Origin of the sequence: Pseudomonas bijieensis, assembly GCF_013347965.1 — a bacterium.
Lineage (GTDB): Bacteria > Pseudomonadota > Gammaproteobacteria > Pseudomonadales > Pseudomonadaceae > Aquipseudomonas > Aquipseudomonas bijieensis.
In genome coordinates, this window is the sequence record NZ_CP048810.1 from 3,635,222 (window position 1) to 3,750,564 (window position 115,343).

Here is a 115,343-nt window from a genome sequence, read left to right on the forward strand (position 1 = left end):
GCTTCATGCTGGCGCCGTGGGCCGGGCATCAGGCCCACGCGGCTGCCGTCGCGGAGCCCGCCCCATGATGACCCTGCTGTTCTGGCTCATGGCCCTGGGCTTGTTCGCTGTCGCAACCCGCATAGGCTGTCGCTTCGGGTTGATCCCGATTGTCAGCCAGTTGTTGCTGGCGACCTTCGGCCTGCCCCTGCTGATGTATTTCTGGATCGAGCCGGGCTGGCAGCTCAGCGGCGCGCAACTGGTGTCGCCGGTGTGGCTGAAGAACCTCTACAGCCTCGCGTTCGCGCTGTTGCTGGGGCACATTCTCAGCGACGTGATCGACCTGCGCCTGGATCGCCAGAGCGTGAAGATCGCCCTGCCCAGCTTCGTCGTTCCGTTTGCCTGCGGCCTGGCGACAGCGTTCTGGCTGCTGCCGCCCCAACCCTGGATCAGTTCCCTGGCGGTGGGGCTGCTGTTTGCGATCACCGCGATCCCGGTGCTGTACCTGTACCTGCGTCACATCGACTATCCGCCCGCCGCCACACGGCGATTGGTGCAAACGGCGATCCTGATCGACCTGGCCTGCTGGAGCCTGTTCGGCCTGGCCCAGGGCAGCCTCCACTTGAGCAGCCTGTTGCTGCCGCTGGCCTGCGCCGGCGTGCCGCTGCTGTTGCGCCTGCTCGGCCTGCGCCAGCCGTTGCTGTACAGCGGCGGGTTCTTTGCGCTGTTGGTGGTGGCCGAGCACTACCGGCTCAATGCACTGATCGTCGGCATCGGCTATCTGCTGTGCATGGCCGCGCTCAAAGTGCCCTTGCGGCTACCGCTCGATGCCGCCTGGATGCAGGGTTTGCAGACGTACCTGGCGATCCCGCTGATCCTCACGTTCGGCATTGTGCAGATCAACGTCCACAGCGCCATGAACAGCCTCGACTGGGTGCAATTGACGGCGTTGCTGCTGTTGCCCATCGCCAGCAAACTGCTGGGCAACTGGCTGGGGCTGGGATGGGCCGCCGCTCCCTTCGCCGGCGCCAGTCGTTGGCGCGAAAGTGTCTTGCTGAATATTCGCGGCTTGAGTGAAATCGTCTTCCTCAATCTGCTCTTGCAACAACAGCTCATCAGCCCCGCGCTGTACTTCATGCTGATGCTGATGGGACTGATCGCGACATTGCTGCCGGCCTTGGCCGGTTTCCACCGTATTCCCTCGATTGCCGTCCCGGCCAGGAGCTCCAGTGCCAATAGTTGAAATGGAACGTCGGCAGGTCGTCGTCATCGGCGCAGGCCCTTCCGGCGCTATCGCGGCGGCGCTGCTCAAGCGCAAGGGCCACGATGTGCTGGTCATCGAGCGCCAGCATTTCCCCCGGTTCTCCATCGGCGAGAGCCTGTTGTCCCATTGCCTGGATTTCGTCGAAGAAGCCGGCATGCTCGACGCGGTGAATGCCGCTGGATTCCAGCGCAAGAACGGCGCCGCGTTCGCCTGGGGTGAGCGCTACAGCGCCTTCGATTTCGGCGACACCTTCAGCAACGGCAAGCCCACGACCTTCCAGGTGCAACGCGCCGACTTCGACAAACTGCTGGCCGACCAGGCTGCGCTGCAAGGCGTGGAGATCCGCTACGGCCAAGCCATTGCCTGCGCCGATTTCACTCTCGCCAAGCCGCAACTGGGCGTGCAGCGCGAAGACGGCAGCGAGTACCGGGTCGAAGCCGACTTCGTGCTCGATGCCAGCGGCTATGGCCGAGTCCTGCCGCGCCTGCTGGACCTTGAGGCACCGTCGAACTTCCCGGTGCGCCAGGCCGTGTTCACCCATATTGAAGATCGCATCGACGCGGCGACTTTCGACCGCGAAAAAATCCTCATCACCACCCATCCGAGCAAGCGCGACGTGTGGTTCTGGACCATTCCGTTCAGCGGCGGGCGTTGCTCGGTGGGCGTGGTCGCCGCCGCGGAACATTTCGCTGGCCGCACCGACGACCTCGATGCCTGCCTGCGCGGCTTCATCGACGAAACCCCAAGCCTGGCCGGCGTGCTGCGCAACGCCGTGTGGGACACCCCGGCGCGGACCATCGGCGGCTACTCGGCCAACGTCAAGACCCTGCATGGTCCTGGCTTCGCCCTGCTGGGCAACGCCGCGGAATTCCTCGACCCGGTATTCTCCTCCGGCGTGACCATCGCCATGCGTTCGGCGAGCATGGCCGCCGACGTACTCCACCGTCAGTTGCAAGGCCAAAGCGTGGACTGGCAAAGCGAGTTCGCCGAACCCCTCAAGCGCGGCGTCGACACCTTCCGCTGCTATGTCGAGGGCTGGTACGCCGGCACCTTCCAGGACGTGATTTTCTATACCGAAGGTTCGGACGACATCCGTCGCATGATCAGCTCGATCCTGGCCGGCTACGCCTGGGATCAGCGCAACCCGTTCGTCAGCGAACCCAAGCGGCGCCTGCGCATGCTTTCGGAAATCTGTGCGAGCCCGGCACCATGAGTCAGCAACCATGAGCTACCTGAGTGACAACTACGTCGAAGAAACCCGCTTCGGCTTCTGGTTCCTGCGCAGCCACACCTGGCAGCACCATGTGTTGCGCGTAGCGATCAACGACCTGCGCAGCCTGTTCAGCACCCCGCTGCCGGCCAACCCGGTGCTGCTGGATGCCGGCTGCGGCCAGGGCAAATCATTCCAGTACCTGCGTCAGGTGTTTGCGCCGCAACGCCTGATCGGCGTGGATGCCGACCCCCACAGTCTGGATCTGAGCCGTGAGGAAGCCGCGCGCCAGGGCATCACCGTGGAGCTGATCGGCAGCGACTGCGCGACATTGACGGTGCCCGATGCCAGCGTCGACCTGCTGTTCTGCCACCAGACCTTCCATCACCTGGTGGAGCAGGAAAAGGCCCTCGCCGAGTTCTATCGCGTACTCAAGCCCGGCGGCTACTTGATGTTCGCCGAATCCACCGAAGCCTACATCGACACCTGGGTGATTCGCTGGCTGTTCCGCCATCCCATGCACGTGCAGAAAAGCGCCGCGCAATACCTGGAGATGATCCGCGAGCAGGGTTTCCAGTTCGAGGCCCGCAACGTGTCCTACCCGTACCTGTGGTGGAGCCGTGCCAAGGATTTCGGCCTGCTGGAACGCTTTGGCCTGCGTCGTCCCAAGCCATTTGGCGAGCGGGAGGAAACCCTGGTCAACGTAGTGGCTCGCAAACCTCTCGAAGGGGCTGCCGGATGATCCGTGGCCTGCTGATCGCCTGTGTGTTGCTGCTCAGTGCCTGCGCCAGCCACGCGCCGCTGCCCGCGCGCATGCCGACCCTGGCGTTGCCGATGCAACTGCACATCGAGCGGACAATGGCCGGCCAACGCCAGGACTGGTTGCTGGTGATCCAGCGCGAAGACGCCAGCATCCGTTGGTCGATGATGGACCCGCTGGGCATTCCAGCGGCCCGTCAGCGCCTGGTCGCTGGCCAGTGGCAGGCCGACGGTCTGCTGCCGCCCAACGCCGAGGCCCGGGAGTTGTTCGCCGCGCTGCTGTTCGCCCTGACCCCCGAAGCCGAACTGCCCGACAACTACCCGGCCGCCCGGCAACAGGCGTCGCAACGGAGCCTCGATAGTCGCTGGCTGGTGCGCTACAAGCAGCCGCTGGATTTTGAACTGAGCCTGCCCCAAGGCCCCCGCTACCGCATCACACCGTTGACCGAGAACGCCCCATGACCGCCTATTTGAATGCCCTCGGGGTGATCTGCGCCCTGGGCCGCGACAGACATAGCGTCGCGCGCAACCTGTTTGCCGGCGACTGCTCGGGCGTGCGCATCGAGGATGGCTGGGTGGCCGAACGCGCCTTGCCGGTCGCCTCGGTGCCGGGGGAACTCGCGCCCATCCCCCCTGCCCTTGCGGCGCAACGCAGCCGCAACAACCAACTGCTGCTGGAAGCCGGGTTGCAGATTCGCGCAGAGATCGACCAGACCATCCAGGCCTATGGTCATGCCCGTATCGGCATCGTCCTGGGCACCAGCACGTCGGGCATCGATGAGGCCAGCCAGGGCATCGCCCACTACCTGCGCGAACAACGCTTCCCCGATGGCTACGACTATCAGCAACAGGAACTCAGCGCGCCGGCCAATTTTCTTTCCGACTGGCTCGGCCTGAGCGGTCCGTCCTACGTGATCTCCACGGCCTGCACCTCCAGCGCCCGCGCCTTGATGAGTGCCCGACGCCTGCTGGACCTGGGCCTGTGCGATGCCGTGCTGTGCGGTGGCGTGGACAGCCTGTGCAAACTGACCCTCAACGGTTTTTCCGCACTGGAAGCGGTATCGAGCGAACGCTGCAATCCGTTTTCGGTGAACCGCAGCGGCATCAACATCGGCGAAGCGGCGGTGCTGTTCCTGATGAGCAAGACCCCGGGAGACGGCCCCAGGATCGCCCTGCTGGGCGACGGCGCCAGCTCCGATGCCCATCATATTTCCGCCCCCGAGCCCAGCGGTCGCGGCGCCCGCCAGGCCATGGAAAAAGCCCTGCATTGCGCGGGCCTCGAAGCCAGCCAGATCGACTACCTGAACCTGCACGGCACCGCCACGCAGCACAACGACGCCATGGAGAGCCAGGCCGTGGCCGGGCTGTTCCCGGCGGGTGTGCCCTGCTCGTCCACCAAGCCCATGACCGGCCATACCCTCGGCGCGGCCGGGGCGCTGGAAGCGGCGTTCTGCTGGCTGGCCCTGAGCCCCCAAAACAGCGCCCAGGCCCTGCCACCGCATGTCTGGGACGGCCAGGCCGATCCTGCGTTGCCGGCGCTGGACTGGGTCACCGCCAGCACCCGCCTGAACCCGGCCATCCCGCGCCGCCTGATGAGCAATTCATTTGCCTTCGGCGGCAACAACGTCAGCCTGATTATCGGAGACGCCCCATGATTGACTGGCCGCTCGCCGAACTGCTGCCCCACGCAGGGGACATGATCCTCATCGACCGGATCCTGTCGTTCGATGACGAACAGATCCATACCCACACCACCGTCAAGCCTGGTGGTTTGTTCAACCGCGAAGACGGCGCGCTGCCGGCCTGGGTCGGCATCGAGCTGATGGCCCAGAGCGTCGCGGCGTTTGCCGGTTGCCATGCACGCCGGCGCGGCGATGCCGTGGAGCTGGGCTTTTTGCTCGGCACCCGCAAGTTCGAATGCAACGTCGACTGTTTTCCCGTCGGTGCCGAGCTGAGCATCCACGGCGTGCGCTCCCTGGAAGACGACAACGGCATGGGCGTGTTCGAATGCCACATCCACGCCCCCGGCATCCATGCCACGGCCCGGCTCAACGTTTTCCGTCCGCCCAAGGCCGCCCATTACCTTCATGAACCGTCCGCAACAGGAAACCCGTCATGACTGAATCCGTACTGGTCACCGGCTCCAGCCGTGGCATCGGCCGCGCCATCGCCCTGCGCCTGGCCGAGGCCGGGCACGACATCGTGCTGCATTGCCGCAGCGGCCGCGCCGAGGCCGAAGCGGTCCAGGCAGAAATCCAGGCCCTGGGCCGCCAGGCGCGAGTACTGCAATTCGACGTGTCCGACCGCGCTGCCTGCAAAGCGACTCTCGAAGCCGACGTCGAAACCCACGGCGCCTATTACGGCGTGGTGCTCAATGCCGGCCTGACCCGCGATGGCGCCTTCCCGGCCCTGAGCGAAGACGACTGGGATGTGGTGATGCGCACCAACCTCGACGGTTTCTACAACGTGCTGCACCCGGTGATGATGCCGATGATCCGGCGTCGCGCCGCCGGGCGGATCGTCTGCATCACCTCGGTCTCCGGGCTGATCGGTAATCGCGGGCAGGTCAACTACAGTGCTTCGAAGGCCGGTTTGATCGGTGCGGCGAAGGCGTTGGCAATCGAGCTGGGCAAGCGCAAGATCACCGTCAATTGCGTCGCGCCCGGCCTGATCGACACCGCCATGCTCGATGAAAACGTACCCGTGGAAGAACTGATGAAAATGATCCCCGCCCAGCGCATGGGCACTGCGCAAGAAGTGGCGGGTGCGGTGAATTTCCTGATGTCCGCCGAAGCCGGCTACATCACCCGGCAAGTCCTGGCCGTCAACGGAGGCTTGTGCTGATGAAGCGCGTTGTCGTCACCGGCATGGCCGGTATCACCTCCATAGGCAGCGACTGGGAAACCATCGCCGCCAACTTCGCCGCCAATCGCAGCGGCATCCGGCGCATGGATGAGTGGGACCGCTTCAGCGAACTGAACACGCGGCTGGCCGGCCCCATCGACGACTTCCAGGTCCCGGCCCACTGGACCCGCAAGCAATTGCGCAGCATGGGCCGCGTCTCGCGCCTGGCGGTCGCCGCGGCGGAACAGGCCCTGGCCGACGCAGGCCTGTTGGGCGAGGAGTCGATCAAGGACGGGCGCATGGGCGTGTCCTGTGGCTCGTCCACCGGCAGCACCGACGAAATCAAGGCGTTCGGCAACATGCTGCTCAACAGCGTGGCCGAAGGGCTGAACGCCAACTCCTACGTGCGGATGATGCCGCACACCACGGCAGCCAACATCAGCATCTTCTTTGGGCTGACCGGGCGCCTGATCCCCACCTCCAGCGCCTGCACCAGCGGCAGCCACGGCATCGGCTATGCCTACGAGGCCATCAAGTTCGGGCGCCTGCCGCTGATGCTGGCCGGTGGTGCCGAAGAGCTGTGCCCGACCGAAGCGATGGTCTTCGATGCGCTGTACGCCACCAGCCTGAAAAACGATGCGCCGCAAACCAGCCCACGTCCCTACGACAAGGGCCGCGATGGCCTGGTGATCGGCGAAGGTGCCGGCATACTGGTACTCGAAGAACTGGAACACGCCCTGGCCCGTGGCGCAAAAATCCATGCCGAGATCGTCGGCTTTGGCAGCAACGCCGACGGCCAGCACGCCACCCGACCCGAACTGAGCACCATGCGCCGGGCCATGGAGCTGGCCCTGGAAGACGCCGGCCTCGAACCCTCGGCCATCGGCTACGTCAACGGCCACGGCACCGCGACTGAGCAGGGCGACATCGCCGAGACCCTGGCCACCAGCAGCCTGTTTGGCGAACACATGCCCATCAGCTCGCAAAAGAGCTTCCTCGGCCACACCCTGGGTGCCTGCGGGGCGCTGGAGTCCTGGTTCAGCATCGAAATGATGAATCGCGACCTGTACGTGCACACCTTCAACCTCGATGAGGTCGATCCCCAGTGCGGCAAGCTCGATTACCTGCGCAACGAATTCCGGCCGATGAGCCACGAATACGTGATGAACAACAACTTCGCCTTTGGTGGGGTCAACACCTCGCTGATCTTCCGCCGCTGGCGCTGAATCGGATTCAAAACCCTGTTACCCCTCGTCAAGGAGACCATGATGTCGTTGAAGAAAATCGCCGTAACCGCCGCCCTGTTGCTCAGCACCCTGCCAAGCCTCAGCCAGGCCCGTGATACCGCGCTGTTCCTGCCGTTCGACAAAGTCGTCGCCGAGGCCATCCGCACCGGCAAGATCGACGGCAGCGTGAAGTTCTACCTGGCCGGCAACAAACCGGCCGGCAACGTCACCGTGATCAGCCCAGGGGCCGTGACCAACAAGAAAACCAACGCCTTCAACAAATCCGATGAGGTGGCTTGCGAATGGGTGCTGCAATCAGCCCTGATCAGCCTGCACCAAGCCGCCAAGAACGCCGGCGCCAACGCTGTCACCAACATCGTCAGCTTCTACAAGAGCAACGAACGCAAGGACCCGACCACCTATGAATGCCACGCTGGCGCGATCATGGCGGGCGTTGCGTTGAAAGGGGATCTGGCGAAGGTGCAATAAACCCGGATCCGCCGCAATCGCGAGCAGGCTCGCTCCCACAGTGGATCCAGGGTGTACGCAATCTGGTATGCCACCAAATCCTGTGGGAGCGAGCCTGCTCGCGATTGCAGTGGGTCAGCACCGATGATGTTGGCTGGGCTACCGTCATCACCTCTTCATTTGTAGGTAGCCCAGAGCACCGAAGGGATCAGTCGCGCTTTGCAGGGGCAGGTACTGTGGCTATCCAGCGTGCCGGCCATATGCCTGCCATGACTGACCATATGCGTGATGCCGCCGCTGATCTGATAGGTTTTTCCATCCCGGCCACACGAGACGCGATCACCTTCGCGGGCATGCAGCAGGCCAAACATGTTGCCCCTGCTATCGCCTTCCAGCACTTTCCCACCACAAGTGGTCTTGTCACCCAAGCCGATGAAGTACCCCTCTCTCATTGGATGTTCTCCTTCACCCCATTCGAGTGCAGGTAATGAACATCCGCCAGTTTGAGAGCGGGCAAAAAGTCATCTGCCATCGGCACGCCTTCACGCACGATGATCAGAAAACGTCGCTGAAGCGTATTGATGATCTCGTCGCCATTGCTCAAGCGGCTGCCCACCAGGGCGATGTTGCTATTGGCTGCCCCGGCGGCGGTTACGATCCGCGCGGTGCTGCCATCGGCATACACGACCTGGTCGCCTTTCTGCGCGGCGCGTACTTTCCAGCCATTGTCCAAGGTGAACGTCAACGACGCTGACACCTGCTGGATCGTTCCGCCGTAACGCGTCTGGCTACCCTCGGTGGCCACCCGGTAAATAGCGATTGGGGGATGAGCCATGACGAAAGCTTTTTGTTGATTAAGAAATGTGATGACTTTTTCGTCAAAACCATCAAGCAGCTGTTGCTCCAAGTACAAATCGTCCAAATGACGGAGATATTCACGAGAGACTTCGTTGGTGTATGGGGTGTAGGAAGATGAGTGCATTTCCAAGGGCCTTATTCACGGGCTTTGGGCTACTTCCCTTTCCGCCGGGAAGGAGCATTGGGCCAGACAATTCGGAATGATGAATAAGACGTTGCTACGCTGGTGAATCGCAAGCCCAACAGCGTGGACATCTGGAGCGAATAGGAAACATCGCAACTAGGAAAGCGTATTTTCCTACAGTCAACAGGAGCTCTATGCAGGGCGCTCGTGGTTTGTACGGGGGGCTCCAGCATGTTCTCTTCCTGAAAGTTTTCGGAAGAAATAACCTATCGAAGACGCGCGAAGAGGGGGCGATATATAGATACCGCATGAGGCGGTGTCAGGCGGTGTACAGGTGTTGTGGATACATAATCCGTGTGGGGACGTACTAGCTCGTGATGAACCCTGGCGGTAATTGGGGGCCTCGCATCATGCTGGCCGGTTCAGGTACTGGCATGCAGTCAGTCCCAACGCTTTGACAATTTTTTGTTCAATGGTCCTGGAAAATTCAGACAACGCATTGATCACCATCAGGCTAACCCCATAGAAAAGGGCGCTTTTCAGCGCCCTCTCAAACAGCACGGATCAGAGACAGTCGAGTCACTCAGCTTGAATCAACTTGCTTTCCACTACCCCGGCACGGCCGGTTTTTTCATCGACAACCTGCAGGTTGTTACGAGCCTTGATGAAACCCACTTTCACTTCCTGCCAGACAAAATAGTTCTTGCCCGCTTCTGTACTGAGCTTGAGTTCTGAATCGTTTTCCGCAGACGACACCAGCGTCTGCTGGCCAGCCGGTACCGATAGCATCAGATACGACTTGGCAACGGTCTGCCCGACAGCTTTACCGTTGAGCGTTACCGGCATTTTCACCCCGGCGCCCATGCTTTCGTTGCGATAAACGTAGATGTTCGCTTTGTCATGAACGGTCTGGAAGGTTTTCGCCTGAGCATCCTGGGTGTCATCCGCCATTTTTACCGAAGCACACCCCGTGGTCAGCGCGGCGACTGCCAGCAAGGCAGTAAAGGTCAACTGCTTGAACATCCTGTTTCTCCATGATTGGGTAGGTCGAACAATCGGATATCGGCTGAGACGGTGAAAAACTGAAGCAATGTTGGCTTGCTCGGTCACGGGTGGCGCCTGGCAACAGCAAGCCTCAAGCCCAGACAGGTAACCTTCCGTAAAACTTGTAATCCATTTCCCAAGCTGTCATTAGGGCATTGAGTCTCTTATTCATGCGTGCTCAATTAGCCGTCAAAATAAGCAATGCCATGGATAGGGATAAAAATCGTGAAAACAAAACACTCTCTTTGGTCTTACCTGATGAGCCTTTCAACCACTCTAATCATTGGCAGTTATAACTTATTCGCAAACTATACAAACAACCTCTACCCAGCCGAACATGACATTATCGCCATCCCATTCGCAGCAATGATCGGCACCCTGCTCACATTACTACTCCTGCTACTTTTCCAGCATCCTTATCGCTTAAGAAAAGCAAATAACGCGCCCAATACCCTTCTTACCAAATCCGCGAGCGTCCTCGCCACGACCGTAACGGTGATCCTGTTGCTGGAGCACATACTCTATTGGTCAACGCCAAAACATTTGCCAACTTTCTGGATTTTCCTTACCACCCTCTGTTTTTACATTCATTACCAACTTCAACTTTATGGTTTCATCCGCGCCGACATTAACCACTAGGTAACTCCACCTCATCGGTCAACAACGCCACAAACGCCTTCGCCATCGGCGACCGCTGGTCCTTGCGCTGTACCAGCCACACCGCCGACACCGCCGCCGGGTCGAGCAGCGATCGATAGACCACGCCGTCGATACGCATGCGCTGGTATGACGCCGGCAGGACTGAGACACCCAGCCCCGCCGCGACCAGGCCGATGATGGTCATGGCTTCACCGGCCTCTTGGGCGAAGTGTGGGCTGAAGCCGGCGTCGCGGGCCAGGCTCAGGAGTTGCGCGTAGAGGCCGCTGCCGTAGCTGCGAGGGAAGAACACGAAGGGTTCCTGAGCCAGCGCCGAGAGGAACAGGCCCGCTTCGCTGCCCTGGGCCAGGGGATGCTTGGAGCTGAGCACGGCCACCAGCGGTTCGCGGCTGAGTTCGATTTCCTGCAAGGAGTCGGGCAGTGGCAGCGGACGCATGATGCCCACCTCGATCGCTTCGTCTACCAATGCATCCGCGACCTGGGTGCTGCTCATTTCCCGCAGGTTCAGGTGCACGGCCGGGAAGCGTTGGCGAAACGTGAAGATCGCTTGGGGAATGGTCGAGTTGAACGGCGCCGAGGAAGTGAAGCCGATTTTCAGCTCACCCAACTCGCCTAACTGGGCACGGCGGGCCACGTCAGCCGCCTTATCGACCTGAGCCAGTACCCGTCGCGCCTCTTCGAGGAACAGTCGCCCGGCCTCGCTCAGTTCGACCCGACGATTGGTGCGCTCGAACAGCCGTGCACCGATCTCCTGCTCCAGCGCCTGGATCTGCTGGCTCAAGGGCGGTTGGGAGATGCCCAGGGCCAGGGCCGCGCGGCCAAAATGCAGCTCTTCGGCCACGGCGATGAAGTAACGCAGATGACGCAATTCCATGGGCAATCCAATAGGTCGTAAAACGTCTTAAACAGGTCGAACAATATATTGGATAGAAACATTAGCCGGCTATATGCTTTTTTCATTGCCTGCCTGGCCGTGTTCGTTCGAGGTCCACCGTGAAAACTGCTGTCGCTCCACTGGCCCATGAAATCCCACCTAGTGTGCAGGATGACGTCGTCGCCGAATTGAAGGACATCTACATCGAGAAAGGCACGCCGATGTTCATGCGCACGGTGCTGGCGCTGTTCAGCGGCGGCTTTGCGACCTTCGCCTTGCTGTACTGCGTGCAACCGATGATGCCGCTGCTGTCCAAGGAGTTCTCCATCAACGCGGCGCAGAGCAGCCTGATCCTGTCGGTGGCGACCGGCCTGCTCGCCATCGGTCTGCTGGTCACCGGCCCGATTTCCGACCGCATCGGTCGCAAGCCAGTGATGGTCGCGGCGCTGTTCGCGGCCTCGGTGTGCACGATTGCCAGTGCCATGATGCCGACCTGGCAAGGCGTACTGGTGCTGCGCGCCTTGGTGGGTTTGTCATTGAGCGGGTTGGCAGCGGTGGCGATGACCTACTTGAGCGAAGAGATCCACCCCAAGCACATCGGCCTGGCGATGGGCCTGTACATCGCCGGCAACGCCATCGGCGGCATGTGCGGGCGCCTGATCACCGGGGTCTTGATCGACTTTGTCAGCTGGCACACCGCGATGCTGGTGATCGGTGGCCTGGCCCTGATCGCGGCGGCGGTGTTCTGGAGGATTCTGCCCGAGTCGCGCAACTTCCGCCCGCGCTCGCTACACCCGCGCAGCCTGCTGGACGGTTTCACCATGCACTTTCGCGACGCCGGTCTGCCGCTGCTGTTTCTCGAAGCCTTCGTGTTGATGGGCGCGTTCGTGACGCTGTTCAACTACATCGGCTACCGCTTGCTGGCCGAGCCTTATCATCTGGATCAGGCGTTCGTCGGATTGTTATCGGTGGTGTACCTGTCGGGCATCTACAGCTCGGCGAAAGTCGGTGCACTGGCAGACAAACTCGGTCGGCGCAAAATGCTCTGGGCCACCATCGCCCTGATGCTGGCCGGGCTCGCGCTGACCATGGCCACGCCACTGTGGCTGGTGGTCCTGGGCATGCTGGTGTTCACCTTCGGCTTCTTCGGCGCCCACTCGGTCGCCAGCAGCTGGATCGGCCGCCGCGCCCTCAAAGCCAAGGGCCAGGCATCGTCGCTGTACCTGTTCAGCTACTACGCTGGGTCGAGTGTGGCGGGTACGGCGGGCGGCGTGGCCTGGCACCTGGGCGGGTGGAACGGTATCGGCCTGTTCATCGGTGGCTTGCTGGTGGTGGCGTTGCTGGTGGCGGTGAAACTGGCAAAGTTGCCGTTGTTGCCGGGGGAATGTGCAGGTTTAGATCCAAGGCAGGGACAGAGTAGACACTTTGTGGCGAGGGGATTTATCCCCGCTGGGCTGCGCAGCAGCCCTAAAGCAGTGAACTCAATCTTCCTGGCCCACCGAGTTGCCTGGTGTGGGGGCCGCTTCGCAACCCAGCGGGGATAAATCCCCTCGCCACAGGGCTTGTTTCTTGCTCGGCAGCGCAGCGTCGAAGACGCGGCGGCCACTCTCTCACCACAAAAAACCTCATACCCCTGGCCAAAATTGCTGTGTACTCGATCGATCATTGACGTAACACCACGCGCGCCTCCAGCACACGATCACGCGCTTCCAGGGTCAACGACTGCAGTGCCGCGCCCTCCTGCTCACGTTGATCCAACCAATGAAGCAACGAATTGGCATCGCCACTGACGACGAGCCGCAACGAATCGCCGTCGACCTCCATCTCTGCAATGTCCAACCCCGCCGCGCTTGCACTGTCATTGACGCGCACCGACAAGGGTCGTGTCGCGGTGGTCAGATCCTGGGGGGGGTCGGCGCGCTGGATTCGGGCGTGCAGCTCAGCCTGTTGGCGATACTGCCGCTCGGCAACTTCCAGCCGTTGCCGGGTCGGTTGCCAAATCGAGGTGTAGGCCACGACCACCAGCAACAGCCCGGCCAGGCCCAGCAACAATTGTTGCTCACGGCGTGACACCCTCCCCCAGGCCTGGATCAAGCGATTGAAGTTCATCAACTGTTCTCCAGCGTGAGCGTGGCCTGCACTCGGTTGTTCTGTTTGCTGGCACTGCCCAGGGTAACTGGCAGTCCGGTTTGCTGCCCGCGTTCGCGCAGTTGCTCAAGCTCGACGAAGCTGTTGGCGGTCAGCTGGATTTTCCAACCTTCGTCCTCACGAAAATCGACGCGTTGCACTTCGACGTTGCTCGCGCCAATGACCTGCTCCGTCAGACGGACCAGGCGCGCAGCCTGGGTGTCCTGACTTTGCCCACGACGACTCTGCAACGCCTGGAACTGCGCCGCCAGGTCGACGATGCGGGTTTGCTCGGGATACAGCGACCTGAATCGCTGCTCGTCCTGGGTGTACAGATAACGAGTTTCGCCTTCAAGAAATCGTATGCGAGCCTCGCTGAACGCCCAGGTGAGCAATAACAATCCCGACGCAGCAACCGCCACGCCACGCCACGGCAAAGGCTGACGACGTCGACGAAACTCGCCCTGCAACAGGTCGATGGGATGTCCGCCAGCGCTGAGCAGCCACTCATCGATACCTTCGCGATCGCGTCCCTCGTCCAGCCAGTGAATGTCCTCGGGCAAGTCAGGCTTGAGCGTTGCCAGGGCCCGGGGCGACAGCGACACCCGCGCCGGCAACGCCCCGCCCAACAGCCAGCGACCGAACCAACGCACGGCAAAAGCCTTGTCATCGGGAAGCAGGTCGGCATCGACATGCATCGCACGTACATCGAAGCCTTGCGCGGCCAGCAGCGCCAGCAATGCCTGGAACCGGCTTCGCTCGGTCACCATCAGCGGGTAGCGCTGCTGACGATCCCGCGCGCCGACGCTGATGTGCAACGTCTCCAGATTTTCACTCAACTGTTCTTCGATGGCGAATGCTAGGGCCTGGGGTCGCGGCTGGCGCCGTGACGGCCACGGATCGCTGCGCAGCCAGCTGCACATTTCCATCGGCAACAGCACGTCGACGACTCGCCCGTGCAACTCGCGGGCGGCTTCATGCAAGGGCAGGCAGCGTCGTTCGCCCGTGGGCGACCACACACAACACGGCCAGTTGGCGCAAAGCGCCTCCATACCGTCGGCCGTCAGGTAAAGCCAGGTTTTCATCTAAGGGTGCTCGCTGAGGCTGATGGGTAAAAAACGACGCTGAGTCACCGTCCAGCGTCCGCTAACGGGATCGCGCTCAATGTCCGAGGCCAGGCGCAGACGGCTGCCGGCACGGGCCACGCTCACGGTGATTCGAAACCAGCGGCTACTCACGCCCAGGCCATGGCTGCCAATGCCCAACCCGGACAACAGCGGGTCATTGGTAAAAGCCTGCACGCTAGCGTATGGCGCGTGGCGGCGCTGGTTGATCAACGTTTTGGCCGGCCCATCCTCCATACCGTCCAGGCTCATCAACACTGGCAGCGGGGCGGTATTGATATTCAACAGGGCCTCCCTGGGTAGCAACACCACCCAAGGCTCCAGGCGCCGCAGCGTCTGGCCGTCGATGCCCGGCAACAGACGCAGTTGACTCAACTCCTGCACCGAGCCGACCTGGGGCAATGCCAGCGTGGGTAAATCCAGCAACGCCAACAATCGCGTCCAACGACCGAGCGTGACTTGATCGGTTTGACCCTGGGCCAGCAGCGCGTTGAGGTTCAGGCGCCCGGCCAGATCCTCTATATCGATGTGAACCTCGGCGTCTTCCATTTCGAATGCAGGTTTGAGCCGGGCCCAATCCTGGCTCAGGTCTACCGGCCCGGACGAAGTGATCGCGCTATCTTCCAACACTGCCTGCGCCCAGGCTTCAGCGGCCAACCCCAACTGACGCAGCTGGACCTGCTGCAACTGCTGCGCGCTGCTCTGCAACAGCAGGCGATGACTGCGCAACAGGCCGGCGGTGAGCAGCAGCGCCAGGCTCAGGACCAACAGCACACTGATCAGCGCCACGCCCCGTTGTCGCTTCACGGCAACGCCCCAGGCAACAGCAGCACGCGACGGATCTGCTGGAAACGCCCCGTGGAAATCACCAGTTCCAGCGCCAGTGGCGCGTTGCCGCGCACGGTTTCGCCGTGCCAGCCCCGCTGCGCGTCGAACACACGCCAACTCAGGCTACGTACGTCCTCGAGCAATTTCTGCTGTTGCACGCTGACCGGCCCTTCACCACGACTGTCGCGCCACAACACCGCACCCTCGAGTCGATAGTTCACCGTTTGCCGCTCGCTACGTGGCTGGTCCAGTGGATTGGCCCAATGGCTGCGCTGCAATTGCAGGCGCCCTGACGCGAGCCCGATGGAACCGGCAACGGCCTGCCACACATCCCGTTCGATCACCCCCACCGCACGTTGCAAGACCCTGACTTCACGCTCATGTTGACCGGTGCCCTGCTGGGTACGCACGACACTGTCGAACAGGCGCCAACTGGCCAGGCCAAGCAGGGCAAAAATGGCGATAGCGATGACCAGCTCCAACAAGGTGAAGCCCGACTGTCTATTCATGACGGTTGCGGATCCATCCGGTGGTGCGGTGCACGGCAGCTGGGCTGCCGGCCCGGCTGACCTGGATCTCGACCTGGAGCAGACGCGGGTCGCGGGCCGGGGCGACACGCTGGTGCAAGAGCCAATCGCGCTGATCCAGGCGTCGGGCCAGGCCCTGTGCGCCAAGTGGCGTAGCGCCTTGCAGACGGAGCTCGCTGAGTTGGTTGTCCGCTAGCCAGGCGCCGAACAGACGATCCTCGAGCCCGGCGCTTTGCTTGAGCACGAACTGGCTGGCCGACAGCACCGCAGCCGCCAACGTGGCGAAAATCGCCAGCGCGACCATGATTTCCAACAGCGTGAATCCCTGGCAATCGGCGGCCAGCCTGCGAGCGTCAGCCATCGATCAGCGGCTCCGCCAAGCCATCACTCACGACCTGGGAAATCGTCTGGCCGGCAACTTTGACGAACAATCTGAACGGACTGATCTCATCACTGCTGAGCATCAGCAACTGTGGCGGGCCTTGGGCATCATCGAGCGCCAGGACATGGCCGTCCTGCTCCAGTCCAAACGTCAGGCTTTCAGGCAGCCGATGCGACGCCGACACCGCTGTCCACCCCAGGGACTCGAGGCGCAACGCCTGATAGCCGCGAGGCTGTACGCGCACCCCATACTCCAGCCCATCCAACACCGCGCGTTCGCGCAACTGCTGCACCACACGGATGAAGTCCTGGGCTTGCTGCCGGGCCTCACGCGCCGGGCTCGGACCGAGAGCCAGACTGACCATGCCCATCACGACTCCGATCAACACAATGACGACCATCAGTTCCAGCAAGGTGAAGCCCCGAGAATGACCGCCCATGTTCACTCGGCCCAATTGCCGATATCGGCGGCGAAGCCCTCGCCGCCCGGCGCGCCATCGGCGCCCAGCGAGTACAGGTCATAGCCGCCATCGAGTGACTTGAGGCCAGGGTTGAGAAACTGGTAGGGCGTGCCCCAGGGATCGACCGGCAGGCTTTTCAAATAACCCTGAGGGTTCCAGTTCTTTGCCACGGGCGTACCGGCCGGACGCTTGCTCAGCGCCTCCAGGCCTTGCTGGGTCGAAGGGTAATGAGCGTTGTCGAGACGGTACATTTCCAGGGCCGTGGCTATCGCCTGGATATCGGTGCGCGCGGCGGTGACCTTGGCTTGGTCGGGCCGGCTCATGAACTGCGGCACGACGATGGCGCCGAGAATGCCGATGATGACCACCACCACCATGATTTCGATCAGGGTGAAGCCGCGCTGAGGACGTGCCGGTCGGTTGCTGTGGAGTTTCATGGGTCAATTCACCAATTGGTTGAGGCTCAAGATAGGAAGCAGAATGGCCATGACGATCAGCAGCACGACGCCGCCCATCAGCACCAACATGGCCGGTTCGAAAAGGCTCACCACCAGCGCGATGCGCGCTGCGAGGCTGGCCTCCTGTTGTTCGGCGGCGCGGGCCAACATGCTGTCGAGTTCGCCGGCACGTTCGCCGCTGGCAATCATGTGCAGCATCAGCGGCGGGATATCCCCGCCGAGCTCCAGGCCACGGGTCAGGGTCCCGCCCTCGCGCACCGAACGAGCGACGTCGGCCATGCGTGCGCGAATGGTCAGGTTGCCGATCACCTGCGCGGCGATGTGCAAGGCGTCCACCAAAGGCACCGAACTCTTGCTCAGGATCGCCAGGGTGCTGGCGAAGCGGGCCGCTTCCATCGCCCGCAGCACCTCACCCAACAACGGCAACCTGAGCAACAAGCGATGCCAACGCAGACGCCACGACGGCTGGCGCAGGCTCCAGCGCCACAGCCCGAGCAGCCCGGCCAGGGCCCCGAGCAGCAGCAGGCCGTAGCGACGCAAGCCGTCGCTCACCGCGATCAGCGCCTGGGTCAGCCAAGGCAACGGCTGGCCACTGTCGACGAAAATCTTCACCACATCCGGCACCACGTAGCCCAACAGGAACGCGACAATCGCGACACAGGCCAACATCAGGATCAGCGGGTACACCAACGCCAGTTGAATGCGCTGGCGCGATGCCTGGCGCGCCTGGGTGTAGGTCGCCAGTTGCTCCAGCACCTGGCCCAAATGGCCGGATTGCTCACCCGCGGCAACGGTGGCGCAAAACAGCTCGGGGAAGGCCTGGGGAAATGCCCTCAGCGCCGTCGCCAAGGCGTGGCCTTCCATCACCCGGCTGCGCACCGCCGACAGCAAGTGGACGACTCGCCGCTTCTGGCTCTGTTGCGCCACGGCCCCCAAGGCTTCCTCAAGGGGCAGGCCGGCCTGGATCAAGGTGGAAAGCTGCAACGTCAGCAACGCCAGGTCAGCCGGGCTCAAACGTCCCCCCGAAGGCCGGAAGCCGATGGTTCGCGACTCCCCGGCTTCACGCAACTCGCTGGGCAGCAAGCCGCGCTCGCGCAACAACTGACGGGCATGCCGGGGGCTGTCGCTTTCCACACGGCCCTTGCAGCGGCGACCCTGGGCATCTTCGGCCCGGTAGTCGAAGGTCGGCATGGCGCTAATCCTCCTGGGTGATGCGCAGCAGTTCATCGACGCTGGTCAGGCCTTCGAGAACCCGCTGGCGCCCGTCCTGGAACAGACTGCGGGAGCTCTTGCGCGCCTCAGAGGCCAACGCCTGCTCGGTGGCCCCCTGGTGAATCAACTGCGACAACGCAGCACTGACGTTCACCAGTTCGTAAATGCCGATGCGCCCGCGATAACCTTTCTGGCATTGATCGCAGCCCTGGGCCTTGAACAGCCGTGGCGCGGCACCGGCCTCAAGGCCCAGGCGCAGACAAGTGGCGGCGTCGGCCACATAAGGTGTCTTGCAGCATGGGCACAAGGTGCGCAACAAGCGCTGGGCGACGATGCCGGCCAGGGACGAGGCCAGCAGATAGGCATCCACCCCCATGTCCATCAGCCGCGTGACCGCGCCGACGGCGGTATTAGTGTGCAGGGTCGAGAGCACCAGGTGCCCGGTCAGGGACGCCTGGACGGCGATTTCGGCGGTCTCGCGGTCACGGATTTCACCGACCATCACCACGTCCGGATCCTGGCGCAAAATAGCCCGCAGGCCGCGAGCAAAGGTCATGTCGACTTTCGGATTGACCGGCATCTGGCCGATGCCCGGCAGGTGATATTCGATCGGATCTTCGACGGTGAGGATGTTGCGGCTCTGGTCATTGATGCTGCTCAACGCCGCGTACAGGCTGGTGGTTTTGCCCGAGCCCGTGGGCCCGGTGACCAACACGATGCCGTGGGGTTTGCCGAGCAATTGGCGCAACCCGGCCAGGGTGTCGTCGGGCAGGCCCAGGCGTTGCAGGTCCAGGCGTCCGGCCTGCTTGTCGAGCAGACGCAACACCACGCGCTCGCCATGGGCCGACGGCAAGGTCGAGACCCGCACATCGACTTCGTGCCCGGCCAGCCGCAAGGCCATTCGCCCGTCCTGGGGCACGCGCTTTTCGGCGATATCCAAACGGGCCATGACCTTGATCCGCGACACCAGCAGGTTCGCCAGCTCCCGGCGCGGACGGAGCATTTCCTGCAACTGACCGTCGATGCGCATGCGCACCGACAGGTATTGCTCGAACGTTTCCAGGTGCACGTCCGAGGCGTGTTCGCGGACCGCCTCGCTGAGCAGGGCATTGATCAGCCGGATGATCGGCGCATCACCTTGTTGCTCCAGCAAGTCGGTGGTCTGCGGCATCTGGTCGGCCAGGCTGAGCAGGTCCAGCTCCTCGTCCAGGCCCTGGGCCACCTGCTCGGCGGCACTCTGGCCCTGGCGATAGACGTTGGCCAGGCGCGCGGCGAACGACGCCGGCTCCAGCACCTGGATGGGCAAATCCCGACCGCACAGGCGCCGTACTTCCCCCAAGGCGGTCAGGGGCGTGTCACCGCGCATCACCAAGGTCAAGGTCGGCCCCGTGCCTTCGAGCAGCACGCCGAAACGCCTGGCGAAGCCAAAGGGCAACGGGGCCTGTGGGTCCGTCACAGGGCCCCCGAACGCTGTTGCGGATCGGCCGTGTCCGTGGATGAGTCGAACAACTGGCGGGCATCCCGGGGCAACAACAGCGAGTTGTTTTTCCGCGAGCCCGGTTTGCTCAGGTCCCGGAGCGCGTCGTAGCGTTGGCGGCTGACCTCGGCCAGGTCTTCGTTGCTGCGCACAATGGTCGGGCGCAGGAACACCATCAGGTTGCTTTTGGTCTGGGTGTCGCGGTTCCAGCGAAACAACGCGCCCAGGTACGGAATACTGCGCAGCAAAGGAACACCGCTTTGCTGGGTGCGGACGCTGTCGCGGATCAGCCCGCCGATCACGATGATCTCACCATCGTCCGCCAGGATCGTGCTCTTCAAGGCGCGCTTGTTGGTGATCAGGTCAGAGGAATCCACACCGGAGACCGATGGCGCGATGTCCGAGACTTCCTGCTCCACTTCCAGGCGCAAGGTCGAGCCCTCATTGATGTAGGGCTTGACCTTGAGGCTGATGCCGACGTCCTTGCGCTCCACGGTGGTGAACGGATTGTCCGCACCGTTGCCGCTGGTGGCGTAGGAACCCGTTTTGAACGGGACGTTCTGGCCGACGATGATTTCCGCTTCCTGGTTATCCAGGGTCAGCAGGCTGGGGGTGGACAGCAGGTTGCTGTGGGCATTGCTCGCCAGTGCCGAGACCAGCGCACTGAAGCGATCGCTGCCCAGGCGCAGGAACGCGCCTTCGGTCTTTTTATCGAGCTTATTGAGGTCCAACCCGATGATCGGGATGTCGGTTCCCGGAAAATTGATGGCCCCTGTCGCGCTGCCGCTCTCCAGCCCCCACTGCACCCCCAGCGCTTCGGAAATATCGCCGGTGACCTCGACGATGGCCGCATGAATGAGCACCTGAGCCCGGGGTTGGTCCAATTCACGGACGATGTTCTCGATGATGCGAACCTGAGCAGGTTCGGCGATCAGCACGAGGGCATTCTGGCTTTCATCGGCCTTGATCATGAACGAGCTGGCGGCGGCAGTTTCCCGCAAGCCGGTCAGTGCTGGTGTAGTTTTCTTATCCTGGCCGACAGCCTCCAGCACCTCGGCCAGTTGCTTGGCATCGCTATGGCGCAGGCGGATAACCCGGGCGTTGTCCTGAGAGGCGGCGGCCGGGACGTCGAGGGTCCGGGCCAGATCGACCAGGCGCTGGCGCACCGCCGGCGCGCCGATGATCACCAACCGATTGCTACGGGCATCGGCGATCACCAGGCCCGCCGTATCGCCATCGCGCTTGCCGCCAGAGGTTTCCATCAACGGCGCGATATCCCCAGCCTGGGCATGCCGCAACCGCACCACCACATGATTGCGGTTGCGCCCTGAGTCCAGCTGTCGAACCACGTCGGCGATGCGCTGGACATTGGCGGCGGTGTCGGTAACCACCAAGGCATTGGACGATACCGAAGGGCCGACGTAACCATTGCCCGACACCAGGGGCCGGATCAACCCGGCGACGTCGGCGGCGATACTCGATTGCAGGTCGAGGACCCGGGTGACGAACTGCGACGGCGTGGCGCTTTTGGCATCGGCGATTCCGGCCCGCGTCTTGGCATCGCTGACCGGGGTAATGAGGATCCGCTCGCCTTCGTCGATCACGGTGAAGTTATGTGCATCGAGTACCGAATAGAACAACCGACGCACACCCTCGCGGTCCAGCGCCTGGCGGGACATGACTGTAATGCGCCCTGACACCCGGGGATCGAGCACCACGGTCTTGCCCAGGATCGCGGAGAATTCCTCGACCACGTCGCGCAGTTCCGCATTGTTCATCGCCAGTTGCCATTGGGCCTCCTCGGCCCGCAGCGCACTGGGGAACATCAGCGGGCAGGCCGCGGCAAGGCAGAACAGGACGCATGACACACGGCCTCGGATAAAGCTGTTCATGATTCGATCACTCTGATTGCCCGGCCACCGGGCGTAGGTATTGCGAGGAATGAAGCGTGGCATGGCGCCCGTCTTCGAGATCCAGCCGGCGCAGCAAGGGCTTGACCGCTTGCTGCAAGGCCAACCGCTCTTCACGGCCGTTGCGCCACAACGTCACATGGCTGGCCTCGACCCGGCGCAGCACGCTGCCACCGGGCAAGCGCTCGCCCACCTGGTAAATGCGCGGGCCGGCGGCATCCGCCAGCAATGCCCGCGACAAGCCTTCGCCGGCGACAAAACTGGCCTGCAACGTAATCGGTTCGGCGCTTGGCGCCTGGGCACCTTCAGGCGCCAGGCCGAGCACGGTCGCCACGGCTTGGACGTTGGGCAAGTCGCGAGCCGGCGCCGCCGGCGAGTCCACCACCACTGGCACGTCACGGCCCAATGCATGGCGAAAACGCCATTCCTGCCCGGCCAGCAATACCCCGTAGAGCAGCGGCACGAGCACCAGCACCAGCCTCGGCAGACGGCTGTCGACCCGAAACGACAGGCTCACCGTTGCGCTCGCTCAAGCGTGCCCGCAGGCTTGGCAAAGGACATTCGCCGCACCACTCTGCGCCCGGAAAACTCATGCCAGAGCACCGCGCACAGGTGCAGCGCGACGAGCATCGAAAGCACCACGCAAGACAGGGTGTGGACGGTGTTGGCCAGCTCGATCAACGTCGGATCAGCCAATGGCTGGGGGAAGCGAACAAGGCCGAAGACACTGATGGCGCTTTTCATCATCAGCACGCCGGTCACCAGCACGACGCCGATGACCAGGTAGATCAGCGCATGCACCGCCGAGGCCAGCCTCTTGCTCCCTGAAAGCGCCGTCCCGCGCGGCTCCAGTTCGTAAAAAAACAGCCAGGCCCGCCACACGAAAAACGGAATGAACAGCGTGGTCAGCGACACATTGAGTGACCCAACCCACTGTTCGGTCGAAGCTGGCACCGGATTGAACGCCACATAAAAACCGGACGCCAACGCCCATAAGATAATGACCGCCGACAGCCAGTGCAGCAGCACCCGGCGCCTGGAGTAATGGATAGACATCACTGCGCACTCGTCTGAAGGCCCCAGGCAACCCGTGTGGATCGCCTGGGACCATGCCTGTCAGGACTTACAGCTTGTCCCAGGCGCTTTGCCAGGAGGCACCGACACCCGGTTCGAAACCGTTCGACGTCGGGCTGTACTGTTTGCAGTAGCCAGACGCAGGGAACGGCTTGCACTCGAAGACTTCGTCAGTCTTGGGCTGCAGCACTTTCGTGCCTACGGTGTAGTCGCTGATGCCTTCCGGGAACACGAAGTCGTACTCGATGCCGGCGCCTTCGCCAGTCAGGGTGACGGCTTGGGTATCCTGGCGAGTGGTGCGTCCGTCTTCGGTGGTCCCCACCAGCGTCAGGGTGTGGGCGCCGGGGGCGCTGCGCACATCCAGGTTCAGGCCGGTGCTGCCTTCACCCACAGTCTGGCTCACGGCACCGACCTGTTTGTTCTTCTCATCGAACAGCGTGGCTTCAAGGTTCATCCGGCGGTTTGCCTGCGCAGTGAACGCCATGCTGATCCGACCTTTGTCGAGGACGTACTCTGGTTGCAGGGAGGAAATCTCCATGCTGGCGCTGGCGTCTTCCTGCATGTCCAGTTGCACTTCATAGCGATTCACACCGCTTTCTTTCTGGGCGTACAGGCTGTTGGCGCCCTTGACCGGCGTGATATTGCCCTCATCATCACGAATACCGGCACGAATCAGGGCATGGGCGTTGTTGATGGCTTCGGCCAGTTTGAACGACCAGTTCTCAGCCTTGCCTTCCTCGGCGTTGTCGATGCTGATTTCTACGCTGTACTGGGCATTTTCGCCGGTGGCGGTGAATGCCCGGGCCTTGACCTTGTCACCCACCAGCAGCTGGGTCGATGGCGCAATGCTGCCCACCGCCGACCAGCCGCCCGGCAACGCGGCTTCGGCGAGGATGTTTACATCGACCGGGTCGTAGAACGCGTTATCGGTGTCGCCTACTGTCCAGACGGCCAGGATGACGTGATGACCCGACTTGCTGTCAGGAATGACGCAGTTATGCGGGGCACCGCCTACCGGCACTTGATTGCCACCTTCCACCGTACAGAACGGCGCGCTGTCGAACGAGGCACGCTTGAGCGCTTCGTTCGGGTTCCAACCGTCGCGGGTAATGAAGTATTCGTGTTTGGTCGCCGGGTGCGCGGCGGAGTATTGCCATTGAAAGGTAATGTCCCGGTCCCTGATTTCAGTCAGGTGCCAGCGCGAAGCCGATTGCGCATCGAGGGCAGAGAACCGGGCAATGCCGCCACTGGCGATTTTACCGTCGATAGGGCCTTGCAGCGGCGCACCACCTGCACCATTCGGGAAGCCCTTGAAGGTTTCACCGGTACTCTGCGGTTCGTATTGCGCGCCACCGCACTGTTGGTTGACACCTTTCTGGCACAACAGCGCACGGGAAGGCGGCACTTCGACGAAACCGTGGGCAAACACACCCTGGGACGCCACCATCGCCGACAACAGAACTAACGACGAAGCACACCCCGTTAACACACTGTTCTTCTTGAAGTTGTTGTTCATATAAATTCCAGACTACTCATCGAGATTGAAAAGACGTATCACCGTCATCTTGAAAGGTGCGCTGGGTCGTTCAGCGCTGAACCTGACAAGCGCCGAACCTTATAGAAAGTTGAATATTTCCTATGTAGGAAAAATCTCTCAAAACAGAAGGAATGATCTCTGAAGCCATTTCTATTACATAGTTCGAGAAACTTCTTACGAATAGAAATAACTATCAAACAAACACAAACAGATACTTCATACAAAACAACTAACGAGTTTCACATTGAGCCGAATAAACAACCGGGCAAAAAAAAGCCTGTCCGGCACGGGTCCGGACAGGCTGGGTGACACAGGGTGGCGATTACGGGTGATATTGCGCCGACAACTCATGTACCGCCCGCAGGAAGGCACCGGCGTGTTCCGGGTCGACTTCCGGGGTAATGCCATGGCCGAGGTTGAACACATGGCCGCTGCCGCTGCCGTAGCTGGCCAGGATGCGTCCGACTTCAGCGCGAATCGCTTCGGGCTTGGCGTAAAGCACGGTCGGGTCCATGTTGCCTTGCAGGGCGACCTTGTGACCGACACGCTCGCGGGCGTTGCCAATGTCGCAGGTCCAGTCCAGGCCCAGGGCGTCGGCGCCGGCATCGGCGATGCTTTCCAGCCACAGGCCGCCGTTCTTGGTGAACAGGATCACCGGGACTTTACGACCTTCATGCTCGCGGATCAGGCCACTGACGATCTTGCGCATGTAGGCCAGGGAAAACTCCTGGTACGCTGCCGCCGACAGGTTGCCGCCCCAGGTGTCGAAGATCTGCACCGCTTGCGCACCGGCCAGGATCTGGCCGTTGAGGTAGGACGTGACCGATTGGGCCAGCTTGTCCAGCAACAGGTGCATGGCTTGCGGGTTGTCGTAGAGCATCGCCTTGGTCTTGCGGAAGTCCTTCGACGAACCGCCTTCGACCATGTAGGTGGCCAGGGTCCAAGGGCTGCCGGAGAAACCGATCAGCGGCACGCGACCGTTGAGTTCACGGCGAATGGTGCTGACCGCGTCCATGACGTAACCCAGGTCCTTCTGCGGATCGGGAATCGGCAGGGCCTCGATATCAGCCAGGGTGCTGATGACTTTCTTGAAGCGCGGACCTTCGCCGGTCTCGAAGTACAGGCCCTGGCCCATGGCATCGGGAATGGTCAGGATGTCGGAGAACAGGATCGCCGCGTCCAGTTGCGGATAGCGATCCAGCGGCTGCAGCGTGACTTCACAGGCGAACTGGGGGTTCATGCACAGGCTCATGAAGTCACCGGCCTTGGCGCGGCTGGCGCGGTACTCCGGCAGGTAGCGACCGGCCTGGCGCATCATCCATACGGGGGTGACGTCCACGGGTTGCTTGAGCAGGGCGCGAAGGAAACGATCGTTCTTCAGGGCAGTCATGTCGGCATCCGGAAAAAAAGTGCGGGCATTTTCTCAGAGCGCGACGCAAAAGGCACGGCAAGAGCCGTGCCTTTTATCTATCGGGGCAATTTGTCGCGGTGCAACTCGATCTGCTTAACACTGCAAAATGACTGTGGGAGGCATTTTTGTGGGAGCAAGGCTTGCCCGCGATGAAAACACTGCGGTCTCCTGGGTACCGAGGCGCCTGAATCGCGAGCAAGCTTTGCTCCCACAAAGCTCGCTCCCACAGGTTTACTCCATTGCAACTCTGGATCGAGGTCAGACTTGCAGGTAATCCAGAATCCCTTCCGCCGCATTGCGGCCTTCGAAGATCGCTGTCACCACCAGGTCGGAACCCCGGACCATGTCGCCACCGGCGAAGATCTTCGGGTTGCTGGTCTGGTGCTTGTACTGGCCCTGTTCCGGGGCCACGACGCGGCCCTGGCTATCGGTCTGGATGCTGAACTGCTCGAACCACGGTGCCGGGCTCGGGCGGAAGCCGAAGGCGATGACCACGGCATCGGCCGGGATGATCTCTTCGGAACCGGGGATCGGCTCGGGGCTGCGGCGGCCACGGGCGTCCGGTTCGCCGAGACGGGTCTCGACCACCTTCACGCCTTCGACCTTGTCTTCACCGACAATGGCGATCGGCTGGCGGTTGTAGAGGAACTTCACGCCTTCTTCCTTGGCGTTCTTCACCTCTTTGCGCGAGCCGGGCATGTTCGCTTCGTCACGACGGTAGGCGCAGGTCACCGACTTGGCGCCCTGGCGAATCGAGGTGCGGTTGCAGTCCATCGCCGTGTCACCACCGCCGAGCACCACGACCTTCTTGCCTTTCATGTCGACGAAATCTTCCGGCGACTTTTCAAAGCCAAGGTTGCGGTTGACGTTGGCGATCAGGAAGTCGAGGGCGTCATAGACGCCTGGCAGGTCCTCGCCGGCGAAGCCGCCCTTCATGTAGGTGTAGGTGCCCATGCCCATGAATACCGCATCGTATTCTTCGAGCAGTTGCTCCATGGTCACGTCCTTGCCCACCTCGGTGTTCAGGCGGAACTCGATGCCCATGCCGGTGAAGACTTCGCGACGATTGCTCAGCACGGTCTTTTCCAGCTTGAACTCGGGAATACCGAAGGTCAGCAGGCCGCCGATTTCCGGGTTCTTGTCGAACACCACCGGAGTCACGCCACCACGCACCAACACGTCGGCACAACCCAGGCCCGCCGGGCCGGCACCGATGATCGCCACACGCTTGCCGGTCGGCTTGACCTTGGACATGTCCGGGCGCCAGCCCATGGCGAACGCGGTGTCGGTGATGTACTTCTCCACCGAACCGATGGTCACCGCGCCAAAACCGTCGTTGAGGGTGCAGGCACCTTCACACAGGCGATCCTGCGGGCACACCCGGCCGCAGACTTCCGGCAGGGTGTTGGTCTGGTGGGACAGCTCGGCGGCCTGGAGGATGTTGCCCTCGGCCACCAGTTTCAGCCAGTTGGGAATGAAGTTGTGCACCGGGCACTTCCATTCGCAATACGGGTTACCGCAACCCAGGCAGCGATGGGCCTGGTCGGCCGACTGCTGGGGTTTGAAAGGCTCGTAGATTTCCACGAACTCTTTCTTGCGTTGACGCAACAGTTTCTTCTTCGGATCCTTGCGCCCGACATCGATGAACTGGAAGTCGTTATTCAGACGTTCAGCCATTGTTAAAACCTCATCAAACTCTTCAGGCGCATATCACTGCGGGTTGGCACGAGTGCTGGAAAGCAACGATTTCAGGTTGGCAGCCTTGGGCTTGACCAGCCAGAAACGGCGCAAGTAGTCATCGAGGTTTTCGGCGAGTTCACGACCCCACTCGCTGTCGGTTTCCGCGACGTACTCGTTCAGCACGTTTTGCAGGTGGCTGCGGTAGGCTTCCATCGCCTCGCCGCTGATCCGCTGGATTTCCACCAGTTCGTGGTTGACCCGGTCAACGAAGGTGTTGTCCTGGTCGAGCACGTAGGCGAAACCACCGGTCATGCCAGAGCCGAAGTTATAACCGGTCTTGCCCAGCACGCAGACAAAACCACCGGTCATGTACTCGCAGCAGTGATCGCCGGTGCCTTCCACCACAGTGTGGGCCCCGGAGTTACGCACGGCAAAACGCTCGCCCGCGGTGCCGGCGGCGAACAGCTTGCCGCCCGTGGCGCCGTAGAGGCAGGTGTTGCCGATGATGGCACTGTCCTGGGTCTTGTAGACGCTGCCCTTGGGCGGAACGATGACCAGCTTGCCGCCGGTCATGCCCTTGCCCACGTAGTCGTTGGCATCGCCTTCCAGGTACATGTTCAGGCCACCGGCGTTCCAGACGCCGAAGCTCTGGCCTGCGGTGCCCTTGAAACGGAAGGTGATCGGCGCCTTGGCCATGCCCTGGTTGCCGTGCTTGCGCGCGATTTCACCGGAGATCCGCGCACCGATGGAACGGTCGCAGTTGCAGATATCCAGCTCGAACTCGGCACCGCTCAGGTCGTTGATCGCCGCAGCGGCCATGTCGACCATCTTCTCGGCCAGCTCACCCTTGTCGAATGGCGGGTTGCGGTCGACCTGGCAGAACTGTGGCTTGTCCGCCGGGATGAGATCGCTGCCCAGCAACGGGGTCAGGTCCAGGTGATGCTGTTTGGCGGTCTGGCCTTCGATCACTTCCAGCAGATCGGTACGGCCGATCAGCTCTTCAAGCGAGCGCACGCCCAGCTTCGCCAGCCACTCACGGGTCTCTTCAGCCACGTAGGTGAAGAAATTCACCACCATGTCGACGGTGCCGATGTAATGGTCCTTGCGCAGCTTGTCATTCTGGGTCGCCACGCCGGTGGCGCAGTTGTTCAGGTGGCAGATACGCAGGTATTTGCAGCCCAGGGCGATCATCGGCGCGGTGCCGAAGCCGAAGCTCTCGGCGCCGAGGATGGCGGCCTTGATCACGTCCAGGCCGGTTTTCAGGCCACCGTCGGTCTGCACCCGGACCTTGCCGCGCAAATCGTTGCCGCGCAGGGTCTGGTGGGTTTCGGCCAGGCCCAGTTCCCACGGCGCACCGGCGTACTTGATCGAGGTCAGCGGCGATGCACCGGTGCCGCCGTCGTAGCCGGAGATGGTGATCAGGTCGGCATAAGCCTTGGCCACACCGGCGGCGATGGTGCCGACGCCGGCTTCCGCCACCAGTTTCACCGAGACCAGCGCCTTGGGGTTCACCTGCTTGAGGTCGAAGATCAGTTGCGACAAGTCTTCGATCGAGTAGATGTCGTGATGCGGCGGCGGCGAGATCAGGGTCACGCCAGGGACCGCGTAGCGCAGCTTGGCGATCAGGCCGTTGACCTTGCCACCGGGCAGTTGGCCGCCCTCACCGGGCTTGGCGCCCTGGGCCACCTTGATTTGCAGCACTTCAGCATTGACCAGGTATTCCGGCGTCACACCAAAGCGGCCAGTGGCGACCTGCTTGATTTTCGAACTCTTGATGGTGCCGTAGCGCGCCGGGTCTTCACCGCCTTCGCCGGAGTTGGAACGCGCACCGAGGCGGTTCATGGCTTCGGCCAAGGCTTCGTGGGCTTCCGGGGACAGTGCGCCCAGGGAAATACCAGCCGAATCGAAACGCTTGAGCACCGATTCCAGCGGCTCCACTTCACTGATGTCCAGCGGCGTGTCGAGGGTCTTGACCTTGAGCAGGTCGCGGATCATCGATACCGGACGGTTGTCCACCAGCGAGGTGTATTCCTTGAACTTGCTGTAGTCGCCCTGTTGCACGGCCGCTTGCAAGGTGTTGACCACGTCCGGGTTGTAGGCGTGGTATTCACCACCATGGACGAACTTCAACAGGCCGCCCTGCTGGATCGGCTTGCGCGGGCTCCAGGCTTCGGCTGCCAGGGCTTTCTGCTCGGCTTCGATGTCGACGAAACGCGCACCCTTGATGCGGCTCGGCACGCCACGGAAGCTCAGCTCGCAGACTTCTTCCGACAGGCCGATGGCCTCGAACAATTGCGCGCCGCGATACGAGGCGATGGTCGAGATGCCCATCTTCGACAGGATCTTGAGCAGGCCCTTGGTGATGCCCTTGCGGTAGTTCTTGAACACCTCATACAGGTCGCCCAGCACTTCACCGGTACGGATCAGGTCGCCCAGCACTTCGTAGGCCAGGAACGGATACACCGCCGAGGCGCCGAAACCGATCAGCACCGCGAAGTGATGCGGATCGCGGGCGGTGGCGGTTTCCACCAGGATGTTGGAGTCGCAGCGCAGGCCTTTTTCGGTCAGGCGATGGTGCACCGCACCGGTAGCCAGCGAGGCGTGGATCGGCAGCTTGCCCGGCGCGATGTGACGGTCGCTGAGCACGATCTGGGTACGCCCGGCGCGCGCGGCTTCTTCAGCCTGATCGGCAACGTTGCGGATCGCCGCTTCCAGGCCGACGCTTTCGTCGTAGTTCAGGTCGATGACCTGGCGCGCGAAGCCCGGACGGTCGAGGTTGGTCAGCGAGCGCCACTTGGCCGGGGAAATGACCGGCGAGCTGAGGATCACCCGCGAGGCGTGTTCCGGCGACTCCTGGAAAATGTTGCGCTCGGCACCGAGGCAGATTTCCAGGGACATCACGATCGCTTCGCGCAGCGGGTCGATCGGCGGGTTCGTCACCTGGGCGAACTGCTGGCGGAAATAGTCGTACGGCGTGCGCACGCGCTGGGACAGCACGGCCATCGGCGTGTCGTCGCCCATGGAGCCGACCGCTTCGTAGCCCTGCTCGCCGAGTGGACGCAGCACCTGGTCACGCTCTTCGAACGTCACCTGGTACATCTTCATGTACTGCTTGAGCTGATCGACGTCGTAGAAAGCCGAGCCATGGTCGTTGTCTTCCATGGTCGCCTGGATGCGCAGGGCATTCTTGCGCAGCCATTGCTTGTACGGATGACGGGACTTGAGGCGGTTGTCGATCGCATCGGTGTCGAGGATCTGGCCGGTTTCGGTATCCACGGCAAAGATCTGGCCCGGGCCTACGCGGCCCTTGGCGATGACGTCTTCGGGCTGGTAGTTCCAGACACCGATTTCCGAAGCCAGGGTGATGAACCCGTTGGTGGTGGTGACCCAGCGCGCCGGACGCAGACCGTTACGGTCCAGCAGGCACACGGCATAGCGACCGTCGGTCATGACGATACCGGCCGGGCCGTCCCACGGCTCCATGTGCATGGAGTTGTATTCGTAGAAGGCCCGCAGATCCGGGTCCATGGTTTCGACGTTCTGCCACGCCGGCGGCACCAGCATGCGCACGCCGCGGAACAGGTCGATGCCACCGGTCACCATCAGTTCCAGCATGTTGTCCATGCTCGAGGAGTCCGAGCCCACGCGGTTGACCAACGGGCCGAGCTCTTCGAGGTCCGGCATCAGGTCGTTGGCGAACTTGGTGCGCCGGGCCACGGCCCAGTTGCGGTTGCCGGTGATGGTGTTGATCTCGCCGTTGTGGGCGAGGAAGCGGAATGGCTGGGCCAGCGGCCATTTCGGCAGGGTATTGGTGGAGAAGCGCTGGTGGAACACGCAGATTGCGGTTTTCAGGCGCTCGTCGCTCAGGTCCGGATAGAAGGCGGTGAGGTCCGCCGGCATCATCAGGCCTTTGTAGATAATGGTCTTGTGGGAAAAGCTGCAGATGTAGTGATCGGTGTCGGCGGCATTGGCCACGGACGAACGACGACGAGAGCTGAACAGCTTGATCGACATGTCCTGGTCGCTCAGACCGTCACCTGCGATGAACACCTGTTCGATCTGCGGCAGGCGCTCAAGGGCCAGGCGGCCGAGGACGCTGGTGTCGATCGGCACTTTGCGCCAGCCCACCAGTTGCAGGCCGGCGGCCAGGATCTCGCGGTTCATGTTCTCGCGAGCCGCCTCAGCCTTCACCGGGTCCTGGTTGAAGAACACCATGCCCACGGCGTACTGCTTGGGCAGGGTCACGCCAAACGTTTCCTGGGCAACGGCACGCAGGAACTCGTCAGGCTTTTGAATCAGCAAGCCACAACCGTCGCCGGTCTTGCCGTCGGCGTTGATCCCACCGCGGTGGGTCATGCAGGTCAGGGCCTCAATGGCCGTTTGCAAAAGGGTATGGCTGGGCTCGCCCTGCATATGAGCTATCAGGCCGAAACCGCAGTTATCCTTGAATTCATCTGGTTGGTACAGACCTGCTTTCATAGACACTTTCTCACCAGGCTGCCTCTAATCGAGGCAAATTTCTTTTCAATTCAACCAGTTGCATGCCGCGCCGAACGTACGCCAGCTTTGCGGGGGCCAAAGGGAGGTCATTGTACACACCGACACAGAGGCTCACAAATTTGACGACGAACTGTCGCAAATCCATGTCGCATTTGTGAAAGGTTTAAAGCTATATGCTGTGCTAGTCAAAACTTTTTTGGGTTCGACCGCTACGACTCAAACACTACTGTGACGCAGACACCACAAGGCGCGCGGCCTGAAAGGTCGCCCGCCCTTGCGGAATTTTGAGGTTGCCGGGAGAGGCGGCCTGGGTAAGGCCGCCGAATCTTCAGCGAGTTGCAGCCAGTTCCTGTTGGACGCTGGCGACAGTGCGAGGCCAAGGTTTACCAGCCTGAACCTTCGCTGGCAAGGCCTTGATAGCGGAAACGGCTGCATCACGACTGGCAAAGCTGCCGTAGGTGATGACATACAGTGGCTTGCCGTTGAGCACTTTCTTGAAATAGCGGTACTCGCCGCCCTGCTCCTTGACGAAGTTCTGCGCCGTGGCTTCAGAGCTGGTGCCGAGGATCTGCACCACGTAGTTACCCGGTGCCTGGCCGGCGTACCAGCTACCGCCCGCGGCCTTGGCCGGAGCAGCAGGCTTGGCGGCCGGTGCTGGCGCGGCAGGCTTGGTCGCGGGCGCTGGAGCCGGGGCAGGCTTGGCGGTGGCTATCTGGGTCGGTGCCGGAGTCGGCTTGGCCGCCGGAGCAGGCGTTGGCGTCGGCGCAGGACCGGCCGGCACGCCCGCCGGTGGTGAGGTGGTGGTCACGGTCGGCGGCACGTCGCTGCTGTCGTCGATCGGTGGCGCCGCGCCGTCGTCGCCTTCGGTGATGCCACCGGCCGCTTCGGCCAGCGGGCCGCGCATGACCGGCTGCGACTGGCCGACCAACGGCAGCGGCATCGGCTGGGTGTTGCCGGCGAATTCCACTGCCGGAGCACCACCGTTGGGTTGCGGCGTACCCTGACCGAGGGGCAGTTGCGCCTGCTCGTTGGCAGGAGTGCCCGTGGTCGGCGCCTTGTTGCGACCCGGCATTAGCCAGGCGGCGGCAACCGCGACCACGACGACAGCGGAAATTGCCAATACGTGTTTCTTCGGCATGTTGAACCCCATACTTGGACGCTTCACCGCTGAGCGGCTGGCAATCATGACTTCGATCAGAGCATCGCGGGCGACCTGGTTGATGTTGCCAGGCCAACCACCTGCGCTTTCGTGAATCTCAGAGATCTGATCGGCGGTAAAAAGTTCGATACCCCGGCCCGCCCCCTCAAGACGCTGGGCCAGGTATTCACGCGTCTCTTCCTCGGTGTAGGGCGCCAGCTCGATAACGTGGAAGCGCTCTTCCTCAAGACTCAGTTGATCCAGATCAGCGATCAGCGACGACTCGCCGAACAGGAACACATGGGGACGACCTTCCGGCGCACCGGCAGCCAGGGCCAGCAGGGCTTCCAGGGCCGACTCGTCGAGCTGCTCGGCGTCGTCCACCAGCAGATAGACTTCCTGCCCGGTCAGCGCCAACTGCACGATCTGATCGAGAATCGCCCCGATTTCGGCCTGGGCGACATTCAGCGCCTGGGCCACCTGGCGCAACACACCGGCGGCATCGCCGGCGCCGCGGGCGGAGACCACCACGCTTTGCACCGACTGCTTGTTGGTACTGGCCACCAGGGCCTGGCGCAGCAAGGTCTTGCCGCTGCCCTGGGGACCTGTGACCACCAACAGCAACTGGCTGTAGCGTGCCAGGTGATGCAACTGGCCCAGCACCGGTTTGCGCTGGGCGGGAAAGAACTTGAAGCCCGGGACCCGTGGAGCGAAAGGGTCATGACTCAATTGGAAATGGCCGAGGAAAGCCTCGTCGGCATGCAAACTAGTCATCGGAATCTTATTAACCTTTAAGCTGAGCCAGGGCGCGGTAGTCCGCTCCCAGCGTGGCCTGTAGAACTGCTTTCGGATAATCGTCGGTCACCACCGCTTCGCCCATGTGGCGCAGCAGCACCAGACGCAGACGACCGTCGATCACTTTTTTGTCGATTGCCATGTGTTCAAGGAAATCCGCCTCAGTCATTTCCTCGGGCGGAACCACCGGCAGCCCGGCGCGCTGGAACAGACGAATGCCGCGATCGCGCTCCTGCTCGCTGATCCAGCCCAGGCGCGCAGACATCTCCAGGGCCATGACCGTGCCGGCCGCAACCGCCTCGCCATGCAGCCAGACACCATAGCCCATATGGGTTTCGATGGCATGGCCAAAGGTGTGGCCCAGGTTGAGCGTGGCCCGCACTCCCGACTCCCGCTCATCGGCACCGACCACGGCGGCCTTGGCGGCGCAGGAACGTTCAATGGCGTAGGTCAGGGCCGCCTGATCCAGTGCACGTAGACGGTCGACATTCTCTTCGAGCCAGCCCAGGAACGGCTCGTCGCAGATCAGCCCGTATTTGATGACCTCCGCCAGCCCCGCAGACAGTTCACGGGCAGGCAAGGTGTTGAGGGTAGCGGTATCGATCAGCACCACGTTGGGCTGATAGAAAGCCCCCACCATGTTCTTGCCCAGCGGATGGTTGATCCCGGTCTTGCCGCCCACTGACGAATCGACCTGGGACAGCAGCGTGGTGGGGATCTGGATGAAATCGACGCCACGCTGATAGCAGGCGGCGGCAAAACCGGCCATGTCGCCGATCACGCCGCCACCGAGGGCAATCACCGTGGTGCGCCGATCGTGCCGCGCACTCAGCAGGCCGTCGAAAATAAGCTGCAAGGTTTCCCAATTCTTGAAGGCTTCACCGTCGGGCAACACCACGGAAATGACCGAGAAGGCCGACAGGCTGCGGGTCAGACGTTCCAGATACAGGGGCGCGACGGTTTCATTGGAAATGATCGCCACTTGCCGCCCGGCGATATGCGGCGCCAGCAGTTCGGGCTGGTCCAGCAAGCCTTCGCCAATATGAATCGGGTAGCTGCGCTCGCCCAGGTCGACCTTAAGTGTCTGCATGTGTCCCCACAGTGAAGATGGAATCAGGCGTCCTGCCTGCAATTAACGAAAGTCCACGGTGCTTGTTCTGACGCCAGTTAATGGCCATCCGCCACGCCCCAGCCGGGCCACGACGGGACGTCGAGGATAGCGCATTTCGCCAAGCGCATTAACGGGGAGGCAGTTGCTGAAGACGATCAAGGATGTCGAGCACCACCATCCGCGGCGGCCGCTCGTCGGTTTCCACCACCAGGTCGGCGATCTCCCGATACAACGGGTCACGCAGCTCCAGCAGATCCCGCAGGGTTTTGGCCGGGTCGGCGGTACGCAACAGCGGACGGTTGCGATCCCGGGCCGTGCGGCCGACCTGTTGTTCGACGGAGGCATGCAGGTAGACCACTCGTCCGCCGGCATGCAGCGCCCGACGATTGGCTTCGCGCATGACCGCGCCGCCGCCGGTGGCCAGCACCACGCCATCGAACGCGCACAGCTCGGCGATCATCGCCTGCTCACGGTCACGAAAGCCCGGTTCGCCTTCCTTGTCGAAAATCCATGGGATATTAGCGCCCGTGCGCAATTCAATTTCCTTGTCGGAATCTTTGAATGGCAGGCGCAGCTCTTTGGCCAGCAAACGGCCGATGGTGCTTTTTCCAGCGCCCATCGGCCCTACAAGAATCAAATTTCGCACAGAATCAACGACTCACAGCAATCGCCTGGTTGTTCATGATACGCGGAGTGAGGAACACCAGCAGCTCGGATTTTTTCTCCGAGACTACATCACGCCGGAAAAGGCGGCCAAGATACGGCACATCGCCAAGAAATGGCACCTTATCTACAACCTTGCTCTGAGTATTTGAGAAAACCCCGCCAATCACAATGGTCTCGCCGTCATTGACCAAGACCTTGGCGTTGACCTCGTTTTTCTTGATTGGCGGCACATCCTGCACCTTGTTCAAGTAGTCCGGTTCATCCTTGGTGACTTTGACCTCCATGATGATGCGGTTGTCCGGGGTGATCTGCGGAGTCACCTCCAGCGACAGCGAAGCCTCCTTGAACGACACCGACGTGGCACCGCTGGAACTGGCTTCCTGATAAGGGATTTCCGTGCCCTTGAGGATTTTTGCCGTCTCCTTGTCGGAGGTCACCACCTTGGGCTGGGAGACGATTTCGCCGTTGCCGGTCTTTTCCATGGCCGTCAGTTCAAGGTCCAGCAAGACGTTGTCGGTAATGAACGCAATGCCGATGCCCGAGGTATTGCCCGAGGCCCCCATGTCGACGAACGGCTGGTTGGTGCTGGTGCTGCCTGGCGTGCCAATGGTGGTGGAATCGCCGGTGGTCACCCCTGAGGTGTTCCAGTTGCCCTTGTTCTGAATCGACCCACCCCAGCGCACACCCAGGCTTTTGTCGTAGTCGACGTTGGCCTCGACAATCCGCGCCTCGATCATCACCTGGCGCACCGGAATATCCAGTTGCGCCACGATCCTGCGCAGTTCGTCGAGCCGGTCCTGGGTCTGGTAGGCAATGATGTTGTTGGTGCGCTCATCGACCGTGATCGTGCCGCGCTCGTCGGCTTTCGCCTCGGCACTGGTCACCGACTGGAACAGCTTGGCGATGTCCGCCGCCTTGGCGTAGTTGACCTGCAACAGCTCACGCCGCAGTGGTGCCAGGTCGGCAATCTGCTTCTGCGACTCCAGCTCCTGGCGCTCGCGAGCGGCAATTTCATCGGCCGGAGCCACCAGCAGCACGTTGCCGACCTTGCGCTTGTCCAGACCCTTGGTCTTGAGCACCAGATCCAGCGCCTGGTCCCAAGGCACGTTCTGCAAGCGCAGGGTGATGCCGCCCTGCACCGTGTCGCTGGCCACCAGGTTCAGGTTGGTGAAATCGGCGATCAATTGCAGCACCGAGCGCACCTCGATGTCCTGGAAGTTGAGCGAGAGCTTCTCGCCACTGTAGGCCGCGCGGTCGGCGTTGCGTTTTTGCAGGTCGTCGACGGTCATGGGACGGACGCTGACGGTGAGCTTGTTGTCGGTCTGGTAGGTCGAGTAGTCGAAGGTGCCGCTGGGTTCGATGCTGATGGTCGCCCGGTCGCTGCCGGCGCTGGCATTGACGAACTGCACCGGGGTGGCGAAGTCCTTGACGTCCAGGCGCACCCGCAATGGCTCGGGCAACTGGGTCCTGGCGAAATTGAGGATGATCTTGCCTTCGCGCTCCTGGATGTCCGGGGCGATGGACGGATCAGACAGATCAATTACCACGTTGCCTTCGCCCTGGGTCCCACGCTGGAAGTCAACCCCACGGATCGCCTTGCCCACTGGCGCACTGGCCCTCGCGGGCGCCGCGCTGGCAACCGCCGTGCGCGGGGCCTGGACGGTGTTCTTCGCAGCAGCGCTCTTCGCAGAGCCCCCCTTGCCGACCACCACGAACAGATGGTTACCTTCGACCCGGGTATCGTACGGCGCCAGTTGGGTAAGGCCGATGATCAACCGGGTGCGATCCCCGGCCTCGACCACGGTGGCGCTGCGTGCATTGCCCCCGCCCAGGTCGTGGTTCTTGCTGGCCAGTTGATTGGTCACCCCGGGCAGGTCCAGGGCAATCCGGGCCGGTTGTTCGGTGGTGTAGCCCCGAGGAGTCGGCGGCGGACCATCGAAGGTAAGCTTCAACTCGACACGGTCTCCCGGCAACGCCGCCACATCCAGCGTCTTCAGACTGGCCCCATGAACCATCGGCGACAACAGCGCTATCCATAGCGAAATACCGAGGGCTGAAAAAATCCTGTTCATTGTTCGAGTTCCACTATGAATGCTCTTTCAAAGGAATGGTCCGTGGTCGCTCCAGCCAGGCACCCTCGCCATCGGGAACGATTTCGACCACATCGACCTGAGTGGCACTGATGGCGACGATCCGCCCGTCGTTGCGACCCAGATAGTCGCCGACCTTGAGCCGATGCACCCCGCCCGCGCCACGCAGGAGCGCGAAGGAGCCACTGACGTTGGAGATCGTACCGACCATTTCGAACTGCTCGATGTTGAAGCCCTCCAGGTACTGCTTGACCCGGTTGGGGTCGGGCCGGACATTGCGCGAGCCCCGCTGCCGGTCGGCCTGGTCCACGCGAACCTGCCGGGAAAACGGACTGCGCAGGTTCGCGGCGCTGTAGGTAAAGGTTTCGTAGGGCCTGAACGTGGGTGTCGGCTCGATCTTGCCAGGCGGGCGCAGGCGCACTTCGTTCATATAGGCGTCCAGGTCGCTGAAACCATTGTCGTTGTTGCAGCCCGCCAGCGCGACCAGGCCTGCCAGCAGGCAGATGCGACACACCGGCCTCATGGTTGCGCCTCCTGCTCGTTGTACCGGTAGGTCTTGGCCTGGATACTCATGCGCAGCTTCGTGCCCGCCTCGGGCTCCATCGGAGCGATTTCGAAATCGTGCAGCGTGACGATTCGGGGCAACCCGGCCACTCCACTGACGAACGTCGCCAGGTCGTGGTAGCCGCCGGTCACGGTGATCTGGATCGGCAACTCGATGTAGAACGGCTGGGTGACCTCCGGCAGCAGCTTGATTTCCTCGAACTCCAGGCCGCTGCCCAGGCCGGTGCGAGTGATGTCCTCCAGCAGGCCCGGCACTTCGGTATCGCTGGGCAATTGCCGCAACAGCACACCAAAAGACGTTTCCATCTGCTTCATCTGCTCGGTGTAGCGCTCCAGGTTCGCGGCCATGTGGGCCTTGCCCGCGAATTGCGCCTTGAGGGTGTTTTCTTCCTCGCGCACCTGCTGCAACTGGTTTTCCAGGTCACTCAAGGCAAAGTTATAGCCCAGCCCCAGCACCAGGACCACCAACAGGACGCCGGCCAGCCATTTGATGGGCGCCGGCCAGGAACCGATGTTGTTGGTGTCCAGGTCACTGAGGTCGATCTTGCGCAGCGCGTCGAACCACTCCCCTGGTTTCATTGGGCGTCCTCCGCATCGGCCGGGCGGGTCTGGCGCACCGTCAGTTGGAAAACGTTGGCCTGGTCGAGTTGCCCGGCGGTGGTGGCCTTGACCTCCGTCAGGTTGGGCGTGTCGAACAGGTCCGACGAGTCCAGGTTGCGCATCAGGTCCGAGACCCGGTTGTTCGATTCAGCGGCCCCCTTGATCGAGAGCGTGTGGTCTTCCATCTTCACTTCGGTGAAATAAACACCTTCCGGCAAGGTCCTCGCCAACTGGTCGAAAATGCGCCCGCTGACCGGCCGGTTCCCCTGCAAGTCCTGAATGATGCGCATACGCTCCAGCAATTGCTGGCGACGAGCCTTCAATTCGCTGATCTGCTTGATGCGCTCGTCCAGCACGGCGATCTGCTCCGAGAGATGGTTATTGCGAGCGACCTGGTGGTCGATGGCGCCGTCGATGTATCGGACCGCAACCAGGACCACGCCGACCGCACCGACCAGCGCGCCCACCAAGGCCAGCAAAAAGCGTTTGCGCCGTTCTTCGCGCAGTTCTTCGCGCCAGGGTAGCAGGTTGATCCGCGCCATCAGTCGAAGCTCCTGAGGGCCAGCCCGCAGGCAATCATCAGCGCCGGTGCATCACTGGCCAGCGCCCCGGCATTGACCTTGCTGCCCAGGGCCATGTTGGTAAACGGGTTGGCCACCTGGGTCGGGGTACCCAGGCGTTGTTCGATCAGCCGATCCAGGCCGGCGACCGAAGCCGTGCCCCCGGCCAGCAGGATGTGGTCAACCGCACTGTACTGGCCCGAGGCGAAGAAGAACTGCAGGGATCGCGAGACCTGCTGTACCAGAGCCTCGCGAAAGGGTTGCAACACTTCGCTCAGGTAATCGTCCGGCAGCCCTCCCTGCTTCTTTGCCAAGCCGGCCTGCTCGGGCGTCAAGCCATAGCGGCGCTGAATTTCCTCGGTCAGTTGGCGGCCGCCGAACAATTGTTCGCGGGTATAGATGATGCGCCCGTTGTGCAGCACGCTGAGGGTGGTCATGGTGGCGCCGATGTCGATAACCGCCACAGTCAGCCGTTCCTGGGAGGCGGCCAGTTGCGTGGCGAGCAAGCCGAAAGCACGCTCCAGCGCATAAGCCTCCACGTCGACCACCCGGGCCGTCAGCCCGGCGAGCGCCAACGCGGCCTCGCGGACCTCGACGTTTTCCTTGCGGCAGGCCGCCAGCAGCACTTCGACGCGCTCGGCACTGCGCGGCGAAACGCCCACCACTTCGAAATCGATGGCCACCTCATCCAGCGGATAGGGAATGTATTGATCGGCCTCGATCTTGAGCTGGTTTTCCATGTCATCGTCGGACAACCCGGCGTCCATCTCGATGGTCTTGGTAATCACCGCCGACCCCGCAACGGCCACCGCCACGCTACGCACGGGCGTCTTGGCCTTGGCCAACAGTCGTGACAATGCCTGGCCCACCCCTTCGAGATCGGCGATGTTCTTCTCGACCACGGCGTTGGCCGGCAACGGTTCGACCGCGTAGGACTCGACGCGATATCGCTCGCCCTGGCGGCTCAACTCGAGCAGCTTCACCGACGTGGAGCTGATGTCGATCCCCAGAAGCGTATGGGCTTTTTTATTGAAGAGTCGTAGCACTACCAATTCCCTATGACTATCCGTGAGTTACGGACTCTCTAATATGCATTGCGTTCAATCACTCCGGTCCGACGGACGTCCGGATGGCATTCGCGACGAAAAAAAATGCTTATAATGCCCAGCGTTTTTTTCGCTTTGTTGCAAGCACGGGTCCATCCCTGCACCTGGCGCCTTTTTCATTCTTTGCCTGGATATCCAAAAGCCTTGATTCGTCTGCTGAAATTTTTCGGATGGTCCATCGTCGCCGTTTTCTGCGGACTGCTCTTGGGCCTGAGCGGCGCCTTCCTTTACCTTAGTCCGGGATTGCCGTCCGTGGAGGCGCTGAGAAGTATTCAGTTGCAGATTCCTCTGCGGGTGTACAGCAGCGATAACAAGCTGATCGCCGAATTTGGCGAAATGCGCCGCACACCGATCCGTTTCGCCGACATTCCCCCCAATTTCATCAATGCGTTACTAAGTGCTGAAGACGATAACTTCGCCAACCACTATGGCGTCGATCCCGGCAGCCTGATGCGCGCCGCCAGCCAGTTGGTCAAGAGCGGGCACATCCAGTCCGGCGGTAGCACCATCACCATGCAGGTGGCCAAGAACTTCTTCCTGACCAGCGAGCGCAGCTTCTCGCGCAAGACCACCGAGATCCTCCTGGCCCTGCAAATCGAGCGACAGCTGACCAAGGATGAAATCCTCGAGCTGTACGTGAACAAGATTTACCTGGGCAACCGCGCCTACGGCATCGAGGCGGCCGCACAGGTGTACTACGGCAAGTCGATCCGCGATGTGAGCCTGGCGCAGATGGCGATGATCGCCGGCCTGCCCAAGGCACCGTCACGCTTCAACCCGCTGGCCAACCCGGCGCGCAGCAAGGAGCGTCGCGACTGGATCCTGGGGCGCATGTACAAGCTCGGCAAGATCAGCGAGGCCGACTACACCGCAGCGATCAATGAACCGCTGAACGCCAGCTATCACGTACCGACCCCGGAAGTGAACGCCCCGTATATCGCCGAGATGGCCCGTGCCGAGATGGTCGGGCGCTATGGCAGCGACGCTTATACCGAAGGTTTCCGCGTGACCACCACGGTACCGAGCAACTTGCAGGAAATGGCCAACACCGCCCTGCACGAGGGCCTGATGACCTACGACCAGCGCCACGGCTACCGCGGCCCTGAATCGCGCCTGCCGGGCAAGACCAAGGAAGCCTGGGCCCTGGAGTTGACCAAGCAACGCACCATCAGCAGCCTGGAGCCGGCGATCGTCACCTCGGTGGACAAGGACGGCATCAAGGTGCTGACCCGCAACGGCGAGCTGGAAGAGCATGTGGCCTGGGACACCATGAAATGGGCCCGTCCGTTCCTCAATACCAACAGCATGGGCGCCAACCCACGACAGCCATCCGACGTGGCCCAGGTCGGCGACCTGATCCGCGTCCAGCGCCAGGCGGACAACACCCTCAAGTTCAGCCAGATCCCGGCCGCCCAGGGCGCGCTGGTGTCCCTCGACCCGCAGGACGGTGCCATCCGTTCGCTGGTGGGTGGTTTCGCCTTCGAGCAGAGCAACTACAACCGGGCGTTGCAGGCCAAGCGCCAGCCGGGCTCGAGCTTCAAGCCGTTCGTCTACAGCGCCGCCCTGGATAACGGCTACACCGCCGCCAGCCTGGTGAACGATGCGCCGATCGTGTTCGTCGATGAGTACCTGGACAAGGTCTGGCGGCCGAAGAACGATACCAATACATTCCTCGGCCCGATTCGCCTGCGTGAGGCGCTGTACAAATCCCGCAACCTGGTATCGATCCGCCTGTTGCAGGCACTGGGCGTGGACCGCACCATCGACTACATCAGCAAGTTCGGCTTCAACAAGCAGGACTTGCCGCGCAACCTGTCCCTGGCCCTGGGCACCGCGACCCTGACGCCGATGGAAATCGCCACGGGCTGGAGTACGTTCGCCAACGGCGGGTACAAGATCACCCCGTACATCATCGACAAGATCGAAAGCCGCAACGGCGAGACGCTGTTCGTTGCCAACCCGCCACGCGTGCCCACGGGCGAGCAGGCCAGCGATGGCCTCGCCGCGCCGTCCACCGAGACGTTCACGGTCAATGCGACGCCGGGCGAAGCCACGACGGCCCCAGGCCTGCCGCAAGCGCCCGCCGTCGCGGAGCGCATTATCGATGGCCGCACCACCTATATCCTCAACAGCATGCTCCAGGACGTGATCAAGCTCGGCACCGGTCGCCGCGCACTGGCCCTGGGCCGCACCGACCTGGCGGGCAAGACCGGTACCACCAACGAATCCAAGGACGCCTGGTTCTCCGGCTACAACGCCAATTACGTGACCACCGTCTGGACCGGTTTCGACCAGCCCGAAAGCCTGGGCCGCCGTGAGTTCGGTGGCACCGTGGCGCTGCCGATCTGGATGAGCTACATGGGTGCCGCCCTCAAGGACAAACCGCCTCACACCCAGCCGGAACCGGAAGGCATCCTCAGCCTGCGGGTCGACCCGGTCAGTGGTCGCGCAGCCACGCCAGGTACCCCGGGCGCGTACTTCGAACTGTTCAAGAGCGAAGACACGCCACCGTCGGTCAACGAGCTGGGCAACGGCGCTGCGCCGGGCAGCCCGCTGCCGGCGGACGAGGCGGCGCCGATCGATCTGTTCTGACCGCCCCCCCCAAAGCCCCGCCTTCGGAAGAAGTGCGGGGCTTTTTTTTGCAGGCTATCTCGTGGCGAGGGGATTTATCCCCGCAGGGCTGCGCAGCAGCCCAAAAACCAGGCAGCACGGAACAACAGATGAACCGGCGCCAGCCGGATTACGACTGCTGTGCAGCCGAGCGGGGATTTATCCCCTCGCCACGGGTTCTGACTTCTGGAAAGATTTCTAACCACCCACAACCCCACAGGATCGAGTAGGAGACGGATTTACATCCGCCGTCCTCTCACACCACCGTACATACGGTTCCGTATACGGCGGTTCAGGCTATGCGGTTAAGCCAGTTTATCGTATCCAGTATCGAGACCAGTCCGAGTCGATTCCACAGCTTCTTCGGTAGCGCCTGATTCACATGTGGCGCTCCGGAGTTCCACCACGGGCCTCGGCCATTGAACGCTGATTTACAGGCGCGTCCTTCGTCGAGCCCCAGGCGCATCAGGTTGCGCGCCCTCGTAGAGGGCTGCTTCCATTGCCGCCAGATGACACAACGAAGTTTGCGTCTCACCCAACCATCCAACTCCTCAAGTGGTCGTTTGCTCTGACTGAGCTTGAAGTAGCCAGCCCAACCTCGCACTACGGGTTTATCCGCTCGATGACGTTCGCCATCTTGTGACCCCGTACTCCGCGCAGCAGCTCTCTGAGTCGGTCGCGCAAGCGACCCAGACTCATCGTTGCCACTTTCAGCTTCGGCTGTTTGTGCCAGCTCATCCCATAGCCCAAGTAATCACAGGTCCAAGGCCGTGCCACACGGCTCTTTTCCCGGTTCACCGTCAGTTTAAGACGCTGATTCAGGAAACGCTCAACACTGGTCATGACCCGTTCGCCTGCACGATGACTGCGTACATAAATGTTCGCATCGTCTGCATAGCGCACGAAGCGATGGCCCCGCCGTTCCAGCTCGCGGTCGAGTTCATTAAGCAGGATGTTCGACAGCAACGGCGAGAGCGGGCCGCCTTGCGGAGTCCCTTCCTGCCGTCGGCTGGCGATGCCACCCGACATGATCCCGGCTTCGAGGTAACGGCGGATTAGCCTGAGCACTCGCTTGTCTTCGACTTGGCGCTCTATATGGGCCATCAGAACGTCGTGGTTAACACGATCAAAGAACTTCTCAAGATCAAGTTCCACGCACCAACGCTGACCCGCCGCCACGTGGGCACGGGCTGTTTCGATGGCTTGATGAGCGCTTCTGCCCGGACGAAAACCGTAGCTGTAGTCCGAAAACAGGGGGTCGAAAATCGGCGTGAGCTGTTGCAGCAAGGCTTGTTGGATCAGACGATCCACGACGTTGGGAATACTCAACTGCCGAGTTCCACCTTTGGGTTTGGGGATGTCAACGGCGCGCACACCTTGCGGCTGGTACTCACCGGCCAGCAGTCGGGCTTTGAGGATCGGCCAATACTGTTTCACGTAGCCTGCCAATTCGGCGACCGTCATGCCATCGGCACCCGGCGCGCCCTTGTTACTGACCACGCGTTGATACGCACGTCTGAGGTTGGCGGGTGCGAGCACCCGTTCCATCAGCGTGTCCAGCTCCGCGTTCGTCCACACCACAGACGCCGCCGATGTCTGCGCACTGCCAGCCACAAACCCCGGATTCCGTCCGGGACTTGGGGTTACAGCCCTCTTGTGGAGAGATTTCTGCTTTTTCGACATTCGACGAGACTCTGACGCCTACTGGCGGCATAACCTGTTCGGCCCTTGGTGACTGGGTTACTCGTCACTTACTACGGCCTCGGCTGACTTCTGCACGCTCATCCCGTCGCCTCTCGACGCCCGGTAGCACAGTGGCAAACGTGCAGATCTCCCAGGGTAATTCGCGCGACCTTCCTGCTTATGCCTGTCGGATCTACGTCACAGCGTTCCGTGCAAGTATTGGGCTTTGAAGATATTGGCCTTCTTACCCCGCTGCGCCGCCTCTATCCGCTTCCTGTTCGTCAGGCCAGCATTTTGCCTCGGGCTTCCTTCAGATTCGCGGTCACCCGCGACACCCTTGCCTCTGGCTAACACTTCCCCTTGCCGGGTGTGTAGAGGACTTTCACCTCCAAGTCACCAGCGTGGCCACCATAGCCAAACTGGTTGCGCTTCGCGCAACGCGCCATGCCTGGCGCACCAATAAAAAACCCCGACTCACAGGAGCCGGGGTTTTTCGTTGAAGCGCTACAACGGCTTAGCCGTTGAACACGTCATCCACGCTCTTGAGCGGGTAGTTCTTCGGATACGGCAGGGTCGCCACGCCAGTCTCGATGGCGGCCTTGGCCACGGCGTCGGAGATCAGGGTGATCAGGCGGGCGTCCATTGGTTTCGGAATGATGTACTCACGACCGAACTCCAGCTTGATACCGCCGTAGGCGTCGCACACTTCCTGTGGCACCGGCAGCTTGGCCAGTTCGCGCAGGGCGTTGGCGGCCGCGACTTTCATTTCTTCGTTGATGCGCTTGGCGCGAACGTCCAGGGCACCGCGGAAGATGAACGGGAAGCCCAGTACGTTGTTGACCTGGTTCGGGTAGTCCGAACGGCCGGTGGCCATGATCACGTCGCTGCGGGTAGCGTGAGCCAGCTCCGGGGAGATTTCCGGATCCGGGTTCGAGCAGGCGAACACGATCGGGTTCGGCGCCATGCGCAGCAGGTTTTCCGGGCTCAGCAGGTTCGGACCCGACAGACCGACGAATACGTCGGCACCGTCCAGCGCGTCCGCCAGGGAGCGCTTGTCGGTCGCGTGGGCGAACACGGCCTTGTACTGGTTCAGGTCGTCACGGCCGGAGTGGATCACGCCGGTACGGTCGACCATGAAGATGTTTTCGATCTTGGCGCCCATGCTCACCAGCAACTTCATGCAGGAGATGGCCGCGGCGCCGGCACCCAGGCAGACGATCTTGGCTTCAGGCAGGGTTTTGCCAGCGATTTCCAGGGCGTTGATCATGCCGGCCGCGGTGACGATGGCGGTGCCGTGCTGGTCATCGTGGAATACCGGGATGTCGCACTGTTCGATCAGGGCGCGCTCGATCTCGAAGCACTCAGGTGCCTTGATGTCTTCCAGGTTGATGCCGCCGAAGGTGATGGAGATACGCTTGACGGTGTCGATGAAGGCTTGCGGGCTCTCGGAGTCGACTTCGATGTCGAATACGTCGATACCGGCGAAGCGCTTGAACAGCACACCCTTGCCTTCCATGACCGGCTTGGAGGCCAATGGGCCGAGGTTACCCAGGCCGAGAATCGCGGTGCCATCGGAAATGACTGCAACCAGGTTGCCTTTACCGGTGTATTTGTAGGCCAGTTCAGGGTCGCGAGCGATTTCGCGTACTGGTTCGGCTACGCCGGGGCTGTAGGCCAGCGACAAGTCGCGAGCAGTAGCGGTGGCCTTGGTGAGCTCGACACTCAGCTTCCCTGGACGAGGATTAGCGTGATATTCGAGAGCGGCAGTTTTCAGATCAGACATGTGGGCATTCCGCTTTTTACTGTGTTGGACAGACGGACCGCCGAGGATACGCGCCTCGTAAAATCCCCACAAGACTGACCAGTCACTACTGTCAAGCGCCCTGCCCTACGACTTTGGGCCAAGAGCCATGAAACACAAGGGCTACATGCATACAATCAGATAGAAAAATGTCTACAATTTTTAATCAAGCCCTCTCGCGCAGCCCGATACCTTGCTTTATCGCAGGCACAAAAAAGGCGTCCACAAGGGACGCCTTCTTTATCAATCTGGAAGGGTCGAGACGACCTTCCAAAATGATCAGCCTCAGGCTTTTGGAGTAACTTTGCCGAAAGCACCGAAACGATCGGCGAACTTCTGAACGCGGCCGCCGGTATCCAGAGTCTTTTGCTTACCGGTGTAGAACGGGTGGCATTCGTTGCAAACGTCGATCGCCAGGGCTTTGCCGTAGGTCGAACGCGTTTCGAACTTGTTGCCGCAGCTGCAGGTTACGGCAATTACTGGGTATTCCGGATGGATATCGGTTTTCATGCTGTTTTCCTCAGGCTAGCGTGCCGCCACCCAACACTATTGTTGAATACCGCACGTAAATAGGCCGCGGATTCTACCAGACAACGTCAATCACGCAAGCTATGACTTGCACCAACCGTCTGCTAGGCTCCCCGCCTCATGCGCAAGCTCTTCCACAAGGGTTGTGCCAAGCCTTCTGAATTTGTCTGTATATCGAGACCCTCCCGCGTGCCCGACGCCATCCTGCGCCTCGCCCTGCCTTCGCCCCTGCGCCGCCTGTTCGACTACCGCGCCCCGGCCGGGGTCCTGCGCGCCCAGTTGCAACCAGGCATGCGCCTGCGGGTACCGTTCGGCCGCCGGGAGATGATCGGGATCCTGGTTGAGGTCACCGATCACAGCGAAGTGCCGGCCGACAAGCTCAAACCGGCCCTGGCCCTGCTCGATGCCACGCCACCCTTGCCGGCGTCGCTGTTCAAGCTGTGCCTGTGGACCTCCCAGTATTACCAGCACAGCCTCGGCGATACCTTGAGCTGGGCGCTGCCGGTACTGCTGCGCCAGGGCGAACTGGCCGAGGCGCGCCAGGAGCGGTTCTGGTCGGTGGCCCCGGGAGCCTCGCTGGACGATCCGCGCATCGCCCGTGCCCCGCGCCAGCGCGAAGCCCTGGCGACCCTGGCCCAACATCCCCACGGTGTGGCCCATCAATTGCTGAGCAAACTGATGCTCAGCAAGGACAGCCTCGACCTGCTGCTGGCCAAGGACCTGGTCCAGGTGGAGATCCGCAGGCACGCTCCCGGCGCCCGCCACGAACATTGGCTGGCCCAGCCGGAACTGCCGCTCAACGCCGAACAACGGGCCGCTTGCGAAGCGATCCGGGCAGGCTTCGACAGTTATCACGCTTTTCTGCTGGCGGGCGTCACCGGCAGCGGCAAGACCGAAGTTTATCTACAGCTGATCCGCCAGACCCTGGAAGCCGGCAAACAGGCCCTGGTGCTGATTCCGGAAATCAACCTCGGCCCGCAAACCCTGGCGCGCTTCGAACAACGCTTCAACGCCCGGATCGCCCTGGTGCACTCGGCGGTCAACGACCGCGAACGCCTGGAGGCCTGGCTGGCCGCCCGCGATGGCGAGGCCGACATCATCATCGGCACCCGTTCGGCCCTGTTCACGCCGATGAAAAACCCCGGCCTGATCATCATCGACGAAGAACACGACGGCTCCTATAAACAGCAGGAAGGCCTGCGCTACCACGCCCGCGACCTGGCGCTGGTGCGCGCGCGCCAGGAAAACATCCCCATTGTCCTGGGCTCGGCGACGCCGTCCCTGGAAAGCCTGCACAACGCCTATACCGGCCGCTACGGCCTGCTGCGCCTGAACGAACGGGCCGGCGGCGCCAAGCAGCCGCGCTTCCTGCGCCTGGATGTGAAAAGCCGTCCGCTGGACAGCGGTATTTCCGGGCCGATGCAGCAAGCCATCGGCCAGACCCTGGCCGCCGGGCAGCAGGTCCTGGTGTTTCTCAATCGCCGCGGGTTTGCCCCGACCCTGTTGTGCCATGACTGTGGCTGGATGTCCGGTTGCGAACGCTGCGACGCGCGGATGACCGTGCATCAGCGCCACGGCGAACTGCGTTGCCACCATTGCGGCCACGTCGAGCGCGTGCCAAGGCACTGCCCACAGTGCGGCAAAGTGGATTTGCGCCCGGTCGGCGCCGGCACCGAACGCGCCGAAGAACGGCTGGGCATCCTGTTCCCCGATTACCCGGTATTGCGGGTGGATCGCGACAGCACCTCGCGCAAGGACGCGATGAACCAGTTGTTCGCCACGATCCAGAAGGGCCAGCCGTGCATCCTGGTGGGCACGCAGATGCTCGCCAAGGGGCACCACTTTCCCCGGGTCACGCTGGTGTCGATCCTCGACGCCGATGGCGGCCTGTTCTCCGGTGACTTCCGCGCCAGCGAGCGCATGGCGCAGTTGATCGTCCAGGTCGCGGGGCGGGCCGGACGGGCCGAGGAGCCGGGCAAAGTGATTATCCAGACGCACCTGGCCGATCACCCGTTGTTGATCCAACTGACCGAACAAGGTTATTTCGCCTTCGCCGAACAGGCCTTGAGCGAACGGCGCAGCGCTGGTCTGCCGCCGTTTGCCCACCTGGCATTGCTGCGGGCCGAAGCCCACAAGCCGGGGCAGGCCGAAGCATTCCTCGACGAGGCCTGCAGCGAGGCAGAACGCTTGCTGGCAGAGCAGAGCCTCACCGGCATCGAACTGTTGGGCCCGGTACCGGCACCGATGGAACGGCGGGCCGGGCGCTATCGCGCGCAGCTTTTATTGCAAGCCAATGCCCGGGCGCCACTGCATCGTCTGCTGAGTGCCTGGCTGCTGGTGCTGGAACAAATGCCCAGCGGGCGAGCGGTGCGCTGGTCGCTGGATGTGGATCCGGTGGACTTGTATTGACCCGGGCATCGTCATCGCGAGCAGGCTCGCTCCCACATAGGAATGCAATTTTCTGTGGGAGCGAGCCTGCTCGCGATGACGCCCGAATAGTCACCACACATCCCCAACCGACCCGCTACAGTTGGCAAGCCCGCCTTCGCCACGGATAATGCCCAGTTTTTCCACCAGCGCATCGAAGCGCCGCCGCGCCTGCGGTTGAAAGAGAAGACCATGAAAGACACCATTCGCCAGCTCATCCAGCAAGCCATCGCCCAACTCGTCGCTGAAGGTGTGCTGCCAGAAGGCCTGTCGCCGGCGATTCAGGTCGAAAACACCCGCGACAAGACCCACGGCGACTTCGCCAGCAACATCGCGATGATGCTCGCCAAACCGGCCGGCATGAAACCGCGGGACCTGGCGGAAAAAATCATCGCCGCGCTGCCGGCCGACGAAAATGTCAGCAAGGCGGACATTGCCGGCCCCGGCTTCATCAATTTCTTCCAGAACACCCAGGCCCTGGCTTCGCGCCTGGACGCGGCCCTGGCCGACGCGCGCCTCGGCGTGCGCAAGGCCGGCCCGTTGCAGCGCACCGTGGTCGACCTCTCGGCGCCCAACCTCGCCAAGGAAATGCACGTCGGCCACCTGCGCTCGACCATCATCGGCGACGGCGTGGCCCGGGTCCTGGAGTTTCTTGGCGACACCGTGATCCGCCAGAACCACGTCGGCGACTGGGGCACCCAGTTCGGCATGCTGATGGCCTACCTGCAGGAAAACCCGATCACCAGCGACGAACTGTCGGACCTGGAGAACTTCTATCGCGCCGCCAAGCAACGCTTCGACGAGTCGCCCGAGTTCGCCGACCGCGCCCGTGGCCTGGTGGTCAAGCTGCAGGCCGGCGATGCCGAGTGCCTGGCGCTGTGGAGCAAGTTCAAGGACATTTCCCTGTCCCACTGCCAGAAAATCTACGAACTGCTGAACGTCAAATTGACCATGGCCGACGTGATGGGCGAAAGCGCCTATAACGACGACCTGATCAACGTGGTCAACGACCTCAAGGCCAAGGGCATGCTGGTGGAAAGCAACGGCGCCCAGTGTGTGTTCCTCGACCAATTCAAGACCGCCGATGGCGAGCCGCTGCCGGTGATCATCGTCAAGGCCGACGGTGGCTACCTCTACGCCACCACTGACCTGGCGGCCGTGCGCTACCGCAACGGCGTGCTCAAGGCCGATCGAGTGCTGTACTTCGTCGACCAGCGCCAGGCCCTGCACTTCCAGCAGGTGTTCGAAGTCGCGCGCCAGGCCGGTTTCGTGACCCGTCCAATGGAAATGGAGCACATGGGCTTCGGCACCATGAACGGCGCCGACGGTCGTCCGTTCAAGACCCGTGACGGCGGCACGGTGAAGTTGATCGACCTGCTGACCGAAGCTCAGGAGCGCGCCTACATCCTGGTCAAGAGCAAGAACCCGGACCTGGCCGAAGACGAACTGCGCAAGATCGCCAAGGTCGTGGGCATCGACGCGGTGAAATACGCCGACCTGTCCAAGCATCGCACCAGCGACTACAGCTTCAACTTCGACCTGATGCTCAACTTCGAAGGCAACACCGCGCCGTACCTGCTGTACGCCTACACCCGCGTGGCCGGGGTGTTCCGCAAGCTCGGCAAAAGCTTCAGCGAAGTGGACGGCCAGATCGTGCTTGAAGCCGCCCAGGAACAGGAGCTGGCGGCGAAACTGGCGCAGTTCGGTGAAGTGCTGAACAACGTCGCCGACAAGGGCACACCGCACATCCTGTGCGCCTACCTGTACGATGTGGCCGGCCTGTTCTCCAGCTTCTACGAGAACTGCCCGATCCTCAATGCGCAAACCCCAGAGCAAATGCAGAGCCGCCTGCGCCTCGCCGCGCTGACCGGGCGTACGCTCAAGCAAGGCCTGGAGCTGCTGGGCCTGGAAACCCTGGAGCGCATGTAAGTTGGCCGCCAAGAAAAAACCTGCACCCAAGCGCGGCGCCAGTCGTTACCAGCCTCCAGCCAAGAAACCGATTCCGGGCTGGTTGTGGATGGCCATCGGCCTGACCGTCGGCGCTTTCATTGTGTTCCTGATGAAGCTGGAGCCGGGCCAGGGCGATGACGTCAAGCGCGTCCGGCAGGAGCAGCAGAAAGCCACGCGCATCGCCGAGGCCAACAAGACCCCGCCGAGTCCGACGCAACCGGTGAAGCCGAAATACGACTTCTACACCTTGCTGCCGGAATCGGAAGTCATCGTGCCGCCCGATGCCGTGCCGGAGAAAACCCTGCCGACACCGCAAGTGCCCACTACACCGGTGACCCCGGCCGAAGCGGCGAAAATCGACACCGCTCGCGCCCAGGCAGCCCTGGCCGGCATCACGCCGCCACCGGCCCCGCCGGTGCAGAAAGCCGCGCCGGTGACCAAGTTCTTCCTCCAGGCCGGATCGTTCCGCAAGGAGGCCGACGCCGACAAGGTCCGGGCGCAGATCATTCTGCTGGGCCAGTCCGTGTCGGTGGAGTCCGGCACCGTCAAGGACGAAACCTGGTACCGGGTATTGGTCGGCCCGTTCAGCAACCGCGAAGAACTGACCAAGGCCCAGAAACAACTGGCCGGCAGCGGTTTCAGCAACCTGTTGTTACAACAACGCCAGAGCCGCTGATTTCTGCTGAAAACACCCGGTGCTGTGGGGCTTTTGTGGCGAGGGAGCTTGCTCCCGCTGGGCTGCGTAGCAGCCCCAAAAGCTTGGGACCGCTGCGCGCTCCAACGGGAGCAAGCTCCCTCGCCACAGTGAATGCCTTTGCCACAAACTTGATTGCCCCCAGGGCGCCGCTCGTCCCCTCTCCCTCCCCGCAGTTGAAAAACCCCGCGCCACCCCCATATGAGTTCCATCCGGGCATTTTCGCCCCGCTGCGTGGAGACTCTCCCTTGACCACCATCGTTTCAGTCCGCCGTCATGGCAAAGTCGTCATGGGCGGTGACGGCCAGGTTTCACTGGGCAACACCGTGATGAAAGGCAACGCGAAGAAAGTCCGCCGCCTGTATCACGGCGAGGTCATCGCCGGTTTTGCCGGTGCCACTGCCGACGCCTTCACGTTGTTCGAACGTTTCGAAGGCCAGCTGGAAAAACACCAGGGCCATCTGGTCCGTGCCGCCGTGGAACTGGCCAAGGAATGGCGCACCGACCGCTCTCTGAGCCGCCTCGAAGCCATGCTCGCGGTCGCCAACAAGGACGCCTCCCTGATCATCACCGGCAACGGCGATGTCGTTGAGCCCGAGGACGGCCTGATCGCCATGGGTTCCGGCGGCGCCTACGCCCAGGCGGCGGCCAGCGCGCTGCTGAAAAAAACCGACCTGTCGGCCCGTGAGATCGTCGAGACTGCCTTGGGCATCGCCGGCGACATCTGCGTCTTCACCAATCACACCCAGACCATTGAGGAGCAGGACCTCGCCGAATAAGCCTGCCACTTGCGCACCGGCTCATTCATGCTTGAGGACCGCCAATTACTATGTCCATGACTCCCCGCGAAATCGTCCACGAACTCAATCGCCATATCATCGGCCAGGACGATGCCAAGCGCGCCGTCGCCATTGCCCTGCGCAATCGCTGGCGGCGGATGCAGTTGCCCGAAGAGCTGCGCGTCGAGGTGACCCCCAAGAACATCCTGATGATCGGCCCGACCGGTGTCGGTAAAACCGAAATCGCCCGGCGCCTGGCCAAACTCGCCAACGCGCCGTTCATCAAGGTCGAGGCCACCAAGTTCACCGAAGTCGGCTATGTCGGCCGCGACGTCGAGTCGATCATCCGTGACTTGGCCGATGCCGCCATCAAGCTGCTGCGCGAACAGGAAATCACCAAGGTTCGCCACCGCGCCGAAGACGCCGCCGAAGAGCGCATCCTCGACGCCCTGCTGCCACCGGCGCGCATGGGCTTCAACGCCGACTCTGCCGCAACCCAGGACTCCAACACCCGCCAGCTGTTCCGCAAGCGCCTGCGCGAAGGCCAGCTGGATGACAAGGAAATCGAGATCGAAGTCGCCGAAATGGCCGGCGTCGACATTTCCGCGCCACCGGGCATGGAAGAAATGACCAACCAGTTGCAGAGCCTGTTCGCCAACATGGGCAAAGGCAAGAAAAAGAACCGCAAGCTCAAGGTCAAGGAAGCGCTGAAACTGGTGCGCGATGAAGAGGCCAGCCGCCTGGTCAACGAAGAAGAGTTGAAGGCCAAGGCGCTGGAGGCGGTCGAGCAACACGGCATCGTGTTCATCGACGAAATCGACAAGGTCGCCAAGCGCGGCAATGTCGGCGGCGCCGATGTGTCCCGCGAGGGTGTACAACGCGACCTGCTGCCGCTGATCGAAGGCTGCACGGTCAACACCAAGCTGGGCATGGTCAAGACTGACCACATCCTGTTCATCGCTTCCGGTGCCTTCCACCTGAGCAAGCCGAGCGACCTGGTGCCGGAGCTACAGGGTCGCCTGCCGATCCGTGTCGAGCTCAAGGCGCTGACGCCGGAAGACTTCGAGCGCATCCTGAGCGAGCCTCACGCGTCCTTGACCGAACAGTATTGCGCACTGCTCAAGACCGAAGGCCTGAACATCGAGTTCACGCCAGAAGGCATCAAGCGCCTGGCCCAGATCGCCTGGCAGGTCAACGAAAAGACCGAGAACATCGGTGCCCGTCGCCTGCACACGCTGCTCGAACGCCTGCTGGAGGAAGTCTCGTTCAGCGCCGGCGACCTGGCCAGTGCCCATAATGAAGCGCCGATCCTGATCGACGCCGAGTACGTCAACAGCCACCTGGGTGAACTGGCGCAGAACGAAGACCTGTCGCGGTATATCCTGTAAGCCACACGCTATGTGAGTGGGCTCTTGTGGCGAGGGAGCTTGCTCCCGCTGGGCCGCGAAGCGGCCCCAAAACCCGTGGCCGCCGCTTATCAGGAACTGGTCGCGATTTTTTTGGGAGGGCTTCGCCCTCCAGCGGGAGCAAGCTCCCTCGCCACATATCGTTCACGCAAGCTTGCAAGAGACTGACGCCCCATGACCAAACTCCCCACCGCCATCAACCTGCACAAAGCCTCCAGGACCCTGACGCTCAAGTACGCGCCAGACGAGGAGTACCACCTGCCCGCCGAATTCCTGCGAGTGCACTCGCCTTCCGCCGAGGTCCAGGGCCATGGCAAACCCATCCTGCAATACGGCAAGCTCAACGTCGGCCTGACCAAGGTCGAACCGGCCGGCCAGTACGCACTGAAACTGACCTTTGACGACGGCCACGACAGCGGACTGTTCACTTGGGATTATCTCTATCAGTTGGCGGTGCGCCAGCAAGACCTGTGGAACGATTATCTTGGCGAACTCAAGGCCGCCGGAAAAACCCGCGATCCGAACGAGTCCGTCGTCAAGCTGATGCTCTAGCTCAAGGGCTGGCGCTTTAGGGGGAATTTTCTAGACTCATCTGCTTGAATGCCCGCGCAGCAACGTCAATGACTGGCCTGCTTGCGAAAAAAATTAAACTCGGGTAACCAATGGAGCTGGCAAGTTACCTGCAAAGGAACCGACGAGTTCCTGGCATACGTTTCCTCATTGGCCCTCGATGCGGAATTAATGGTCACCCGAGCAGCGTACCTGGTATTGGCTGTGTGGCTTCATGGCACGATACGGGTACTCGTCTGAAGGACAATGGAGCGTCGTAGATGAGCAACAAGAACAACGATGACCTGAAGTACCAGGCCTCGGAAAATACCCTGGGGTTGAATCCCGTCGTCGGCTTGCGCAGGAAAGACCTGCTGGCCTCTGCCCGCATGGTGCTGACCCAGGCCATCAAGCAACCGCTGCACAGCGTCAAGCACGTCGCTCATTTCGGCGTCGAACTCAAGAATGTCCTGTTCGGCAGATCCGAACTGCAACCGGCCGGTGACGACCGTCGCTTCGTCGACCCGGCGTGGAGCCAGAACCCGCTCTACAAACGTTACCTGCAAACCTACCTGGCGTGGCGCAAGGAGCTGCACGCCTGGATCGACGACAGCAACCTCTCGCCGGCGGACATCAGCCGCGGGCATTTCGTGATCAACCTGATGACCGAAGCCATGGCGCCGACCAACTCGGCGGCCAACCCGGCGGCGGTCAAGCGCTTCTTCGAAACCGGCGGCAAGAGCCTGCTGGACGGCCTGTCCCACCTGGCCAAGGATCTGGTGCACAACGGCGGGATGCCGAGCCAGGTCAACATGGGTGCGTTCGAGGTCGGCAAGAGCCTGGGCGTGACCGAAGGCGCCGTAGTGTTTCGCAACGACGTGCTGGAGCTGATCCAGTACCGGCCCATCACCGAGCAGGTCCACGAGCGACCGCTGCTGGTGGTGCCACCACAGATCAACAAGTTTTACGTTTTCGACCTGAGCCCGGACAAGAGCCTGGCGCGCTTCTGCCTGCGCAGCAACGTGCAGACCTTCATCGTCAGTTGGCGCAACCCCACCAAGGAGCAGCGCGAGTGGGGCCTGTCGACCTACATCGAGGCACTCAAGGAAGCGGTGGACGTGGTCACGGCCATCACCGGCAGCAAGGACGTGAACATGCTCGGGGCCTGCTCGGGCGGCATCACCTGCACCGCGCTGCTGGGCCATTACGCCGCCCTCGGCGAGAAAAAGGTCAACGCCCTGACCTTGCTGGTGAGTGTGCTCGACACCACCCTGGACACCGACGTGGCGCTGTTCGTCGACGAGCAGACCCTGGAAGCGGCCAAGCGCCACTCCTACCAGGCCGGCGTACTCGAGGGCCGCGACATGGCCAAGGTGTTCGCCTGGATGCGCCCCAACGACCTGATCTGGAACTACTGGGTCAACAACTACCTGTTGGGCAACGAACCGCCGGTGTTCGACATCCTGTTCTGGAACAACGACACCACGAGGCTGCCGGCGGCGTTCCACGGCGACCTCATCGAAATGTTCAAGAACAACCCACTGATCCGTCCCAATGCACTGGAAGTGTGCGGCACGCCCATCGACCTCAAGCAGGTCACCGCCGACATCTTCTCCCTGGCCGGCACCAACGACCACATCACACCGTGGAAGTCCTGCTACAAGTCGGCGCAGTTGTTTGGCGGCAAGGTGGAGTTCGTGCTGTCGAGCAGCGGCCATATCCAGAGCATCCTCAACCCGCCAGGCAACCCCAAGTCACGCTACATGACCGGCGAGGACATGCCGGCCAAGGCCGAGGACTGGCAGGAAAACTCCACCAAGCACACCGATTCCTGGTGGCTGCACTGGCAGGCCTGGCAGGCCGAGCGCTCGGGCAAACTGAAAAAAAGCCCCTACCGTGCTGGGCAACAAGGCCTACCCGGCCGGTGAAGCGGCGCCTGGCACCTATGTGCATGAGCGGTAGGAAATGCAACTCGTCTGCTGCGGGAATGAGCTTGCTCACGAATACATCCCGCCAGCCGACACCGAATGCAAGGCCCACAGCGCTGGGGAACATAAAACCCATGTTCACAGCAGATCCCCTGTGGAGCGAGCCTGCTCGCGATAACGGTGTGTCAGCCCACATTGATGTTGGATGTACCGCCGTCATCGCGAGCAGGCTCGCTCCCACAGGGGATAGGGGAAAAAATGAAAGACAGCGATCCAACCCATAGGGCTTGAAGCATGCCGCAACCGTACATCTTCCGTACCGTCGATCTGGATGGCCAGACCTTGCGCACCGCGGTACGTCCCGGCAAGCCTCACTTGACGCCCCTGCTGATTTTCAACGGCATCGGCGCCAACCTCGAGCTGGTGTTCCCGTTCATCCAGGCCCTGGACCCGGACCTGGAAGTCATCGCCTTTGACGTGCCCGGTGTCGGCGGCTCATCGACGCCCAACCGGCCGTATCGCTTTCCCGGGCTGGCAAAACTCACTGCGAGGATGCTCGATTACCTGGACTACGGGCAGGTCAACGTGATCGGCGTGTCCTGGGGGGGCGCCCTGGCCCAGCAGTTCGCCTATGACTACCCGGAGCGCTGCAAGAAGCTGGTCCTGGCGGCCACGGCGGCTGGGGCGGTGATGGTGCCGGGCAAACCGAAGGTGCTGTGGATGATGGCCAGCCCTCGGCGCTATGTTCAACCGTCCCACGTGATGCGTATCGCACCGCTGATCTACGGTGGCTCGTTCCGCCGCGACCCGAGCCTGGCGGCCAGCCATGCGGCCAAGGTTCGTTCGGCGGGCAAGCTTGGGTATTACTGGCAACTGTTCGCCGGTCTGGGCTGGACCAGCATCCACTGGCTGCACAAGATCCACCAGCCGACCCTGGTGCTGGCCGGCGACGACGACCCGCTGATTCCACTGATCAACATGCGCATGCTGGCCTGGCGCATTCCCAACGCCCAATTGCACATCATCGATGACGGCCATCTGTTCCTGATCACCCGGGCCGAAGCGGTGGCACCGATCATCATGAAATTCCTGGAGGAAGAACGTCAGCGTGCAGTGATGCATCCGCATCCCTCGCCGCTGGGCGGCTGAAACCGCCCATTAGCGCCTGGCAGGACGCCGGACCGCGCAACGACCCGAAACAGCGACTATGTTGTCTGGTTCGGTGTGTTTGTTTTTAGCCTGATGACGAAGGAGTTGACTCATGCGCGACAAACCGGCGAAGGGTTCCATGCCCGCCCCTGCCAGCTTCATCAACGCACAAAGTGCAGTCACCGGCTTGCGTGGCAGAGACCTGCTGTCCACCTTGCGCAGCGTGGCCGCACATGGCTTGCGCAACCCGGTGCACAGTGCCCGGCATGCGTTGAAGCTGGGCAGTCAACTGGGCCGTGTGCTGCTGGGCGAGACCCTGCACCCCACCAACCCCAACGACCAGCGTTTCGCCGACCCCACCTGGCAGCTCAATCCGTTCTACCGCCGCAGCCTGCAGGCCTACCTGAGCTGGCAGAAACAGGTCACGAGCTGGATCGACGAAAGCACCATGAGCCAGGATGACCGCGCCCGCGCCCACTTCGCCTTCGCCCTGCTCAACGATGCCGTGTCGCCGTCCAATACCTTGCTCAACCCACTGGCGGTCAAGGAACTGTTCAACTCCGGCGGCGCCAGCCTGGTTCGAGGTATCAGCCACCTGGTAGACGACCTGCTGCACAACGACGGCTTGCCGCGCCAAACCACGCCCCACGCCTTTGAAGTCGGCAAGACCCTGGCGACCACACCCGGAGCGGTGGTGTTTCGCAACGAATTGCTCGAGCTGATCCAGTACCGGCCCATGAGCGAAAAACAGTACGCCAAGCCCTTGCTGATCGTGCCGCCGCAGATCAACAAGTTCTACATTTTCGACCTGAGCCCTTCCAACAGCTTCGTTCAGTACGCCCTGAAAAACGGTTTGCAGGTCTTCATCATCAGTTGGCGCAACCCGGATGTACGCCACCGCGAATGGGGCCTGTCCAGTTATGTCGAGGCTGCGGAGGAGGCCATGAATGTCTGCCGGGCGATCACCGGCGCCCGCGAGGTCAACCTGATGGGTGCCTGCGCCGGGGGCATGACCATCGCCGCCCTGCAAGGCCACCTGCAAGCCAAGCGCCAGCTACGCCGGGTCGCCAGCGCCACGTATCTGGTGAGCCTGCTGGACAGCCAGATCGACAGCCCGGCCACGTTGTTCATCGACGAACAGACCCTAGAAGCCGCCAAGCGCCGCTCCTACCAGAAGGGCATCCTCGATGGTCGCGACATGGCCCGGGTATTCGCCTGGATGCGCCCCAACGATCTGATCTGGACCTACTTCATCAACAACTACCTGCTGGGCAAGGAGCCGCCGGCCTTCGACATCCTCTACTGGAATAACGATTGCACCCGGCTGCCGGCGGCTTACCACGGTGACCTGCTGGACTTCTTCAAGCACAACCCACTGACCCATCCCGGCGGCCTGGAAGTGTGCGGCACGCCAATCGACCTGCAGAAAGTGACGGTGGACAGTTTCAGCGTGGGTGGCATCAACGACCACATCACGCCCTGGGACGCGGTGTACCGCTCGACGCTGTTGCTCGGTGGCGAAAAACGCTTCGTGCTTTCCAACAGCGGCCATGTCCAGAGCATCCTCAACCCACCGGGCAACCCCAAGGCCAATTACATCGAAAGCGCGAAACTGAGCAGCGACCCACGGGCCTGGTACTACGACGCCAAGCACGTCGAAGGCAGTTGGTGGACCCAGTGGCTGGGCTGGATCCAGGAGCGCTCCGGCGCCCAACACGAAACCCAAATGACCTTGGGCAACGCGAACTACCCGCCTCTGGACGCAGCCCCGGGGACCTATGTTCGCGTGCGCTGAAGGCCCCACTCCACGGCCAGGTTATTGGCCGTGGCACGACTTGATCACTAAGAAGAACGGATGAAAACCCGCGATCGCATCCTCGAATGTGCCCTGCAGTTATTCAACGAAAAGGGCGAACCGAACGTATCCACCATGGAAGTTGCCAACGAAATGGGCATCAGCCCGGGCAACCTCTACTACCACTTCCATGGCAAGGAGCCGCTGATCCTCGGGTTGTTCGAGCGGTTCCAGAGCGAACTGGCACCGCTGCTGGACCCTCCGGCGGACGTGCAGTTGGCGCCGGAAGACTATTGGTTGTTCCTGCATCTGATCGTCGAGCGTCTGGCCCAGTACCGGTTTCTGTTCCAGGACCTGTCGAACCTGGCCGGGCGCTTGCCGAAGCTGGCCAAGGGCATTCGCCAACTGCTCAATGCCCTGAAGCGAACCCTCGCCTCGTTGCTGGCGCAACTCAAGGCCCAGGGGTTGCTGGTCAGCGATACCCAGGCCCTGGGGCAACTGGTGGAACAGATCACCATGACCTTGCTGTTCTCGCTGGACTATCAGCGGATCCTCGACCGTGAGGGTGAGGTCCGGCTGGTGGTCTACCAGATCATGATGCTGGTAGCCCCGCACCTGCCGCCGGCGACCAAGGTGGCGACCGAGCAATTGGCGTTGCGCTACCTGGAAGAACACGAGTAAGTACCTTGTGGGAGCGAGCCTGCTCGCGATGACGGTCGCACATCCAACATCAATGTGGCTGACACACCGCAATCGCGAGCAGGCTCACTCCCACATTATTTTCTGGGTGATTTCAATATTTGCACCACCACTCCCACAGGTTGACCTGCGTACAAACAAAAACGCCCGACCTTCACAGGCCGGGCGTTTTTGCATGTCCTCAAGAATCAGGACTGGGTGGGAGGCGTCGTTGGAGCCGGCGCGGTAGTCGGAGTGGCGACCGGGGTCGGCGCTGCGGCGGAGTTCGCCGTGCTCACCGGGGTAGCCGGTTTGGCGGCCGCGGTCGGCGCCTTCGGTGCAGTTGCTTTTGGCGCCGCCGGTTTTTTCACAGCCGGTTTTTTTGCCACCGCAGGTTTAGCGGCTGCTTTGGCAGCAGGCTTGGCGGCAGGTTTGGCTGCCGCTTTGGCCGTAGCAGGTTTGGCCGCTGCGGTTTTAGCAGCAGGTTTGGCCGCTGGCTTGGCTGCCGCTTTCGCCGCCACCGGTTTGGCCGCCGCTTTGGCAGCAGGTTTGGCCGCTGCGGTTTTAGCCGCGGGCTTGGCCGCTGCTTTGGCAGCAGGCTTGGCGGCGGTTTTTGCCGCGGCCTTGACCAATGGCTTGGCTGCCGTTTTGGTCGCCGGCTTGGCCGCTGCCGGCTTGGCCGCTGCCGTCTTGGTCGCTACCGGTGCGACTTTGGCGCCAGTGAGTTTTTCGATCTGCTTGGTCAACGTATCGACCTTGCTGTGCAGCGCCTTCACTTCATTGCGGCTCGGCACGCCCAGACGCGAGATCGCACTGTTCAGGCGCTTGTCGAAAGCCCCTTCCAGTTCGTCCCATTTGCCCAGTGCACGATCCTTCACGCCGCCGATTCGCGACTTGGCGGACTCGGCAGTGCCCTTGGCCGCATCGACTTGTTTGCCGACGGCCGTCTTGGTGAGTTTTTCGGCCTTTTCGCCGTCCTTAACCAGGGACTCGAAGAGTTTGCTGCCGTCAGTGTCGATCTTCGAGTACACGCCTAAACCAGCAAGCCAGATTTTGCGGGAGTATTTTTCAATCTTCCCGGCCCACGAGCTGCCTTCTTTTTCAGTGATCTTTTTGCCAGCCATCCCGTTCTCCTTAATGTTTACGCGCGACACGTTCGAGCAATGCTGTCAGCTCATCGAGCTTAGCAGAGAGTGTCTCAACGTCATGTTTAGACGGAATGCCGATACGATTCAAGGCACTTGCAACACGGGCATCAAATACCTTCTCGACTTTATCGAGTTGTACTTCAACCCGGGCCTTGAAAGTATTGACGTCGGTCTTGGCTTCAATCAATTCGCTGTTGGCCGCTTCAAGTTTCCCGGCAATTTTCTTTTTGCCTTTTGTTTCAATAACTTCGCCAGCCTTTACCAACTCCTGGAAGTACTCGCTGCCTTCCTGGCCGACCTTCGTGTAGGCGCCCAGGCCAGCCAGCCAGATCTTGCGCGCGTACGTTTTTACGTCGCTGAGCGTGGAAGATTCAACGTCGGTTTTTTTCTTCAGAATAACTTTGGCCATGGTGCACCTCACTCGAAAAAAGGTTTGAGGAACTGCCCGCGCATGGACGGGCTCAGGCACAAAGTAGTGACAATAATTAGAAAGGGCACCCTAACAACTGACAGACATCCTGTTGGCGCTGACTTCCCATGTGGGAGCGAGCCTGCTCGCGATAGCGGAGCGTCAGCCAACTTTGATGTGACTGATGCAATGCAATCGCGAGCAAGCTCGCTCCCACAGGTGAATAGGTGGTGAACTTGAGTCACGCATTCCATCCACCCTTCGATCAATCAAACCAACGCCTTATCCAGCGCCTTTTCGATTTCCGTCTTGATCGTGCCGCTCATGGCCGACATCAACATGCCCAGCTCCACATCGACGCGGATCGAATCCTCGCCCACATGCACTTCGCCCTTGACCCCGGAACGCTTGAGTTTCAGGGTATCGCCCTCCCACTGCGGCTCCAGGCCATAGCTGTCGGACAACTTCTGGGCCAGCTTGTCGGCCTTCTCTCGCGCCGCTTCCTTGCCCAGGCCATGGGCACGCTCAACAGTTATACGGGCCATCGGGTGACTCCTGTTTTATCGGGACTTGCCTGAACGTTTCAGACCCTGGCTGCGTCAAAACGTCCCGGCGGTAGCCCATCTTACCTTCAGCCTTGCCAAGACAAAGCCCTCCACCGGGATTAGAATGTCCCGCATTCTTTTTTGGTGACCGCGATATGACTGATCAGCGCAAAGGCAGCGATGCCGAACCCACCACTCACTTCGGCTTCAAGAACGTGCCGGAAAGCCAGAAAGCGGAAAAAGTCGCCGAGGTTTTCCACTCCGTGGCCGCCAAGTATGACTTGATGAACGACCTGCTCTCGGGCGGCATGCACCGCCTGTGGAAGCGTTTTGCGATCGAGCTGTCGGGCGTGCGCAGCGGCAACCGCGTACTGGACATCGCCGGCGGCACGGGCGACCTGACGAAGAAGTTTTCCCACATCGTCGGGCCGACCGGCCAGGTGGTGCTCGCCGACATCAACGAATCCATGCTCAAGGTCGGCCGCGACCGCCTGCTGGACCTGGGTGTGGCCGGCAATGTCGAGTTCGTCCAGGCCGACGCCGAGAAGCTGCCGTTCCCCGACAATCATTTCGACTGCGTGACCATCGCCTTCGGCCTGCGCAACGTCACCCACAAGGAAGACGCCCTGCGCTCGATGCTGCGCGTGCTCAAGCCCGGCGGCCGCCTGCTGGTGCTGGAATTCTCCAAGCCAACCAACGCGCTGATGTCCAAGGCCTACGATGCCTACTCGTTCGCCTTCATGCCGCTGATGGGCAAGCTGATCACCAATGACTCGGAAAGCTATCGCTACCTGGCCGAATCGATCCGCATGCACCCGAACCAGGAAACCCTGAAGTCGATGATGGTCGAGGCCGGCTTCGACCGCGTGACATACCACAACATGACCGCAGGCATCGTCGCCCTGCATCGCGGCATCAAACCCTGATGCTGCTCACCGGCCTGCTCGCCAGCGTCGAACTCGGCCTCAACCGGGTGCTGCGCCTGGACAGCACGGCGCTCGCGCGCCTGGCGCACTTGAGCGGCACAGTGATCGCCGTGGACTGCCGCAGCCCGGCGTTGCGGCTGTTCATCCTGCCCAGCGACGAAGGCCTGATGCTCGCCGCCCACTGGGAAGCCGAGGCCGACTGCACGCTGCGTGCCCCGGCGTCGAGCCTGCTGAACCTGGCCCTGGGCAAGGACAAGACTGCCGTGCTGCACAGCCCTGACGTGGAACTCGACGGCGACAGTGGCGTGCTGCTGGAGCTGGCGGCGATTCTCCAGGACCTGGAGCTGGATTGGGAATACGAAGTGTCTCGCTGGATCGGCCCGGTGGCGACCCAATTGCTCAGCGGCCATTTGCGTAGCCGCGGCCGCTGGTATCGCCAGGGCTTCGCCAGCCTGGGGCAGAATCTGAGTGAATACCTGGCCGAAGAATCGCGTACCCTCGTAGGCCAACGCGAAGCCCAGGCCCGCTTTAATGAACTGGACCAGGTCAAGCTTGACCTGGAACGTCTCGAGGCGCGTTTCGAGCGCCTTTCCCGATCCCTTGAAACCAAGCGATAACGCATGAAGCTGCTTGCCGTCCGCCGTTTGTTGCGCATCCAGCGCGTCGTGATCCGCTACCGCCTCGATGACCTGCTGTTCGCCCTGCCATTGCCCTGGTTTCTCCTGGCACTGCGTTTCGTGCTGCCGTGGCGCTGGTTCCCCCGGCGAACGCTGGACCTGACGCGCGGCGCACGCCTGCGCCTGGCCTTGCAGGACCTGGGCCCCATCTTCATCAAGTTCGGGCAGATTCTCTCGACCCGTCGCGACCTGTTGCCCGAAGACATCGCCGATGAGCTGATGCTGCTGCAGGACCGCGTGCCGCCGTTCGACTCCAAGCTGTCGGTGGCGCTGATCGAAGAGCAACTGGGCAAGAAGGTCAGCGAAGTCTTCAGCCGTTTCGACGTCGAGCCCCTGGCCTCGGCCTCGGTGGCCCAGGTGCATGCCGCGCAGCTCAAGAGCGGCGAAGAAGTGGTGGTCAAGGTCATCCGCCCGGGCCTCAAGCCGATCATCGCCCAGGACCTGGCGTGGCTGTTCATCCTCGCCCGCGCCGCCGAGCGGCTGTCGGCCGACGCCCGCCTGCTGCATCCGGTGGACGTGGTCCAGGACTACGAAAAAACCATCTACGACGAACTCGACCTGCTGCGCGAAGCCGCCAACGCCAGCCAGTTGCGCCGCAACTTCGAGGGCTCGCCGCTGCTCTATGTGCCGCAAGTGTATTGGGACTGGTGTCGCCCGAAAGTGTTGGTGATGGAGCGCATCTACGGCATCCAGGTCACCGACCTGGCAACCCTGGCCGACCAGCGTACCGACATGAAGCTGCTGGCCGAGCGTGGCGTGGAGATTTTCTTCACCCAGGTATTTCGCGACAGCTTCTTCCACGCCGACATGCACCCGGGCAACATTTTCGTCAGCACCGTGCAACCGTGGAGCCCGCAATACATTGCCATCGACTGCGGCATCGTCGGCAGCCTGACTCCCGAGGACCAGGATTACCTGGCGCGCAACCTGTTCGCCTTCTTCAAGCGTGATTACCGTCGTGTCGCCCAACTGCACATCGATTCGGGCTGGGTCCCGGCCGAGACCAAGCTCAACGAATTCGAAGCGGCGATCCGTACCGTGTGCGAACCGATCTTCGAAAAACCGTTAAAAGATATTTCCTTCGGCCAGGTGCTGATGCGCCTGTTCCAGACCGCGCGCCGCTTCAACATGGAGGTTCAGCCACAGCTGGTACTGTTGCAGAAAACCCTGTTGAACATCGAAGGCCTCGGCCGCCAGTTGTATCCGGACCTCGACCTGTGGAACACCGCCCAACCGTTCCTCGAACGCTGGATGCGCGAGCGCGTCAGCCCCAAAACCTTGCTGGGCAACGTGCAAAGCCAGTTCGAGCAGCTCCCGCACCTGGCCAACATGACCCGCGACCTGCTCGAACGCATGTCCCAGCCCCATGCCCACGACCCGGCGCCACCGTGGCACCGACGCAAGGATGACTGGTTCCTGCGCCTGCTCGGCGCAGCTCACCTGGGAGGTGGCGCAATGCTGGCGGCTGGTGGGCCGTTGAGCGAATTGGGCCATTGGCCCGCCGCAATCATGGTGATCGTCGGCTTGTATCTGGTCGTTCGCCGATAGCCAGCACCGGTTCGCGCTGGCACACTGTTTCAACGCTGGGCCCGCCGACTTCAGGTGCGTGGCCCATGGTCGGAGTCAAAGATGAAAAACTGGCAGGACGAGATCAAATGGGACGCTGACGGCCTGGTGCCAGCCATCGCCCAGGACCACAAGACCGGGCGCGTACTGATGATGGCCTGGATGAACCGCGAAGCACTGGCCCTGACCGCCGCCGAGAACCGCGCCATCTATTGGTCACGTTCCCGTGGCAAGCTGTGGCGCAAAGGTGAAGAATCCGGGCATGTGCAGCACCTGCATGAGATGCGCCTGGACTGCGACGGCGACGTCATCATCCTGATGGTCGAACAAGTCGGTGAGATTGCCTGCCACACCGGCCGTCAAAGCTGCTTCTATCGCGTCTTCGAGAACGGCGACTGGAAAACCGTCGACCCGGTGCTCAAGGACCCGCATGCCATTTATTCAGGACATACCCATGAGTGACACCCTGACCCGCCTGGCCCAGGTGCTGGAAGAGCGCAAAGGCGCCGCGGCCGACAGTTCCTATGTCGCCAGCCTGTACCACAAGGGTTTGAACAAGATTCTGGAAAAAGTCGGCGAAGAGTCGGTCGAGACCATCATCGCCGCCAAGGACGCCGCCATCAGCGGCGATTGCAGCGACGTGATCTACGAGACCGCCGACCTGTGGTTCCACAGCCTGGTCATGCTGGCCCAACTGGGGCAGCATCCGCAGGCCGTACTGGATGAACTGGACCGTCGCTTCGGTCTGTCCGGGCACGTCGAAAAAGCCTCGCGCCCGTCCGCCTGATCAACTTTTGAGAGGAATAGCCACATGGGTATCTTTGACTGGAAACACTGGATCGTCATCCTGGTTGTCGTGGTGCTGGTATTCGGTACCAAGAAACTGAAAAACCTCGGCACCGATGTCGGCGAGTCGATCAAGGGCTTTCGCAAAGCCATGAACGATGACGAAAAACCGGCCGACCCGACGGCTGCCCCGGCGCAACCGGTACAGCCAGCCCAACCGGTACATCCCCAGGCCACCCAGCCTGTGAATGCGCCGCACACCATCGACGTGCAGGCACAAAAAGTCGAAGAGCCCGTCCGCAAAGACTCGTGAGCACTGACTAATGTTTGGGATCAGCTTCACTGAACTGCTGCTCGTCGGCCTCGTCGCCTTGCTGGTACTGGGCCCAGAGCGCCTGCCGGGTGCTGCGCGTACCGCCGGTCTGTGGATCGGGCGCCTGAAGCGCAGCTTCAATGCGATCAAACAGGAAGTTGAACGTGAGATCGGTGCCGACGACATCCGTCGGCAACTTCACAACGAACATATCCTGTCCCTGGAGCAGGAAGCGCGGAAAATCTTCACGCCGACCCAACAGGAGCCGACGCCGGTTCAGCCTGCGGTCGAGCCGACGATTGCGCCACAGGCGTCGGTGGACAACACGACGCCCGTGGTGGCCGAGCCGGCCCAACCGGTGGAACCCGCCGCGACAGTAACAACGCCAGCAGCTCCCAACGACCCTACTTTGCCGCCGCGAGCCCCATGAGCGATATCCCTGAAAACGACCAGCCGATGCCGCTGGTATCGCACCTCACCGAGTTGCGCACCCGCCTGCTGCGTTGCGTCGCGGCGGTTTTCATCATCTTCGCCGGGCTGTTTTCCTTCACCCAGCAGATCTACACCTTCGTTTCCACGCCGCTGCGCCAGTACCTGCCGGTAGGGGCAACGATGATCGCTACCGACGTGTCGTCGCCGTTCCTGACGCCACTGAAGCTGACGATGATGGTCTCGCTGTTCCTGGCGATCCCGGTGATCCTGCACCAGATCTGGGGCTTCATCGCACCGGGCCTGTACAAGCATGAAAAACGCATCGCCGTGCCGCTGCTGGTGTCCAGCATCCTGCTGTTCTATACCGGCATGGCCTTCGCCTATTTCCTGGTGTTCCCGCTGATCTTCAAGTTCTTCGCCGCCGCTACGCCGGCAGGCGTGGAGATGATGACCGACATCACCAGCTACCTGGATTTCGTCATGACGCTGTTCTTCGCCTTCGGCGTGGCGTTCGAAATCCCCGTGGCGGTGGTCCTGCTGGTGTGGATCGGCGTGGTGGACGTGGCCTACCTGAAGAGGATCCGCCCCTATGTGATCATCGGCTGCTTCGTGGTCGGCATGATCCTGACCCCGCCGGATATCTTCTCCCAGACCCTGCTGGCCGTTCCGATGTGGCTGCTGTTCGAGATCGGTATCCTGTTCGGTGGCCTGGTGCGCAAGCGCCGGGAAGAAGAGCCCGAGGACCAGCCGGTCGATGACCACAACGACCAGCCGCCTGCGACCCAAGCGTGAACCTGCTGCTGCTCGAAGAGGCCGATTTCATCGGGCCTGACCGGGTCGTGCTGAGCGATCGCCGGTTGACCCACATGCAGGAAGTCCATCGCAGCGCTGTCGGCGACAGCCTGCGGGTCGGGCGTATCGGCGGCTTGATGGGCACGGCCCAGGTGCTGCGCCTGGAGGCTCGCGAGGCCGAACTGCAAGTGACCCTCGACCAGCCGCCACCGGCCAAGTTGCCGCTGACCCTGGTGCTGGCGCTGCCGCGTCCGAAAATGCTCAGGCGAGTGTTCCAGACCGTCGCCACCATGGGTGTGCCGCGGGTGGTACTGGTCAACAGCTATCGCGTGGAAAAGAGCTTTTGGCAGACGCCGTTCCTCGAACCCGAGGCTATCCGCGAGCAACTGATCCTGGGCCTGGAACAAGCCCGGGACAGTGTGCTGCCAGACATCATTATCGAAAAACGCTTCAAACCCTTCGTCGAGGACCGCCTGCCGGCCATCGCCAACGGCACCCTCGGACTGGTCGGGCACCCTGGCAACCACCCGCCCTGCCCGCGAGCGCTAACAGAACCGGTGACCTTGGCCATCGGCCCCGAAGGCGGTTGGATTCCCTACGAGATCGACCTGCTGGGCAAGGCCGGCTTGCAACCGGTGCAGTTGGGCGAGCGGATCCTGCGGGTCGAGACCGCGGTTACGGCGCTGCTCGCACGACTGTTCTGATCCCTTTGGTTTACCACGGTATTCAAAACGCATCTAACTCATTTCTCCTGTTCCCCCTTTCTGGGCCGATAACGCTTTATACAAAGCAGTTCCGCCCTTCAAGGGAGTATCAGCATGTTCCAATGGCTAGGTAACGTAGGCGTTAATCGCAAACTTGGCTTCGGTTTCGGCCTGGTGCTGTTCTTAACCTTGATGATCGCTTTCACCGGATGGATCGGCCTGGGCCGCGTGATTGCCCACGGCGACATGCTCGGGCTCATTGCCAGCCTGAACGACCAGACCAAGGACCTGCGTACCGCGCGCATGGACTATTTTTCGACCCGCGGCGAAAAGGGCCCAGGGGAAATCAACGATCTGCTCGGAAAATTGGAGCCTGGGCTCCAAACCGCCCGTCAATCGATCGAGCAGCCAGCCGACATGGCGCTTCTCGACAAACAACTGGGGGCTATCGCCGACTACAAAGTTGCCTTCACCGAACTGACCCACGCCATTGCCAATCGTGAGGATGCACGCGGCAAACTGGGCGCCAATGCCGATAACGCCGTAGCCCGTGTCGCCACCGTTGAAAACGCCCTGCGGCAAAGCGACAACGTGGCTCAATTCGACAGCGTGGTCAGCCTGAGCAAGGCCATCCAGCAAGCCCGCTATCAGGTTCGTGGCTACACCTACAGCGGCCAGGCCGACGCCGAACAGCCTGCCCTGGATGCCATCGATAACGCGTTGAAAATCCTCGCCAGCCTGCCGCCCCAACTACCAGACGAACACGCCGCCAACCTGCAGCAGGCCAACGAATCGTTCAAGACTTATCGTGCAGCGGTCGGCCAGTTCCGTGATGCCCAGACCGCAAGCGCTGCCGCGGTCAAGCGCATGTCCGACTTGGGGGTGGTGCTACGCGAGGCCAGCAGGAATCTCACCCAGTCCCAGACCATCGTGCGCGACCATGAAGCCAGCGATGCCAAGATTTTGCTGGCATCGGCCGCCGCGCTGGCCTTCCTGTTCGGCGTGATCGCCGCCCTGGCGATCACCCGGCAGATCGTCACCCCGCTGGAGCAGACCCTCAAGGTCGCCGAACGCGTGGCGGCAGGCGACTTGACCCACAATCTCACCTCCGAGCGCCGCGACGAACTGGGCCAACTACAGCGCGCCATGCAGAGCATGACCGTGGGCCTGCGGCAATTGATCGGCGGCATCAGCGAAGGCGTCACGCAAATCGCCAGCGCCGCCGAACAGCTTTCAGCCGTTACCGAACAGACCAGCGCCGGGGTCAACAGCCAGAAGGTGGAAACCGATCAGGTCGCCACCGCCATGCACGAAATGACCGCTACGGTGCAGGAAGTGGCGCGCAATGCCGAGCAAGCGAGCGAAGCAACGGCCGCCGCGGACCAACAGGCTCGCGAAGGCGAAAAGGTGGTCGGAGAAGCCATCGCCCAGATCGAGCGCCTGTCCAACGCGGTGGGCAATTCCACCGATGCCATGGGCCACCTCAAACGCGAGAGCGACAAGATCGGCAGCGTCCTGGACGTGATCAAGTCCGTGGCCCAGCAAACCAACCTGCTGGCCCTCAACGCGGCCATCGAGGCGGCCCGGGCCGGTGAAGCCGGGCGTGGGTTCGCGGTAGTGGCCGACGAGGTGCGCAGCCTGGCCCAGCGCACCCAGAAGTCCACCGAAGAGATCGAGCAACTGGTCCTTGGCCTGCAGACCGGAACCGAACAGGTCGCGACCAGCCTGGACAACAGTCGCAGCCTGACCGACAGCAGCGTCGAACTGACCCGCCGTGCCGGTGGCTCACTGGAAAACATCACCCGCACCGTCTCGGCGATCCAGTCGATGAACCAACAGATCGCCGCCGCGGCCGAGCAACAGAGCGCCGTGGCCGAAGAGATCAACCGCAGCGTGCTGAATGTTCGCGACGTGTCCGAACAAACGGCTGCTTCCAGTGAAGAAACCGCCGCCTCCAGCGCCGAACTGGCGCGGCTTGGGGTTCATTTGCAGACGCTGGTGGGACGCTTCAAGGTCTAACCTGAAGGGCAGGCATAAAACCCGTGGCGAGGGCGCTTGCTCCCGCTAGGGCGCGAAGCGGCCACCGGCGGGCGTTCGGAGGGGCAACGACTTCGCAGCCGAGTGCCCTCACCAAGGAAACGCCCCTACCTATTTCCTACAGATCCCCGTCACATGGTCGATACTCTTCTCATAAGACCTATAAAAGGTTCCAGGGAGTATCAGCATGTTCAGTTGGCTGACCGAAAAGCTGGGAAACGTAAGCGTCAATCGCAAACTGGGTTTCGGTTTTGGCCTGGTACTGCTCATGACCCTCCTGAGCACCTTCGCGGGCTGGAACAGCCTGGGCAGCGTGATCAGCCGCGCTGACAAGCAGGCGTCTATCGCCAGTCTCAATGAGTTGGCCAAGGATTTGCGAGTCGCCAGTCTCGACTATGAGATGCGGCGTGGCGAACAGGGACCCGCTGTCGTCAGCGAGTTCTTGGGCAAGCTTCAGGAAAGCATACAAGCTGCCCTCAAACAGTTTGTACGTCCGGCAGACCAGGAGTTGCTCAATCAGCAACTGGCTATCCTCGACGAGTACAAACGCGCCTTCGGCGACCTGACCCAGGCGACGCAGAACCGCGAATCGGCCCGATCCAAGCTTGGCGCCAACGCCGACAATGCCGTGGCCAAAGTGAAGGAGGTCGAAAATGCCTTGCGCCAAGGCGACAGTGTTGCGCAATTCGACAGTGTGATCGAGCTGAGCAAACTGCTCCAGCAAGCGCGCTACCAGGTTCGCGGCTACACCTACAGTGGCAAGGCCGATGCCGAGCAACCGGCGCTGGAGGCCATCGATAGTGTCTTGAAAAACCTTGAAAGCCTGCCGGGCAAACTGCCGGAACAACACACCGCCAACCTGCAACAAGCCACTGAATCGATGAAGGCCTATCGTGCCGCCGTCAGCCAGTTCCGCGATTCGCAGGTGGCCAGCGCATCAGCCCTCAAGAGAATGGTCGACCAGGGCGCCCGTTTGAATGACCTGAACAACCATTTGACTACCTCGCAGATTGAGAAACGCGACCTGGAGACGACGCATGCGAAAGAAGTGCTGATCATCGTCACCATCCTGGCATTGGCGTTTGGCCTGCTGGCGGCCTGGATCATTACCCGGCAGATCGTTGTTCCACTGCAGCAGACCTTGGTTGCCGTTGAACGTGTCGCCTCCGGCGACTTGAGCCATAACCTGGTGGTCACCCGCCGTGACGATATGGGCCAATTACAAGGCAGCCTACAGCGAATGGTGATCAGCCTGCGGCAACTGATCGGAGGCATCGGCGAAGGCGTTACGCAAATCGCCAGCGCCGCTGAACAGCTCTCCGCCGTCACCGAGCAGACCAGCGCCGGGGTCAACAGCCAGAAAGTGGAAACAGACCAGGTCGCCACCGCCATGCACGAAATGACCGCCACGGTGCAGGAAGTGGCGCGCAACGCCGAAGAAGCCTCCGAAGCGGCCGTCGCTGCTGACCAACAGGCTCGCGAAGGCGAAAAAGTCGTGGGCGAAGCCATTGCCCAGATCGAACGCCTGTCCAAGGAAGTGGGCAATTCCACCGAAGCGATGGGCCATCTCAAGCGCGAGAGCGACAAGATCGGCAGCGTGCTGGATGTGATCAAGTCCGTGGCCCAGCAAACCAACCTGCTGGCCCTCAACGCGGCGATCGAGGCGGCCCGTGCCGGTGAAGCCGGACGTGGGTTCGCGGTGGTGGCCGACGAGGTTCGCAGCCTGGCCCAGCGCACCCAGAAGTCCACCGAAGAAATCGAAGAGCTTATCCTCGGCCTGCAATCGGGCACCGAACAGGTCGCGACCACCCTGGACAACAGCCGCAACCTGACCGATAGCAGCGTCGAATTGACCCGCCGCGCCGGTGGCTCGCTGGAAAACATCACCCGTACGGTCTCGGCAATCCAGTCGATGAACCAACAGATCGCCGCCGCCGCCGAGCAGCAGAGTGCCGTGGCCGAAGAGATCAACCGCAGCGTCGTGAACGTTCGCGATGTGTCCGAACAGACGGCTTCTTCCAGCGAAGAAACCGCCGCCTCCAGTGCCGAACTGGCACGGCTGGGGGTTCATTTGCAGACGCTGGTAGGACGCTTCAAGGTCTGACCCAAAAGAGCTGGCATAAGCCTGTGGCCAGGGCTTGCTCCCTCGCCACAGGAATGCATTACGTCTATTTTTCTACAGATCCCGGCAAAACCGCCGATACAACCCTGATAAAACCAATCAGCGCTACAAGGGAGTATCAGCATGTTCCGGTGGCTTGCCCAGGGTCTGGGAAACGTAGGCGTTAATCGCAAACTCGGCGCAGGCTTCGGCCTGGTGCTGTTCCTCACCTTGATGATTGCATTCACCGGCTGGTCCGGCCTGGGCAATGTCATCAGTCGGGGCGACAAACTGGGCTTCATTGCCAGTCTCAACGACTTGAGCAAAGACTTGAACCTGGCCAGCATCGACTACAACACCACGCGGGGCGAGAAAGGACCGCAAGCGGTCAACGACCTGCTGGGCAAGCTCGAAGAGGGCCTGAAGACTGCTCGCCAGTTGATCGAACAACCGGCCGACGTCGCGCTGATCGATGCGCAACTGGCCGCCGTCGCCGAATACAAGGGCGCCTTCGCCCAGATGACCCGCGCCACCGTCAACCGCGAAGATGCCCGTAGCAAACTCGGCGCCAGCGCCGACAACGCCGTGGCCCGCGTCGCTGAAGTTGAAAAGTTGTTGCTGCAAGCCGGCGACATCACCCCGTTCAACAGCGTGGTCACCCTGAGCAAGGCCATCCAGCAAGCCCGCTACCAGGTTCGTGGCTACACCTACAGCGGCAAGAGCGAAGCCCAGCAACCGGCCCTCGATGCCATCGACACCGTCCTCAAACTGCTCGCGCGCCTGCCAGACCAATTGCCCCAGGAACACGCCGCCGACCTGCAGCAGGCCAGCGACTCGTTCAATCTCTATCGCGCGGCGGTCGCCCAATTCCGCGACTCGCAAATCGACAACGCTGCGGCCCTCCAGCGCATGACCGAGCAAGGTCAAATACTGATCGACGCCAGCCAGAAGCTGACCGTATCCCAGACCGCCGTGCGTGACCACGACGCCGCCCAAGCCAAGACGGTCCTGATCGTAGCGGCCGCCCTGGCGCTGCTGTTTGGCGTGATCGCCGCCCTGTTCATCACCCGGCAGATCGTCGGCCCGCTCGGCCAGACCTTGAAGGTTGCCGAACGCGTGGCCGCCGGTGACCTGACCCACAACCTGACCTCCGAGCGTCGCGACGAACTCGGCCAGCTGCAACGCGCCATGCAAAGCATGACCGTGGGCCTGCGGCAGTTGATCGGTGGCATCAGCGAAGGTGTGACCCAGATCGCCAGCGCCGCCGAACAGCTCTCGGCCGTGACCGAACAGACCAGCGCCGGGGTCAACAGCCAGAAAGTGGAAACCGACCAGGTCGCCACCGCCATGCACGAAATGACCGCCACCGTGCAAGAAGTCGCACGCAACGCCGAGGAAGCTTCCGAAGCCGCCGTCGCTGCCGACCAACAGGCCCGCGAGGGTGACAAAGTGGTTGGCGAGGCCATTGCCCAGATCGAACGCCTGGCTAAGGAAGTCGGCAACTCCACCGCCGCCATGGGCGACTTGAAGCGTGAAAGCGACAAGATCGGCAGCGTCCTGGACGTGATCAAGTCCGTGGCTCAGCAGACCAACCTGCTAGCCCTCAACGCCGCCATCGAAGCCGCCCGCGCCGGCGAGGCCGGACGTGGTTTTGCGGTGGTGGCCGATGAAGTCCGCAGCTTGGCCCAGCGTACCCAGAAGTCCACCGAAGAAATCGCAGAACTGATTGTCGGCTTGCAAAGCGGCACCGAACAAGTCGCGACCATCATGGACAACAGCCGCAGCCTGACCGACAGCAGCGTCGAACTGACCCGCCGCGCGGGGGGCTCGCTGGAGAACATTACTCGCACGGTTTCGGCGATCCAGTCGATGAACCAGCAGATCGCCGCGGCGGCGGAGCAGCAGAGTGCGGTGGCTGAGGAGATCAACCGTAGTGTGCTGAATGTGCGTGATGTGTCGGAGCAGACGGCGTCGTCCAGTGAGAAGACTGCCGCTTCGAGTGCTGAGCTGGCGCGGTTGGGGGGTTCATTTGCAGACGTTGGTGGGGCGGTTCCGGGTCTAGCAGGCCTACGCAAAACCTGTGGCGAGGGAGCTTGCTCCCGCTTGAGTGCGCAGCGCTCACAATATTGCAGGGAGCAGCGGCTGCGCCATCTTGAGCTGGTGGTCTGTGGGTATAGGTATTCTTGGGTGTATATCCGTTATTTAGGTAACGGCTACTTAGGGTTCCGCCCTTACGGCGGCTCACTTTTGAAAAGCGCAAAAGTAAGCAAAACGCTTCTGCTTCTGCCCCACCACTCGGCACCTCGCCTAGGCTCGGTGTGCCCTCACTCCGGCATTGCTCCGTGGGCCGCCGCGAAGGGCCATCCATGGCCCAGCGCGGCTAACCCGGCATCCATGCCGGGTTGCCCACTGCGCAATGCCTGCGTTCGGCCAGCGTGGTTTACGGGGCGCCGAGATCAACGTCCACCGCGAGGCGGCCTGATAGCCGACCTGGCTCTTGGTAAAACCGCGTTCCTCCTGTGGGAGCGGGCTTGTTCGCAAAGACCATGTCACAGCCAATGAAGATATCGAATGTGCTGGCCTCTCACCGTTGATCTTCAGCGGGCACAACATTCATGTACACCGCAAAGCCATTGTGGGAGCGAGCTTGCTCGCGAAGGCGGTGCCACAGTGGATGAAGATGTCGGATGTGGTGGCCTCATCGCGAGCAGGCTCGCTCCCACAGGGGAGTGCGGTCACCCAGAACCAGGTCGGCTACTAGGCCGCCTCGCGGTGGACGTTGATCTCGGCGCCCCGTTAACCACGATGGCCGAACGCAGGCATTGTGGAGTGGGCATCCCGGCATGGATGCCGGGATAGCCGCGCTGGGCCATGGATGGCCCTTCGCGGCGGGCCCACGGAGCAATGCCGGAGTGAGGGCATGCCGAGCCTAAGCGAGGCACCGAGTGGTGGGGCAGGAGCGTTTTGCTTACTTTTGACTGGGCCGGCTTCCGGGCTTCTCAAAAGTGAGCCGCTGTAAGAGCGGAACCGTCAGCAGCCGTTACCTAAATAACGGATATACACACAAAAATCCCCCTCCCACAATCCGTCATCCCAAGGCTACGGCGCCTTGCGCCATTGCCTACAACTACGCCAGAATCCGCCGGCTTGTACGCCTTAGGCCTGGGCTTTAACGTTTGCAGGTCGCTGTCAGTTCAGCGATCGGGTTTAGCAGCCTGAACAATCCTAGACGTACGCTCTCCACATGCGTGAGCAGGCTTCAGCGCCTGCACATCTATGTCATGGCGGTTGTGCGTGGGAGACCTTCGGGTCTGCCGGGTTCTAGGGTCCCGGTCTGCTAACCCGCGTACAGTCGCCACCCTTCTCGTTTAGCAGCGATATCTGGCGGCTCCATTACCCTAGGAGCGTCAACTATGTACAAGGTCACACCCAACCCACCAGAACCAGAAACCGACCCCAAGAAACTCCAGGAAGCCGCTGATCGCACGCTCGATTACTACCTGAACCCCAAACAGGCCAAATCCGAGAATAAACCCTCGCCAGGCCAACTCTTCACCGTCGTCGACGGCATCGACACCGAAAGCCTGCTGGCCAACCTCAGCGAAACCCTGGCCTCAGCCGATGCCATGGTCAGCGACCTTGCGTTCGACCTGAAAGGCACGCGACGCCATGTTGCCCTTGGCATCCTACAACTGATCGAACTGAGTGGATTGTTGGCGAATCGGCTGTTGGACAGCGTCAACCCCTAGACCATAGCTCCCTCGCCACAAAGTCCGGGGCCATCGGTAAAAAAATGCACCCAACAAAAAGCCCCGCTTCCTTCCAGAAGCGGGGCTTTTTTGCGTATCAGGCCACTTGAGGCTGCACGCTCACCGGCTGTAGCGGCAGCAGCGGTGCATGGGGATCGGCCTTGACCGATTCACGCCACGCAGCCAGCCACTCGGGATGCGCCTCGCTCCAAACCTGCTCGTGCAGGCGGGACAAGGCCACCGGATCGCTCAGCAGTGCCAGTCGCTCGGCGTTGCTGAGACCGGCAGGACCGGCCTTCAAGGCGTGACGAACACGTTCGACCCGCAGCCATTCAATCGGCTCGGCCTGGCCGTGACGCGAAGTGGCCAGGGCATACGCCAAGGCATTCTGTTGTGGATCGACCACTGCCCGGATGAAGCCGTCGTTCAGCGCGTGCCAACGGTTTTCATGGGTGTACTGGTCCGTCGACAGCAGTTCCTGCGGCGGTGCGTATTCCTCAGGGATCAGGAACAGGCTCTCATCACGGGACTTCAAGCCCAGGCCCACGCGACTGGAGATCACCGACACCGGGATCGACAGCATCAGCGAACCGACGATCGGCACCAGCCACCACAGGAAGCTCGGGTTCAGCCAGATAACCAGCAAGGCCCAGAAGAAGCCCAGCAGGGTCTGCGGACCGTGGCGCTTGACCGCTTCGCTCCAGGGCGTGGAGTCGTCGTCACGTTGTGGCGAGTTCCAGGTCGCGGCCCAGCCCAGGAACGCGGCGAGCACGAAGCGGGTGTGGAAAATCATCCGCACCGGCGCCAGCAACATGGAGAACAACATCTCCAGCAGCATCGACAGCGTCACCTTGAACTTGCCACCGAACTCCTTCGCACCCTTGGCCCAGATCAGCACGATGCTCAGCAGCTTGGGCAGGAACAGCAGCACGATGGTCGTCGAGAACAAGGCGATGGCCTTGTCCGGATGCCATTGCGGCCACAGCGGATAAAGCTGGCGTGGTTCGAGGAAGTATTGCGGTTCCATCAGGGTGTTCACCGCCAGCAGCGCAGTGGAGAGCACCAGAAAGAAGAACCACAGCGGCGCCGACAGGTAGGACATCACGCCCGTCAGGAACACCGCACGGTGCACCGGGTGCATGCCCTTGACCAGGAACAGCCTGAAGTTCATCAGGTTGCCGTGGCACCAGCGACGGTCACGCTTGAGTTCGTCCAGCAGGTTCGGCGGCAGCTCTTCGTAGCTGCCCGGCAGGTCATAGGCAATCCACACGCCCCAGCCGGCACGGCGCATCAGCGCTGCTTCGACGAAGTCGTGGGACAGGATCGCACCGGCGAACGCGCCTTTACCGGGCAACGGCGCCAGGGCGCAGTGCTCGATAAACGGTTTCATGCGGATGATCGCGTTGTGGCCCCAGTAGTGGGATTCGCCCAACTGCCAGAAGTGCAGGCCGGCGGTGAACAGCGGACCGTACACCCGGGTGGCGAACTGCTGCATGCGCGCATACAGCGTGTCCATGCCCGAGGCACGTGGCGCTGTCTGGATGATGCCAGCGTCCGGAGTGGCTTCCATCAGGCGCACCAGGCTGGTCAGGCACGTGCCGCTCATGACGCTGTCGGCGTCGAGTACGACCATGTACTTGTAGTCGCTGCCCCAACGACGGCAGAAGTCGTCGAGGTTGCCACTCTTGCGCTTCACGCGACGGCGACGGCGGCGATAGAAGATCTTGCCGAAGCCGCCGGCTTCACGGCAGACGTCCAGCCAGGCCTGTTGTTCGGCGACGCAGATGTCGGTTTCGTTACTGTCGCTGAGGACGAAGAAGTCGAAGCGATCCAGGTCACCGGTAGCGGCCACCGACTCGAACGTCGCGCGCAAACCGGCAAATACCCGTGGCACGTCTTCGTTGCAGATCGGCATTACCAGCGCGGTGCGGGCGTCCTTGGGAATCGGCTCGTTGCCGGCGCTGGCACCAGAGATCCGGTACTTGTCGTGGCCGGTGAGCAATTCGAGGAAGCCCATCAGCGCCGTCCAGAAACCTGCCGACACCCAGCAGAACAGGATCCCGAACAGAATCAGGATGCTGGTTTGCAGCGCATAAGGCAGCACTTGCGTGGCGGTCTGCGATAGCGGTTGGTGCAGGACTTCGTCCAGGTCCACCAGCGACCAGCCCTGGTACGGCATGATGCCTTTCATGTACCAGCCGGCGACGATGGTCTGGCCGAGCATCAATATCAGCAGGATGTAGCGACGGGTCGAACCCACGGTGCGCCAGCGTGCATGAGGCAGCACGCGCTCATCCTTGGGCGGCTTCGGCGGGTTGGTACGACCGGTCAGGCGCCGCCAGGCGCGCACCAGGATATTGGTGCGCCACGGCTCCGGCACGACCTTGGTCCGACGGATCGGCGGCGTCGCCTTGAGGCACACCCGACCACTGGCGTCGAGCCCGAGCATTTCGGCTTCTTCGAGCTCTTCGGCGGTGCTCAGGGTCAGTCGGCGGCCTACCGAGGCTTGCGCCGCCTCGGCGGGCGCGTCGAAGGTCGAAGACGACAGGCGTTCATGCAATTCGCTGAAGGACTTGCAGCCCGCCAGTTCGGCGCGCTGCTCGTCGGTCATGGGCAAATGGGCCAGGTACTCGCTGAGTGTCTCTGGCTGTACTGGAGTATTACTCATCGGCTGGCAACTGATAGCTCCAGGTCTCGGTCAGGACTTGTTCAGTCGGTTCCGGTTCCTGCGGGGTTGGGGTCGGTTCAACAGCAGCATCCGCCGCCTTGACGGCTTTGGCTTCGTCTTTCGCTTTTTCTATCGCGAGTTCTTTTTCGGTCTGCTGGCGGGCGACTTTGTCGGCCTTGGCCAGGGTCGTGGTCACGGAGTGCGAGGCGGCCGGGGCTTCGACAGGCGTCAATGGACGCACGAGCGCCGCGCGCATTTCGGTGGCCTGTTTCGAATCCTTGATCTTCAACCGCAGGGTCAAGCGCCAGCCCTTGGTTTCAGGGTTGTAGCGCACGCTATTCTCGACGATCTCACCGTTTTCGCCGACGCTCACCTGGCTACGCACATCGGCGTCTTCCGGCAAGGCTTGCAAGGACGGGCCTTCGAAATCCACCAGGTAGGCCACGCTACCATCCGGCTGACGGATCAGGTTGGATTGCTTCACGTCACCGGTGGAACGCAGGGTCTGCTTGACCCAGGCACTGTCCGGCGAGTGCAGGCTGGCTTCGTCGAGGGTCCAGTGCAGGCGGTAGCTGAAGTCCAGCGGCTGGCCTGGCTCAGGCAGTTTTTCCGGGCTCCAGAAGGCAACGATATTGTCGTTGGTTTCGTCGGCAGTCGGAATCTCTACCAGGTCGACGGTACCCTTGCCCCAATCGCCCTTCGGTTCGATCCAGGCACTTGGGCGCTTGTCGTAGCGGTCGTCCAGGTCTTCGTAGTGGCTGAAGTCACGGCCACGTTGCAGCAGACCGAAACCGCGCGGGTTTTCCACCGAGAAGTTGCTCACGGCCAAGTGCTTGGGATTGTTCAGCGGGCGCCAGATCCACTCGCCATTGCCGGCATGGATCGACAGGCCGCTGGAGTCATGCAGCTCGCGACGATAGTTCAGCACCTTGGACGGCTGGTTGGCGCCGAACAGGTACATGCTGGTCAACGGGGCCACACCCAGCTTGGTCACGCGGTCACGCAGGAACATGCGCGATTTCACATCGACCACGGTGTCGGTGCCCGGACGCACGGTCAGGCGATAGGCGCCGGTAGCCCGTGGCGAATCCAGCAGGGCAAAAATCACCAGGTGCTTGTCGGTCGGTTTCGGACGTTGGATCCAGAATTCGCGAAAGCGCGGGAATTCCTCGCCCGATGGCAGCGCGGTGTCGATGGCCATGCCACGTGCGGACAGACCGTAGGTCTGGCCTTTGCCGATGACGCGGAAATAACTCGCGCCCAGCATGGTCATGATCTCGTCCTGCTTGTCAGCCTTGTTGATCGGGTACAACACGCGGAAACCCGCGTAACCCAGCTGCTCAGTGGCCTTCGGATCGAATGTCACATCGGCGAAGTCGAAGCGCGACGGGTCGTACTTGATCTCCTCGACGGTCGTCGCGGTGATTTCGTTGATCTTCACCGGCGTGTCGAAATGCATGCCCTGGTGATAGAAGGACAGCCTGAACGGCGTCTTCTGGTCGGCCCATTCGGCTTTTTCGGTGCGGAAACGGATTTTTTGATAGTCAGCGAATTTCATCTCGCGGAATTCGTTCGGCAGATTGCTGCGCGGGGCTTCGAATTTTTGCCCGGCCAGTTCTTGAGCCTTCGCCGATACATCATCCAGGCTGAATGCCCACAGTTGGCCCGCGCCAAACAGGCACAACAGGGCCGAGCCCGCTACCAGAGCGTTTCTAAACCGTTTGGCAGTCATTTTTGGTGCATTACAGGGACTAACAATCACGAGCAACCCTCGCCGAAAACAGATCAAAAAACCAACGGCCAGATAAAGTATCCACACGGTATCGGCATTGAAAAACCGATCCTGCAGACCACTCTTGCCAAGTTGGCGAGCATTGTTCCGACTCCGGTGGGAGAAAATGATTCCCCAAACGGACCAGGACAAGTCTCTACCTAAGTCAAATGGACCAGCGAACGCTGGTCCCCCGTAGCGCGCGATTATCTAGTAGCCCGCGTGACAACGCATCAGGGATAGCAAAGTATTTATCGAGAAAACTCCCCGTTTAGCCTCGAAACAGATCCGAAAAGATGTTTCAAACGCTTTCAGGCCTGTAACAGGAAGGTTACCGGGCCATCATTGACCAAATGCACTTGCATGTCGGCGCCGAATCTACCTGATGCCACAGTGCCATGCACCTGTTTCGCCCGGGTTAGCAAATAGTTGAACAACTCTTCTCCCAGGGCCGGAGGCGCGGCGGTCGAAAAACTCGGGCGCAAACCGCTTTTGGTGTCTGCCGCCAAGGTGAACTGCGACACCAGCAGCAACCCGCCACCGACATCCGCCAGGGACAGGTTCATCTTGCCGTCGGCGTCGCTGAACACTCGGTAGTTAAGCAGCTTATGCAGGAGCTTGTCGGCGCTGGCCCGGGTATCCCCGGGCTCGACGGCCACCAACACCAGCAAACCCTGGTCCACCGCCCCGACGATCTCGCCTGATACTTCGACCCGTGCGCCGCGAACTCGTTGCAACAGCCCCTTCATGCTTCTTCAGGCGGCAGGTCAAGCAAGCGCCGGGCCATTTGCGCCGCGGCGCGCACCAGGGCGTCGGTGATCCCTGGCTCCGAAGCGGCGTGGCCGGCGTCGCGAATCACCTGCAGTTCGCTGTTGGGCCAGTTCTGGTGCAGCTCCCAGGCATTGTCCAACGGGCAGATGACGTCGTAGCGACCATGCACGATGACACCCGGCAAATGGGCGATCTTGCCCATGTCGCGAATCAACTGATTAGGCTCGAGGAAGGCATTGTTGGTGAAGTAGTGGCATTCGATCCGGGCGATCGACAGAGCCCGCTGCGGCTCGGAGAAGCGATCGACCACCAGCGGATTCGGACGCAGGGTCGCGGTGCGGCCCTCCCAGGTGGACCAGGCCTTGGCCGCGTGCATCTGGGCGATCTGGTCGTTGCCGGTCAGGCGCTTGTGGAAGGCGCTGAGCAGGTCGTCGCGCTCGTCCAATGGGATCGGTGCAATGTAATCCTGCCAGTAGTCGGGAAACAGGCGACTGGCGCCAGCCTGATAGAACCACTCGATTTCCTGCGGACGGCAGAGAAAGATCCCACGCAGGATCAGGCCATGCACCCGCTCCGGGTGGGTCTGGGCATAGGCCAGGGCCAGGGTCGAGCCCCAGGAGCCACCAAACAGCACCCATTTTTCGATGCCCAGGTGCTTGCGAATACGCTCCAGGTCTTCGACCAGATCCCAGGTGGTGTTGTTCTCCAGGCTCGCGTGGGGGGTGGACCGACCGCAGCCGCGCTGGTCGAAGGTGACGATGCGGTACAGGTTCGGATCGAAGTAGCGGCGGCTCTGTGCATCGCAGCCAGCACCCGGGCCGCCGTGAATGAACACCACGGGCAGGCCTTCCGGGGAACCGCTTTCATCGACGTAGAGCGTGTGGGTGTCATCGACAGCCAGATCGTGCCGGGCATGGGGTTTGATCTGCGGGTACAAAGTCTGCATTGAGCGCTCCGTAAGGGGTCGAGTCATCCCTGTGGGGACTTCTATTTAGTCTGCCGTCCGGCATCATAAACCCGAATTACCTTAATGAGCATGCCCCCTGCGCAGTCAAAGCGTGTCAGCCAGGTACGCCAGCAGCGTGCGATACATCTGATCGACCTCCGGCACCAGACTCCGACCGCGCAGGCAACCATGGACCAACCCTTCGCCGACATACAACACGGCATCCACCCCTGCGGCGTTCAGCCGCTCGCTGTAAAGGACGCCATCGTCACGCAGCGGGTCCCACTGCGCCACGACGATCAACGCCGGCGGCAGCCCGCTCAGGTCATCGGCGAGCAATGGCATGGCGCCAGGCGACGGTGCGAGGCCGCCCAGGTAAAGCGCGTGATAGCTGTCCAGGTCGCGGCTGCTCAACAGCGGCGCATTGGCATGTTCGCGGCGCGACGGCAGAGGCGCCGGGCCAGCGAGCGCCGGGTAGATCAACACCTGGGAACGGGGCAACGGTTGCCCGGCATCGCGCAAGGCCAGGCATAACGCAGCGGCGAGATTGCCTCCGGCACTGTCACCAGCCACCAGCCGGCGACGCGGGTCGATGGCAAAGGGGGCGGCTGCCAGATGGCGCCACACGGCGAGGCAATCGTCCAAGCCTGCCGGAAACGGATGCTCTGGCGCCAGCCGATAATCCACGGCCACCACCAACGCGCCCAGGGCGGCAGCCAGTTCCATACAGATGAAGTCATGGGAGTCCAGGTCTCCCACCACCCAACCACCGCCGTGCAAATAGAGGATGCACGGCCAGCCTGCGGGCGGCGCTGCACGCCGTGGGTGATAAGCACGTACGCCCACACCGGCCCACTCGAAATCCTCGATGGCCAGCGTTGGCGGATATGGCGGGGTGAACGCCCGGCACATCTGACTGTAGGCCTGGCGCAAACCGGCGAGGCTGTCGTCCGGGCTGGTGAAGCTCAGGGTTTTGTCGATGAAGGCGGACATCTGTTCAGAGAGTGGATATGAGGCCATGAAGAACACCACCTATTGAAATGTGGGAGCAAGGCTTGCCCGCAATGGCAGCGGTACATCCAATAGTTATGTCGACTGATACATCGCTATCGCGGGCAAGCCTTGCTCCCACAGATAAATCACTCCACCACAGATGAATCACCCCGCCACAGCCAGGTAGGTCAATTCTTGAGACTGGCCTGCACCGCCGCCACGCCATCCTTGCCGTCGAAGCTGGTGACACCGGCCAGCCAGCGCTGAAGATCCTCGGGATGGTCACGCAGCCATTGCCGGGCGACGTCCTGGGGCGTCTTGCGTTCCATGATCGGCACCATCAACTGGCTTTCCTGGGCGGCGGTGAAGGTCAGGTTCTCCAGCAGGCGATTCACATTCGGGCAGCGCTGGGCGTAGTCCGGCGCAGTCACGGTGGAGACGGTCGCCGCGCCCTCGTTCGGGCCGTAGACGTCCTCACTGCCGGTCAGGTAGGTGATGTTCATGTTGATGTTCATCGGGTGCGGGGTCCAGCCGACGAATACCACGAACTCCTTGCGATTCACCGCCCGTTGCACCGCGGCCAGCATGCCCGCCTCGCCGGATTCGATCAGCTTGAAGTCCTTGAGGCCGAAGTGGTTGGTTTCGATCATGGTCTTGATGGTGGTGTTGGCTCCACTGCCCGGCTCGATGCCGTAGATCTTGCCACCCAACTGATCCTTGAACCGGGCGATGTCGGCAAAGGTCTTGAGCCCCGCCGCCGCCACATAGTCGGGCACGGCCAGGGTGGCTTGGGCATCGGCCAGGCTCGGTTTGTCCAACACCTTCACCTGGTTGGCCGCCAGGAACGGGGCGATGTTCTTGTCCATCGCCGGTTTCCAGTAGCCCAGGAAGATATCGAGGCGCTTGTCGCGGATGCCGGCGAAGATGATCTGTTGCACCGCGCTGGTCTGCTTGCTTTCGTAGCCCAGGCCCGTGAGCAGTACATCGGCCATGCCGCTGGTGGCGATCACATCGGTCCAGTTGACCACGCCCATGCGCACGGTCTGGCACGACGCTGGCTCGGCGGCCATGGCCCCGCCGCTCAGGATGGCGGTACCGCAGAGGATCGACAGACAGCGTTTGAACAGTCTTTTCATCGGGAAGGTCTCGTGCGGCAGCGATTATTGTAGGTCGGTGTCTTGGTGCACCGTGACCGGAACATTACGCAGCGTCGAGGGGCTGAAGATGAACTGTGGCGACGCGGTTTTGCACGGTGGCGACCGTTCCCCTCCGAGGTTCAAGGACAACACAACCCTGTGGCGAGGGGATCTGTGGGAGCAAGGCTTGCCCGCGATGAAGACACCGCGGTTCCCCTGAAACCGAGGCGCCTGTATCGCGAGCAAGCTTTGCTCCCACAGATGACTCCCCTCGCCACAGAGGAATCGCGCAGGTGTTTATTTTTTGTAAGCCTGCTGCCCCCACGCCAGCAAACCTTCCAGCAATTGCTTGAGCACCACCTGGGTCGGTTCCGCCAAGTCCGCGCGGTAGTTGAACGGTTCGAACTCTTCCATGTAGGTGCTCTGGCACAGCTCCAGTTGCACCGCGTGGATGTCTTCGGTCGGGTTGCCATAGTGCCGGGTGATGTGTCCGCCCTTGAATCGCCCGTTGAGCACATGAGTGAATTGATCGTGGCGGGCACAGATGGCTTCGAGCTGGCTGGCCAGGGTCGGGTCGCAACTGACGCCGTTGAACGTGCCAAGGTTGAAATCCGGCAGTTTGCCGTCGAACAGGTGCGGGATCACCGAGCGGATCGAATGGGCATCGAACAGCAAGGCATAGCCGAATTCGGCCTTGAGCCGCGCCAGTTCCTGCTGCAGCGCCTGGTGATAAGGCATCCAGACCTGTTGCAGATAAGTCGCCCGCTCCTCGGCCGACGGCTCCAAGCCTTCGCGAAACAATGGCACGCCATCGAACAACGTCGCCGGGTACAAACCGGTGGTGGCGCCAACGTACATCGGCTTGTCATCGGAGGGTCGGTTCAGGTCGATGACGAACCGCGAGTACTCCGCGGCCAGGGTGCTGGCGCCCAGCTCGGCGGCAAATTCGTAGAGCCTTGGGATGTGCCAGTCGGTATCCGGCAGGCTTTGCGCCTCGGGGATCAACCCGGCCTGTACCGCCGGGGTCAGGCGCAGGCCGGCGTGGGGCATGCTGATCAACAGCGGCACGCGCCCTTGCTTGAAATTCAGGACCTTCTCCACAACCGTTCTCCTCAATCGATTTCAACGCCGTGACGCACGACGCGCTTTTCCAGATCGCCACCAAGCCAGTACGCCAGGTCGGCCGGGCGGTCGATGTGCCAGGCGACAAAATCCGCCGCCTTGCCGGCTTCCAGCGAACCATGGGTGTCCGCCATGCCCAAGGCCTGGGCGGCATGAATGGTCACCCCGGCCAGGGCTTCTTCCGGGGTCATGCGAAAACAGGTGCAGGCCATGTTCAACATCAAGCGCAGCGACAGCGCCGGCGAGGTGCCGGGGTTGAGGTCGCTGGCCACGGCGATCTTCACGCCGTGCTTGCGCAGGGCGTCCATGGGCGGCAGCTGGGTTTCGCGCAGGAAATAAAACGCCCCCGGCAGCAGCACCGCCACCGTGCCGGCCTCGGCCATGGCCTTGGCATCGTCTTCGGTCATGAACTCCAGGTGATCGGCCGACAGCGCCTGGTAACGCGCCGCCAGGCTTGAACCGTGCAGGGACGACAATTGCTCGGCGTGCAGCTTCACTGGCAGCCCCAGTTGCTGCGCTGCGATAAACACCCGCTCGACTTGCGCTGGGGAAAACGCCAGGTATTCGCAGAAGGCATCCACCGCATCCACCAAGCCTTCGGCTGCCAGGGCCGGCAGCATCTCGGTGCAGATGTGCTCGATGTAATCATCGGCGCGATCTTTGTATTCCGGTGGCAAGGCGTGGGCCGCCAGACAGGTGCTGCGCACGCTGACCGGCAGTTCGGCACCGAGACGGCGGATGACCCGCAGGATCTTGCGTTCGCTGGCCAGGTCCAGGCCGTAGCCGGATTTGATTTCCACCGTGGTCACGCCGTCGCGCATCAAGCTTTGCAGGCGCTTGGCGGCACTGGCGAACAACTCTTCTTCGCTGGCGGCGCGAGTGGCGCGCACGGTGCTGGCGATGCCACCGCCGGCCGCCGCGATTTCGGCGTAGCTGACACCTTGCAGGCGCTGTTCGAATTCACCACTGCGGTTGCCACCAAACACTGTGTGGGTGTGGCAGTCGATCAGCCCCGGGGGTGACCCAGGCGCCCTTGAGATCGTTGACCGCCGGGTAGTCACCCGTCGGCAATTCGGCACGCGGGCCGATCCATTGGATGTGCCCGCCCTGGGTGACGATGGCGGCGTCTTCGATGATCGAGTAGACGCCCTGGGCCATGGTCGCGGCGTGGCAGTTTTGCCAGAGGGTTTTCATCCCGAGTTTCCTCGTCTCATTCAAAATCGATTCGCGAGCAGGCTCGCTCCCACAAGGATTGCGCTGAACCTTGTGGGAGCGAGCCTGCTCGCGATGAGGCCCTTACAGGCTCGGCAGCAATTGCGCCGTGACCAGTTCATTCAGGCAACGACTGGCCAACAACTCGCTCGCCGCGTTGATGTCCGGTGCAAAGAACCGGTCCTTCTCATAAAACGGCACTTCTGCGCGCAACAGGCTGCGAGCCTGTTCCAACTTCGCCGAGGTCTTCAAACCACCGCGCAGGTCCAGCCCCTGGCAAGCCGCCAACCATTCCACCGCCAGAATCCCACGGGTGTTCTCGGCCATTTCCCACAAGCGCTTGCCGGCGGCCGGGGCCATGGAGACGTGGTCTTCCTGGTTGGCCGAGGTCGGCAGGCTGTCTACCGAATGAGGATGGGACAGCGCCTTGTTTTCACTGGCCAGGGCGGCAGCGGTGACCTGGGCGATCATGAAGCCCGAGTTCACCCCACCATTGGCCACCAGGAACGGCGGCAGTTGCGACATGTGCTTGTCCATCATCAACGAAATACGCCGCTCGCTCAGGGAGCCGATTTCGGCGATCGCCAAGGCCATGTTGTCGGCAGCCATCGCCACCGGTTCGGCGTGGAAGTTGCCACCGGAAATCACGTCACCCTCGGCGGCGAACACCAGCGGGTTGTCCGACACCGCGTTGGCCTCGATCACCAGCACTTCGGCCGCCTGGCGGAACTGGGTCAGGCAGGCGCCCATCACTTGCGGCTGGCAGCGCAGGGAGTAGGGGTCCTGGACCTTGTCGCAGTTCTGGTGCGAATCGGAGACTTCGCTACGTTCGCCCAACAGGTCGCGGTAGGCAGCGGCGGCATCGATCTGGCCTTTCTGGCCGCGGGCGGCATGGATGCGCGCGTCGAATGGCGAACGCGAGCCGAGCACCGCTTCCACCGTCAGGCTGCCCAGGGCCAGGGCACCGGCGAACAGGTCTTCGCCTTCGAACAGGCCACGCAGGGCAAACGCGGTGGACACCTGAGTGCCGTTGAGCAGCGCCAGGCCTTCTTTCGCCGCCAGGGTCAGCGGCGCAAGGCCGGCCACTTTCAGCGCTTCGACAGCCGGCAGCCATTCGCCCTTGTAGCGGGCCTTACCCTCGCCCAGCAACACCAGGGACATGTGGGCCAGTGGTGCCAGGTCGCCGGAAGCGCCGACCGAGCCTTTCAGCGGAATGTGCGGATAGACCTCGGCATTGATCAGCGCAATCAGCGCATCGATCACCTGCCGGCGGATCCCGGAAAAGCCCCGGCTGAGGCTGTTGACCTTGAGCACCATGACCAGCCGAACCAACGCATCGCTGATCGGCTCGCCCACCCCGGCGGCATGGGACAGCACCAGGGAGCGCTGCAGGTTTTCCAGGTCTTCGCTGGCGATGCGGGTCGAGGCCAGCAAGCCGAAACCGGTGTTGATGCCGTAGGCGGTGCGGTTCTCGGCCAGGATCTGTTCAACGCAGGCGACACTGGCTTCGATCTGCGCCGACGCGCTGGCGTCGAGGCTCAGGGTCACGGGTTGCTGATAGATGTCACGCAATTGAGCCAGGCTCAATTGGCCGGGAATCAGGTTTAAGGCAGTCATGTATTGCTCCTTTTGAGAGTTTTGTTTTCACCCGCCAGTCGCTCCGGAATGTTCCGTTATCCGTCACCCTCGCCTTTTGGGCGATGGGTGCCTTGGCACGCTGGCGGTTTTTGATCAGTTCAAATTCGGTAAAGCGTTGTGCAGCACGGCTGGATCTTTAAGCAGCGCGGCGGCGCTGGCGATGTCCGGCGCCAGCCAGCGGTCCTGGTCGTAGGCCGGGACATGCTCGCGCAGCAGTTTCCACGCAACGTCGGTGCCGGCACCGAAGCGTTGCGTCTTGAGAAATTCAAAGGCCTGGGCCGCCAGCAGGTATTCGATGGCGAGGATCTGCGTGCAGTTTTCCAACGCCCGATGCAGCTTCAGGGCGGCGTTGGTGCCCATGCTCAAGTGATCTTCCTGCAGCCCTGAAGTGACGAAGTTGTCGAGCACCGCCGGTTGCGCCAGTTGCTTGTTCTCGGCGCACAGCGACGCGGCGACGTATTGCACGATCATCATCCCCGAATTCACCCCGGGGTTGGCCACCAGGAATGCCGGCAGGCCGCTGACATGGGGGTTGATCAAACGGTCGAGGCGGCGCTCGGCGATGGAGCCGATTTCGGCCATGGCAATCGCCAGCAGATCCGCCGCCAACGCCACCGACTGGCCGTGGGGGTTGGCCTGGGACATGACGCGGAAGTTTTCCGGCGTGCCCAGCAGCAGCGGGTTATCGGTGGTGGCGTTGAGTTCGGTTTCGATCTGTTTACGGGCATGCTCCAACTGATCGCGAGCGGCTCCGTGCACTTGGGGAATCGAGCGGATACTCAAGGCGTCCTGGGTGCGAATGCCCAGGCTCGCGGCGATGACTTCGCTGCCGTCGAGCAAGGCCCGCAAGTTGCCCCCGACTTGCTGCATGCCCGGGTGCGGCTTGAGGGCGATGATCTCGGCATCGAACGCTGCGATCTGCCCGCGCTGGGCCTCGAAGCTCATGGCACCGATCACATCGGCCCATTGCAGCAGGCGCGTCGCATCGGCGAGAGCCAGGCAGCTCAGACCGGTCATGCACGGTGTGCCGTTGACCAGGCACAAACCGTCCTTGGCCCCCAGTTGCACCGGTTGCAGGCCTTCGGCAGCCAGGGCCTGTTGCGCCGGGACTGTTTGCCCGCGATAGCTGACATTGCCCACGCCCAGCAGCGCGATGCTGATGTGGGCCATGTGGGTCAGGTAGCCCACCGAACCTTGGGAGGGCACTTGCGGTGTGATGCCACGATTGAGCAACGCCAGCAGCGCTTCGACCACCCGACGATGAATGCCGGACTTGCCCTGGCTGTAGTTGAGGATGGCGGTGCAGAGAATCGCCCGGGTCTGCTCATCGGAAAGCGGCGCGCCGACACCACAGGCATGGCTGAGCAGGGTGTTGCGTGACAGTTGGCTGAGTTGTTCGTCCTTGAGCGAGACATTGCACAAGGCTCCCAGGCCGGTGTTGACGCCGTAGGCACGCTCGCCACTTTCGACGATGCGCTGGACGATGGCCTGGGCATTGTCGATCCGCGCCCAGGCCTGGGCCGACAGCTCGAGCACAGCGCCGAAGCGGGCGACGGCGACCACGTCCTGCCAGCGCAACGGAGCGCCGGTGATTACGATTTTTTCAGCCTGGGACATCTTCAACCTCATGAAAAATTCATTTCAGCATCACATCTGCTTAAGGCATAGCCTCTGTGGCGAGGGAGCTTGCTCCCGCTGGACTGCGCAGCAGGCCCAAAAGAAGCGGCCGCTGCGCGCCCGAGCGGGAGCAAGCTCCCTCGCCACAAAAGCGCGCCGACCACCACAACCTCAAACCACCGCCGCCCTGCGCTGCACGAACCGATCGACATACTCATCCGCCGGCGAGTGCAGGATCTCGCGCGGCGTACCAACCTGAATCAGTTTGCCGTCCTTGAGAATCGCGATGCGGTTGCCGATGCGCACGGCCTCGTCGAGGTCGTGGGTGATGAACACGATGGTCTTGTGCAGGGTCTTTTGCAGTTCCAGCAACTGGTCCTGCATTTCCGCACGGATCAGCGGGTCGAGGGCGCTGAAGGCTTCGTCCATCAGGATGATGTCGGTGTCCGCCGCCAAGGCACGGGCCAGGCCCACGCGCTGGCGCATGCCGCCGGAGAGCTGGTGCGGGTACTTGTTCTCATAGCCCTTCAGGCCCACGGTGTTGATCCAGTGCAGCGCTCGCTCAGCGCACACCTGCTTGCTCTCGCCGCGCACTTTCAAGCCGTAGGCGACGTTGTCCAGCACGCTCTTGTGGGGCAGCAGGCCGAAGCTCTGGAACACCATGCTGATCTTGTGCCGGCGAAACTCGCGCAGGGCGTCCATGTCCAGTTGCAGGATGTCTTCACCGTCTACCAGGATCGCCCCACTGGTGGGATCGATCAGTCGGTTGAAGTGGCGTACCAGGGTGGATTTGCCGGAGCCGGACAGGCCCATGATCACGAAAATCTCACCAGTGCCGATACTCAGCGATAGGTCGTTCACGCCGACCACGCAACCGGTTTCGGCCAGTACCTGGTCCTTGGTCTTGTTCTGGCGGATCAGCTCCAGGGCTTCCTTGGAGCGATTGCCGAAAATCTTGAAGACGTTCTTGACTTCGATCTTGCTGATGGCTGCGTTGCTCATTTGCTCACCTCATGCCGAGGACGACCATAGGCCTGGGTAATGCGGTCGATGACCACGGCGAGAATCACGATGGCCAGCCCCGCTTCGAGGCCGCGTCCGACGTTGAGGGTCTGGATGCCCACCAGCACGTCTTCACCCAGGCCTCGGGCGCCGATCATCGAAGCGATGACGACCATCGACAGGGCCATCATGGTGGTCTGGTTGATCCCGGCCATGATGCTCGGCAGGGCCAGGGGCAGTTGCACGCCGAACAGCTGTTGCCAGCGATTGGCGCCAAACGCGTTGATGGCTTCCATCACTTCGCCGTCCACTTGGCGAATGCCCAGGTCGGTCAGGCGAATCAATGGCGGCGCGGCATAGATCACCGTGGCGAAAATCGCCGGGACCTTGCCCAGGCCGAACAGCATCAACACCGGAATCAGGTACACGAAGCTCGGCATGGTCTGCATGATGTCCAGCAGCGGCATCAGCACCGAACGCAGGCGATTGCTGCGCGCCGAGAGGATGCCCAGCGGGATGCCGATCAACACCGAGATCAGCGTCGCCACCAGCATCAGGGCGAGGGTCTGCATCAGTTTGTCCCACAGGCCCACCGCCCCCACCAGGAACAACAGGCCGACGATGACCGCCGTGGCCACGACCTTGCGGGTGGCGTGCCAGGCAACGCCGCCGACGATGGCCAGCATCAGCCACCAGGGCGCCATGCGCAGCAGGCCTTCGAGGTTGACGATGGCCCACAGCAGGGTGTCGGAGATGTGCCGGAACACATCGCCATAGTTGGTCACCAGGGAGTCAACCCAACCGTTGACCCAATCGGCGATGGAGAAGGTAAAGCTTTCGGGAAACATAAGAGACTCTCGATCAAGTGGATGCGGTGAACGTCCCGGCCAGCCCTACGACTGGCCGGGGGTATTCGACCTACAGAGCCGCGTCGATTTTCTTGGCAGCGTCTTCGCTTACCCAGGCGTGCCAGACTTCAGGATGTTCCTTCAGGAAGATCTTCGCCAGTTTCGGCGACTCGATCCGCTCCTTGGCCATGCGCCCGAGGTTCTGGTTCAGGATATCGATGGGCAGGTTGACCTTTTCCAGCACCGCCACCAGTTCCGGGGCTTCGTCGTGGAAGGTCTTGGACAGGCCGACCTTGATGCTCACGCTTTTATCCACGCCCGGTTTTTCTTCCAGTTTCACCAGGTCCACCTGGCCCATCAGCGGCGTTGGCGACCAGTAGTAGAACAGGATCGGTTCGCCACGCTTGTAGCTCGACAGCACCGCCGCATCCAGCGCCGGGCCAGTGCCGGGGCGGAAGTTGGTGTAGGTTTTTTCCAGGCCGTAGCTTTTCAGCATTTCGCTGTTGTCCAGCTCGCAGGTCCAGCCGGCCGGGCAGTTGTAGAAACGGCCCTTGGACGGTTCTTCCGGATCCTTGAACACGGCGGCGTACTGCCCCAGGTCGGCGATGTTCTTCAGGCCTGGCGCCTTGGCTTCGAGCTTGCGCTTGGCATCGCCTTCCACCACGTAGCGCGGCACGTACCAACCCTCGATGGCGCCTACGACCGGGGCACCGACACCGACCACTTTGCCGGCCTTCTCGGCCTTGTTCCAGACTTCGCTGCGGCCGACCCACTCTTCGGCAAACACCTGGATGTCGTTGCTGCTCAGGGCGTTTTCCATGGTGATGGAGTTGCCTGGCAGGCTGTCGGTCTTGCAGTCGTAGCCTTTTTCCAGCACCACTTGCAGGACGTCGGTCAGCAGCATGCCACTTTCCCAGTTCAGGCCGGCGAACTTCACCGGTTTGCCCGACTCGCACCAACCCGCCGCTTGCGTGGCGCCGGCACTGGCCAGCAGGCCCATGGAAAGCAATGTGGTCAGCAGGGTCTTGTTCGATTTCATTGTGTGACGCTCCTAATCAGTGAATTGGCTTACGGCAGTCAAGAGGCATCCAGCCCTGTCAACGTCCCATCAGACCGCTTGAACGCGGCCCGCCCTGCTCGGTTGTGCGTCAACCGTGTCCTGCTCGACCGGCAGGATCAATTGATCGGGTACAGCGCTGTGCCACTTCTTGGCGGCGAGGTAATACAGCACCGCCGGGACCACCAGACCGATGATCCAGGAAATATCCACACCCCCCATCGCTCCCACCAGCGGACCGGTATAGAACTTGGTGGCAATGAACGGCAATTGAATCAGTACACCTACCGCATAGATGCTGATACCGAGGGCGTTCCAGCGACCGTAGCGACCGTTCGGGTCAGCCAGTGCCGGCACGTCATAGCGCTCGCGAGTGATGCAGTAGTAGTCCACCAGGTTGATCGCGCTCCACGGCGTAAAGAACGCCAGCAAGAACAGGATGAAGGACTTGAACGCACCGAGGAACGAGTGCTGGCCGAGCAGCGCGATCAGGGTCGCGGCGCCGACGATGACCAGCACGAAGACCAGGCGCTGCAAGCGCGTGACGTTCAGGTGCCCACGAAAACCGCTGATGATGGTGGCAATGCACATGAAGCTGCCGTAGGAGTTCAGCGTGGAGATGGTGACCTTGCCGAACGCGATGCTGAAGTACAGCAGCGCAGCGGTGGCGCCGGTCCCCCCCAGGCCAACGATGTAGGCCACTTCGTGACCTGCGAACTGCCCGTTGGCCGAGGCGGCGGCAAACACGCCGAGAATCATCGCTACCTGCGCACCGATGACTGAACCGGCGCCTGCGGCAAAAAAGGTTTTCACCGAGGACGTCTTGCTCGGCAGGTAACGCGAATAGTCCGCCACGTAGGGGCCGAAGGCGATCTGCCAGGATGCCGCAAGCGACACCGCCAGCAGGAAGCTGCTCCAGCTGAAATGGCGGATTTGCAGGAGTGCGCCAACGTCTGTCTGGCTAATCAGGCGAGCGAACAGGTAAACAAAGGCAATCACGCCAAGGATGCTGGCGACACGACCAATGAAGTGAATCACCCGATAACCGAGCACCGTGACCAGCACGATGACACTGGCGAAAATGAGGATGCCGACACTGTCGCTGACGCCGAACAACTGGCCCAGCGCCTGGCCGGAAAGCACGGTTCCGGTTGCGGTGAAACCCAGGTACATCAGGCACACCAGCACGATCGGGATGGCCGCGCCGTAGACACCGAACTGCACCCGGCTGGAGATCATCTGCGGCAGGCCAAGCTTGGGTCCTTGTGCGGCATGCAACGCCATCACGCCACCGCCGAGCAGTTGGCCGATCAGCAAACCGATCAACGACCAGAACACGTCACCGCCCAGCACCACCGCCAATGCGCCGGTGACAATGGCAGTGATTTGCAGGTTAGCCCCCATCCAGAGAGTGAACTGGCTCAACAACCGACCGTGCCGCTCCGCTTCCGGGATGTAGTCGATCGAGCGTTTCTCGATCAACGGCTTGCTGCTTGCGCGTGTGCTACTGACAGCCATGGTTCAACCTCTGGTGGATTGTTCTGGAATTCATTGGCGCTGCAATTTCCATGTGGGAGCGAGCCTGCTCGCGATTGCGATCTATCAGCCGACACCTGAATTGAATGTGCTGACGTCATCGCGAGCAGGCTCGCTCCTACAGGGGAATTTGCATTATTTGCCGGTGATCATCGGCAGGTTCAGCCCCTGTTCTTTCGCGCAGTCGATAGCGATCTGGTAACCGGCATCGGCATGGCGCATCACCCCGGTACCCGGGTCGTTATGCAGCACACGAGCAATGCGCTCGGCCGCTTCGTCGGTACCGTCGCAGACGATCACCATGCCCGAATGCTGGGAGAAGCCCATGCCGACGCCGCCACCGTGGTGCAGCGAAACCCAGGTCGCGCCGCTGGCGGTGTTGAGCAAGGCGTTGAGCAGCGGCCAGTCGGAGACCGCGTCGGAACCGTCCTGCATGGATTCGGTTTCACGGTTGGGGCTGGCCACGGAACCGGAGTCCAGGTGGTCGCGACCAATCACGATAGGGGCCGACAATTCGCCGCTGCGCACCATTTCGTTGAAGGCCAGGCCCAACTTGGCGCGCTGGCCCAGGCCAACCCAGCAGATACGTGCTGGCAAGCCCTGGAAGCTGATGCGCTCGCGGGCCATGTCCAGCCAGTTGTGCAGGTGGGCATCGTCGGGGATCAGTTCCTTGACCTTGGCGTCGGTCTTGTAGATGTCCTGCGGATCACCCGACAGCGCGGCCCAACGGAACGGGCCGATGCCACGGCAGAACAGCGGACGGATATACGCCGGTACGAAGCCAGGGAAATCGAAGGCATTTTCGACGCCTTCTTCCTGGGCCATCTGACGGATGTTGTTGCCGTAGTCGAAGGTCGGCACGCCCATTTTCTGGAAAGCCAGCATGGCTTTGACGTGGACGGCCATCGATTGCTTGGCGGCCTTCACCACGGCGGCGGGTTCGGTCTTGGCGCGGGCACGGTATTCGTCCCAGGTCCAGCCGGCCGGCAGGTAGCCGTTGAGTGGGTCGTGGGCGCTGGTCTGGTCGGTGACCATGTCCGGGCGCACGCCACGACGGACCATTTCCGGCAGGATTTCAGCGGCGTTCCCACACAGCGCGATGGAAATCGCCTTGCCTTCGGCGGTGTATTTCTCGATACGGGCCAGGGCGTCGTCGAGGTCTTTGGCCTGCTCGTCGACGTAACGGGTCTTGAGGCGGAAATCGATGCTGACCTGCTGGCATTCGATGTTCAGCGAGCAGGCACCGGCCAGGGTCGCGGCCAATGGTTGTGCGCCGCCCATGCCGCCCAGGCCGGCGGTGAGGACCCAACGGCCCTTGAGGTTGGAGTCGTAATGCTGGCGACCAGCCTCGACGAAGGTTTCGTAGGTGCCCTGGACGATGCCCTGGCTGCCGATGTAGATCCAGCTGCCGGCGGTCATCTGGCCGTACATGGCCAGGCCCTTGGCGTCGAGTTCGTTGAAGTGTTCCCAACTGGCCCAGTGCGGCACCAGGTTGGAGTTGGCGATCAGGACGCGAGGCGCATTGCTGTGGGTCTTGAACACGCCCACCGGCTTGCCGGATTGCACCAGCAGGGTTTCGTCGTCGTTCAGGTTGGTCAGGCTTTCGACGATCTTGTCGTAGCACTCCCAGTTGCGCGCCGCGCGGCCGATGCCACCGTAGACCACCAGTTCCTTGGGGTTCTCGGCCACTTCCGGGTCGAGGTTGTTCATCAACATACGCAGCGGCGCTTCAGTCAGCCAGCTTTTGGCGGTCAGCGTGTTACCGCGAGGCGCGCGGATTTCAACGTCACGGTATTTTTCGGGTTTGCGGGTAGCGTCGGTCACAGCAAAAACTCCTCAGCGATCAATCCAGACCAGCCCGGGCAGTGGGCAGCGATTTAGCGAACGTTGCGTTGAATATCGATGACTCATACGCATACGTCTTTACTTGTATGTACAAGCATATGCAATCAAGCGGCCAACTTGTTGGAGGCGGTGTTCAGGAACGGTCGGGGAATTGGCTGAAAGCCTTGTGACTTAAGGGCTGCTGAGCTGCATGAAATTTTTTAAGAGGGTTTTCGAGGGGAAAATCGGCGAGGCACAAAAGCGTGGTATTGCGCCACGCTGGGGCATTCGGTAACAAGTTGGTGCGTACAGAAACAGCAGGCTGGTACCTTGTGGCGAGGGGATTTATCTGTGGGAGCAAGGCTTGCCCGCGACGCAGGCGACTCGATTTTCTGGCAGACCGCATCGCCTGCATCGCGGGCAAGCCTTGCTCCCACAGGGTACTCAAGAAGCTGAAATTAGTGGGCAGTCAACTCGATCACGCAGCACTGGCCGTGGCTGGAGATGTCCAGCAGCCCGGTGTTACCGCTCAATTGCAGGCAGTCGTAGAGGCCCAGGTTGATGGCGGACTCGCCAATCTTGATCGCCAATCCCGGGGCCGCGCTGAACACCAGCACCGTCCCTGCCTCGCTGAAAAACCGCTGTTGGCCCCCCATCCACTGCAACCGCGCGCGGTAACGCTGCGGTGCATAGATCAGGTTGAAGTCACGGATCGGTCCACCCAGCAACGTGCAAAAGACATGACTTTCGCCGCTGAACGCAAAGGGGTCCAGCGGATGCAATGGCCGCGTAACCTGGCCATCGACGTTCAGTGTCATGCCGTCACCCTGCAAGACGCTGATGATCCGCTCGTAACCGGTGAATGTAGAAAAACCGCCCGACTCAGCGATATCGGCAATCGACAGACGCCAGCCAAAACCCTCCAGGCCGGTTCCGGCATCGCGAGTGATTTCCTCGGTGCTGCCGCCGCCGTTTTTCCATGGCATGCGTGGATAATCCGCAGCGCGTAAAACCTTCAAGTCACTCATTTATGAAACCGTCCTTCCAGACTATGACGCGAGCCCGGGTGGATCAGGCGTGCGGCGGTCACCGGCTGGCGTCCGGACCAGGTACGACGGCGGATCAACAGGCACGGCTCGCCCCTTTCGATCTGCAGCAGCTTGCATTCGCTCGGCTCGGCCAGGATCGCCTCGACCACATGCTCGCCCTCGGTTAGCGGTGCGACCTGGTTCAGATAGGCGTAGGGCGTTTGTACGGTGAAATCCTGCTTGAGGTAGTCCGGCGCCACCAATGCGTTGACGAAACGGTCCTCGATTTGCACGGGAATGTCGTTCTCGAAATGCACGATCAGCGAATGGAAGACCTTCTGGCCTTCACGCATGTCCAGGGCCAGCGCACGCTCGGAACCGGCCGCCTCTTCTTCGAGGGTGATGACCTTGCAGGTGTGGCGATGACCACGGGAGGCGATTTCGTCGGCGATGTTATGCACTTCGAACAGCGCGGACTGGCTCTTGGGCTCGGCCACGAACGTGCCGACGCCCTGCATGCGCACCAACAGGCCATCAGCGGTCATTTCCCGCAGGGCACGGTTGATGGTCATGCGGCTGAAACCCAACTGGCTGACCAGTTCGCTTTCCGACGGCACACGGTAGTGCGGTGGCCAGTTTCCACTGTCGATCTGCTGGGTGATCATCTGTTTGACGCGGGCGTACAAGGGCGCCGGACTGTCACCCATGTTTGCGGCCAGCGGCGGTTTGGCAGGCGGAGTCGGCACGGCGGTTCCCTGTTCTGCGGATAAGGTTGCTAGCTTGCCGGAGTTTACCGGCCAGGCAAACGTCTGTATATGTATATACAAATTACGCACAATGAGGTTGAACCATGTCCGCCTTCTTTGCCGAACGCGCGCTGCTGCCTAATGGATGGGCCAATGATGTACGTCTTGAGGTCGACGCCGAGGGCGTGCTGACCCATATCCAGGCCGGCTCCCATGCAGACGGTGCCGAACGGCTGGGTGGTCCGCTGTTGCCGGGCATGCCAAACCTGCACTCCCACGCCTTCCAACGGGCCATGGCCGGGCTGGCGGAAGTGGCCGGCAATCCCAACGACAGTTTCTGGACTTGGCGCGACTTGATGTATCGCCTCGTCGGAAAAATCAGCCCCGATCAACTCGGCATCATCGCCCGCCAGCTGTACATCGAAATGCTCAAGGCCGGCTACACCTCGGTCGCCGAATTCCACTATGTGCACCACGACACCGACGGCACGCCCTACGCCGACCCGGCGGAGCTGGCCTTGCGCGTCAGCCACGCCGCCAGCGCCGCCGGCATAGGCCTGACGCTGCTGCCGGTGCTCTACAGTCATTCCGGTTTTGGCGGCCAGGCGCCCAATGATGGGCAGCGTCGGTTCATCAACAGCAGCGAAAACTACTTGAAGCTTCAGTCACGCTTGCAGCCGGTCCTGGCCGGACAACCGTCCCAGACCCTGGGTTTGTGCTTCCACTCGTTGCGCGCCGTGACACCCGGGCAGATCCAGGATGTGCTGGCCGCCAGCGACCGTGAGTGCCCGGTGCATATCCACATCGCCGAGCAGCAGAAAGAAGTCGACGACTGCCTGAGCTGGAGCGGCGCCCGCCCGCTGCAATGGCTGTACGAAAACACCGAAGTCGACCAACGCTGGTGCCTGGTCCACGCCACCCATGCCAACGCCGAGGAAGTCAGCCTCATGGCCAAGAGTCGGGCGATTGCCGGCCTGTGCCTGACCACCGAAGCCAACCTGGGGGACGGGATTTTCCCCGCCGTGGATTTCCTCGCCCAGGGTGGGCGCCTGGGTATCGGTTCCGACAGTCATGTGTCGTTGAGCGTGGTGGAAGAACTGCGCTGGCTGGAATACGGCCAGCGCCTGCGGGACCAACGGCGTAACCGTTTGTATCGCGCGGATCAGCCGATGGTCGGCCGCACGCTGTTTGACGCGGCGCTGGAAGGCGGTGCCCAGGCCCTGGGGCAACCGGTGGGCGCCCTGGCAATCGGCAAGCGCGCCGACTGGCTGGTGCTCGATGGCAACGACCCGTACCTGGCCACGACCCAGGGCGACGGGATCCTCAATCGCTGGCTGTTTGCCGGCGGGGATCGTCAGGTGCGCGATGTGATGGTCGGCGGCCAATGGGTAGTGCGCGATGGGCGTCATGCCGGCGAAGAGGAAAGCGCCCGGGCGTTTACCCAGGTGCTGCGCGAACTGCTGGGCTAACGCGGATAAAAATGTGGGAGCGGGCTTGCTCGCGAATGCGGTGTGACAGCCGACATCTATGTGTCTGATACACCGTATTCGCGAGCAAGCCCGCTCCCATTGTGGTCCCAGGCGTCGATCAATCCGAAGTCTTGGCCATCTGCCGATCCGACGCTCGCCAGATCAACCGTGTCGTGTCGTAGCCCTGCTGGCGCGCGATGCTCAGCAGTTCCTCGCGCACGACGCTATTGACGGTCGGCGTACGGGACAGCAGCCACATGTAGCGACGGCTCGGGTCGCCAACGATAGCGGTCTTATAGTCATCGCTGACGTACAACACCCAGTATTGCCCTTTCGCCACGCCCGGCACGATCCGCGAAAACCAGTTGTCGAATTCGACCCAGAGCTTGTCGGTCTTGCCCGGCACCTGGGGCGTGGCGGTGCCCCTGGCTTCTTCCCACTGCCAGTCCGAGGTCAGGCAGCGATTGAGCACACCCATGTTGCCGTCTGGCTTGAGGGTGTAGTGAGCTTCCGATTGCGCGCAATTGCGCTGGAAATACATGGGCAGGCGGGCCAACTCATACCAGGTCCCTTGGTAACGCTTGAGATTGACGCTGTTGACCGTCTTGGGTGCCAACGGATCTTCGCCAGAAGTGGCACAGCCAGCCAAAACCAGGCCAGCCAAAAGCACAAAAACTAACCGCATCATTATTTTTCTCCCGTGGGCCCATGGCCCCGGTTTACTTCAGGCCTTGGCCGGAAAACATCAACACTTTGTCACCGGCGTACTGCACGCTGATAAAGCTTTTCTGGTCGCCCCAGGTGCAGCTGGACATGCCGAGCGCGCCTGAACAATCGGTCGGTTTCCCCAGCAACGTTTCGACTTCGGACTTGGGCATGCCAGCCGACAGTTTCGAGTAGTTTTCCTGGTTGACCTTGCTGCATGCGGTCAACACGACGCACATAAACAGCAGGGCGATAGATCGCAGCGACATGGTGTAACTCCTGAAGCGGAAGGGAGGTGGCAGGGTGCCAACCTGATCCTTAGAAGAGAAAACCCCTATCTGGTTCCCTGACGCCCCCAGTATTTATTGGCTGTACAGAGGTGTTTCATCGGTGAATCAATCGATTTGTGACAGCGTCGTACCTTTCGTCGGGATTGGGCCCTTGACGCCTGATGGGCCGGGCTTTTGCGCCGATAAAAAGTAACGGCGCAAAATCCTGCGTTATGGCAAATTGACAGCCCGTCCTGACTCATCCCCCCGCGGTAGTGTTATTAATGACCAGAAACATGAAATTCAGCCATAAAATCCTGTTGGCTGCCGCCCTTGTGGTGGCCATTGCTTTCGCCTGTTTCATCCTGTTCAACGACTATCGTCAACGCCAGAGCCTGCACGCCAGCACCGAGACTTCCATGCAGGAACTCGGCAGCCTGACCAGCCGTAACATCCAGACGTGGGTCGAAGGTCGCATCCAGTTGCTGCAATCGCTGGCCCAGCAGATCGCCGTGGACGGCAGCGGCGCCGACAGCCTCAAGCGCGCCGTGGGCTTGCCGGCCTACACCAGCAACTTCCAGCTCAGCTATTTTGGCGGCACCGACGGTGTGATGTTCTCGGTACCGGCCGGCAATCGTGCCGCCGATTACGACCCCCGCGCCCGTGGCTGGTACAAGGCCGCCAACAGCGCACAACAAACCATCGTCACCGAACCCTATATCGCCGCTTCGTCGGGCAAGCTGGTGATCACCGTCGCCACTCCGGTGCAGCACCAGAACCAGATGATCGGCGTGGCCGGTGCGGACATCGACCTGTCCAGCATCAGCGCCATCATCAACTCGCTGAACTTCGGCGGCCACGGCCACGCGTTCATCGTCAGCGCCGACGGCAAGATCCTGATCCACCCCGACAGCAAGCGCGTGCTCAAGACCCTGGCCGAGGCCTACCCCAACGGCGCGCCGCAAATCAGCCCCGGCGTGAAAGAAGTCGACCTCGACGGCAAGACCCAGTTCATCTCCTTCACCCACGTCAACGGTGTGCCGGGCGCCGACTGGTACGTGGCGCTGGTGCTCGACAAGGACACCGCGCTGGCGATGCTCAGCGAGTTCCGTACTTCGGCACTGATCGCCATGGTCATTGCCGTGGTGTTCATCATCGCCCTGCTTGGCATGTTGATCCGCGTGCTGATGCAACCGCTGCTGACCATGGGCCGCGCGATGCATGACATCGCCGAGGGCGAAGGCGACCTGACCCGGCGCCTGATCATCCACGGCCACGATGAATTCGGCGCCCTGGGGACTTCGTTCAACCGCTTTGTCGAGCGTATCCATACCTCGATCCGCGAAGTGGCCTCGGCCACCGGCCAAGTCAACGAAGTCGCCCTGCGTGTGGTCAGTGCGTCCAACTCGTCGATGTTCAACTCCGACCAGCAGGCTTCGCGCACCAGCAGCGTCGCCGCGGCCATCAACCAACTCGGTGCCGCCGCCCAGGAGATCGCCCAGAACGCCGCCCTCGCCTCGCAGCACTCCAGCGATGCCCGCAGCCTGGCCGAAGACGGCCAGCAAGTGGTGGATAAAACCATCGCCGCCATGCAGCAGTTGTCAGCCAAGATCAGCGATTCGTGCGGCAACATCGAAACCCTGAACAGCAACACGGTGAACATCGGCCAGATCCTGGAGGTGATCACCAGCATTTCCCAGCAGACCAACCTGCTCGCCCTGAACGCCGCCATCGAAGCCGCCCGGGCTGGTGAAGCCGGACGCGGCTTCGCGGTGGTCGCCGATGAAGTGCGCAACCTGGCCCACCGGACCCAGGACTCGGCGCAGCAAGTGCAGAAGATGATCGAGGAACTGCAAGTCGGCGCCCGGGAAGCGGTGCTGACCATGACCGACAGCCAGCGCCAGAGCGAAAGCAGCGTCGGCATCGCCAACCAGGCCGGCGAACGCCTGGGCAGCGTGACCCAGCGCATCGGTGAAATCGACGGCATGAACCAGTCCGTGGCCACCGCCACCGAAGAACAGACCGCCGTGGTGGAGTCGATCAATGTCGACATCACCGAGATCAACACCTTGAACCAGGAAGGCGTGGAAAACCTGCAGGCTACCTTGCGCGCCTGTGCCGACCTTGAACAGCAGGCGGCGCGGTTGAAGCAGTTGGTGGGGAGTTTCCGGATCTAACGCTCTCAAGGGCCCCATCGCGAGCAGGCTCGCTCCCACAGTTGACCGAGTTCCTTCAGGGAAACACGATCGACTGTGGGAACGGCTTGCTCGCGAAAGCGGCATCAGCCTTACAGAAAAAATCAGAACCTGGACCCAGGCCTGTTCAAGAACTCGATTTCATCAGCCGTAGACTCGCGCCCCAACACCGCATTGCGATGAGGAAAGCGTCCAAACCGGGCAATGATCTTCTGATGCCGTTCGGCATAATCCAGGTTGTCTTCAAACACCGCCCGCTGCGCCTCAGGCTGCTCCCGCACCAGATCGATAAACCGTGACACGGCTTCGTTCTGCACTGCGAGGTTTTCGCAGTGTTCCAGTACCAAGTAGATGAACACGCGCTGGATCGGCTTGAGTTGCCGGTCAAAACCCGCCGCCAGGCCCTGGGCCACCAGCGCTTGGGCACGCAGGTCACCGGAAAAAGCCTTGGGAGTGTCGCGAAAGATCATTCGCGGGAGCTGATCGAGTAGCAGCACCAGGGCCAGCCAACCTTCCGGGCGTTGCGCCCAGTCGGTCAATCCACCGGCCAGTGCCTGCTCGACCAGATCGCCGAAGCGCTCACGCGCCTGGCGATCATGACCTTTGCCAAACCACAGCTTGCCCTTGTCAGCCGATATTTCGTCTGGCGTGTCGGCTGAGCCAAACCACCAATCGAGCAACGACTGCCAGGGCTCGGCCATGCCTTATTCCTTGTGGTAGGCCGTGACGCGGGCGACTTCTTCCTTCGAACCGAGGAACACCGCCACACGCTCGTGCAGGCCTTCAGGCTGGATGTCGAGGATACGCTGGTGACCGTTGGTAGAAGCGCCACCCGCCTGCTCCACCAGGAACGACATCGGGTTGGCTTCGTACATCAGGCGCAGCTTGCCCGGCTTGGACGGCTCACGGCTGTCGCGCGGGTACATGAACAGACCGCCACGGGTCAGGATCCGGTGCACATCGGCAACCATCGCGGCAACCCAACGCATGTTGTAGTTCTTCTTCAGCGGGCCTTCCTCGCCTGCCAGCAACTCTTCAACGTAGCGTTTTACCGGAGCTTCCCAGTGACGCTGGTTGGACATGTTGATGGCGAATTCCTGGGTGGTTTCAGGAATGGTGATGTCTTCGTGGGTCAGGACGAAGCTGCCCATCTCGCGGTCCAGGGTGAAACCCTTGACGCCGTCGCCCAGGGTCAGCACCAGCATGGTCTGCGGGCCGTAGATGGCATAACCGGCGGCGACCTGCTGGGTGCCTGGTTGCAGGAAGGCCTTTTCATTCAGGGCTTCGTTCTGGCTCAGGTACTCGTTCGGGCAACGCAGTACCGAGAAGATGGTGCCGACCGGGGCGTTGATGTCGATGTTCGACGAACCGTCCAGTGGGTCGAACACCAGCAGGTAGGCACCCTTGGGGTATTTGCCCGGGATCTGGTAGGCATTGTCCATTTCCTCGGACGCCATGCCGGCCAGGTGACCGCCCCATTCGTTGGCTTCGAGCAGGATTTCGTTGGACAGCACGTCGAGCTTCTTCTGCACTTCGCCCTGTACGTTTTCAGTGCCCATGCTGCCCAGGACACCACCCAGCGCGCCTTTGGAAACGGCGTGGCTGATCTCCTTGCACGCACGCGCCACCACTTCGATCAAAAAGCGCAGATCGGCAGGGGTGTTGTTGCTGCGGGTCTGCTCAATCAAATAGCGACTCAAGGTAACGCGGGACATGGACGGCTCCGAAGAATAGGGGGCGGAAAAACCAGCGCAGTTTAGCGCGAGTCGGGACTTAATTCCTCCTATGAGACGGGATATGGAGGATTGAGTTCACGGGCTGGCGCCTCGCTTGGGTATTTCTGTTGATTGAGAGGACGCTATCGCGAGCAGGCTCGCTCCCACATTTGATCTTCTGCGGACACAATTTTGTATACGACATGAATCCAGTGTGGGAGCGAGCCTGCTCGCGATGGGTGCGCAGCACCTCAGTTTTTGACCGGCGGCTTGCGCAGCAGGCTGAACGCCATCGCCGCCAAGAACAGCACGCTGATCAACAGCACTGCCCACAAGCCGATTTTCTTCCAGTTGGTCTCGACCGTCGCAGGCGCGGTTGCCGTGGCCGCAGCCGGGGTCGACGTGGCCACGCCGTTCACCGTCGCCGTACCCAGCGTCGCCAGGCGCGACGGCTTGTAGTCAGGCACAAGGGTGGTCAATGGCAGGCTGGCCGCTTTGATTGTCGCACTGCCCAGCGCCAGGCTATAAGGCCCCTCGCCGCGCGCCAGGAACACCACCTGGGTCGGGCGTACGGCAAAGCGCAGGGCCGGAGCTTCGGTTCCCAGGCCGCCGCCGCGCTCGTCCACGGTCAGTTTCAATTGCTGCACGGTCTGACCAGACAGTTGCAATTGGTTTTGCAGCACATCCTGGCCATTCTGGGTCAGGCGATAGAGCAAGCCACTGCCCAGCGATTGCCACGGATGGCTGCTTTCTCGACGCCCGGCCAAGGTCACCGGCGCCAGGCTGTTGGCCTGGCTCAGCTCGACCTGCACCTGCTCGATGTTCAGCCCCATGGGCAACTGCCAGGTGTACTCACCGGCCTTCGCGGTGCTGCCGGCCAACGGCTGCGACCAGACCAGTGGCAACGGCAAACTTTCGCGGCTGGCGCTTTGCAGTTGGGCCGAGGTCAGCACTGGCGCGGAGGATGGCGAATCCCACAGCAACCGCAGGTAACGCGCCGGCTGCCCCGGCAAGCTCACTTCATGTTGTTCGACCCGCTCATCGGCAAAGGTCAGGCGTGCCACCTGGCCTTCGCCCCACGACTGCCAATGCTGCAAGTCGTCACTGGCTTCGATGGTGAACCGCTGGAAACCGTCCCGCTCACTGGTCCAGTCGAGGATCAGTTGCTGCAATGGCGCCTTGATCGCGCTGGCATCCAACAGCCAACCACGCAGTTCCTCCTCCCCCGCTTCGAGGCGGCTGGAGGGTTGAACTTCCACCAGGGTGCCGTTGGCGTTCGATTGCACCCGCACACTGGGCGCACGCTCGTTGTCATCGGCGGCGTTGTACAGCGGGAACCATTTCACGTCGGTGAGGGTACGGTTTTCCCGGCTCTGGGCCGACTCGCGCAGCAACGCGTAGGCCTGGGCCTGGCCAGCCGCATTGAAGACCCGCAGGTCGCTCAGGTCGGTCTGCCGCGCTTGCAACTGAACGTCCAGTGGCAACGGCAGGCGATACCACGGCCCTTCGCCGCTCAGGGCCAAGGGCACCTGATGGGCGAAATCCGCCAGTTGCTCCTGGGCCGTAGCCGACAATGCCACCCACAACCCAACCACACCCAGTCCGATGCGACTCAACTTGCGACTCAAGACGACACTCCCTCACTGACAGGCATCGGCGGCTCGGCCGGCGAGGCCGTTTCCGGGCGCTTGGGCGGCAGCGGCGCGAAATAGCCCACCACCAGCAACAACACGCCCACGCCGATAAACGACACGATCCGCGCCAGACCGCCACGGTTACTCAACTCGACAAAGAACAACTTGGCCACGACCACGGCGATCAACGCCGCGCCGATCAGCCACACCTCTCGACGGTGACGCAGGTGCCCACCGATCATCAGGCCCAGGGCGATCAAGGTCCAGACGATGGACAGCCCGGCTTGCACGAACATGGATTCAAGCAGCGCATCGAGCTCGAACGGCACGCCCATCCACTGGTGGGCACTGCGCATCACCAAGGCAGTGAAGAACGCGAACAGCGACACACCAGCGATCAACTGGGCGATGTGTCCGACGCGGTTCCAACGATTCGTCGATTGCGCCACGGCGTTGCGGGCCCACACATAGACACCGAACAAGGCGAACAGCAGGCCCAGCTCCAAGGGATTGAGCAACGGCACGTAAGGCAGTGGCTCTGCGGTTCCATCGCTGAAGGTGTTGGTCAGCCAGAACCAACCGAGCATCAACAGCGCCATGGGCGCCGCCGCATAGACCCGGTATTCGCGCGACTGGGCCGAGATCGGCCATGGCCAGGCACGCGGCGCGGCCATCAACACCAGGTACAGGCTCGGCAGGATCGCCCAACCCAGCCAGCGCCAAGCGTTGTACTGCTCGGACAGCAACAGCAGGCCGTAACGCAACTCCAGCATCAACACCGCCATCAGCAACCAGCAACCGAGCACATGGGCCGTACTGCGCGCCCGGGCCGGCAGCATCGCCGCCAGGCGCTTGAGAGAGAAGAAGTGCACGGCAAATACCGCCAGCCAGGCCAGCCAGCCGAAATCCGCGGCAGGGTGATAGTAGCCGTGCCCCGTCGCCACCAGCACGCAACCCGCCGCCGGAATCAACAAGGTGCACAGCAGCCCCAGCGCCGGCCATTTCAAACGCAGCGCCAAGACGGTCCACACCGCCACACTGATCGCCGCGACCAGCAGCAACAAGCTACCTTGCAGGTTCGCCGGGGCGAAGCGCAGCACTTCGCTGACCCACGCCAGCGCCCACCAACCGGCACCCCAGATCAGCAGCAACTCGGACAGACGCTGCAAGCCCAAGGCTTGCAACTCCTGCGCCGCGTGGGCCCGTTGCAGTCGCCACGCCCCCACCAGCGCTGCCAGCCCCAGCACCAGCGGCGTCCAGAAGCCGCTGTGGGCCAAGGGCCGCAGATCCTCGGCGCTGAGCGGCCCCAACAGCGTCGGCCCTGCCGTCAGGAACGCCGCACCGCCCAGCAGTTGCAGCAGCAGGCCGAAGACAAAGCTCACGCGTTGTTTGAGGTACAGGCTCAGCCAGATGATCAACAGACCGCTGGCCGCCCACACGCCACTCGCCGTTTGCCATGGCAGCACGAACAGCACCGCTAGATTGATCAGCACCAGTCCTGCCAGCAACACCACTGAGAGGCCGCGCAGCAACCGGACATCGTTGCGCACCATATCGTCGCGTGCCGCCAGCAACATGCCGCCAATCAACGCCAGGCCGATCAGCGAGGCGCTGAGCAAACCACTCCAGCCCGCGCTGAACACCGCCGCCGAATCACCTTCGGCGCCTTGCAAGCGCACCAGGAACAATGCGCCACCGAGCAATTGCACCGCAAATGCAGTGAACAGAAAGCTGCGCGATTGCAGGCGCAGGCCGACAAACAGCGTCGCCAATCCGGCCAGGGCCCAAGCGATGGCGGTGCCGTGAATGAGGAAGAACAGCGGTGCCAGCAGATAGAGGAAACTCAGCCCCAGCACCGCCAGCACTGGCAGGCCCCGGCGCTCCCAGGCTGCACAGTGTTCAGGCGCAGCCTTGAGCAGTTGGTAGAACGTGAACAGCAAGGCGCCGCCGAGCATCAATGCCCCCAGCGGTGAACCATCGAGCAGGCTGCCGTCGCCGTTGCGCAACTCGCTGACAAACGCCAGTGCCGAGCCCAATTGCAGCAACAAGGCAAACGCTCGGGCCAAGGGTCGCTGCTGGCGCAGGCCCAGCCAGAAAATCCCTGCGCCCTCCACGGCCCAGGCCGCCGAGGTCCAACGCGCGTCAAGCCCCAAGGGAATCGCCAGGCTGGCAAAAATCACTCCCAGGGCCAGGCAGGTTTCGGCCAGCAGCAAGGCGCGCCCGCCCATCAGCACGCGGGCCAGGCCCATGTAGATCATGCCCAGGGCCAGGGCGCTGAACGCAGCGGCGAATTCCAGATGCTGCACCAAGGCGAACTGCAAACCGAAACCCACCAGCGGCGGTGCGAACAACATCGTGCCGTCGACGTAATCACCCTTGCGCGCCGACCAGCGCAGCAATGCGTCGCGGCTGCCGTCCTCTGGGGCATCGCTCATTTCCAACAGTTTGCGACGGGTGAACAGCAAGCCGATCGCCAGGTAAATGAGGAAGAACAGAATCAGGAACGGCTCGGTGCTCCAGAGCAGTTCCGGCGTGTAAGAACGCAGGCCCCAGGCGAATCCAATGCCGAAGGTGCCGACGAAGCCGATCAGGTTCAGCAGGCGCCAGGCCTTGAACCAGGCTATCGCGAGGATGCCGGCATTAAGCAGGATGAAATAGCTGAATAGGGCAACGTGGTTACCGCTGCCGGTAGACGTCAGGATCGGTGCGGCAAACCCGCCCAGCGCCGCAGCCGCAGCCAGGCCCAGGGCGTTCTGGGTAATTGCCAGGATCGCCGAGAACACGGTGACTGCCACCAGCAACCCCAAGGCCGCCTTGGAATCGAGCAACGGATGCAGGCGCATGGCGGCGAACACCGTCAGGTACAGCACGGCGATCCCGGTGCCCTGGAGCATCAACGCATAACTACTGTTGCGTTGACGCAACCACCAGCCCAGGCCCAGCAGGCCCAACGCGCTGGCCGCGACGCCGGCGTAACGCAGTTCGATCGGCACCACCATGCCTTCGGTGGCGTAGCGCAACAGGAACGCCAGGCCGAGGAACAGCAGCACCACGCCGACCCGCAGCACCGTGTTGCCGCCGAACAGCCAGTTGCGCGCGCCGATAATGGCGCGGTCGAACAAGTTAGGACCACGCGGCGCCGTCGGTTGCGCAACCATCGGTTCCAGAGGCAGAGGGGCAAAGTCGCGCTGGGCACGCCGACTGGAGGTCTCTGGCGCGGGCTTCCAAACGTCATCGGGCAACGGCTGGCTGGCCTGGGTGGCCATCGAGGGAACGGGCTCGAGGTCTGGCGGCAATTCCCAGATGAGCTCTGGCTCGGTGCGCGTCTCGGGTTTCGCGGCCTGGGGTACGACAACCTCGGGCGCTGGGGCCGGATCACTCGATTCGGCCACCTTGCCGAGTTCGAGAACCGCCAGACGGGCTTGCAGCGTGAGCAAGCTCTGCTGGGCCTCTTGCAACAAGACCTGTTGCTTGGTCGCCTGGAGACCCAGGCGGCCCAGTCGAAACGATTGGGCAATGCCAAGCCCCACCAGCGCGCCTATCAGCGCATCGGCGAACGACTCGTCCACCACCCAGCCGAGTGCCAGGCCCAACAGCGTCAAGATCCATTGCATGGTCGATATCCCCTAAGCGGCCCGTTGCGGGCGTAACCGGGGTGATGCGGTGCCTGGATCAGTCTAGTGGAAAGCCCCAAAACCTGTGGGAGCGGGCTTGCTCGCGAATGCGGAGTGTCAGTCACAGCATCGTTGACTGTTACACCGCATTCGCGAGCAAGCCCGCTCCCACATTGGATTGGTGCGTTTCCAATTACTGAGTCCGCCGCACAGCCCGGCGAAACTGGCGCTTAGTATATCGACGAAGCCCAACCGCCGTTGGGCTTCGCTCACATTTCTTACAGCAAGTGCTATTCCAGGGCTTTCCAGATGTCGGTGGCGTACTCACGGATGGTCCGATCCGAGGAGAACCAGCCCATGCGCGCAGTGTTGAGCACCGCCGAACGCCACCATTGCTTGGAATCATGCCAACGTTCTTCGACCTTGGCCTGGGCGTCCCAGTAGGCGTCGAAATCGGCGCAGACCAGGAAACGGTCGTAATTGATCAATGAGTCCACCAGCCCGGCGTAGCGCATCGGATCATCCGGCGAGAACACCCCGCCGCGAATCGCCTGCAACACATCATTGAGCCGATGGGAGGCGGCGATGTCCGGCTCGGCGCTGAATTCACCATTGCGCTTGCGGGCTTCGACCTGCTCAGCCGTCAAGCCGAAGATGAACATGTGCTCACCACCGACGCGCTCATGCATTTCCACGTTGGCGCCGTCCATGGTGCCGATAGTCAACGCACCGTTGAGACCGAACTTCATGTTGCTGGTGCCCGACGCTTCGAAACCGGCGGTGGAGATCTGCTCCGACAAATCCGCCGCAGGAATGATGCTCTCGGCCAGGCTGACGTTGTAGTTGGGCAGGAACACCACTTTGAGCAAGCCACGCACGGTTGGGTCATTGTTGACCACTCGGGCGATGTCGTTGGTCAGCTTGATGATCAGCTTGGCTTGGTGGTAACTGGCGGCGGCCTTGCCGGCGAAGATTTTCACTCGCGGCACCCAGTCCACTTCCGGTTCGGCGCGGATCGCCTGGTACAGCGCCACGGTGTGCATCAGGTTGAGCAACTGGCGTTTGTACTCGTGGATCCGCTTGACCTGCACGTCGAACATCGCCGCCGGGTTCACGGCAATCCCCAACCGCTCGTGGATCAGGTAAGCCAGGGCTTTCTTGCTATGCAGACGCTGCTCGGCGAACTGTTTACGAAACGCCGGTTTATCGGCAAACGGCTCCAGTTCGATCAGACGCTGCTCGGGGTTGTCCAGCACGCTCGGGCCGAGGGCATCGACCATCATCGAGGTCAGTTCGGCGTTGGCCTGGAACAACCAGCGGCGGAAGGTGATGCCGTTGGTCTTGTTATTGATCCGGTCCGGATAGAGTTTGTGCAGCTCCGAGAACACCGTGCTGCGCATCAGTTGGGTATGCAGTCCGGACACGCCGTTGACGCTGTGGGAACCGAGGAACGCCAGGTTGCCCATGCGCACCCGGCGACCGTTGTCTTCTTCGATCAGCGACACCGAGCGCAACACATCGAAATCGTGCACGCCCTTGGCCCGCAGCGAATCGATGTGCTGGGCATTGATCAGGTAAATGATTTGCATGTGCCGGGGCAGCATGCGCTCCATCAGCCCTACCGGCCAGGTTTCCAGGGCTTCGGGCAGCAGCGTGTGGTTGGTGTAGGACAGCGTGTCCTGGGTGATCTGCCAGGCAGCGTCCCAGGCCACGTCGTAGACGTCCACCAGTTGCCGCATCAGTTCGGCCACGGCGATCGACGGGTGGGTGTCGTTGAGCTGGATCGCCGCGTGATCGCCCAGGGTCAGCACCGAGGTGTGCATGTTGCGATGGCGGCGCAGCAAGTCCTGCAGCGAGGCGGCAACGAAGAAGTACTCCTGGCGCAGGCGCAGTTCCTGGCCGGCCTCGGTGCTGTCGGCCGGGTACAGCACACGGGAAATACTTTCCGCCCGGGCCACCTCCGCTACCGCGCCCAGGTGGTCGCCGGCGTTGAAGCGCTCCAGGTGCAGGTCTTCCACCGCCCGGGCGCGCCACAGTCGCAAGGTATTGACGCTGGCACCGCGCCAGCCCACCACTGGCGTGTCATAGGCAATGGCCCGCACGGTTTCCGCCGGGGACCAGACTTGCCGGGTCTTGCCGGCATCGTCGGTGACGGTCTCGACACTGCCGCCAAAGCCGATCGGGTAGACCACCTCTGGCCGCTCGAACTCCCACGGGTTACCGAAATCCAGCCAATGCTCGGTCTGCTCCTGCTGCCAGCCATCGACGATCGCCTGGCGGAACAAGCCGTGCTCATAGCGAATGCCGTAGCCGTGGCCGGCGATGCCCAGGGTCGACATGCTTTCCATGAAACACGCCGCCAGACGGCCGAGGCCGCCGTTGCCCAGTGCCGCATCCGGTTCGAGCAGGCGAATGCGCTCCAGGTCCACGCCCAGCTCAGTCAGGGCCTCACGCGCAGTGTCCAGCAGGCCGAGGTTGCTCAGGCTGTCGTAGAGCAAGCGACCGATGAGGAATTCCAGGGAGAGGTAATAGACACGCTTCTGGCCCTTGCGATAGATCTGCCGCGTGTGGTCCATCCAGTGTTCGACCATATGGTCGCGGGCGGCAAGGGCAATGGCTTCGAACCAGTCGTGATCAAACGCATGATCCGGGTCCTTGCCGACGGCATAAGTGAGCTTGGTCAAAACGGCGTCGCGAAATGCAGCGACTTCAGCTTCGCGAACAAGTGGTTCTTGAGTCATTGATGAGACCTCGAACGAGCATGGAATTGTCTGAGCCTAGTCGGTCTGACAGACGGCACAGGCTCTGGTTCGGTGGTTTTTCCCTGTGACGGAGAATCGTCGCCAGGGAATTGCCGGATGAGCGAATGAATGCAGGGGCCGTGCCGGTCCGGGAGCGGTTTGGCCGGGATGAAAAAAAACTGGCGGATGGTCGTTCAAAATTTCACCAGTCCCGGTATGATCGCGCGCCCTGATGCATGCTGGTAAACCGTGATGATGAAGCCCAACCTGATCGCCGCCGCGGAGATCGACCGACTCGATACCTGGGCCAAGTACTCCGCCCCGATGTGCGGTTCCTGCGTGTCGAGCTGCTGCACGCTGCCGGTGGAGGTCAAGATCAAAGACCTGATCCGCATCGGCATCGTCGATGAGTTCGAACTGGGCGACCCGCCGAAAAACATCGCCAAGCGCCTGCAAAAGGAAGGGATCGTCGAGCGCTACAACCAGAAGTCGGAAATCTTCACGCTCCAGCGCATGAGCAACAACGATTGCCTTTATCTGGACCGCAAGAGCCGCTTGTGCACCATTTATGAAAAGCGCCCGGACACTTGCCGCAACCATCCGCGGGTCGGGCCACGGCCGGGCTATTGTGCCTACAAGCCCAAGGAAGTGGAGCGCGAGCGTAATCCGCGGACGCTGGACAAGTTCTGATCCATAGAAGGTTCAGCGGTGCCTGGACCACTGTCATCGCGAGCAGGCTCGCTCCCACACTGGATTTGTATCGGACACAAAAAAGCGGTGGTCGCTGCAGATCAACTGTGGGAGCGAGCCTGCTCGCGATGAGGCCCTTACAGACGCCACATAACTTCCAGCATAAAAACCAGGCAAAAAAAAGGCCCCGATCTCACGACCGGGGGCGTTTTTCATTCAGCCTGGGCTAAATCAGTTCTTGGCTTTCTTGGCAGCGCGGGTACGCTCGCTTTCATCCAGGATCTTCTTACGCAGGCGGATCGACTTCGGCGTCACTTCACACAATTCATCGTCCTGGATGAATTCCAGGGCCTGTTCCAGGGTGAAGCGAACAGGTGGAACCAGGGCGATGGTTTCGTCTTTGCCCGAAGCACGCATGTTGTCGAGCTTCTTGCCCTTGGTAGGGTTAACGCCCAGGTCGTTGTCACGGCTGTTCAGACCAACGATCTGGCCGCCGTAGATTTCCTGGCCGTGCTCGACGAACAGCTTGCCACGCGCCTGGAGGGTTTCCAGGGAGTAGGTCAGCGCCTTGCCGGTTTCAACCGAAACCAGAACGCCGTTCTGACGGCCAGACATGTCGCCAGACTTCATCACGTCGTAACGGTCGAAGATCGAGGTCAGGATGCCAGCACCGTTGGTCAGGGTCAGGAATTGGTTACGGAAACCGATCAGACCGCGAGCAGGGATGTTGTATTCCAGACGTACACGGCCTTTGCCATCCGGCACCATGTTGGTCAGGTCGCCCTTACGCAGGCCCATCTCTTCCATCACCTTGCCCTGGGATTCTTCCGGCAGGTCGATGGTGACGTTTTCGAACGGTTCGTGCTTCACGCCGTCAACCAGACGGATGATCACTTCCGGACGGCCTACAGCCATTTCGAAGCCTTCGCGACGCATGGTTTCGATCAGAACCGAGAGGTGCAGTTCGCCACGGCCGGAGACCTTGAACTTATCGGCCGAGTCGCCTTCTTCAACGCGCAGTGCAACGTTGTAGAGCAGTTCTTTGTCCAGGCGTTCCTTGATGTTACGGGACGTCACGAACTTGCCTTCTTTACCGCAGAATGGCGAGTCGTTGACCTGGAAGGTCATGGAAACGGTCGGCTCGTCGACGGTCAACGGCTTCATCGCTTCAACGGTGTCCGGGTGGCACAGGGTGTCGGAGATGAACAGCGAGTCCATGCCGCTGATGCAGACGATGTCGCCGGCAGCCGCTTCTTCAACGTCTACACGGTGCAGACCGTGGTGACCCATCAGCTTCAGGATACGACCATTGCGGCGCTTGCCGTCGGCACCGATAGCCACGACCGGGGTGTTCGGCTTGACGCGACCACGAGCGATACGGCCAACACCGATAACACCCAGGAAGCTGTTGTAGTCCAGTGCCGAGATTTGCATCTGGAACGGACCGTCACGGTCGACTTTCGGTGCGGGTACGTTGTCGACGATCGACTGGTACAGCGGGGTCATGTCTTCAGCCATTTCGGTATGGTCCAGACCGGCAATACCGTTCAGGGCCGAGGCGTAGACGACTTTGAAGTCCAGCTGTTCTTC

At 61.9% G+C, this 115,343-nt stretch carries 93 protein-coding genes and 6 pseudogenes (2 of these 99 running past the window's edge); 40 read left to right on the forward strand and 59 right to left on the reverse strand.

What is annotated here, in order from left to right; all coding sequences use genetic code 11:
* The 10 genes in view from GN234_RS15875 to GN234_RS15920 are tightly spaced (at most 42 nt apart) and all read left to right on the forward strand, a layout consistent with a single transcriptional unit that may run on beyond the window.
* Positions 1 to 68 carry the 3' portion of an MMPL family transporter gene (locus tag GN234_RS15875; RefSeq protein ID WP_163855615.1) on the forward strand. The gene continues 2,272 nt to the left of window position 1, outside the view, so 68 of the gene's 2,340 nt are visible here — the last part of the coding sequence; its start codon lies beyond the left edge, outside the window; the stop codon is at positions 66 to 68.
* The gene (locus GN234_RS15880; RefSeq protein ID WP_176688746.1) at positions 65 to 1,222 is read left to right on the forward strand and encodes a sodium:proton antiporter; all 1,158 of its coding nucleotides are present in this window, start codon (positions 65 to 67) and stop codon (positions 1,220 to 1,222) included. The genes GN234_RS15875 and GN234_RS15880 overlap by 4 nt, the downstream gene beginning before the upstream one ends.
* On the forward strand, positions 1,209 to 2,456 hold the full coding sequence (locus GN234_RS15885; protein ID WP_176688747.1) for an NAD(P)/FAD-dependent oxidoreductase: 1,248 nt from the start codon (positions 1,209 to 1,211) through the stop codon (positions 2,454 to 2,456). The genes GN234_RS15880 and GN234_RS15885 overlap by 14 nt, the downstream gene beginning before the upstream one ends.
* 10 nt (positions 2,457 to 2,466) lie before the next feature.
* Positions 2,467 to 3,195 carry a class I SAM-dependent methyltransferase gene (locus tag GN234_RS15890; RefSeq protein ID WP_116834007.1) on the forward strand — a complete coding sequence of 243 codons (729 nt, stop codon included), beginning with the start codon at positions 2,467 to 2,469 and terminating at the stop codon, positions 3,193 to 3,195.
* Entirely contained in the window at positions 3,192 to 3,674 is a 483-nt protein-coding gene (locus GN234_RS15895) for a DUF3261 domain-containing protein (RefSeq protein ID WP_109752069.1), read from the forward strand. The genes GN234_RS15890 and GN234_RS15895 overlap by 4 nt, the downstream gene beginning before the upstream one ends.
* The gene (locus GN234_RS15900; RefSeq protein ID WP_176688748.1) at positions 3,671 to 4,867 is read left to right on the forward strand and encodes a beta-ketoacyl-[acyl-carrier-protein] synthase family protein; all 1,197 of its coding nucleotides are present in this window, start codon (positions 3,671 to 3,673) and stop codon (positions 4,865 to 4,867) included. The genes GN234_RS15895 and GN234_RS15900 overlap by 4 nt, the downstream gene beginning before the upstream one ends.
* Entirely contained in the window at positions 4,864 to 5,331 is a 468-nt protein-coding gene (locus GN234_RS15905) for an ApeP family dehydratase (protein ID WP_109752067.1), read from the forward strand. Before GN234_RS15900 ends, GN234_RS15905 begins: the two co-directional genes overlap by 4 nt.
* Positions 5,328 to 6,056 (forward strand): 3-oxoacyl-ACP reductase FabG, encoded by a 729-nt coding sequence (gene fabG, locus GN234_RS15910; protein WP_109752066.1) that lies wholly within the window; start codon positions 5,328 to 5,330, stop codon positions 6,054 to 6,056. Before GN234_RS15905 ends, fabG begins: the two co-directional genes overlap by 4 nt.
* Complete coding sequence (locus GN234_RS15915) at positions 6,056 to 7,282, forward strand: beta-ketoacyl-ACP synthase (RefSeq protein ID WP_176688749.1); 1,227 nt, start codon at positions 6,056 to 6,058, stop codon at positions 7,280 to 7,282. Before fabG ends, GN234_RS15915 begins: the two co-directional genes overlap by 1 nt.
* Before the next feature lie 42 nt (positions 7,283 to 7,324).
* Complete coding sequence (locus GN234_RS15920) at positions 7,325 to 7,771, forward strand: excinuclease (RefSeq protein WP_134922542.1); 447 nt, start codon at positions 7,325 to 7,327, stop codon at positions 7,769 to 7,771.
* Between the two features lie 155 nt (positions 7,772 to 7,926).
* Here GN234_RS15920 and GN234_RS15925 read toward each other — a convergent pair whose 3' ends face one another.
* The 3 genes from GN234_RS15925 to GN234_RS15935 all read right to left on the reverse strand — a co-directional run bounded on the left by GN234_RS15925 (position 7,927) and on the right by GN234_RS15935 (position 9,755).
* Positions 7,927 to 8,202, reverse strand: a complete 276-nt coding sequence (locus GN234_RS15925; protein WP_116834004.1) for a PAAR domain-containing protein — start codon at positions 8,200 to 8,202, stop codon at positions 7,927 to 7,929.
* Entirely contained in the window at positions 8,199 to 8,732 is a 534-nt protein-coding gene (locus GN234_RS15930; protein WP_176688750.1) for a PAAR domain-containing protein, read from the reverse strand. The genes GN234_RS15925 and GN234_RS15930 overlap by 4 nt, the downstream gene beginning before the upstream one ends.
* 579 nt (positions 8,733 to 9,311) lie before the next feature.
* A complete protein-coding gene (locus GN234_RS15935; protein ID WP_176688751.1) occupies positions 9,312 to 9,755 on the reverse strand; it encodes a DUF2846 domain-containing protein in 444 nt (147 codons plus the stop codon).
* Between the two features lie 246 nt (positions 9,756 to 10,001).
* Between GN234_RS15935 and GN234_RS15940 the strand changes: the two genes are divergently transcribed.
* Positions 10,002 to 10,415, forward strand: coding sequence for a hypothetical protein (locus tag GN234_RS15940; RefSeq protein ID WP_146206836.1), 414 nt, complete (start codon positions 10,002 to 10,004; stop codon positions 10,413 to 10,415).
* On the opposite strand, the gene GN234_RS15945 is transcribed toward GN234_RS15940, so the two are convergent.
* A complete protein-coding gene (locus GN234_RS15945; RefSeq protein ID WP_116834001.1) occupies positions 10,405 to 11,307 on the reverse strand; it encodes a LysR family transcriptional regulator in 903 nt (300 codons plus the stop codon). The two genes, GN234_RS15940 and GN234_RS15945, sit on opposite strands and share 11 nt — an antisense overlap.
* Before the next feature lie 140 nt (positions 11,308 to 11,447).
* Between GN234_RS15945 and GN234_RS15950 the strand changes: the two are divergent.
* Positions 11,448 to 12,689 (forward strand): annotated as a pseudogene (locus GN234_RS15950) (MFS transporter); the annotation flags it as partial.
* A 280-nt stretch (positions 12,690 to 12,969) separates the two neighbouring features.
* Here the strand turns inward: GN234_RS15950 and gspM are convergent.
* The 24 genes from gspM to GN234_RS16070 form a co-directional block, all read right to left on the reverse strand.
* Positions 12,970 to 13,416, reverse strand: a complete 447-nt coding sequence (gspM, locus tag GN234_RS15955; protein WP_176688752.1) for a type II secretion system protein GspM — start codon at positions 13,414 to 13,416, stop codon at positions 12,970 to 12,972.
* Positions 13,416 to 14,519, reverse strand: coding sequence for a type II secretion system protein GspL (gspL, locus tag GN234_RS15960; RefSeq protein WP_176688753.1), 1,104 nt, complete (start codon positions 14,517 to 14,519; stop codon positions 13,416 to 13,418). The genes gspM and gspL overlap by 1 nt, the downstream gene beginning before the upstream one ends.
* The gene (locus GN234_RS15965) at positions 14,520 to 15,365 is read right to left on the reverse strand and encodes a type II secretion system protein GspK (protein ID WP_176688754.1); all 846 of its coding nucleotides are present in this window, start codon (positions 15,363 to 15,365) and stop codon (positions 14,520 to 14,522) included.
* A complete protein-coding gene (locus GN234_RS15970; RefSeq protein ID WP_109752055.1) occupies positions 15,362 to 15,895 on the reverse strand; it encodes a type II secretion system protein GspJ in 534 nt (177 codons plus the stop codon). The genes GN234_RS15965 and GN234_RS15970 overlap by 4 nt, the downstream gene beginning before the upstream one ends.
* Positions 15,888 to 16,274, reverse strand: a complete 387-nt coding sequence (gene gspI, locus GN234_RS15975; protein ID WP_109752054.1) for a type II secretion system minor pseudopilin GspI — start codon at positions 16,272 to 16,274, stop codon at positions 15,888 to 15,890. The genes GN234_RS15970 and gspI overlap by 8 nt, the downstream gene beginning before the upstream one ends.
* Positions 16,267 to 16,734, reverse strand: coding sequence for a type II secretion system minor pseudopilin GspH (gene gspH, locus GN234_RS15980; protein ID WP_109752053.1), 468 nt, complete (start codon positions 16,732 to 16,734; stop codon positions 16,267 to 16,269). The genes gspI and gspH overlap by 8 nt, the downstream gene beginning before the upstream one ends.
* Before the next feature lie 2 nt (positions 16,735 to 16,736).
* Complete coding sequence (gspG, locus tag GN234_RS15985; protein ID WP_109752052.1) at positions 16,737 to 17,192, reverse strand: type II secretion system major pseudopilin GspG; 456 nt, start codon at positions 17,190 to 17,192, stop codon at positions 16,737 to 16,739.
* 3 nt (positions 17,193 to 17,195) lie between these two features.
* Complete coding sequence (gene gspF, locus GN234_RS15990) at positions 17,196 to 18,404, reverse strand: type II secretion system inner membrane protein GspF (protein ID WP_109752051.1); 1,209 nt, start codon at positions 18,402 to 18,404, stop codon at positions 17,196 to 17,198.
* Positions 18,405 to 18,408: 4 nt separating this feature from the next.
* A complete protein-coding gene (gene gspE / locus GN234_RS15995; protein WP_176688755.1) occupies positions 18,409 to 19,881 on the reverse strand; it encodes a type II secretion system ATPase GspE in 1,473 nt (490 codons plus the stop codon).
* On the reverse strand, positions 19,878 to 21,794 hold the full coding sequence (gspD, locus tag GN234_RS16000; RefSeq protein ID WP_176688756.1) for a type II secretion system secretin GspD: 1,917 nt from the start codon (positions 21,792 to 21,794) through the stop codon (positions 19,878 to 19,880). Before gspD ends, gspE begins: the two co-directional genes overlap by 4 nt.
* Before the next feature lie 7 nt (positions 21,795 to 21,801).
* Entirely contained in the window at positions 21,802 to 22,329 is a 528-nt protein-coding gene (locus GN234_RS16005) for a type II secretion system protein N (protein WP_116833992.1), read from the reverse strand.
* The gene (locus GN234_RS16010; protein WP_163855644.1) at positions 22,326 to 22,868 is read right to left on the reverse strand and encodes a cytochrome b; all 543 of its coding nucleotides are present in this window, start codon (positions 22,866 to 22,868) and stop codon (positions 22,326 to 22,328) included. The genes GN234_RS16005 and GN234_RS16010 overlap by 4 nt, the downstream gene beginning before the upstream one ends.
* Positions 22,869 to 22,935: 67 nt before the next feature.
* Positions 22,936 to 24,402 (reverse strand): N-acetylglucosamine-binding protein GbpA, encoded by a 1,467-nt coding sequence (gene gbpA, locus GN234_RS16015; RefSeq protein ID WP_176688757.1) that lies wholly within the window; start codon positions 24,400 to 24,402, stop codon positions 22,936 to 22,938.
* 343 nt (positions 24,403 to 24,745) lie between these two features.
* Positions 24,746 to 25,813 (reverse strand): uroporphyrinogen decarboxylase, encoded by a 1,068-nt coding sequence (gene hemE / locus GN234_RS16020; protein ID WP_116833989.1) that lies wholly within the window; start codon positions 25,811 to 25,813, stop codon positions 24,746 to 24,748.
* Positions 25,814 to 26,092: 279 nt separating this feature from the next.
* Entirely contained in the window at positions 26,093 to 27,511 is a 1,419-nt protein-coding gene (locus GN234_RS16025) for an FAD-dependent oxidoreductase (protein ID WP_003196992.1), read from the reverse strand.
* Between the two features lie 33 nt (positions 27,512 to 27,544).
* A complete protein-coding gene (gene gltB / locus GN234_RS16030; protein WP_109752044.1) occupies positions 27,545 to 31,993 on the reverse strand; it encodes a glutamate synthase large subunit in 4,449 nt (1,482 codons plus the stop codon).
* 349 nt (positions 31,994 to 32,342) lie between these two features.
* Positions 32,343 to 33,926, reverse strand: a complete 1,584-nt coding sequence (locus GN234_RS16035) for an AAA family ATPase (protein WP_176688758.1) — start codon at positions 33,924 to 33,926, stop codon at positions 32,343 to 32,345.
* Positions 33,927 to 33,936: 10 nt separating this feature from the next.
* The gene (gene aroB / locus GN234_RS16040; protein ID WP_109752042.1) at positions 33,937 to 35,037 is read right to left on the reverse strand and encodes a 3-dehydroquinate synthase; all 1,101 of its coding nucleotides are present in this window, start codon (positions 35,035 to 35,037) and stop codon (positions 33,937 to 33,939) included.
* A gap of 148 nt (positions 35,038 to 35,185) precedes the next feature.
* Positions 35,186 to 35,704, reverse strand: a complete 519-nt coding sequence (gene aroK, locus GN234_RS16045) for a shikimate kinase AroK (RefSeq protein WP_003196983.1) — start codon at positions 35,702 to 35,704, stop codon at positions 35,186 to 35,188.
* Positions 35,705 to 35,708: 4 nt separating this feature from the next.
* A complete protein-coding gene (gene pilQ / locus GN234_RS16050; RefSeq protein WP_116833986.1) occupies positions 35,709 to 37,796 on the reverse strand; it encodes a type IV pilus secretin PilQ in 2,088 nt (695 codons plus the stop codon).
* 13 nt (positions 37,797 to 37,809) lie between these two features.
* Positions 37,810 to 38,337 (reverse strand): pilus assembly protein PilP, encoded by a 528-nt coding sequence (locus GN234_RS16055; RefSeq protein WP_109752040.1) that lies wholly within the window; start codon positions 38,335 to 38,337, stop codon positions 37,810 to 37,812.
* Positions 38,334 to 38,957 (reverse strand): type 4a pilus biogenesis protein PilO, encoded by a 624-nt coding sequence (gene pilO / locus GN234_RS16060; RefSeq protein WP_109752039.1) that lies wholly within the window; start codon positions 38,955 to 38,957, stop codon positions 38,334 to 38,336. Before pilO ends, GN234_RS16055 begins: the two co-directional genes overlap by 4 nt.
* Entirely contained in the window at positions 38,954 to 39,520 is a 567-nt protein-coding gene (locus GN234_RS16065; protein ID WP_109752038.1) for a PilN domain-containing protein, read from the reverse strand. The genes pilO and GN234_RS16065 overlap by 4 nt, the downstream gene beginning before the upstream one ends.
* The gene (locus GN234_RS16070; protein WP_109752037.1) at positions 39,520 to 40,584 is read right to left on the reverse strand and encodes a pilus assembly protein PilM; all 1,065 of its coding nucleotides are present in this window, start codon (positions 40,582 to 40,584) and stop codon (positions 39,520 to 39,522) included. The genes GN234_RS16065 and GN234_RS16070 overlap by 1 nt, the downstream gene beginning before the upstream one ends.
* Before the next feature lie 207 nt (positions 40,585 to 40,791).
* Between GN234_RS16070 and GN234_RS16075 the strand changes: the two genes are divergently transcribed.
* Entirely contained in the window at positions 40,792 to 43,236 is a 2,445-nt protein-coding gene (locus GN234_RS16075; protein WP_176689597.1) for a penicillin-binding protein 1A, read from the forward strand.
* A 310-nt stretch (positions 43,237 to 43,546) separates the two neighbouring features.
* Here GN234_RS16075 and ltrA read toward each other — a convergent pair.
* The 3 genes and pseudogenes from ltrA to rpmE form a co-directional block, all read right to left on the reverse strand.
* A pseudogene (gene ltrA, locus GN234_RS16080) lies at positions 43,547 to 44,968 on the reverse strand (group II intron reverse transcriptase/maturase).
* A 483-nt stretch (positions 44,969 to 45,451) separates the two neighbouring features.
* Complete coding sequence (locus GN234_RS16085) at positions 45,452 to 46,720, reverse strand: malic enzyme-like NAD(P)-binding protein (protein WP_109752035.1); 1,269 nt, start codon at positions 46,718 to 46,720, stop codon at positions 45,452 to 45,454.
* Between the two features lie 303 nt (positions 46,721 to 47,023).
* The gene (gene rpmE, locus GN234_RS16090; RefSeq protein WP_003196965.1) at positions 47,024 to 47,248 is read right to left on the reverse strand and encodes a 50S ribosomal protein L31; all 225 of its coding nucleotides are present in this window, start codon (positions 47,246 to 47,248) and stop codon (positions 47,024 to 47,026) included.
* 207 nt (positions 47,249 to 47,455) lie between these two features.
* On the opposite strand from rpmE, the gene GN234_RS16095 reads away from it, so the two are divergent.
* The 10 genes and pseudogenes from GN234_RS16095 to GN234_RS16140 all read left to right on the forward strand — a co-directional run bounded on the left by GN234_RS16095 (position 47,456) and on the right by GN234_RS16140 (position 60,624).
* The gene (locus GN234_RS16095; RefSeq protein WP_109752034.1) at positions 47,456 to 49,675 is read left to right on the forward strand and encodes a primosomal protein N'; all 2,220 of its coding nucleotides are present in this window, start codon (positions 47,456 to 47,458) and stop codon (positions 49,673 to 49,675) included.
* A 210-nt stretch (positions 49,676 to 49,885) separates the two neighbouring features.
* A complete protein-coding gene (gene argS / locus GN234_RS16100; protein WP_176688759.1) occupies positions 49,886 to 51,622 on the forward strand; it encodes an arginine--tRNA ligase in 1,737 nt (578 codons plus the stop codon).
* Between the two features lies 1 nt (position 51,623).
* Positions 51,624 to 52,319 carry an SPOR domain-containing protein gene (locus GN234_RS16105; protein ID WP_003196959.1) on the forward strand — a complete coding sequence of 232 codons (696 nt, stop codon included), beginning with the start codon at positions 51,624 to 51,626 and terminating at the stop codon, positions 52,317 to 52,319.
* Between the two features lie 266 nt (positions 52,320 to 52,585).
* Positions 52,586 to 53,116: an ATP-dependent protease subunit HslV gene (gene hslV / locus GN234_RS16110; protein WP_003196958.1), complete on the forward strand. Its 531-nt coding sequence runs from the start codon at positions 52,586 to 52,588 to the stop codon at positions 53,114 to 53,116.
* 50 nt (positions 53,117 to 53,166) lie between these two features.
* The gene (gene hslU, locus GN234_RS16115) at positions 53,167 to 54,504 is read left to right on the forward strand and encodes an ATP-dependent protease ATPase subunit HslU (protein WP_176688760.1); all 1,338 of its coding nucleotides are present in this window, start codon (positions 53,167 to 53,169) and stop codon (positions 54,502 to 54,504) included.
* A gap of 192 nt (positions 54,505 to 54,696) precedes the next feature.
* Entirely contained in the window at positions 54,697 to 55,074 is a 378-nt protein-coding gene (locus GN234_RS16120; protein ID WP_109752031.1) for a gamma-butyrobetaine hydroxylase family protein, read from the forward strand.
* A 278-nt stretch (positions 55,075 to 55,352) separates the two neighbouring features.
* Positions 55,353 to 57,033, forward strand: a pseudogene (gene phaC / locus GN234_RS16125) (class II poly(R)-hydroxyalkanoic acid synthase).
* A gap of 260 nt (positions 57,034 to 57,293) precedes the next feature.
* Complete coding sequence (gene phaZ / locus GN234_RS16130; protein WP_109752028.1) at positions 57,294 to 58,148, forward strand: poly(3-hydroxyalkanoate) depolymerase; 855 nt, start codon at positions 57,294 to 57,296, stop codon at positions 58,146 to 58,148.
* A gap of 112 nt (positions 58,149 to 58,260) precedes the next feature.
* Positions 58,261 to 59,943: a class II poly(R)-hydroxyalkanoic acid synthase gene (gene phaC, locus GN234_RS16135; RefSeq protein WP_176688762.1), complete on the forward strand. Its 1,683-nt coding sequence runs from the start codon at positions 58,261 to 58,263 to the stop codon at positions 59,941 to 59,943.
* Positions 59,944 to 60,003: 60 nt separating this feature from the next.
* Entirely contained in the window at positions 60,004 to 60,624 is a 621-nt protein-coding gene (locus GN234_RS16140; RefSeq protein WP_109752026.1) for a TetR/AcrR family transcriptional regulator, read from the forward strand.
* Between the two features lie 206 nt (positions 60,625 to 60,830).
* Here the strand turns inward: GN234_RS16140 and GN234_RS16145 are convergent, their stop codons facing one another.
* The 3 genes from GN234_RS16145 to GN234_RS16155 form a co-directional block, all read right to left on the reverse strand.
* The gene (locus GN234_RS16145) at positions 60,831 to 61,745 is read right to left on the reverse strand and encodes a phasin family protein (protein WP_176688763.1); all 915 of its coding nucleotides are present in this window, start codon (positions 61,743 to 61,745) and stop codon (positions 60,831 to 60,833) included.
* Positions 61,746 to 61,755: 10 nt separating this feature from the next.
* The gene (locus GN234_RS16150; RefSeq protein ID WP_039592410.1) at positions 61,756 to 62,178 is read right to left on the reverse strand and encodes a phasin family protein; all 423 of its coding nucleotides are present in this window, start codon (positions 62,176 to 62,178) and stop codon (positions 61,756 to 61,758) included.
* Positions 62,179 to 62,447: 269 nt separating this feature from the next.
* Positions 62,448 to 62,723 carry a polyhydroxyalkanoic acid system family protein gene (locus GN234_RS16155; protein WP_109752024.1) on the reverse strand — a complete coding sequence of 92 codons (276 nt, stop codon included), beginning with the start codon at positions 62,721 to 62,723 and terminating at the stop codon, positions 62,448 to 62,450.
* A gap of 155 nt (positions 62,724 to 62,878) precedes the next feature.
* On the opposite strand from GN234_RS16155, the gene ubiE reads away from it, so the two are divergent.
* The 14 genes and pseudogenes from ubiE to GN234_RS16220 all read left to right on the forward strand — a co-directional run bounded on the left by ubiE (position 62,879) and on the right by GN234_RS16220 (position 76,806).
* A complete protein-coding gene (gene ubiE / locus GN234_RS16160) occupies positions 62,879 to 63,649 on the forward strand; it encodes a bifunctional demethylmenaquinone methyltransferase/2-methoxy-6-polyprenyl-1,4-benzoquinol methylase UbiE (RefSeq protein WP_003196937.1) in 771 nt (256 codons plus the stop codon).
* Positions 63,649 to 64,273, forward strand: a pseudogene (locus GN234_RS16165) (ubiquinone biosynthesis accessory factor UbiJ). Before ubiE ends, GN234_RS16165 begins: the two are co-directional and overlap by 1 nt.
* On the forward strand, positions 64,270 to 65,874 hold the full coding sequence (gene ubiB, locus GN234_RS16170; protein WP_109752022.1) for a ubiquinone biosynthesis regulatory protein kinase UbiB: 1,605 nt from the start codon (positions 64,270 to 64,272) through the stop codon (positions 65,872 to 65,874). The pseudogene GN234_RS16165 and the gene ubiB overlap by 4 nt, the downstream one beginning before the upstream one ends.
* 81 nt (positions 65,875 to 65,955) lie before the next feature.
* Entirely contained in the window at positions 65,956 to 66,354 is a 399-nt protein-coding gene (gene hisI, locus GN234_RS16175; RefSeq protein WP_003196931.1) for a phosphoribosyl-AMP cyclohydrolase, read from the forward strand.
* On the forward strand, positions 66,347 to 66,679 hold the full coding sequence (locus GN234_RS16180) for a phosphoribosyl-ATP diphosphatase (RefSeq protein ID WP_003186671.1): 333 nt from the start codon (positions 66,347 to 66,349) through the stop codon (positions 66,677 to 66,679). Before hisI ends, GN234_RS16180 begins: the two co-directional genes overlap by 8 nt.
* Positions 66,680 to 66,703: 24 nt before the next feature.
* Positions 66,704 to 66,991 (forward strand): twin-arginine translocase TatA/TatE family subunit, encoded by a 288-nt coding sequence (locus GN234_RS16185; RefSeq protein ID WP_109752021.1) that lies wholly within the window; start codon positions 66,704 to 66,706, stop codon positions 66,989 to 66,991.
* A gap of 10 nt (positions 66,992 to 67,001) precedes the next feature.
* A complete protein-coding gene (gene tatB, locus GN234_RS16190) occupies positions 67,002 to 67,421 on the forward strand; it encodes a Sec-independent protein translocase protein TatB (RefSeq protein WP_116833979.1) in 420 nt (139 codons plus the stop codon).
* Positions 67,418 to 68,215, forward strand: a complete 798-nt coding sequence (gene tatC / locus GN234_RS16195) for a twin-arginine translocase subunit TatC (protein ID WP_109752019.1) — start codon at positions 67,418 to 67,420, stop codon at positions 68,213 to 68,215. Before tatB ends, tatC begins: the two co-directional genes overlap by 4 nt.
* Positions 68,212 to 68,919, forward strand: coding sequence for a 16S rRNA (uracil(1498)-N(3))-methyltransferase (locus tag GN234_RS16200; RefSeq protein WP_163855672.1), 708 nt, complete (start codon positions 68,212 to 68,214; stop codon positions 68,917 to 68,919). Before tatC ends, GN234_RS16200 begins: the two co-directional genes overlap by 4 nt.
* A 114-nt stretch (positions 68,920 to 69,033) precedes the next feature.
* Positions 69,034 to 70,938, forward strand: coding sequence for a methyl-accepting chemotaxis protein (locus GN234_RS16205; protein ID WP_176688764.1), 1,905 nt, complete (start codon positions 69,034 to 69,036; stop codon positions 70,936 to 70,938).
* Between the two features lie 286 nt (positions 70,939 to 71,224).
* Positions 71,225 to 72,157: pseudogene (locus GN234_RS30375) on the forward strand (methyl-accepting chemotaxis protein); the annotation flags it as partial.
* A gap of 198 nt (positions 72,158 to 72,355) precedes the next feature.
* On the forward strand, positions 72,356 to 73,060 hold the full coding sequence (locus GN234_RS30380; RefSeq protein ID WP_371856174.1) for a methyl-accepting chemotaxis protein: 705 nt from the start codon (positions 72,356 to 72,358) through the stop codon (positions 73,058 to 73,060).
* A gap of 231 nt (positions 73,061 to 73,291) precedes the next feature.
* On the forward strand, positions 73,292 to 75,619 hold the full coding sequence (locus GN234_RS16215; RefSeq protein WP_411828791.1) for a methyl-accepting chemotaxis protein: 2,328 nt from the start codon (positions 73,292 to 73,294) through the stop codon (positions 75,617 to 75,619).
* 851 nt (positions 75,620 to 76,470) lie between these two features.
* Positions 76,471 to 76,806: a DUF6124 family protein gene (locus GN234_RS16220; protein ID WP_176688766.1), complete on the forward strand. Its 336-nt coding sequence runs from the start codon at positions 76,471 to 76,473 to the stop codon at positions 76,804 to 76,806.
* Between the two features lie 97 nt (positions 76,807 to 76,903).
* Here GN234_RS16220 and mdoH read toward each other — a convergent pair whose 3' ends face one another.
* From mdoH to hutC, 17 genes and pseudogenes are all read right to left on the reverse strand, one after another.
* Complete coding sequence (mdoH, locus tag GN234_RS16225; RefSeq protein WP_176688767.1) at positions 76,904 to 79,474, reverse strand: glucans biosynthesis glucosyltransferase MdoH; 2,571 nt, start codon at positions 79,472 to 79,474, stop codon at positions 76,904 to 76,906.
* The gene (locus GN234_RS16230; RefSeq protein ID WP_109752357.1) at positions 79,467 to 81,236 is read right to left on the reverse strand and encodes a glucan biosynthesis protein G; all 1,770 of its coding nucleotides are present in this window, start codon (positions 81,234 to 81,236) and stop codon (positions 79,467 to 79,469) included. Before GN234_RS16230 ends, mdoH begins: the two co-directional genes overlap by 8 nt.
* Positions 81,237 to 81,556: 320 nt before the next feature.
* Positions 81,557 to 81,994, reverse strand: coding sequence for a D-aminoacyl-tRNA deacylase (gene dtd / locus GN234_RS16235; protein ID WP_109752013.1), 438 nt, complete (start codon positions 81,992 to 81,994; stop codon positions 81,557 to 81,559).
* On the reverse strand, positions 81,991 to 82,962 hold the full coding sequence (gene pip / locus GN234_RS16240) for a prolyl aminopeptidase (RefSeq protein ID WP_003196909.1): 972 nt from the start codon (positions 82,960 to 82,962) through the stop codon (positions 81,991 to 81,993). Before pip ends, dtd begins: the two co-directional genes overlap by 4 nt.
* A gap of 105 nt (positions 82,963 to 83,067) precedes the next feature.
* Positions 83,068 to 83,982: an alpha/beta hydrolase gene (locus GN234_RS16245; RefSeq protein WP_163855681.1), complete on the reverse strand. Its 915-nt coding sequence runs from the start codon at positions 83,980 to 83,982 to the stop codon at positions 83,068 to 83,070.
* 161 nt (positions 83,983 to 84,143) lie between these two features.
* Positions 84,144 to 85,091, reverse strand: a complete 948-nt coding sequence (locus tag GN234_RS16250; protein ID WP_176688768.1) for a choline ABC transporter substrate-binding protein — start codon at positions 85,089 to 85,091, stop codon at positions 84,144 to 84,146.
* Between the two features lie 297 nt (positions 85,092 to 85,388).
* Positions 85,389 to 86,192, reverse strand: a complete 804-nt coding sequence (gene hutG / locus GN234_RS16255; RefSeq protein WP_116833971.1) for an N-formylglutamate deformylase — start codon at positions 86,190 to 86,192, stop codon at positions 85,389 to 85,391.
* Positions 86,193 to 86,203: 11 nt separating this feature from the next.
* A pseudogene (hutI, locus tag GN234_RS16260) lies at positions 86,204 to 87,407 on the reverse strand (imidazolonepropionase).
* Positions 87,408 to 87,509: 102 nt separating this feature from the next.
* Entirely contained in the window at positions 87,510 to 89,042 is a 1,533-nt protein-coding gene (hutH, locus tag GN234_RS16265) for a histidine ammonia-lyase (protein ID WP_109752008.1), read from the reverse strand.
* Between the two features lie 114 nt (positions 89,043 to 89,156).
* Positions 89,157 to 90,680, reverse strand: coding sequence for a histidine ammonia-lyase (gene hutH, locus GN234_RS16270; protein WP_176688769.1), 1,524 nt, complete (start codon positions 90,678 to 90,680; stop codon positions 89,157 to 89,159).
* Positions 90,681 to 90,851: 171 nt separating this feature from the next.
* Complete coding sequence (locus tag GN234_RS16275) at positions 90,852 to 91,682, reverse strand: quaternary amine ABC transporter ATP-binding protein (RefSeq protein WP_050586211.1); 831 nt, start codon at positions 91,680 to 91,682, stop codon at positions 90,852 to 90,854.
* Positions 91,679 to 92,530 (reverse strand): ABC transporter permease, encoded by an 852-nt coding sequence (locus GN234_RS16280; RefSeq protein WP_109752006.1) that lies wholly within the window; start codon positions 92,528 to 92,530, stop codon positions 91,679 to 91,681. The genes GN234_RS16275 and GN234_RS16280 overlap by 4 nt, the downstream gene beginning before the upstream one ends.
* A gap of 70 nt (positions 92,531 to 92,600) precedes the next feature.
* Positions 92,601 to 93,569 (reverse strand): ABC transporter substrate-binding protein, encoded by a 969-nt coding sequence (locus tag GN234_RS16285; protein WP_014336129.1) that lies wholly within the window; start codon positions 93,567 to 93,569, stop codon positions 92,601 to 92,603.
* 69 nt (positions 93,570 to 93,638) lie between these two features.
* Positions 93,639 to 95,105 carry a purine-cytosine permease family protein gene (locus tag GN234_RS16290; protein ID WP_176688770.1) on the reverse strand — a complete coding sequence of 489 codons (1,467 nt, stop codon included), beginning with the start codon at positions 95,103 to 95,105 and terminating at the stop codon, positions 93,639 to 93,641.
* Positions 95,106 to 95,258: 153 nt separating this feature from the next.
* The gene (gene hutU, locus GN234_RS16295) at positions 95,259 to 96,947 is read right to left on the reverse strand and encodes a urocanate hydratase (protein WP_039592729.1); all 1,689 of its coding nucleotides are present in this window, start codon (positions 96,945 to 96,947) and stop codon (positions 95,259 to 95,261) included.
* 458 nt (positions 96,948 to 97,405) lie between these two features.
* Positions 97,406 to 97,975 (reverse strand): HutD/Ves family protein, encoded by a 570-nt coding sequence (locus GN234_RS16300; protein WP_109752003.1) that lies wholly within the window; start codon positions 97,973 to 97,975, stop codon positions 97,406 to 97,408.
* On the reverse strand, positions 97,972 to 98,682 hold the full coding sequence (hutC, locus tag GN234_RS16305) for a histidine utilization repressor (protein WP_170845945.1): 711 nt from the start codon (positions 98,680 to 98,682) through the stop codon (positions 97,972 to 97,974). The genes GN234_RS16300 and hutC overlap by 4 nt, the downstream gene beginning before the upstream one ends.
* Before the next feature lie 143 nt (positions 98,683 to 98,825).
* On the opposite strand from hutC, the gene GN234_RS16310 reads away from it, so the two are divergent.
* Entirely contained in the window at positions 98,826 to 100,190 is a 1,365-nt protein-coding gene (locus GN234_RS16310; RefSeq protein WP_176688771.1) for a formimidoylglutamate deiminase, read from the forward strand.
* A gap of 118 nt (positions 100,191 to 100,308) precedes the next feature.
* Here GN234_RS16310 and GN234_RS16315 read toward each other — a convergent pair whose 3' ends face one another.
* Together GN234_RS16315 and GN234_RS16320 are read right to left on the reverse strand one after the other, a co-directional pair.
* Positions 100,309 to 100,878, reverse strand: coding sequence for a lipocalin family protein (locus GN234_RS16315; protein ID WP_109752001.1), 570 nt, complete (start codon positions 100,876 to 100,878; stop codon positions 100,309 to 100,311).
* 31 nt (positions 100,879 to 100,909) lie between these two features.
* Entirely contained in the window at positions 100,910 to 101,164 is a 255-nt protein-coding gene (locus GN234_RS16320) for a lipoprotein (RefSeq protein ID WP_018608002.1), read from the reverse strand.
* Positions 101,165 to 101,448: 284 nt separating this feature from the next.
* On the opposite strand from GN234_RS16320, the gene GN234_RS16325 reads away from it, so the two are divergent.
* Positions 101,449 to 103,341, forward strand: a complete 1,893-nt coding sequence (locus tag GN234_RS16325; RefSeq protein WP_204334266.1) for a methyl-accepting chemotaxis protein — start codon at positions 101,449 to 101,451, stop codon at positions 103,339 to 103,341.
* Between the two features lie 122 nt (positions 103,342 to 103,463).
* Here the strand turns inward: GN234_RS16325 and GN234_RS16330 are convergent, their stop codons facing one another.
* From GN234_RS16330 to GN234_RS16350, 5 genes are all read right to left on the reverse strand, one after another.
* Positions 103,464 to 104,060, reverse strand: a complete 597-nt coding sequence (locus tag GN234_RS16330; protein ID WP_109751999.1) for a DUF924 family protein — start codon at positions 104,058 to 104,060, stop codon at positions 103,464 to 103,466.
* Between the two features lie 3 nt (positions 104,061 to 104,063).
* Positions 104,064 to 105,074 carry a class 1 fructose-bisphosphatase gene (locus GN234_RS16335; protein WP_116833968.1) on the reverse strand — a complete coding sequence of 337 codons (1,011 nt, stop codon included), beginning with the start codon at positions 105,072 to 105,074 and terminating at the stop codon, positions 104,064 to 104,066.
* A 251-nt stretch (positions 105,075 to 105,325) separates the two neighbouring features.
* On the reverse strand, positions 105,326 to 106,702 hold the full coding sequence (locus tag GN234_RS16340; RefSeq protein WP_176688772.1) for a DUF3999 domain-containing protein: 1,377 nt from the start codon (positions 106,700 to 106,702) through the stop codon (positions 105,326 to 105,328).
* Positions 106,699 to 110,322 (reverse strand): DUF2339 domain-containing protein, encoded by a 3,624-nt coding sequence (locus GN234_RS16345; RefSeq protein WP_176688773.1) that lies wholly within the window; start codon positions 110,320 to 110,322, stop codon positions 106,699 to 106,701. Before GN234_RS16345 ends, GN234_RS16340 begins: the two co-directional genes overlap by 4 nt.
* 290 nt (positions 110,323 to 110,612) lie before the next feature.
* The gene (locus GN234_RS16350; protein WP_109751995.1) at positions 110,613 to 113,063 is read right to left on the reverse strand and encodes a glycogen/starch/alpha-glucan phosphorylase; all 2,451 of its coding nucleotides are present in this window, start codon (positions 113,061 to 113,063) and stop codon (positions 110,613 to 110,615) included.
* Between the two features lie 252 nt (positions 113,064 to 113,315).
* Between GN234_RS16350 and GN234_RS16355 the strand changes: the two genes are divergently transcribed.
* Positions 113,316 to 113,753, forward strand: a complete 438-nt coding sequence (locus tag GN234_RS16355) for a YkgJ family cysteine cluster protein (RefSeq protein WP_003196865.1) — start codon at positions 113,316 to 113,318, stop codon at positions 113,751 to 113,753.
* A gap of 231 nt (positions 113,754 to 113,984) precedes the next feature.
* Here the strand turns inward: GN234_RS16355 and typA are convergent, their stop codons facing one another.
* Positions 113,985 to 115,343, reverse strand: partial view of a translational GTPase TypA gene (gene typA, locus GN234_RS16360; RefSeq protein ID WP_053117555.1) — the 3' portion only. It continues 462 nt past the right edge of the window; only the last 1,359 of its 1,821 coding nucleotides appear in the window; its start codon lies beyond the right edge, outside the window — the gene reads right to left on this strand; it ends in the stop codon at positions 113,985 to 113,987.

Bases quoted from the DNA above. Each gene is read 5' to 3' on its own strand.
- hslU (WP_176688760.1), top strand. From the start codon at position 53,167: ATGTCCATGACTCCCCGCGAAATCGTCCACGAACTCAATCGCCATATC.
- GN234_RS15935 (WP_176688751.1), bottom strand. From the start codon at position 9,755: ATGTTCAAGCAGTTGACCTTTACTGCCTTGCTGGCAGTCGCCGCGCTG.
- GN234_RS16055 (WP_109752040.1), bottom strand. From the start codon at position 38,337: ATGAGGCCGGTGTGTCGCATCTGCCTGCTGGCAGGCCTGGTCGCGCTG.
- GN234_RS16275 (WP_050586211.1), bottom strand. From the start codon at position 91,682: ATGAGCAACGCAGCCATCAGCAAGATCGAAGTCAAGAACGTCTTCAAG.
- GN234_RS16155 (WP_109752024.1), bottom strand. From the start codon at position 62,723: ATGGCCCGTATAACTGTTGAGCGTGCCCATGGCCTGGGCAAGGAAGCG.
- GN234_RS16035 (WP_176688758.1), bottom strand. From the start codon at position 33,926: ATGACTAGTTTGCATGCCGACGAGGCTTTCCTCGGCCATTTCCAATTG.
- GN234_RS15930 (WP_176688750.1), bottom strand. From the start codon at position 8,732: ATGCACTCATCTTCCTACACCCCATACACCAACGAAGTCTCTCGTGAA.
- GN234_RS16145 (WP_176688763.1), bottom strand. From the start codon at position 61,745: ATGGCTGGCAAAAAGATCACTGAAAAAGAAGGCAGCTCGTGGGCCGGG.
- pip (WP_003196909.1), bottom strand. From the start codon at position 82,962: ATGCAGACTTTGTACCCGCAGATCAAACCCCATGCCCGGCACGATCTG.
- tatC (WP_109752019.1), top strand. From the start codon at position 67,418: ATGAGCGATATCCCTGAAAACGACCAGCCGATGCCGCTGGTATCGCAC.
- GN234_RS16280 (WP_109752006.1), bottom strand. From the start codon at position 92,530: ATGTTTCCCGAAAGCTTTACCTTCTCCATCGCCGATTGGGTCAACGGT.
- GN234_RS15905 (WP_109752067.1), top strand. From the start codon at position 4,864: ATGATTGACTGGCCGCTCGCCGAACTGCTGCCCCACGCAGGGGACATG.
- mdoH (WP_176688767.1), bottom strand. From the start codon at position 79,474: ATGAGTAATACTCCAGTACAGCCAGAGACACTCAGCGAGTACCTGGCC.
- GN234_RS15895 (WP_109752069.1), top strand. From the start codon at position 3,192: ATGATCCGTGGCCTGCTGATCGCCTGTGTGTTGCTGCTCAGTGCCTGC.
- gspG (WP_109752052.1), bottom strand. From the start codon at position 17,192: ATGAAACTCCACAGCAACCGACCGGCACGTCCTCAGCGCGGCTTCACC.
- GN234_RS15945 (WP_116834001.1), bottom strand. From the start codon at position 11,307: ATGGAATTGCGTCATCTGCGTTACTTCATCGCCGTGGCCGAAGAGCTG.
- GN234_RS16325 (WP_204334266.1), top strand. From the start codon at position 101,449: ATGACCAGAAACATGAAATTCAGCCATAAAATCCTGTTGGCTGCCGCC.
- phaC (WP_176688762.1), top strand. From the start codon at position 58,261: ATGCGCGACAAACCGGCGAAGGGTTCCATGCCCGCCCCTGCCAGCTTC.
- GN234_RS15900 (WP_176688748.1), top strand. From the start codon at position 3,671: ATGACCGCCTATTTGAATGCCCTCGGGGTGATCTGCGCCCTGGGCCGC.
- gspD (WP_176688756.1), bottom strand. From the start codon at position 21,794: ATGAACAGCTTTATCCGAGGCCGTGTGTCATGCGTCCTGTTCTGCCTT.
- aroB (WP_109752042.1), bottom strand. From the start codon at position 35,037: ATGCAGACACTTAAGGTCGACCTGGGCGAGCGCAGCTACCCGATTCAT.
- GN234_RS16320 (WP_018608002.1), bottom strand. From the start codon at position 101,164: ATGTCGCTGCGATCTATCGCCCTGCTGTTTATGTGCGTCGTGTTGACC.
- GN234_RS16010 (WP_163855644.1), bottom strand. From the start codon at position 22,868: ATGTCTATCCATTACTCCAGGCGCCGGGTGCTGCTGCACTGGCTGTCG.
- GN234_RS15915 (WP_176688749.1), top strand. From the start codon at position 6,056: ATGAAGCGCGTTGTCGTCACCGGCATGGCCGGTATCACCTCCATAGGC.
- ubiE (WP_003196937.1), top strand. From the start codon at position 62,879: ATGACTGATCAGCGCAAAGGCAGCGATGCCGAACCCACCACTCACTTC.
- GN234_RS16355 (WP_003196865.1), top strand. From the start codon at position 113,316: ATGATGAAGCCCAACCTGATCGCCGCCGCGGAGATCGACCGACTCGAT.
- GN234_RS16330 (WP_109751999.1), bottom strand. From the start codon at position 104,060: ATGGCCGAGCCCTGGCAGTCGTTGCTCGATTGGTGGTTTGGCTCAGCC.
- pilO (WP_109752039.1), bottom strand. From the start codon at position 38,957: ATGAAACCAGGGGAGTGGTTCGACGCGCTGCGCAAGATCGACCTCAGT.
- GN234_RS15880 (WP_176688746.1), top strand. From the start codon at position 65: ATGATGACCCTGCTGTTCTGGCTCATGGCCCTGGGCTTGTTCGCTGTC.
- GN234_RS30380 (WP_371856174.1), top strand. From the start codon at position 72,356: ATGACCGCCACGGTGCAGGAAGTGGCGCGCAACGCCGAAGAAGCCTCC.
- gspL (WP_176688753.1), bottom strand. From the start codon at position 14,519: ATGAAAACCTGGCTTTACCTGACGGCCGACGGTATGGAGGCGCTTTGC.
- argS (WP_176688759.1), top strand. From the start codon at position 49,886: ATGAAAGACACCATTCGCCAGCTCATCCAGCAAGCCATCGCCCAACTC.
- gspI (WP_109752054.1), bottom strand. From the start codon at position 16,274: ATGGCTGACGCTCGCAGGCTGGCCGCCGATTGCCAGGGATTCACGCTG.
- GN234_RS16345 (WP_176688773.1), bottom strand. From the start codon at position 110,322: ATGCAATGGATCTTGACGCTGTTGGGCCTGGCACTCGGCTGGGTGGTG.
- GN234_RS16140 (WP_109752026.1), top strand. From the start codon at position 60,004: ATGAAAACCCGCGATCGCATCCTCGAATGTGCCCTGCAGTTATTCAAC.
- rpmE (WP_003196965.1), bottom strand. From the start codon at position 47,248: ATGAAAACCGATATCCATCCGGAATACCCAGTAATTGCCGTAACCTGC.
- GN234_RS16315 (WP_109752001.1), bottom strand. From the start codon at position 100,878: ATGATGCGGTTAGTTTTTGTGCTTTTGGCTGGCCTGGTTTTGGCTGGC.
- hutH (WP_176688769.1), bottom strand. From the start codon at position 90,680: ATGTCCCAGGCTGAAAAAATCGTAATCACCGGCGCTCCGTTGCGCTGG.
- gspF (WP_109752051.1), bottom strand. From the start codon at position 18,404: ATGCCGACCTTCGACTACCGGGCCGAAGATGCCCAGGGTCGCCGCTGC.
- GN234_RS15970 (WP_109752055.1), bottom strand. From the start codon at position 15,895: ATGAATAGACAGTCGGGCTTCACCTTGTTGGAGCTGGTCATCGCTATC.
- tatB (WP_116833979.1), top strand. From the start codon at position 67,002: ATGTTTGGGATCAGCTTCACTGAACTGCTGCTCGTCGGCCTCGTCGCC.
- GN234_RS16250 (WP_176688768.1), bottom strand. From the start codon at position 85,091: ATGAAAAGACTGTTCAAACGCTGTCTGTCGATCCTCTGCGGTACCGCC.
- GN234_RS16205 (WP_176688764.1), top strand. From the start codon at position 69,034: ATGTTCCAATGGCTAGGTAACGTAGGCGTTAATCGCAAACTTGGCTTC.
- GN234_RS16150 (WP_039592410.1), bottom strand. From the start codon at position 62,178: ATGGCCAAAGTTATTCTGAAGAAAAAAACCGACGTTGAATCTTCCACG.
- GN234_RS16220 (WP_176688766.1), top strand. From the start codon at position 76,471: ATGTACAAGGTCACACCCAACCCACCAGAACCAGAAACCGACCCCAAG.
- GN234_RS16120 (WP_109752031.1), top strand. From the start codon at position 54,697: ATGACCAAACTCCCCACCGCCATCAACCTGCACAAAGCCTCCAGGACC.
- GN234_RS16025 (WP_003196992.1), bottom strand. From the start codon at position 27,511: ATGGCTGAACGTCTGAATAACGACTTCCAGTTCATCGATGTCGGGCGC.
- GN234_RS16335 (WP_116833968.1), bottom strand. From the start codon at position 105,074: ATGTCCCGCGTTACCTTGAGTCGCTATTTGATTGAGCAGACCCGCAGC.
- gltB (WP_109752044.1), bottom strand. From the start codon at position 31,993: ATGAAAGCAGGTCTGTACCAACCAGATGAATTCAAGGATAACTGCGGT.
- GN234_RS15925 (WP_116834004.1), bottom strand. From the start codon at position 8,202: ATGAGAGAGGGGTACTTCATCGGCTTGGGTGACAAGACCACTTGTGGT.
- gspH (WP_109752053.1), bottom strand. From the start codon at position 16,734: ATGGGCGGTCATTCTCGGGGCTTCACCTTGCTGGAACTGATGGTCGTC.
- GN234_RS16180 (WP_003186671.1), top strand. From the start codon at position 66,347: ATGAGTGACACCCTGACCCGCCTGGCCCAGGTGCTGGAAGAGCGCAAA.
- gspM (WP_176688752.1), bottom strand. From the start codon at position 13,416: ATGAACTTCAATCGCTTGATCCAGGCCTGGGGGAGGGTGTCACGCCGT.
- hisI (WP_003196931.1), top strand. From the start codon at position 65,956: ATGAAAAACTGGCAGGACGAGATCAAATGGGACGCTGACGGCCTGGTG.
- hemE (WP_116833989.1), bottom strand. From the start codon at position 25,813: ATGACTGCCCTGAAGAACGATCGTTTCCTTCGCGCCCTGCTCAAGCAA.
- pilQ (WP_116833986.1), bottom strand. From the start codon at position 37,796: ATGAACAGGATTTTTTCAGCCCTCGGTATTTCGCTATGGATAGCGCTG.
- GN234_RS16300 (WP_109752003.1), bottom strand. From the start codon at position 97,975: ATGAGTGACTTGAAGGTTTTACGCGCTGCGGATTATCCACGCATGCCA.
- GN234_RS15890 (WP_116834007.1), top strand. From the start codon at position 2,467: ATGAGCTACCTGAGTGACAACTACGTCGAAGAAACCCGCTTCGGCTTC.
- GN234_RS16310 (WP_176688771.1), top strand. From the start codon at position 98,826: ATGTCCGCCTTCTTTGCCGAACGCGCGCTGCTGCCTAATGGATGGGCC.
- GN234_RS16085 (WP_109752035.1), bottom strand. From the start codon at position 46,720: ATGTCTGATCTGAAAACTGCCGCTCTCGAATATCACGCTAATCCTCGT.
- fabG (WP_109752066.1), top strand. From the start codon at position 5,328: ATGACTGAATCCGTACTGGTCACCGGCTCCAGCCGTGGCATCGGCCGC.
- GN234_RS16065 (WP_109752038.1), bottom strand. From the start codon at position 39,520: ATGGCGCGGATCAACCTGCTACCCTGGCGCGAAGAACTGCGCGAAGAA.
- dtd (WP_109752013.1), bottom strand. From the start codon at position 81,994: ATGAAGGGGCTGTTGCAACGAGTTCGCGGCGCACGGGTCGAAGTATCA.
- ubiB (WP_109752022.1), top strand. From the start codon at position 64,270: ATGAAGCTGCTTGCCGTCCGCCGTTTGTTGCGCATCCAGCGCGTCGTG.
- GN234_RS16185 (WP_109752021.1), top strand. From the start codon at position 66,704: ATGGGTATCTTTGACTGGAAACACTGGATCGTCATCCTGGTTGTCGTG.
- GN234_RS16350 (WP_109751995.1), bottom strand. From the start codon at position 113,063: ATGACTCAAGAACCACTTGTTCGCGAAGCTGAAGTCGCTGCATTTCGC.
- hutC (WP_170845945.1), bottom strand. From the start codon at position 98,682: ATGGGTGACAGTCCGGCGCCCTTGTACGCCCGCGTCAAACAGATGATC.
- GN234_RS16215 (WP_411828791.1), top strand. From the start codon at position 73,292: ATGATTGCATTCACCGGCTGGTCCGGCCTGGGCAATGTCATCAGTCGG.
- hutH (WP_109752008.1), bottom strand. From the start codon at position 89,042: ATGACTGCCTTAAACCTGATTCCCGGCCAATTGAGCCTGGCTCAATTG.
- GN234_RS16285 (WP_014336129.1), bottom strand. From the start codon at position 93,569: ATGAAATCGAACAAGACCCTGCTGACCACATTGCTTTCCATGGGCCTG.
- GN234_RS16290 (WP_176688770.1), bottom strand. From the start codon at position 95,105: ATGGCTGTCAGTAGCACACGCGCAAGCAGCAAGCCGTTGATCGAGAAA.
- GN234_RS16245 (WP_163855681.1), bottom strand. From the start codon at position 83,982: ATGGCCTCATATCCACTCTCTGAACAGATGTCCGCCTTCATCGACAAA.
- GN234_RS15920 (WP_134922542.1), top strand. From the start codon at position 7,325: ATGTCGTTGAAGAAAATCGCCGTAACCGCCGCCCTGTTGCTCAGCACC.
- gbpA (WP_176688757.1), bottom strand. From the start codon at position 24,402: ATGAACAACAACTTCAAGAAGAACAGTGTGTTAACGGGGTGTGCTTCG.
- phaZ (WP_109752028.1), top strand. From the start codon at position 57,294: ATGCCGCAACCGTACATCTTCCGTACCGTCGATCTGGATGGCCAGACC.